This window comes from Streptomyces sp. NPDC101165 (genome assembly GCF_044768135.1).
Classification (GTDB): Bacteria; Actinomycetota; Actinomycetes; order Streptomycetales; family Streptomycetaceae; genus Streptomyces.
This window is the reverse complement of the sequence record NZ_JBIWPG010000017.1, coordinates 56,613-170,309: the sequence shown is the minus strand read 5'-3', so window position 1 is coordinate 170,309 and position 113,697 is coordinate 56,613. Positions and strand designations below refer to the sequence as shown.

At 71.1% G+C, this 113,697-nt stretch carries 102 protein-coding genes and 1 riboswitch (1 of these 103 cut by a window edge); of the genes, 69 read left to right on the top strand and 33 right to left on the bottom strand.

Going from position 1 to position 113,697, the window contains the following annotated elements; genetic code table 11:
- Positions 1-77: 77 nt before the first annotated feature.
- From glyA to gcvT, 3 genes are all read right to left on the bottom strand, one after another.
- Positions 78-1,358: a serine hydroxymethyltransferase gene (gene glyA / locus ACIRVH_RS32505; protein ID WP_403960624.1), complete on the bottom strand. Its 1,281-nt coding sequence runs from the start codon at positions 1,356-1,358 to the stop codon at positions 78-80.
- A gap of 13 nt (positions 1,359-1,371) precedes the next feature.
- Positions 1,372-1,752 carry a glycine cleavage system protein GcvH gene (gene gcvH, locus ACIRVH_RS32500; RefSeq protein ID WP_403960621.1) on the bottom strand — a complete coding sequence of 127 codons (381 nt, stop codon included), beginning with the start codon at positions 1,750-1,752 and terminating at the stop codon, positions 1,372-1,374.
- Positions 1,753-1,867: 115 nt separating this feature from the next.
- Positions 1,868-2,986, bottom strand: coding sequence for a glycine cleavage system aminomethyltransferase GcvT (gene gcvT, locus ACIRVH_RS32495; RefSeq protein ID WP_403960618.1), 1,119 nt, complete (start codon positions 2,984-2,986; stop codon positions 1,868-1,870).
- Positions 2,987-3,137: 151 nt separating this feature from the next.
- Positions 3,138-3,235: riboswitch (glycine riboswitch) on the bottom strand.
- Positions 3,236-3,413: 178 nt separating this feature from the next.
- Here gcvT and ACIRVH_RS32490 point away from each other — a divergent pair.
- The 10 genes from ACIRVH_RS32490 to ACIRVH_RS32445 all read left to right on the top strand — a co-directional run bounded on the left by ACIRVH_RS32490 (position 3,414) and on the right by ACIRVH_RS32445 (position 14,787).
- Complete coding sequence (locus ACIRVH_RS32490) at positions 3,414-4,082, top strand: AAA family ATPase (protein ID WP_403960616.1); 669 nt, start codon at positions 3,414-3,416, stop codon at positions 4,080-4,082.
- 73 nt (positions 4,083-4,155) lie between these two features.
- On the top strand, positions 4,156-4,947 hold the full coding sequence (locus tag ACIRVH_RS32485) for an enhanced serine sensitivity protein SseB (RefSeq protein WP_403960614.1): 792 nt from the start codon (positions 4,156-4,158) through the stop codon (positions 4,945-4,947).
- A gap of 208 nt (positions 4,948-5,155) precedes the next feature.
- Positions 5,156-5,923 carry an enhanced serine sensitivity protein SseB C-terminal domain-containing protein gene (locus tag ACIRVH_RS32480; protein WP_403960725.1) on the top strand — a complete coding sequence of 256 codons (768 nt, stop codon included), beginning with the start codon at positions 5,156-5,158 and terminating at the stop codon, positions 5,921-5,923.
- 359 nt (positions 5,924-6,282) lie between these two features.
- On the top strand, positions 6,283-7,281 hold the full coding sequence (locus tag ACIRVH_RS32475) for an ABC transporter permease (protein ID WP_403960611.1): 999 nt from the start codon (positions 6,283-6,285) through the stop codon (positions 7,279-7,281).
- 27 nt (positions 7,282-7,308) lie between these two features.
- Positions 7,309-9,057, top strand: a complete 1,749-nt coding sequence (locus ACIRVH_RS32470; RefSeq protein ID WP_403960609.1) for an ABC transporter substrate-binding protein — start codon at positions 7,309-7,311, stop codon at positions 9,055-9,057.
- A gap of 90 nt (positions 9,058-9,147) precedes the next feature.
- Positions 9,148-10,158, top strand: a complete 1,011-nt coding sequence (locus ACIRVH_RS32465; protein WP_403960607.1) for an ABC transporter permease — start codon at positions 9,148-9,150, stop codon at positions 10,156-10,158.
- Positions 10,155-11,243: an ABC transporter ATP-binding protein gene (locus ACIRVH_RS32460; protein ID WP_403960605.1), complete on the top strand. Its 1,089-nt coding sequence runs from the start codon at positions 10,155-10,157 to the stop codon at positions 11,241-11,243. Before ACIRVH_RS32465 ends, ACIRVH_RS32460 begins: the two co-directional genes overlap by 4 nt.
- Positions 11,240-12,589, top strand: a complete 1,350-nt coding sequence (locus ACIRVH_RS32455) for an ABC transporter ATP-binding protein (protein WP_403960603.1) — start codon at positions 11,240-11,242, stop codon at positions 12,587-12,589. The genes ACIRVH_RS32460 and ACIRVH_RS32455 overlap by 4 nt, the downstream gene beginning before the upstream one ends.
- Positions 12,590-12,688: 99 nt before the next feature.
- Positions 12,689-14,080, top strand: a complete 1,392-nt coding sequence (locus ACIRVH_RS32450) for a M1 family metallopeptidase (RefSeq protein ID WP_403960600.1) — start codon at positions 12,689-12,691, stop codon at positions 14,078-14,080.
- Between the two features lie 47 nt (positions 14,081-14,127).
- Positions 14,128-14,787 carry a trimeric intracellular cation channel family protein gene (locus ACIRVH_RS32445; protein WP_403960597.1) on the top strand — a complete coding sequence of 220 codons (660 nt, stop codon included), beginning with the start codon at positions 14,128-14,130 and terminating at the stop codon, positions 14,785-14,787.
- Here ACIRVH_RS32445 and ACIRVH_RS32440 read toward each other — a convergent pair.
- Positions 14,696-15,961, bottom strand: a complete 1,266-nt coding sequence (locus tag ACIRVH_RS32440) for an alpha/beta hydrolase (RefSeq protein ID WP_403960594.1) — start codon at positions 15,959-15,961, stop codon at positions 14,696-14,698. The two genes, ACIRVH_RS32445 and ACIRVH_RS32440, sit on opposite strands and share 92 nt — an antisense overlap.
- Positions 15,962-16,146: 185 nt before the next feature.
- On the opposite strand from ACIRVH_RS32440, the gene ACIRVH_RS32435 reads away from it, so the two are divergent.
- The gene (locus ACIRVH_RS32435; protein ID WP_403960592.1) at positions 16,147-17,046 is read left to right on the top strand and encodes a thioesterase family protein; all 900 of its coding nucleotides are present in this window, start codon (positions 16,147-16,149) and stop codon (positions 17,044-17,046) included.
- Between the two features lie 14 nt (positions 17,047-17,060).
- Here ACIRVH_RS32435 and ACIRVH_RS32430 read toward each other — a convergent pair whose 3' ends face one another.
- Positions 17,061-17,651 (bottom strand): TIGR03086 family metal-binding protein, encoded by a 591-nt coding sequence (locus ACIRVH_RS32430; protein ID WP_403960589.1) that lies wholly within the window; start codon positions 17,649-17,651, stop codon positions 17,061-17,063.
- A 162-nt stretch (positions 17,652-17,813) separates the two neighbouring features.
- Here ACIRVH_RS32430 and ACIRVH_RS32425 point away from each other — a divergent pair, with 162 nt between their 5' ends.
- Both ACIRVH_RS32425 and ACIRVH_RS32420 read left to right on the top strand, forming a co-directional pair.
- Complete coding sequence (locus ACIRVH_RS32425) at positions 17,814-18,794, top strand: helix-turn-helix transcriptional regulator (protein ID WP_403960587.1); 981 nt, start codon at positions 17,814-17,816, stop codon at positions 18,792-18,794.
- Between the two features lie 140 nt (positions 18,795-18,934).
- Positions 18,935-19,327 carry a hypothetical protein gene (locus ACIRVH_RS32420; RefSeq protein WP_403960583.1) on the top strand — a complete coding sequence of 131 codons (393 nt, stop codon included), beginning with the start codon at positions 18,935-18,937 and terminating at the stop codon, positions 19,325-19,327.
- A 103-nt stretch (positions 19,328-19,430) separates the two neighbouring features.
- On the opposite strand, the gene ACIRVH_RS32415 is transcribed toward ACIRVH_RS32420, so the two are convergent.
- Entirely contained in the window at positions 19,431-20,057 is a 627-nt protein-coding gene (locus ACIRVH_RS32415; protein ID WP_403960580.1) for a TetR family transcriptional regulator, read from the bottom strand.
- A gap of 145 nt (positions 20,058-20,202) precedes the next feature.
- Here ACIRVH_RS32415 and ACIRVH_RS32410 point away from each other — a divergent pair, with 145 nt between their 5' ends.
- From ACIRVH_RS32410 to ACIRVH_RS32395, 4 genes are all read left to right on the top strand, one after another.
- Positions 20,203-20,370: a hypothetical protein gene (locus tag ACIRVH_RS32410; protein ID WP_386576612.1), complete on the top strand. Its 168-nt coding sequence runs from the start codon at positions 20,203-20,205 to the stop codon at positions 20,368-20,370.
- 32 nt (positions 20,371-20,402) lie between these two features.
- Positions 20,403-20,681, top strand: a complete 279-nt coding sequence (locus ACIRVH_RS32405) for a DUF4190 domain-containing protein (RefSeq protein WP_403960577.1) — start codon at positions 20,403-20,405, stop codon at positions 20,679-20,681.
- 410 nt (positions 20,682-21,091) lie between these two features.
- The gene (locus ACIRVH_RS32400) at positions 21,092-21,316 is read left to right on the top strand and encodes a hypothetical protein (RefSeq protein WP_403960574.1); all 225 of its coding nucleotides are present in this window, start codon (positions 21,092-21,094) and stop codon (positions 21,314-21,316) included.
- A gap of 147 nt (positions 21,317-21,463) precedes the next feature.
- Positions 21,464-22,633, top strand: a complete 1,170-nt coding sequence (locus ACIRVH_RS32395; RefSeq protein WP_403960571.1) for a cysteine desulfurase family protein — start codon at positions 21,464-21,466, stop codon at positions 22,631-22,633.
- 36 nt (positions 22,634-22,669) lie between these two features.
- Here the strand turns inward: ACIRVH_RS32395 and ACIRVH_RS32390 are convergent, their stop codons facing one another.
- Positions 22,670-23,344 carry an N-acetylmuramoyl-L-alanine amidase gene (locus tag ACIRVH_RS32390; protein WP_403960569.1) on the bottom strand — a complete coding sequence of 225 codons (675 nt, stop codon included), beginning with the start codon at positions 23,342-23,344 and terminating at the stop codon, positions 22,670-22,672.
- Positions 23,345-23,404: 60 nt separating this feature from the next.
- Here ACIRVH_RS32390 and mnmA point away from each other — a divergent pair, with 60 nt between their 5' ends.
- A complete protein-coding gene (gene mnmA, locus ACIRVH_RS32385) occupies positions 23,405-24,535 on the top strand; it encodes a tRNA 2-thiouridine(34) synthase MnmA (RefSeq protein ID WP_403960566.1) in 1,131 nt (376 codons plus the stop codon).
- A gap of 10 nt (positions 24,536-24,545) precedes the next feature.
- Here mnmA and ACIRVH_RS32380 read toward each other — a convergent pair whose 3' ends face one another.
- Positions 24,546-25,328 (bottom strand): alpha/beta fold hydrolase, encoded by a 783-nt coding sequence (locus tag ACIRVH_RS32380; protein WP_403960563.1) that lies wholly within the window; start codon positions 25,326-25,328, stop codon positions 24,546-24,548.
- A gap of 37 nt (positions 25,329-25,365) precedes the next feature.
- Positions 25,366-25,689, bottom strand: a complete 324-nt coding sequence (locus ACIRVH_RS32375) for a DUF427 domain-containing protein (RefSeq protein ID WP_403960560.1) — start codon at positions 25,687-25,689, stop codon at positions 25,366-25,368.
- 51 nt (positions 25,690-25,740) lie between these two features.
- On the opposite strand from ACIRVH_RS32375, the gene ACIRVH_RS32370 reads away from it, so the two are divergent.
- The 5 genes from ACIRVH_RS32370 (at position 25,741) to ACIRVH_RS32350 (ending at position 32,882) form a co-directional block, all read left to right on the top strand.
- Positions 25,741-26,280, top strand: coding sequence for a TIGR00730 family Rossman fold protein (locus ACIRVH_RS32370; RefSeq protein WP_403960557.1), 540 nt, complete (start codon positions 25,741-25,743; stop codon positions 26,278-26,280).
- Positions 26,281-26,296: 16 nt separating this feature from the next.
- A complete protein-coding gene (locus ACIRVH_RS32365) occupies positions 26,297-26,986 on the top strand; it encodes an SDR family oxidoreductase (protein ID WP_403960555.1) in 690 nt (229 codons plus the stop codon).
- A gap of 174 nt (positions 26,987-27,160) precedes the next feature.
- Complete coding sequence (locus ACIRVH_RS32360; RefSeq protein ID WP_403960552.1) at positions 27,161-28,168, top strand: methionine synthase; 1,008 nt, start codon at positions 27,161-27,163, stop codon at positions 28,166-28,168.
- 15 nt (positions 28,169-28,183) lie between these two features.
- Positions 28,184-30,382, top strand: a complete 2,199-nt coding sequence (ligA, locus tag ACIRVH_RS32355; protein ID WP_403960549.1) for an NAD-dependent DNA ligase LigA — start codon at positions 28,184-28,186, stop codon at positions 30,380-30,382.
- A 259-nt stretch (positions 30,383-30,641) separates the two neighbouring features.
- Entirely contained in the window at positions 30,642-32,882 is a 2,241-nt protein-coding gene (locus ACIRVH_RS32350; protein ID WP_403960547.1) for a putative bifunctional diguanylate cyclase/phosphodiesterase, read from the top strand.
- Between the two features lie 84 nt (positions 32,883-32,966).
- Here the strand turns inward: ACIRVH_RS32350 and ACIRVH_RS32345 are convergent, their stop codons facing one another.
- Positions 32,967-33,545, bottom strand: a complete 579-nt coding sequence (locus tag ACIRVH_RS32345) for a TetR/AcrR family transcriptional regulator (protein ID WP_403960544.1) — start codon at positions 33,543-33,545, stop codon at positions 32,967-32,969.
- A gap of 87 nt (positions 33,546-33,632) precedes the next feature.
- Between ACIRVH_RS32345 and ACIRVH_RS32340 the strand changes: the two genes are divergently transcribed.
- The 6 genes from ACIRVH_RS32340 to gatB all read left to right on the top strand — a co-directional run bounded on the left by ACIRVH_RS32340 (position 33,633) and on the right by gatB (position 38,206).
- Entirely contained in the window at positions 33,633-34,004 is a 372-nt protein-coding gene (locus ACIRVH_RS32340; RefSeq protein WP_403960541.1) for a DUF4267 domain-containing protein, read from the top strand.
- Between the two features lie 32 nt (positions 34,005-34,036).
- Positions 34,037-34,531, top strand: coding sequence for a cupin domain-containing protein (locus tag ACIRVH_RS32335; protein WP_403960538.1), 495 nt, complete (start codon positions 34,037-34,039; stop codon positions 34,529-34,531).
- A 115-nt stretch (positions 34,532-34,646) separates the two neighbouring features.
- A complete protein-coding gene (gene gatC / locus ACIRVH_RS32330; RefSeq protein ID WP_189305928.1) occupies positions 34,647-34,943 on the top strand; it encodes an Asp-tRNA(Asn)/Glu-tRNA(Gln) amidotransferase subunit GatC in 297 nt (98 codons plus the stop codon).
- Between the two features lie 2 nt (positions 34,944-34,945).
- Entirely contained in the window at positions 34,946-36,439 is a 1,494-nt protein-coding gene (gatA, locus tag ACIRVH_RS32325; protein WP_403960535.1) for an Asp-tRNA(Asn)/Glu-tRNA(Gln) amidotransferase subunit GatA, read from the top strand.
- Positions 36,436-36,675: a hypothetical protein gene (locus ACIRVH_RS32320; RefSeq protein ID WP_020942391.1), complete on the top strand. Its 240-nt coding sequence runs from the start codon at positions 36,436-36,438 to the stop codon at positions 36,673-36,675. Before gatA ends, ACIRVH_RS32320 begins: the two co-directional genes overlap by 4 nt.
- 16 nt (positions 36,676-36,691) lie before the next feature.
- Positions 36,692-38,206 carry an Asp-tRNA(Asn)/Glu-tRNA(Gln) amidotransferase subunit GatB gene (gene gatB / locus ACIRVH_RS32315; protein ID WP_403960532.1) on the top strand — a complete coding sequence of 505 codons (1,515 nt, stop codon included), beginning with the start codon at positions 36,692-36,694 and terminating at the stop codon, positions 38,204-38,206.
- A 58-nt stretch (positions 38,207-38,264) separates the two neighbouring features.
- Here the strand turns inward: gatB and ACIRVH_RS32310 are convergent, their stop codons facing one another.
- On the bottom strand, positions 38,265-39,062 hold the full coding sequence (locus ACIRVH_RS32310) for an SAM-dependent methyltransferase (RefSeq protein WP_403960529.1): 798 nt from the start codon (positions 39,060-39,062) through the stop codon (positions 38,265-38,267).
- Positions 39,063-39,137: 75 nt separating this feature from the next.
- Here ACIRVH_RS32310 and ACIRVH_RS32305 point away from each other — a divergent pair, with 75 nt between their 5' ends.
- The 7 genes from ACIRVH_RS32305 to ACIRVH_RS32275 all read left to right on the top strand — a co-directional run bounded on the left by ACIRVH_RS32305 (position 39,138) and on the right by ACIRVH_RS32275 (position 46,885).
- Positions 39,138-39,464, top strand: coding sequence for a hypothetical protein (locus ACIRVH_RS32305; RefSeq protein WP_403960526.1), 327 nt, complete (start codon positions 39,138-39,140; stop codon positions 39,462-39,464).
- A gap of 241 nt (positions 39,465-39,705) precedes the next feature.
- Complete coding sequence (locus ACIRVH_RS32300) at positions 39,706-41,937, top strand: MMPL family transporter (protein WP_403960524.1); 2,232 nt, start codon at positions 39,706-39,708, stop codon at positions 41,935-41,937.
- Complete coding sequence (locus ACIRVH_RS32295) at positions 41,915-42,490, top strand: GNAT family N-acetyltransferase (RefSeq protein WP_403960521.1); 576 nt, start codon at positions 41,915-41,917, stop codon at positions 42,488-42,490. The genes ACIRVH_RS32300 and ACIRVH_RS32295 overlap by 23 nt, the downstream gene beginning before the upstream one ends.
- Positions 42,491-42,525: 35 nt before the next feature.
- Positions 42,526-43,107 carry a hypothetical protein gene (locus tag ACIRVH_RS32290; RefSeq protein WP_403960518.1) on the top strand — a complete coding sequence of 194 codons (582 nt, stop codon included), beginning with the start codon at positions 42,526-42,528 and terminating at the stop codon, positions 43,105-43,107.
- Between the two features lie 196 nt (positions 43,108-43,303).
- Positions 43,304-43,495, top strand: coding sequence for a hypothetical protein (locus ACIRVH_RS32285; protein ID WP_403960516.1), 192 nt, complete (start codon positions 43,304-43,306; stop codon positions 43,493-43,495).
- 116 nt (positions 43,496-43,611) lie between these two features.
- Entirely contained in the window at positions 43,612-46,650 is a 3,039-nt protein-coding gene (locus ACIRVH_RS32280; RefSeq protein WP_403960514.1) for an AAA family ATPase, read from the top strand.
- 37 nt (positions 46,651-46,687) lie between these two features.
- Positions 46,688-46,885, top strand: coding sequence for a DUF6191 domain-containing protein (locus tag ACIRVH_RS32275; protein WP_403960511.1), 198 nt, complete (start codon positions 46,688-46,690; stop codon positions 46,883-46,885).
- Between the two features lie 20 nt (positions 46,886-46,905).
- Here the strand turns inward: ACIRVH_RS32275 and ACIRVH_RS32270 are convergent, their stop codons facing one another.
- Both ACIRVH_RS32270 and ACIRVH_RS32265 read right to left on the bottom strand, forming a co-directional pair.
- A complete protein-coding gene (locus tag ACIRVH_RS32270; RefSeq protein WP_403960509.1) occupies positions 46,906-48,066 on the bottom strand; it encodes a PQQ-dependent sugar dehydrogenase in 1,161 nt (386 codons plus the stop codon).
- 68 nt (positions 48,067-48,134) lie between these two features.
- Positions 48,135-49,133 carry an aldo/keto reductase gene (locus tag ACIRVH_RS32265; protein ID WP_403960506.1) on the bottom strand — a complete coding sequence of 333 codons (999 nt, stop codon included), beginning with the start codon at positions 49,131-49,133 and terminating at the stop codon, positions 48,135-48,137.
- 74 nt (positions 49,134-49,207) lie between these two features.
- On the opposite strand from ACIRVH_RS32265, the gene ACIRVH_RS32260 reads away from it, so the two are divergent.
- The 6 genes from ACIRVH_RS32260 (at position 49,208) to serA (ending at position 59,126) form a co-directional block, all read left to right on the top strand.
- A complete protein-coding gene (locus ACIRVH_RS32260) occupies positions 49,208-50,161 on the top strand; it encodes a 2-hydroxyacid dehydrogenase (RefSeq protein WP_403960504.1) in 954 nt (317 codons plus the stop codon).
- A gap of 372 nt (positions 50,162-50,533) precedes the next feature.
- Complete coding sequence (locus ACIRVH_RS32255; RefSeq protein ID WP_403960501.1) at positions 50,534-53,548, top strand: putative bifunctional diguanylate cyclase/phosphodiesterase; 3,015 nt, start codon at positions 50,534-50,536, stop codon at positions 53,546-53,548.
- A gap of 243 nt (positions 53,549-53,791) precedes the next feature.
- Positions 53,792-55,642 carry an acetolactate synthase large subunit gene (locus ACIRVH_RS32250; protein WP_403960498.1) on the top strand — a complete coding sequence of 617 codons (1,851 nt, stop codon included), beginning with the start codon at positions 53,792-53,794 and terminating at the stop codon, positions 55,640-55,642.
- A gap of 21 nt (positions 55,643-55,663) precedes the next feature.
- Positions 55,664-56,188 carry an acetolactate synthase small subunit gene (gene ilvN, locus ACIRVH_RS32245; RefSeq protein WP_145883520.1) on the top strand — a complete coding sequence of 175 codons (525 nt, stop codon included), beginning with the start codon at positions 55,664-55,666 and terminating at the stop codon, positions 56,186-56,188.
- Positions 56,189-56,308: 120 nt separating this feature from the next.
- On the top strand, positions 56,309-57,307 hold the full coding sequence (gene ilvC, locus ACIRVH_RS32240; RefSeq protein ID WP_403960496.1) for a ketol-acid reductoisomerase: 999 nt from the start codon (positions 56,309-56,311) through the stop codon (positions 57,305-57,307).
- Positions 57,308-57,536: 229 nt separating this feature from the next.
- Positions 57,537-59,126 (top strand): phosphoglycerate dehydrogenase, encoded by a 1,590-nt coding sequence (serA, locus tag ACIRVH_RS32235; protein WP_403960493.1) that lies wholly within the window; start codon positions 57,537-57,539, stop codon positions 59,124-59,126.
- 77 nt (positions 59,127-59,203) lie between these two features.
- On the opposite strand, the gene ACIRVH_RS32230 is transcribed toward serA, so the two are convergent.
- Complete coding sequence (locus tag ACIRVH_RS32230; RefSeq protein WP_403960491.1) at positions 59,204-60,760, bottom strand: MFS transporter; 1,557 nt, start codon at positions 60,758-60,760, stop codon at positions 59,204-59,206.
- A gap of 97 nt (positions 60,761-60,857) precedes the next feature.
- Between ACIRVH_RS32230 and ACIRVH_RS32225 the strand changes: the two genes are divergently transcribed.
- The 4 genes from ACIRVH_RS32225 to ACIRVH_RS32210 all read left to right on the top strand — a co-directional run bounded on the left by ACIRVH_RS32225 (position 60,858) and on the right by ACIRVH_RS32210 (position 64,835).
- Positions 60,858-61,442: a TetR/AcrR family transcriptional regulator gene (locus ACIRVH_RS32225; RefSeq protein WP_403960489.1), complete on the top strand. Its 585-nt coding sequence runs from the start codon at positions 60,858-60,860 to the stop codon at positions 61,440-61,442.
- Between the two features lie 435 nt (positions 61,443-61,877).
- On the top strand, positions 61,878-62,957 hold the full coding sequence (locus ACIRVH_RS32220) for a hypothetical protein (protein ID WP_403960487.1): 1,080 nt from the start codon (positions 61,878-61,880) through the stop codon (positions 62,955-62,957).
- Between the two features lie 76 nt (positions 62,958-63,033).
- On the top strand, positions 63,034-64,614 hold the full coding sequence (locus ACIRVH_RS32215; protein WP_403960484.1) for an Ig-like domain-containing protein: 1,581 nt from the start codon (positions 63,034-63,036) through the stop codon (positions 64,612-64,614).
- Between the two features lie 56 nt (positions 64,615-64,670).
- On the top strand, positions 64,671-64,835 hold the full coding sequence (locus ACIRVH_RS32210; protein ID WP_403960482.1) for a hypothetical protein: 165 nt from the start codon (positions 64,671-64,673) through the stop codon (positions 64,833-64,835).
- A gap of 39 nt (positions 64,836-64,874) precedes the next feature.
- Here ACIRVH_RS32210 and ACIRVH_RS32205 read toward each other — a convergent pair whose 3' ends face one another.
- Positions 64,875-66,116 (bottom strand): PucR family transcriptional regulator, encoded by a 1,242-nt coding sequence (locus ACIRVH_RS32205; RefSeq protein WP_403960480.1) that lies wholly within the window; start codon positions 66,114-66,116, stop codon positions 64,875-64,877.
- 143 nt (positions 66,117-66,259) lie between these two features.
- On the opposite strand from ACIRVH_RS32205, the gene ACIRVH_RS32200 reads away from it, so the two are divergent.
- The 3 genes from ACIRVH_RS32200 (at position 66,260) to ACIRVH_RS32190 (ending at position 69,931) form a co-directional block, all read left to right on the top strand.
- Positions 66,260-67,186 carry a proline dehydrogenase family protein gene (locus ACIRVH_RS32200; protein WP_403960477.1) on the top strand — a complete coding sequence of 309 codons (927 nt, stop codon included), beginning with the start codon at positions 66,260-66,262 and terminating at the stop codon, positions 67,184-67,186.
- 129 nt (positions 67,187-67,315) lie between these two features.
- Entirely contained in the window at positions 67,316-68,947 is a 1,632-nt protein-coding gene (pruA, locus tag ACIRVH_RS32195) for an L-glutamate gamma-semialdehyde dehydrogenase (RefSeq protein WP_403960475.1), read from the top strand.
- Positions 68,948-69,052: 105 nt separating this feature from the next.
- A complete protein-coding gene (locus ACIRVH_RS32190; RefSeq protein ID WP_403960472.1) occupies positions 69,053-69,931 on the top strand; it encodes an alpha/beta fold hydrolase in 879 nt (292 codons plus the stop codon).
- Here ACIRVH_RS32190 and ACIRVH_RS32185 read toward each other — a convergent pair.
- On the bottom strand, positions 69,882-70,769 hold the full coding sequence (locus tag ACIRVH_RS32185; RefSeq protein WP_403960469.1) for an alpha/beta fold hydrolase: 888 nt from the start codon (positions 70,767-70,769) through the stop codon (positions 69,882-69,884). The two genes, ACIRVH_RS32190 and ACIRVH_RS32185, sit on opposite strands and share 50 nt — an antisense overlap.
- Before the next feature lie 70 nt (positions 70,770-70,839).
- Between ACIRVH_RS32185 and ACIRVH_RS32180 the strand changes: the two genes are divergently transcribed.
- Positions 70,840-71,379: a GNAT family N-acetyltransferase gene (locus ACIRVH_RS32180; protein ID WP_403960466.1), complete on the top strand. Its 540-nt coding sequence runs from the start codon at positions 70,840-70,842 to the stop codon at positions 71,377-71,379.
- A 7-nt stretch (positions 71,380-71,386) separates the two neighbouring features.
- Here ACIRVH_RS32180 and ACIRVH_RS32175 read toward each other — a convergent pair whose 3' ends face one another.
- The gene (locus ACIRVH_RS32175; RefSeq protein WP_403960463.1) at positions 71,387-72,379 is read right to left on the bottom strand and encodes an NADP-dependent oxidoreductase; all 993 of its coding nucleotides are present in this window, start codon (positions 72,377-72,379) and stop codon (positions 71,387-71,389) included.
- A 102-nt stretch (positions 72,380-72,481) separates the two neighbouring features.
- Here ACIRVH_RS32175 and ACIRVH_RS32170 point away from each other — a divergent pair, with 102 nt between their 5' ends.
- Positions 72,482-73,387: a LysR family transcriptional regulator gene (locus ACIRVH_RS32170; protein WP_403960460.1), complete on the top strand. Its 906-nt coding sequence runs from the start codon at positions 72,482-72,484 to the stop codon at positions 73,385-73,387.
- A 220-nt stretch (positions 73,388-73,607) separates the two neighbouring features.
- Positions 73,608-73,739, top strand: coding sequence for a hypothetical protein (locus ACIRVH_RS32165; RefSeq protein ID WP_145883508.1), 132 nt, complete (start codon positions 73,608-73,610; stop codon positions 73,737-73,739).
- A gap of 82 nt (positions 73,740-73,821) precedes the next feature.
- Here the strand turns inward: ACIRVH_RS32165 and ACIRVH_RS32160 are convergent, their stop codons facing one another.
- The gene (locus tag ACIRVH_RS32160) at positions 73,822-75,375 is read right to left on the bottom strand and encodes a purple acid phosphatase family protein (RefSeq protein WP_403960458.1); all 1,554 of its coding nucleotides are present in this window, start codon (positions 75,373-75,375) and stop codon (positions 73,822-73,824) included.
- A 143-nt stretch (positions 75,376-75,518) separates the two neighbouring features.
- Here ACIRVH_RS32160 and ACIRVH_RS32155 point away from each other — a divergent pair, with 143 nt between their 5' ends.
- Positions 75,519-76,562 carry a 3-isopropylmalate dehydrogenase gene (locus ACIRVH_RS32155; protein ID WP_403960455.1) on the top strand — a complete coding sequence of 348 codons (1,044 nt, stop codon included), beginning with the start codon at positions 75,519-75,521 and terminating at the stop codon, positions 76,560-76,562.
- 246 nt (positions 76,563-76,808) lie between these two features.
- Positions 76,809-77,897 (top strand): branched-chain amino acid aminotransferase, encoded by a 1,089-nt coding sequence (locus ACIRVH_RS32150; protein ID WP_403960452.1) that lies wholly within the window; start codon positions 76,809-76,811, stop codon positions 77,895-77,897.
- 96 nt (positions 77,898-77,993) lie between these two features.
- Here ACIRVH_RS32150 and ACIRVH_RS32145 read toward each other — a convergent pair whose 3' ends face one another.
- A complete protein-coding gene (locus tag ACIRVH_RS32145; protein ID WP_403960449.1) occupies positions 77,994-79,439 on the bottom strand; it encodes a cytosine permease in 1,446 nt (481 codons plus the stop codon).
- 147 nt (positions 79,440-79,586) lie between these two features.
- Between ACIRVH_RS32145 and ureA the strand changes: the two genes are divergently transcribed.
- From ureA to cimA, 5 genes are all read left to right on the top strand, one after another.
- Positions 79,587-80,282, top strand: coding sequence for an urease subunit gamma (gene ureA, locus ACIRVH_RS32140; protein ID WP_403960446.1), 696 nt, complete (start codon positions 79,587-79,589; stop codon positions 80,280-80,282).
- On the top strand, positions 80,279-82,003 hold the full coding sequence (locus tag ACIRVH_RS32135; protein ID WP_403960443.1) for an urease subunit alpha: 1,725 nt from the start codon (positions 80,279-80,281) through the stop codon (positions 82,001-82,003). The genes ureA and ACIRVH_RS32135 overlap by 4 nt, the downstream gene beginning before the upstream one ends.
- A gap of 11 nt (positions 82,004-82,014) precedes the next feature.
- Entirely contained in the window at positions 82,015-83,094 is a 1,080-nt protein-coding gene (locus tag ACIRVH_RS32130; RefSeq protein WP_403960439.1) for an agmatine/peptidylarginine deiminase, read from the top strand.
- A gap of 19 nt (positions 83,095-83,113) precedes the next feature.
- The gene (locus ACIRVH_RS32125; RefSeq protein WP_403960436.1) at positions 83,114-83,725 is read left to right on the top strand and encodes a TetR/AcrR family transcriptional regulator; all 612 of its coding nucleotides are present in this window, start codon (positions 83,114-83,116) and stop codon (positions 83,723-83,725) included.
- A gap of 300 nt (positions 83,726-84,025) precedes the next feature.
- On the top strand, positions 84,026-85,636 hold the full coding sequence (cimA, locus tag ACIRVH_RS32120; RefSeq protein ID WP_403960434.1) for a citramalate synthase: 1,611 nt from the start codon (positions 84,026-84,028) through the stop codon (positions 85,634-85,636).
- A 6-nt stretch (positions 85,637-85,642) separates the two neighbouring features.
- Here the strand turns inward: cimA and ACIRVH_RS32115 are convergent, their stop codons facing one another.
- From ACIRVH_RS32115 to ACIRVH_RS32105, 3 genes are all read right to left on the bottom strand, one after another.
- On the bottom strand, positions 85,643-86,266 hold the full coding sequence (locus ACIRVH_RS32115; protein WP_403960431.1) for a GPP34 family phosphoprotein: 624 nt from the start codon (positions 86,264-86,266) through the stop codon (positions 85,643-85,645).
- A 99-nt stretch (positions 86,267-86,365) separates the two neighbouring features.
- The gene (locus ACIRVH_RS32110; protein WP_403960428.1) at positions 86,366-86,875 is read right to left on the bottom strand and encodes a hypothetical protein; all 510 of its coding nucleotides are present in this window, start codon (positions 86,873-86,875) and stop codon (positions 86,366-86,368) included.
- A gap of 36 nt (positions 86,876-86,911) precedes the next feature.
- Entirely contained in the window at positions 86,912-88,774 is a 1,863-nt protein-coding gene (locus tag ACIRVH_RS32105) for a ricin-type beta-trefoil lectin domain protein (RefSeq protein ID WP_403960426.1), read from the bottom strand.
- Between the two features lie 114 nt (positions 88,775-88,888).
- Here ACIRVH_RS32105 and ACIRVH_RS32100 point away from each other — a divergent pair, with 114 nt between their 5' ends.
- Together ACIRVH_RS32100 and ACIRVH_RS32095 are read left to right on the top strand one after the other, a co-directional pair.
- Positions 88,889-91,900: a glycoside hydrolase family 3 protein gene (locus ACIRVH_RS32100; protein WP_403960423.1), complete on the top strand. Its 3,012-nt coding sequence runs from the start codon at positions 88,889-88,891 to the stop codon at positions 91,898-91,900.
- 60 nt (positions 91,901-91,960) lie between these two features.
- Complete coding sequence (locus ACIRVH_RS32095) at positions 91,961-93,331, top strand: hypothetical protein (RefSeq protein WP_403960421.1); 1,371 nt, start codon at positions 91,961-91,963, stop codon at positions 93,329-93,331.
- 5 nt (positions 93,332-93,336) lie between these two features.
- Here the strand turns inward: ACIRVH_RS32095 and ACIRVH_RS32090 are convergent, their stop codons facing one another.
- Positions 93,337-93,777: a MarR family winged helix-turn-helix transcriptional regulator gene (locus tag ACIRVH_RS32090; protein WP_403960418.1), complete on the bottom strand. Its 441-nt coding sequence runs from the start codon at positions 93,775-93,777 to the stop codon at positions 93,337-93,339.
- Between the two features lie 107 nt (positions 93,778-93,884).
- On the opposite strand from ACIRVH_RS32090, the gene ACIRVH_RS32085 reads away from it, so the two are divergent.
- Entirely contained in the window at positions 93,885-94,883 is a 999-nt protein-coding gene (locus ACIRVH_RS32085; RefSeq protein ID WP_403960722.1) for an FUSC family protein, read from the top strand.
- Here the strand turns inward: ACIRVH_RS32085 and ACIRVH_RS32080 are convergent.
- Together ACIRVH_RS32080 and ACIRVH_RS32075 are read right to left on the bottom strand one after the other, a co-directional pair.
- A complete protein-coding gene (locus ACIRVH_RS32080) occupies positions 94,850-95,086 on the bottom strand; it encodes a hypothetical protein (RefSeq protein ID WP_403960415.1) in 237 nt (78 codons plus the stop codon). The genes ACIRVH_RS32085 and ACIRVH_RS32080 overlap by 34 nt on opposite strands.
- Before the next feature lie 237 nt (positions 95,087-95,323).
- On the bottom strand, positions 95,324-95,932 hold the full coding sequence (locus ACIRVH_RS32075; protein ID WP_403960412.1) for a YceI family protein: 609 nt from the start codon (positions 95,930-95,932) through the stop codon (positions 95,324-95,326).
- Positions 95,933-96,207: 275 nt separating this feature from the next.
- Here ACIRVH_RS32075 and ACIRVH_RS32070 point away from each other — a divergent pair, with 275 nt between their 5' ends.
- The 4 genes from ACIRVH_RS32070 to ACIRVH_RS32055 all read left to right on the top strand — a co-directional run bounded on the left by ACIRVH_RS32070 (position 96,208) and on the right by ACIRVH_RS32055 (position 101,068).
- Positions 96,208-96,705 (top strand): hypothetical protein, encoded by a 498-nt coding sequence (locus tag ACIRVH_RS32070; protein WP_403960719.1) that lies wholly within the window; start codon positions 96,208-96,210, stop codon positions 96,703-96,705.
- Between the two features lie 21 nt (positions 96,706-96,726).
- Positions 96,727-99,066: a polysaccharide lyase 8 family protein gene (locus tag ACIRVH_RS32065; protein ID WP_403960410.1), complete on the top strand. Its 2,340-nt coding sequence runs from the start codon at positions 96,727-96,729 to the stop codon at positions 99,064-99,066.
- Positions 99,067-99,220: 154 nt separating this feature from the next.
- On the top strand, positions 99,221-100,816 hold the full coding sequence (locus tag ACIRVH_RS32060) for an acyl-CoA carboxylase subunit beta (RefSeq protein ID WP_403960408.1): 1,596 nt from the start codon (positions 99,221-99,223) through the stop codon (positions 100,814-100,816).
- 57 nt (positions 100,817-100,873) lie between these two features.
- Complete coding sequence (locus tag ACIRVH_RS32055; protein WP_403960405.1) at positions 100,874-101,068, top strand: acyl-CoA carboxylase subunit epsilon; 195 nt, start codon at positions 100,874-100,876, stop codon at positions 101,066-101,068.
- 164 nt (positions 101,069-101,232) lie between these two features.
- Here the strand turns inward: ACIRVH_RS32055 and ACIRVH_RS32050 are convergent, their stop codons facing one another.
- The 8 genes from ACIRVH_RS32050 to ACIRVH_RS32015 form a co-directional block, all read right to left on the bottom strand.
- A complete protein-coding gene (locus tag ACIRVH_RS32050) occupies positions 101,233-101,814 on the bottom strand; it encodes an ATP/GTP-binding protein (RefSeq protein WP_054239772.1) in 582 nt (193 codons plus the stop codon).
- A complete protein-coding gene (locus ACIRVH_RS32045) occupies positions 101,795-102,364 on the bottom strand; it encodes a DUF742 domain-containing protein (RefSeq protein WP_403960402.1) in 570 nt (189 codons plus the stop codon). Before ACIRVH_RS32045 ends, ACIRVH_RS32050 begins: the two co-directional genes overlap by 20 nt.
- 96 nt (positions 102,365-102,460) lie before the next feature.
- Positions 102,461-102,874, bottom strand: coding sequence for a roadblock/LC7 domain-containing protein (locus ACIRVH_RS32040; protein ID WP_003993185.1), 414 nt, complete (start codon positions 102,872-102,874; stop codon positions 102,461-102,463).
- Between the two features lie 10 nt (positions 102,875-102,884).
- A complete protein-coding gene (locus tag ACIRVH_RS32035; RefSeq protein ID WP_403960399.1) occupies positions 102,885-106,139 on the bottom strand; it encodes a nitrate- and nitrite sensing domain-containing protein in 3,255 nt (1,084 codons plus the stop codon).
- Between the two features lie 377 nt (positions 106,140-106,516).
- Positions 106,517-107,092 (bottom strand): ATP/GTP-binding protein, encoded by a 576-nt coding sequence (locus tag ACIRVH_RS32030; protein WP_067301226.1) that lies wholly within the window; start codon positions 107,090-107,092, stop codon positions 106,517-106,519.
- The gene (locus ACIRVH_RS32025; RefSeq protein WP_019058642.1) at positions 107,073-107,471 is read right to left on the bottom strand and encodes a DUF742 domain-containing protein; all 399 of its coding nucleotides are present in this window, start codon (positions 107,469-107,471) and stop codon (positions 107,073-107,075) included. Before ACIRVH_RS32025 ends, ACIRVH_RS32030 begins: the two co-directional genes overlap by 20 nt.
- 111 nt (positions 107,472-107,582) lie before the next feature.
- Positions 107,583-107,996 carry a roadblock/LC7 domain-containing protein gene (locus tag ACIRVH_RS32020; protein ID WP_003973453.1) on the bottom strand — a complete coding sequence of 138 codons (414 nt, stop codon included), beginning with the start codon at positions 107,994-107,996 and terminating at the stop codon, positions 107,583-107,585.
- Between the two features lie 9 nt (positions 107,997-108,005).
- Positions 108,006-111,689: a nitrate- and nitrite sensing domain-containing protein gene (locus tag ACIRVH_RS32015; RefSeq protein WP_403960396.1), complete on the bottom strand. Its 3,684-nt coding sequence runs from the start codon at positions 111,687-111,689 to the stop codon at positions 108,006-108,008.
- A 569-nt stretch (positions 111,690-112,258) separates the two neighbouring features.
- On the opposite strand from ACIRVH_RS32015, the gene ACIRVH_RS32010 reads away from it, so the two are divergent.
- The 3 genes from ACIRVH_RS32010 to gltX form a co-directional block, all read left to right on the top strand.
- Positions 112,259-112,453, top strand: a complete 195-nt coding sequence (locus tag ACIRVH_RS32010; protein WP_386576537.1) for a hypothetical protein — start codon at positions 112,259-112,261, stop codon at positions 112,451-112,453.
- 173 nt (positions 112,454-112,626) lie between these two features.
- The gene (locus tag ACIRVH_RS32005; protein WP_403960393.1) at positions 112,627-113,412 is read left to right on the top strand and encodes a fumarylacetoacetate hydrolase family protein; all 786 of its coding nucleotides are present in this window, start codon (positions 112,627-112,629) and stop codon (positions 113,410-113,412) included.
- Positions 113,405-113,697 carry the start of a glutamate--tRNA ligase gene (gene gltX, locus ACIRVH_RS32000; RefSeq protein WP_403960390.1) on the top strand. 1,201 nt of this gene lie beyond the right edge of the window, so only the first 293 of its 1,494 coding nucleotides appear in the window; its start codon is at positions 113,405-113,407; the stop codon falls past the right edge of the window. Before ACIRVH_RS32005 ends, gltX begins: the two co-directional genes overlap by 8 nt.

Here is a 113,697-nt window from a genome sequence, read left to right as displayed (position 1 = left end):
TGGTGCGGGGTGGGCACCGCCCGGCACCGCACGCACCTTCTGGTGTCCAGTGTGCGCGGTGCCGGGGTACTTCGGACTTACTTGTTCAGACCGGGGTACAGCGGGTGCTTGTCGGCCAGGGCCTTCACCCGGGCCTTCAGTGCCTCCGCGTCGGCCTCCCCGAAGGGAGAAGGCGCCTTCAGCGCCTCGGCGATCACGTCCGCGACCTCGGCGAAGTCCTCGGCCGTGAAGCCGCGGGTCGCCAGGGCGGGCGTGCCGATCCGCAGACCCGACGTGACCATCGGGGGACGCGGGTCGTTCGGGACGGCGTTGCGGTTGACCGTGATGCCGACCTCGTGGAGGCGGTCCTCGGCCTGCTGGCCGTCCAGCTCGGACTCGCGCAGGTCCACCAGGATCAGGTGCACGTCCGTGCCGCCGGAGAGCACGTTCACGCCGGCCTCACGGGCGTCGGCGGCGGTCAGCCGCTCGGCGAGGATCCGCGCGCCCTCCACCGTACGGCGCTGGCGCTCCTTGAAGTCCTCCGAGGCGGCGACCTTGAAGGAGACCGCCTTGGCCGCGATCACGTGCTCCAGGGGGCCGCCCTGGAAGCCCGGGAAGACGGACGAGTTCAGCTTCTTCGCGAAAGCCTGCTTCGCGAGGATGATGCCGCCGCGCGGGCCGCCGAGCGTCTTGTGGGTCGTGGAGGTGACCACGTCCGCGTGCTCGACCGGGTTCGGGTGGAGACCGGCGGCGACCAGGCCCGCGAAGTGCGCCATGTCGACCCACAGGTAGGCCTCGACCTCGTCGGCGATCCGGCGGAACTCGGCGAAGTCCAGCTGGCGCGGGTACGCCGACCAGCCCGCGATGATCACCTTCGGACGGTGCTCCTTGGCCAGGCGCTCGACCTCGGCCATGTCGACCAGACCGGTCTCGACGTCCACGTGGTAGGCGACCACGTTGAACTGCTTGCCGGAGAAGTTCAGCCGCATCCCGTGGGTCAGGTGGCCGCCGTGCGCCAGGTCCAGGCCGAGGATGGTGTCCCCGGGCTGGGCCAGCGCGAACAGGGCCGCCTGGTTCGCGGAGGCGCCGGAGTGGGGCTGCACGTTGGCGTACTCGGCGCCGAACAGCTCCTTGATCCGGTCGATGGCGATCTGCTCGGCGACGTCGACGTGCTCGCAGCCGCCGTAGTAGCGGCGGCCCGGGTAGCCCTCGGCGTACTTGTTGGTGAGGACCGAGCCCTGGGCCTCCATCACCGCGAGCGGTGCGAAGTTCTCGGAGGCGATCATCTCCAGGGTCGACTGCTGGCGGTTCAGCTCGGCGTCGACCGCGGCGGCGATCTCCGGGTCCAGTTCGTGCAGGGGCGTGTTCAGGACAGTCATCGGCTACGACTCCTCAGCCGGCGTTCTGGGCGGTGTACTCGTCGGCGGAGAGCAGGTCGGCCGGCTCCTCCGCGATGCGCACCTTGAACAGCCAGCCGCCCTCGAAGGGGGCGGAGTTCACCAGCGACGGGTCGTCGACGACGTCCTGGTTGGCCGCGACGATCTCACCGGTGACCGGGGAGTACAGGTCGGAGACCGACTTGGTCGACTCCAGCTCGCCGCAGGTCTCGCCCGCGGTCACCGTGTCGCCGACCTCGGGGAGCTGGGCGTAGACGACATCACCGAGCGCGTTGGCCGCGAACTCCGTGATGCCGACCGTCGCGACGCCGTTCTCGTCGGCGGCCGACAGCCACTCGTGCTCCTTGCTGTAGCGCAGCTGCTGGGGGTTGCTCATGGCCTGAATTCTCCTGTACGCGCGGGAGTGCTGATGAATGGGGGACTGCTGGGACTGCTGAAGAGCAGGTGAATGTGCGCAGCGTCACGTCGTGGCGACGGACCGCGCCCAGTGTCTACTTCTGGCGCTTGTAGAACGGCAGTGCCACGACCTCGTACGGCTCGTGGCTCCCGCGGATGTCCACACCGACGCCCTCGGCGCCCGGCGCCGCGTGCGCCGCGTCGACGTACGCGATGGCGATCGGCTTGCCCAGGGTGGGGGAGGGGGCGCCGGAGGTGATTTCGCCGATGACCTCGCCGCCCGCGACGACGGCGTACCCGGCGCGCGGCACCCGGCGGCCCTCGGCGATCAGACCGACGAGCACCCGCGGCGGGTTCTGCTCGGCCTTGGCGGCGGCCTCGGTGAGCGCCTCGCGGCCCACGAAGTCGCCCTCCTTCTCGAACTTCACCACGCGGCCGAGCCCGGCGTCGAAGGGCGTCAGGGACGTGGTCAGCTCGTGCCCGTACAGCGGCATGCCCGCCTCCAGGCGCAGGGTGTCCCGGCAGGACAGGCCGCAGGGCACCAGGCCGACGCCCTCGCCGGCCTTGGTCAGCGCCTGCCACAGCTCCACGGCGTGCTCAGGCTTCACGAACAGCTCGAAGCCGTCCTCGCCGGTGTAGCCGGTGCGGGCGATCAGGGCGGGGACGCCGGCCACCGTGCCGGGCAGGCCCGCGTAGTACTTCAGGCCGTCCAGGTCGGCGTCCGTGAGGGACTTCAGGATGCCGGGGGACTCGGGGCCCTGGACCGCGATCAGCGCGTACGCGTCACGGTCGTCGCGCACCTCGGCGTCGAAGCCCTCGGCGCGCTCGGCCAGCGCGTCCAGCACCACCTGGGCGTTGGAGGCGTTGGCGACGACCATGTACTCGGTCTCGGCGAGGCGGTAGACGATCAGGTCGTCCAGGATGCCGCCGTCGGCCTGGCAGATCATGGTGTAGCGGGCGCGGCCGACGCCGACGGAGGCGATGTTGCCGACCAGGGCGAAGTTCAGCAGGGCCGCCGCCTCGGCGCCGGTCACGGTGATCTCGCCCATGTGGGACAGGTCGAAGAGGCCGGCCTTGGTGCGCACGGCCAGGTGCTCGTCGCGCTCCGAGCCGTAGCGCAGGGGCATGTCCCAGCCCGCGAAGTCGGTCATCGTCGCACCGAGCGAGCGGTGGAGGGCATCCAACGCGGTGTGACGGAGTTCGGTACTGCTCATCGGTCGGTCGTCTCCCAAGGCATGACGGGCGAGGTCGTTCCTCCCCATCTGTCATCGGAACCTGAGAGGTTCGCCGAGACCGCCACAGGGACGACCACGGCTTGCACCTTGGGTGGAGCCACTGACACAGCGGCCCGCTTTTCAGATGTGCCTCGCCCGCGCGGTAACGGGGCCTGAGAGATTCAAGGGAGGGACTTGCTCCTTCGGCGTCCCAGCGAAGGCTGCTGGGAACTCTCCCGCGCGGATTCAAGCGGCCGGTATGCAGTTGGCGGGCACATCATTGCACGCCTTGCCCCCACCCGTCAGGGCCCGCATCTGTAACCGACCTGTGGCAGTACGCGCACCCAACCACTGGACGCGACGCATTACCTTCTCTTTACATGTGAGGGGCAGGGGACGACCAAGCCCACAGGGGAGGACGATCACCGTGAACAGGACCACGGCCTACGCCACCACCACCGGCATCGCGGTGCCCAAGCAGCCCTCCGCCCCCGCCCGCGAGCGCTGTGCCGACCGCCCGGCCCCGGTCGTCCGCGACCTGCGCGACCGCGGGGGCCGCAGCCCGCACGCCCTGCTCTTCGGGCCCGCCGACCTGGTGGTGATCACCGGCCTGCCCGGCAGCGGCAAGTCCACGCTGATGCACCGTGCGGTCCCCGGCCACCGCATCGACTCCCAGGCCACCCGCGACCGCTGGGACGCCCGCATGCCCCGCCTCCTCCCCTATGCGCTCTACCGACCCCTGGTCCGCCTCGCCCACTACGCCGGACTGCGCCGCGCCCTGCGCACCGGCGAGGGAGTCGTCGTGCACGACTGCGGCACCCAGTCCTGGGTGCGCTCCTGGCTGGCCCGCGAGGCCCGCCGCCGCGGCGGCACCCTGCACCTGCTCCTTCTCGACGTCACCCCCGGCACGGCCCGCGACGGCCAGCGCGAGCGCGGCCGCGGCGTGTCCCGGTACGCCTTCAGCCGCCATCGCCGTACGACGGCCCGGCTGCTGCGCGCGGTGGAGCGCGGTGAGCTGCCCGCCGGCTGCGGCTCGGCGGTGCTGCTGGACCGGGACGCGGCGGACGTCCTGGGCCGCATAGCGTTCACCGACTGATCGGTCCGGTCACTGTCACAGGCACCCGCTAGCCTTCTGATTCACAGCATGGTTCCCAGCAGGCGGTAGGCAGATGGACTTCCCGGCGGACACTCCCGCGGACTTCCCGGCACAGACGCACCCCCACCCGCACGGCGGTTGGCCCGGCAACGAGCTGGAGGAGGTGCTCTCGGCCGCCCTCGGCATACCCTCCGCGGGCGGCCGGATCATCGAGGTGCTGGGCCGGAGCTTCCTCTGGATCCCCCTGCCGAGCGGCGGCGGCCCGCAGAGCGGCCCCCTGGACCTGCCCACGATGGAGATCGAGGGCCAGGTGTACGTCCCGGTCTTCAGCTCCGAGGAGCAGCTCCGCCAGGCGACCGGCCCCCACATGTCGTACACCATCGCGCCGACGGTGGAGTTCGCCCGCGGCCTGCCTCCGCAGGTCGGCATCGTCGTCAACCCCGACGGCGTGGTCGGGCTCCCGCTGCCCCCCGAGGCGGTGGCCGAGCTGTGCCGCGTGGGCCGCACCCCGCTGGACGGCCCCGGCTCCGGCGGCCGGGTCCGCCTCTTCGAGCCCGACTGGCAGGACGACCCGGTCGACTTCCTGGCCGCCGCCTCCGCCGAGTTCGCCGCGACCGGCGTGGTCGTCACCGCCCGCCGCTGCCTCGCCGCCGTCGAGACGGCCGACCCCGCCCTGTTCGTGGGCGTGGAACTCTCCCAGTGGGAAGGCGATCTGCGCGCCCTCCCCCTGGACGCCCTCGGCAAGGCCCTCGGCAAAGTCCCGGTCAAGTGGCCCGTCAACCTGGTCCTCCTCGACGTGGCCCAGGACCCGGTGGCCGACTGGCTCAGGACGAACGTGCGCCCGTTCTACCAGTCCGGCCACTAGAAGCCGACGTAGGGGCAGCCGCCCCAGGGGCGCGGGGCCGTGTCCGATTTGCGGCTCCGCCGCGGGGTGCGAGAACCCACCACGCACCCGCACCCGCAGCCGAACACGAGGCCCCGAGCTACCGGGCGCTTAAGCTGTCTCCGAACGCAGGGCACTTCATAGAAGGGCAAGACAGGTGAGCGCGAGCCCAAGCGGCAGCGTCGAGCACATGCTGCGCCAGGTCACCCCCGGGCGCTACGACGCCTACGAGGCACTGCTGCGCGCCCTCGCCACCCCCTCCTCCGGCCAGATCTGGATGCTCCTGTGGCACGGCCAGGCCGGCTCGCCCGACGCCCAGTACGGAAACATGGAGGTCGACGGCTTCAGCTACGCCCCCTGTGTGACCTCCGCCCAGGAACTCTCGGCGAGCGGCTGGAACCGCTCCTACGAGGTGGTCGACGGACTGGACGTGGCCCGCACCCTCTATCCCGACCACTTCGGCCTCTGGCTCAACCCGCACGCCCGGGGCGGCGGCGTCGGCATCCCCTGGCTGGACCTGCGCCGCATCGCCACCGGCCTGGACCGTCAGCCGGCCGGCCCCCTGCGGCTGTCCGAACCCGGCATCGAGATCCCCCAGTTCTACGCCCTGCTCGCGCAGAACGCCCACCGCACCGCGGCCCTGCGCTCCCTGCGCCGGGCCTGGGTGCAGCCCGCGCTCGGGGCGCCGTACCTCGTCATCGGTCTCGACGTGTACGACACCTCGCCGGCCGCGGTGGACTCGGTGCGCGCGATGATGCAGCAGTCGGTCGGCGCGGTCCCGGACGGGCTGCCGGTGTCCACGGTCGCGATGACCGACGACTACGACCCGGTCGTGATGTGGATGCGGGCCAACGCCCGCCCGTTCTACGACCGCGAGGCCCACGCGGCCGCCCCGCAGCCCCAGTCGCAGGCCCCGGCTGCCGGCTACGGATATCCGCCCGTGCACGGCGCCTACTGAGCGGCGTCACCGCGCCCCACCAGCGCGTTCTCCGTCCGTCGGGACGCCCGTCGCGTGCGACGGACGTCCCGGCCTGTGCGTGCGCGCGACGGGTCGAGGGCGACGAGTGACGGGTCACCAGGTGCGGTGAGCGCGTTCGCGGGTCGGTTCCGTAGGTTCGGATAACGGAACCCCCATGGCCGTATCACGGTTATGCATACTTTCGCCTTGGACTCTGGCGGGTGATCGCAGCCACGCTGAAGACTCCCCACTCAAGACACGAGGTGCTCACCTCGTGGTCGAGGGCAAGTCGATAAAGCCGCAAACCTTCGCGGCAGACGCGGGCCGGGCAACAACCGGCTAGAGGGGTCGGGTTCACAGTGACCGCACCGATCGAGACCACCGGAGCCGAGGCCGAGACCCCGCCCGAGGCTGTGCTCGCCGGGGTCAAGAAGGCCCAGATCGAAGGGCGTTCACTCTCACAGATCGCCTGGACCCGTTTCAAACGGGACAAACTGGCCGTTGCGGGCGGCGTCATCGTCATCCTGCTCGTGCTGATGGCGGTGCTCGCGAAGCCGATCGAGTGGGCTTTCGGTCTGGACCCCAACCAGTTCCACCAGGACCTCATCGACCCGGCCCTGCTGGCCCCCAAGGGCAGCTGGGGCGGTATGAGCTGGGCCCACCCGCTGGGCGTGGAGCCGCAGTACGGCCGTGACATGCTCGCCCGCATCATCGAGGGCTCCTGGGTCTCGCTGCTGGTCGCCGGTGGAGCCACCGTGCTGTCGGTGCTCATCGGTACCGTGCTCGGCGTCGTCGCCGGCTACTACGGTGGCTGGGTCGACAGCGTCATCAGCCGGCTGATGGACACCTTCCTGGCGTTCCCGCTGCTGCTGTTCGCCATCGCCATCTCGGCCTCTGTGCAGGACGGTTTCTTCGGGTTCAACGGTCTGTCGCTGCGTATCGGCGTACTGATCTTCGTGATCGGCTTCTTCAGCTGGCCGTACATCGGCCGTATCGTGCGCGCCCAGACGATGAGCCTCGCGCGGCGCGAGTTCGTGGAGGCCGCCACCAGCCTGGGCGCCCGCGGCCCGTACATCCTGTTCCGCGAGCTGCTCCCCAACCTCGTCGCGCCGATCCTCGTCTACTCGACGCTGATCATCCCGACGAACATCCTCTTCGAGGCCGCGCTGAGCTTCCTCGGAGTCGGTATCGCACCGCCGCAGGCTTCTTGGGGCGGAATGCTCAGCAATGCCGTGGATCTCTACACAGCAGATCCGCAGTTCATGTTCGTGCCCGGACTGGCGATCTTCATCACCGTCCTGGCATTCAACCTGCTGGGTGACGGGCTGCGTGACGCGCTCGACCCTCGCAGCAAGTGATCCAACGATCGAGGGGGCATTCCTCACGTGAAGACGAGAAGGGTTACCGCCGCCGTGGCGACGGTCCTGGCGGTCTCGCTCGGCGCTGCCGCGTGCGGCGGCGGTAAAGACAGCAACGACAACAGCGGTGGTGGCAGCGGCGCGAAGGACTCGGCGCTGAACTCCATCGTCAACGCGTCGAGCAAGAAGGGGGGGACGGTCAACCTTGAGGACTCCGACGTTCCGGACTCCCTGGACCCGGGCAACACGTACTACGGCTTCGTGCAGAACTTCTCGCGTCTGTACGCCCGTACGCTCGTCACGTTCAAGCCGGCTGCCGGCAAGGACGGCCTGACCGTCGTCCCCGACCTCGCCGACTCCCTCGGCAAGGCCAGCGCCGACGCCAAGACCTGGACGTACCACCTGCGTTCGGGCCTGAAGTTCGACGACGGCACGCCGATCACGTCCAAGGACGTCAAGTACGCGGTCGAGCGCTCCAACTTCGCGCCCGAGGCCCTGTCCAACGGTCCCACGTACTTCAAGGCGTACCTGAAGGGCGGCGACAAGTACAAGGGCCCCTACAAGGACAAGAAGGGTCTCGACTCGATCGAGACTCCGGACGACCAGACGATCGTCTTCCACCTGGCGAAGCCGTTCGCCGACTTCGACTACCTGGCGACCTTCTCCCAGACGGCCCCCGTGCCGCAGGCGAAGGACGACGGCGCGAAGTACGTCCAGCACATCGTGTCCTCCGGCCCCTACAAGTTCGCCTCGTACGAGGAGGGCGCCAGCGCCTCCCTCGTCCGCAACCCGAACTGGGACCCGAAGTCGGACCCGATCCGCAAGGCGCTGCCGGACAAGATCAACGTCAAGTTCAAGGTCAACCCGGTCACGGTCGACAACGACCTGCTCGCCGACAAGATCACGGCCGACATCACCGGCGCCGGTGTGCAGCCGCAGACCCAGCCGAAGATCCTGAGCGGCAAGTACGCCAAGCAGACGGACAACTCGTACGCGGGCGCCACGGGCTACATGGCCCTGAACCTGCACGTCGCTCCGTTCGACAACGTCCACTGCCGCAAGGCCGTCCAGTGGGCCCTCGACAAGCAGTCGGTCATCGACGCCATGGGTGGATCGCCCAAGGGTGACGTGGCCACCACGCTGCTGCCGCCGTCGGTCAACGGCTACACCAAGTTCGACACCTACGCCACGGCGGGTCACAAGGGTGACGTGGCCAAGGCCAAGGACGAGCTGAAGCAGTGCGGCAAGCCGAGCGGCTTCTCCACCACGCTGACGGCCCGCGCCGACCGCCCCGCCGAGGTCGCGGCCGCCACGGCCATCCAGAACTCGCTCAAGGGTGCCGGCATCAAGGTCGACATCAAGCAGTTCCCCTCCGGCAAGTACTTCTCCAACTTCGCCGGTGTCCCGAGCTACGTCCACCAGCACAAGCTCGGCATGATGATGATGGCGTGGGGTGCCGACTGGCCGACCGGCTACGGCTTCCTGGACCAGATCATCGACGGTTCGGCCATCAAGCCCTCGGGCGGCAACAACCTGATGGAGCTGAACGACCCGAAGATCAACAAGGCTCTGTCCGACGCCATCTCCAACACCGACTCCGCGGCCCGCACCAAGGCCTGGGGCGACATCGACAAGATGGTCCTGGACAACGCCTCGGTCGTCCCGCTCATCTACCGCAAGAACCTGCTGATCAGGCCTACGTCCGCGACCAACGTCACGGTCACGCAGGCGTACCTCGGCATGTACGACTACACGCTGCTGGGCTCCTCCAAGTAACAGCAGGCCGGATACCCCTGAAAGGCAGGTGAAGGCTCCGGGCGGCCGGGACGGACACACTCCGTCCCGGCCCCCCGGAGCCGGACAGCTGTGGCTGCGTACATCATCCGACGCGTCTTCGGCGCTTTGGTGCTGCTGCTGGTGGTCAGCGCAGTCACCTTCGCAATCTTCTTCCTGGTCCCCCGCCTGGGCGGCCAGACGGCCACCCAGCTGGCCACCCAGTACGTCGGCAAGGACGCCAACCCCGAGTCCATCGCCGCGATCAAGAAGAACCTGGGCTTCGACCAGCCCATCTACATGCAGTACTGGGACTACATCAAGGGCCTGTTCGTGGGCGCGGACTACAAGTTCGGTCCCGACGCCACGCACTGCAGCGCCCCCTGCTTCGGGTACTCCTTCAAGAGTCACGTCGAGGTGTGGCCCCAGCTCACGCAGCGCATCCCGGTCTCGTTCTCGCTGGCCGTCGGCGCGGCCGTGATCTGGCTGATCTTCGGTGTGACCACCGGTGTCATCTCCGCACTGCGCAAGGGCAAGCCCGTCGACCGCATCTCGATGTTCATCGCGCTCGCCGGCGTCTCGCTCCCGATCTTCTTCACCGGTCAGGTCATCAACGTCCTGTTCATCTACCAGTGGCCCATCTGGGACAGCACCGACTACGTGCCCTTCACCCAGAACCCGGGTGAGTGGGCCTGGCACCTGTTCCTGCCCTGGGTCAGCCTCGCGTTCCTCTTCTCCGCCACCTACGCCCGGCTCACCCGGGCGGGCATGCTGGAGACGATGAGCGAGGACTACATCCGGACGGCCCGGGCCAAGGGTCTGCGGGAGAGCACGGTCGTCACCAAGCACGGCCTGCGCGCGAGCCTCACCCCGATCGTCACCATCTTCGGCATCGACTTCGGCACCCTCATCGGTACCGCGGTGCTCACCGAGACGGTCTTCTCCCTGCAGGGCATCGGCGCGTACTCGATCCAGGCCATCAAGGACAACGACCTGCCCATCGTGATGGCCGTGACCCTGGTCGCCGCCTTCTTCATCGTCTTCTCCAATCTGGTCGTCGACCTGGTGTACGCAGCCATCGACCCCCGCGTGAGGTACTCGTGAGCAAGCTCGAAAAGGCGGCACTGGGCGAACCGGCCACGGACGTCGCCGCCCCTTCCGATGCCCAAGACGCGTTCCTCTCCGTTCGCGACCTGCGCATCCACTTCAACACCGACGACGGTCTGGTCAAGTCGGTGGACGGCGTCAGCTTCGACGTGCGGCGCGGCCAGACCCTGGGCATCGTGGGCGAGTCGGGCTCCGGCAAGTCCGTGACGTCCCTCGGCCTCATGGGTCTGCACCGCGCCGCGAACGCCACGGTCTCCGGCGAGGTGTGGCTGGACGGCCAGGAGCTGATCGGCGCCGACCCGGACGAGGTGCGCCGGCTGCGTGGCCGCAAGATGGCGATGATCTTCCAGGACCCGCTGTCCGCGATGCACCCGTACTACAAGGTCGGCACCCAGATCGTCGAGGCCTACCGGGTCCACAACAAGGTCAGCAAGAAGGTGGCCCGCACGCGCGCCATCGAGATGCTCGACCGGGTCGGCATCCCCGAGCCCGCCAAGCGCATCGACGGCTACCCGCACGAGTTCTCCGGCGGTATGCGCCAGCGCGCCATGATCGCGATGGCGCTGGTCAACAACCCCGAACTGCTCATCGCGGACGAGCCGACCACCGCCCTCGACGTGACCGTCCAGGCGCAGATCCTCGACCTGATCCGGGATCTGCAGAAGGAGTTCGGCTCCGCGGTCATCATGATCACGCACGATCTCGGCGTGGTCGCCGAGATCGCCGACGACGTCCTGGTGATGTACGGCGGCCGGTGCGTGGAGCGCGGACCGGTCGGGGAGATCTTCGACCAGCCGCAGCATCCGTACACCTGGGGCCTGCTCGGCTCGATGCCGCGCATCGACCGCGAGACCGCCGAACGGCTCACCCCGGTCAAGGGCCAGCCGCCGAGCCTCATCAACGTCCCCTCGGGCTGTGCCTTCCACCCGCGCTGCCCGTACGCGGACCTTCCCAAGGGGAACGTCACCCGCACGGTGCGTCCCGAGCTGCAGCAGGTGGAGGGCGGCCACTGGTCCGCCTGCCACCTCTCGGCGGAGGACCGTACGCGGATCTGGACCGAAGAGATTGCGCCGAAGCTGTGAGTGAGACGAACAAGAAAGACACCGCCGGGACGGCCGCGGTCCCCCATCAGGCGTCGGCCCCCGAGGGTGGCTCCGCCGAGCGTGAGGTGCTGCTCAGGGTCAAGGGCCTGACGAAGCACTTCCCGATCAAGAAGGGCCTCCTGCAGCGCCAGGTCGGCGCCGTGAAGGCGGTCGACGGCATCGACTTCGAGGTACGCAAGGGCGAAACCCTGGGCGTCGTCGGCGAGTCGGGCTGCGGCAAGTCGACCATGGGCCGGGTCATCACCCGCCTCCAGGACCCGACCAGCGGCACGATCGAGTTCGAGGGCCGGGACATCACGCGGCTGAGCACCGGGAAGATGCGCCCGATGCGCCGCGACGTCCAGATGATCTTCCAGGACCCGTACGGCTCCCTGAACCCCCGGCACACCATCGGCTCGATCGTCTCGGCGCCCTTCCGGCTCCAGGGCGTCCAGCCCGAGGGCGGGGTGAAGAAGGAGGTCCAGCGGCTCCTGGAGCTGGTCGGCCTCAACCCCGAGCACTACAACCGCTATCCGCACGAGTTCTCCGGCGGTCAGCGCCAGCGCATCGGCATCGCCCGCGCGCTCGCCCTGAAGCCGAAGCTCGTCGTCGCGGACGAGCCGGTGTCCGCGCTGGACGTGTCGATCCAGGCCCAGGTCGTCAACCTCATGGACGACCTCCAGGAGGAGCTGGGCCTGACGTACGTGATCATCGCGCACGACCTCTCCGTCGTCCGGCACGTCTCGGACCGGATCGCGGTGATGTACCTCGGCAAGATCGTCGAGCTGGCGGACCGCGCCTCGCTGTACGAGGCGCCGATGCACCCGTACACCAAGGCGCTGATGTCGGCCGTGCCGATTCCCGACCCGAAGCGGCGGGGCACCAAGAACGAGCGCATCCTGCTGCGCGGTGACGTCCCGTCGCCGATCGCGCCGCCCTCCGGCTGCCGTTTCCACACCCGGTGCTGGAAGGCGACGCAGATCTGCAAGACGACCGAGCCGCAGCTGCTGGAGCTGAAGCCCGGTCAGCGGGTCGCCTGCCACCACCCGGAGAACTTCGCCGACCAGGCCCCGCAGGACACCGTCCTGCTCACGGCGGCGAAGGAGGCTTCCGAGCTGGTCGGTGACGCGGTCCTGGAGGAGTCGGCGGAGACGTCGGCGGCGGTTGCCGCCGAGGTCGCGGCGGCCGAGGAGGCCGAGGTGGCTGCGGCCGAGGAGGCGTCGGCCGAGGCCGAGGAATCCGAGACCGAGCCCGAGGCCGCCGGGGAATCCGACTCGGAGGAGTCGGAGTCCGCCGACGAGTCCGAGGCTCCGGCCCCCAAGTCCCAGGAGTCAACCGACAAGTAGCACATGACAACTGGGCAAAGTCATGTACATGCCTGAACGGGAGAGTGCAGAGTCGTCCGTGTCCGTCCATCGACAGGCACACGCTCGAAAGGGACGACCATGGCACTCTCCCGTTCGGCACGCTTAGGGGCCCTCGCCACCGCGGCGGCCTCCTTCCTGGTCATCGCCGCCTCTCCCGCCCCCACCGCGGGCGCACCCGGCATCGGTGACCCCTACTTCCCACAGCTCGGCAACGGCGGCTTCGACGCCCGCCACTACGACCTGGACATCGCCTACGACCCGGGCACCGGCCGCTTGGACGGCCGTACGACCCTCACCGCGCGCGCCACCCAGAACCTCTCCTCCTTCGACCTCGACCTGCAGCAGCTGGAGATCACCAAGGTCGAGGTCGACGGCAGACGCGCACAGTTCACGCGCGACGGCGACGAGGTCACCGTCACCCCGCGCGGCACCCTGGCCAAGGGCCGCGAGTTCACCGTGTCCGTCACCTACGGCGGCATACCCGAGCCGCTCGGCGGCCCCATCGTCTTCGGCTCGAAGTACGGCTGGATGAAGACCGCCGACGGCGTCTTCGTCGCCTGTGAGCCCAACGCCGCCTCCACCTGGTTCCCGTCCAGCGACCACCCCGCCGACAAGGCCACCTACGACATCCGGATCAAGGCACCCAAGGGCCTGACCGGCGTCTCCAACGGCCGGCTCGTGTCGACGTACGACTGGGGCGACTCGACGTACACGCACTGGCGCGAGAGCCGGCCCATGGCCACCTACCTCGCCACCGCCACCATCGGGAAGTTCGACGTGCAGACCGGCCGCACCCCGGGCGGCACCCCGATCTACGTCGCCATCGACCCCGTCCTGAAGAACAGCAACAACGTCGACGTGTACGCCGTCACGGCCGCCGCCACCGACTACTGGTCGCAGGTCTTCGGGCCGTACCCCTTCGAGGAGACCGGCGCGATCGTCGACGACATGCCCGAGGCCGGGTTCTCGCTGGAGGTGCAGAGCAAGCCCGCCTACTCGGCCGTGCGCAACGAGACGACCATCGTGCACGAGCTGGCCCACCAGTGGTTCGGCGACTCGGTGAGCGTGGACCGGTGGAAGGACATCTGGCTCAACGAGGGCTTCGCCACCTACGCCCAGTGGCTGTGGGCGGAGCACCAGGGCACCCGCTCGGCCCACGACTCCTTCCTCGCCGCGTACAACGCGCGCCCGGCCGACGCGGCCTTCTGGCAGATCAAGGTGGCCGACCCGCAGCGCGACACGATGTTCGCCTCCGCCGTCTACCAGCGCGGCGCGATGACCCTGCAGGCGCTGCGGGAGCGGATCGGCGACGAGGCGTTCTTCCGGCTGCTGCCCGCCTGGACCCGGCTCCACCAGTACGGCAACGCGGACACGGCCGACTTCGTCCGCCTCGCCGAGCGGATCAGCGGGCAGAAGCTGGACGATCTCTTCGGTACCTGGCTGTTCACGACAGGCAAGCCGACCCTCTAGGCCTGGCTTTGTAAGGTTCACAGCCTCTGACAGGTAAGAATGTCAGGGTGCAGCTCCAGCAACTCTTCAGTCCCTCCGTCCAGCACACGATCGATGTCATCGGCATCTTCGTGTTCGCGATCTCCGGCGCGCTGCTGGCCGTCCGGAAGAACTTCGACGTGTTCGGCATCGCCGTGATGGCCGAGGTCACCGCGCTGGGCGGAGGGCTGTTCCGTGACGTGATCATCGGGGCCGTGCCCCCGGCCGCCTTCACGGACCTCGGGTACTTCTTCACCCCGCTGTTCGCCGCGCTCGTGGTCTTCTTCCTGCATCCGCACGTGGAGCGCATCCAGTCGGCGGTGCTCGTCTTCGACGCGGCCGGCCTCGGCCTGTTCTCGGTCGCCGGTACGACGAAGGCGTACTCCTACGGCCTCAACCTGACCGCGTCCGCGACCCTGGGCCTCGCCACCGCGGTCGGCGGCGGCGTGCTCAGGGACGTGCTCGCCAACGAGGTTCCCTCGCTGCTGCGCTGGGACCGCGACCTGTATGCGGTCCCGGCGATCGTCGGCGCCACCATGGTGGTGCTGTGCATCCACTACGACGTCCTGACCTCGTTCACCAGCGGGCTCGCGGTGGTCACCGCTTTCGTCCTGCGCCTGCTGGCGATGAGGTACCACTGGCGAGCGCCGCGCGCGTGGAACCGTCGCTCGACGGTGTCGGAGGAGTAGACCCGGCGGACCGGCCGGTCCCGGTGAGGGAACGGTCCGCGCCCCTGGCACGGTTCTGGCCCATCTCCAGGGTCAGCCAGCGGAACACCGTGGTGACCTGCGGCCGCCACAGCGCCATGGTGTGCCCGCCCGCGCTGCGCGGCAGGAACACCACGTGCACGGTCGTCGGTGCCTTGGCGACGGACTCCAGCGCCACGCCCGCCTGGTAACCGTCGCCGGACTCGCCGGAGAAGTACAGCGCGATCCGGGGCGGTGCGGCCGCCTTCTTGAGAAGCAGGTAAGGATTGTTCTCGGCGCGCAGCGTGGGGTTCTGGGCGGCGAGGGAGTTGCGCTCGCCTATCGGGTCGTTGTAGCCCGACATGCTCACCGCGGCCCGGTACCGGTCCGGGTGCGCCACGGCCAGCTTGACCGCGCAGTGCGCGCCCGCCGAGTACCCGGCCACCGCCCAGCCCTGCGGGGCCGGCTGGGCCCGGAAGTTGTCCGTGACCATCTTCGGCACGTCGATGCTGAGCCAGCTGTCGGCGTTGACCTGGCCGGGGATGTTGGCGCAGCCGGTGTCCACGCCGGCCAGCAGGTTGGTGCGCGGGGCGACCAGGATGAAGGGCGCCACCTGGCCGCTCCTCATCAGCGGCAGCAGCTGCTCGTGCGCCTTCAGTGACCCGAACCAGGCCTTCGCCGAGCCGGGGTAGCCGGGCAGCAGTTCCATGACCGGGAACTTCTTGTTGCGGTAGGCCGGCTCGTTGTACTGGGGCGGCAGCCAGACGTAGACCTCGGCGTTCACGCCGGAGACCCGCCCCTTGAGCTGGGTGACGCGCACCCCGCCGGCCGCGCGCATGCCGGGACCGTCGGCCTGCGTGAAGTTCTGCCTGACCTTGGGCAACCGTTTCAGCGCTATGCCGCCGGTACCGTCCCGGCCGAGGTCGGCGGCCTGCTGGACGTGGTTGCCGGTGCCGAACAGGTCGGCCCAGTTGTCGTACAGGTTGTTCTGATTGTTGACCAACACGAACACCAGCGTGACGGCCGTACCCTGGGCGAACAGCAGCATCAGCACCCGGGCCGCGGCGCGCAGGGGCCTGGGCCCCCGCATCCTCGACCACAGGACGAGCGGCAATATGACGGCGACCACGGAAAGCACGATGGTCGTGTAGAGGAACGGAGTCCCGGTGAGGCTCATGCCCCCATAGAGGGGAAACGAGGGCCCGGGGTTGTGGACGTGTCGGGACACTTACCTAGAAATTGCCGGAACCTCACCCGGCAGGAGGGCCTCGCCCCATCCTGCCATCCGCCCGGTGGGATCTTGTCATCCGCCCGCAACACAAAAAGCTACCGCTTAGTAATTTCCTGTTGTACCGTTCAGGCATGCCAGAAGCAGCTTCCGCACCCTCCCTCACTCTCGGCTTCGCTCGAGCGGGGGGACCCGCATCGTCGCGGGCCGTGATCGGCGACAGCGAGTTCGACCGCGACACCGCGGTCACCCGGCGCGAGCCCGGGGTCTACGACATCGACCTCTCCGCCGGCTGGACCATCATCAACGCCGTCAACGGCGGCTATCTGCTGGCCGTGCTCGGCCGGGCCCTCGCGGACGCCCTCCCGCACCCGGACCCCTTCACCATCTCGGCGCACTATCTGACCGCGTCCCAGCCGGGCCCGGCGGTCATCCGCACCGAGCAGGTCCGCACCGGCCGCACCCTCTCCACCGGCCAGGCCTCGCTCTTCCAGTACGACGACCAGGGAAACGAGGTCGAGCGCATCCGCGTCCTCGCCTCCTACGGCGACCTCGCCGCCCTCCCCGACGACGTCCGTACGACGGCGACCCCGCCCGCGATACCGCCCCTGGAGCAGTGCTTCGGCCCCGACGACTCCCCGGCCCCGATCCCGGGCAGCTCGGCCATCACCGACCGGCTGATGCTCAAGCTGGACCCCGCCACCCTCGGCTGGGCGCTGGGCGCGCCCTCCGGCAAGGGTGAGATGCGGGCCTGGTTCGGCCTCGCCGACGGCCGCGACGCCGACCCGCTCTCCCTGCTGCTCGCGGTGGACGCCCTCCCGCCCACCGCCTTCGAGATCGGCATCAAGGGCTGGGTGCCCACGGTCGAACTCACCGTCCACGTCCGCCACCGCCCGGCCCCCGGCCCGCTGCGTGTGTCGATCACCACACGCAACCTGGCCGGCGGCTTCCTGGAGGAGGACGCGGAGGTCTGGGACAGCGAGGACCGCCTGGTCGCCCAGTCCCGCCAGCTCGCCCGAGCACGCCTCGCCTGACCGGAGCGGGCCGGTCAGGCCCGGTCCAGGGGCCGGCGGCCCATCCAGGCCGCCAGCTGCGCGTAGACGTCCGCTCCCTCGGGTGCCTGGTGGCGGGCGTCGAAGGGGGTGTTCTCGTCGCGGGGACGGGCGTCGGGCAACACCTGGCGGGCGGTGGCCAGCGCGAACTCGGCCAGCTCCGGGTCGAGTTCCCCGGGGTGGCCGAGGGCCTCGGAGAGGTCCCAGGTGTGCGTCACGATCTCCATGACGTAGCCGGAGAGCGCCGCGTGGCCGGGGACCTCGCCCCAGGGCACGCGCACCGGGCTCGTCATCCGCTCGTCGGCCTCCCAGGCCTTCACGACACGGACGCGCACCTCGTCGTAGGCGGCCGCCCAGCCGTCGTCCGCGACGCCCTCGGTGAACGGGTGGACCGCGAGCCCGTCGCCGCCCTCGCCGACCACGGCGATCCGCCGGGTGCCGCCGACGATGTGGCTCAGCAGGGCCCGTACGTCGAACTCGGTACAGGGTGTCGGGCCGTCGAGCTGTTCGGGACGCACCGTCCTGATGAGCGCGGCCGCCTGCTCGGTGGCGCGGGTGTAGACGGGGCGCGGGTCGATGGTGTTCATGGGATGCCTCTCCGTAGGTCGGTGCAGTGAGGTTCTCTCGATAACCTGACAGTTCCCGTCAGGTTTTTTCGGTCAGGGTTTTTCGCGTCGGAACTCTCCCGGACGACCCGGCACCGCCGCCGTGGATTGCTCCGGCCACCCACGTGGCGGGATCCTGTCGGCGTGAAGTCCGACCGGCTGCTGTCGATCCTGCTGCTCCTGCAGACCCGGGGCCGCGTCCCCGCGCCCGAACTCGCCGACCGGCTGGAGGTGTCGGTCCGCACCATCTACCGGGACATCGAGGCCCTGTCGGCCTCCGGCGTCCCCGTGTACGCCGAGCGCGGCCGGCACGGCGGCATCGAACTCCTCGCCGGTTTCCGCACGGACGTCACCGGCCTCACCGCGGACGAGTCCCGCGCCCTGTTCATCCTCGCCGCCCAGGGCGCCCACGCCGCACTCGGCCTCGACGCGGCGCTCGGCTCGGCCCTGCGCAAGGTGATGGCGGCCCTGCCGGCCCCGCACCGGCCTGCCGCAGAGGTCACCAGCCGCCGCATCCTGGTCGACGCCACCCGCTGGCGGAGCGGCCCGCAACAGGCCGTCGACCTGGAGGTGCTCCAGGACGCGGTGTTCTCCGACCGGCGGCTCAAGCTGCGCTACCGGCACAGCGGGGAGCGGGAGCCGCGTACGTACACCGTGGACCCGTACGGCCTGGTCGCCAAGGCCGGGGTCTGGTACCTGGTCGCCGACCGGCGCGGCGCGCCCCGGCTGTTCCGCGCCGACCGGGTGCGCTCGGCACGCCTGCTGGACGACCCGGTGCGGCGCCGGTCCGGTGTCGAACTCGCCGACGTCTGGGAGGTGCTGCGCCGCCACGTGGAGGAGCGCCCGGAGCACGGGATCGACGTCACGGTACGGATCCGGCGCGAGCGTCTCGACATGTTCCAGCGCATGGCCGCCTCGCAGCTGACCGAACTCCCCGACGACGACGGCGAGAGCGACTGGGTCACCGCCCGGCTGACGTACCCGGTGCTGCGCGCCGTGCGGCAACTGCTCGCCTTCTCCGACCAGGTGGAGATACTCGGCCCGCCCGAGGCGCGCGCGGAGCTGCTGCGGGCGGTCCGTTCTGTCACGGCCCTGTACCAGGGGGCGGGCTGGGGCGAGGGATGAAATCCCAGGTGGGTGGCGGTACTTGAGGTGCGCTTTACCCGATTGACAGGCGACGGACAGGGCGGTCCCAAGAACGCCCTAACCGCCGTTGGTTGAGTGCCCGCCTCAGGATTCCCTCATCTTCCGCGGAGCTGACTCTCATGAAGCGTGCACGCCTCGTCCCCGCCGTAGCCCTGCTTGCGCTGTCCCCGTTGCTGCTCACCGCCTGCGGCTCGGGCGACTCCTCCTCCTCGACCAGCGGCACCTCCGGCGGCCAGGCCTGCCAGGCGCCGTCCGGCATGCCGACCGGCGGCACGGGCCGCCGGCCGAGCGGGGCACCGTCCGGTGCGCCTTCGGGTGCCTCCACGGTCAAGCCGAGCGGGGCGCCGTCGGCCCGGCCGAGCGGTGCACCCTCGGGCCTGCCGAGCGGCGCGCCCGGCGGCGGCCAGGGCGGTCCCGGGGGCGGCCAGGGCGGCGGCTGCGGCGGTCCGGGCGGGGGCCAGGCCGCAGGACAGGGCGGGGCGCAGACCGGGGGACAGGCTCAGCAGGGCTGATCGACGGGGTCGTGCGGCAGTACGGCCGACCGACGGCAGGGGGCGGTGCGCTCGGCGGGACGGGCGCGCCGCCCCCTGCGCGTGTGCCGCGGCCGGTGGCCGGTCAGTCCAGCCAGTGCCGGCGGCCGATGCTGATGAGCCGCATCTGCCGGGTGGCGAGCTGGGCGACGCGCTCACGCTCGTCCGTGGATCCCTCCAGGGTCTCGAGGAAGAGCGATGCGGTGATGAGCATCTGGTCGACGTAGAGATGCGCGAGCATCAGCACGTCGTCGTCGCTCCAGCCTTCGGCCTGCGGGTCCTTGGCCAGCTCGGCCTTCACCTCCTCCGCGAACCGTGCCAGTTGGGACTGGATGGCCTCGCGCACGGGCTGGACCCCGCCGTGCCGCTCGCGGGCGATGAAACGGACGTGGGCGGGATGGGCGTCCACGTGGTGCGCGATCAACTCGATCGCGCGCGTGATGCGCTCCTCGCTGTCGCCCGCCGTGGACACCGTCGTCCGCACCATCGGGTGAAGGCTGCCGAGAGCCTCGTCGACCAGGGCGACGCCGAGGTCGGCGGTGGAGCGGAAGTGCCGGTAGAAGGCGGTCGGGGCGACACCGACGGCGCGGGTGACCTCGCGCAGACCGAGGCTGCTCAGGCTCTGTTCCTCCAGCAGCGCGAGCGCCGCGTCCAGGAACGCCTGCCGGGTCTTCTGCTTCTGGGCCTGCCGGATGCCGAGGGTGTGACTCATGTCATCCAGTTAACAACTGTTCTCTGGAATTTTAAAGCCGCGGAAGGCGCTAGACTCGAAGTCAGTGAACAACTGTTACTACAACTGTTCACCGAAACTTCACAGAGGCCAGACCCAAGGCATCCCGGAGGGGGGATCTGATCCCATGTTGTTCCTCGTCGTCGCACTCATGCTGCTCGGCGTCGTACTGGGCACCGTCGCTCACGTACCGCTGACCGTCACCGTCACCGCGGCCGCTTTCATCGCCGCCTGGCTCGCCGTCTTCGCGATCCGCGAGCGCCACAGCCGCCGCCGCGGCACCTCGGTCAACTGACCTTCCGGAACGACTTCCAGGAGCTGAGCACCATGCAACTCACCGCACCCGCCACCGGCCGCACCGACACCCGCCCGCAGGCGCGGGACGCCGACGGAATGGCCGTTGCGTCCTTCATCCTCGGCCTTCTCGGCCTGCTCGTCCTCAACCTCTTTCTCGGCCCGATCGCCATCACCCTGGCCGCCGTCGCCCTCTGGCGCGGCACGACCCGACGCGGCCGCGCCTACCTGGGCCTGACCCTGGGCATCGCGGACCTGGCCGTCCTGGCGATCGCCATGGAGATGTCCCACACGGTGTCCTGGAGCCTCTGAGCCCAGGGGACATCGCCCGAAGGTGCCGGGGCCCCGAGGACGACGGGGCCGAGCCGTCAGCCGTCAGCCGTCAGCTGCACTGCCGTCAGCCGTGTCGTCGCCGTCGTGGCGACGGACCGTCGACCATCGTGTCGCCGAGCGCCGAGCGCCGAGCGCCGAGCGCCGAGCGCCGAGCGCCGAGCGCCGAGCGCCGTGGCGAAGCGCCGTCGACCGCAGACCGCCGCACTGCTGGCGTCGTGTCGCCGGCCGCGGTGGCGACGCACCGCCGACCGCCGACCGCCGTGGCGAAGCACCGTCGACCGCCGAGCGCCGTGGCGAAGCACCGTCGACCGCCGTGGCGTCGACCGCAGACCGCCGCACTGCTGGTGCCGTGTCGCCGGCCGCGGTGGCGACGCACCGTCGACCATTGTGTGGCCGACCGCCGACCGCCGACCGCCGACCGCCGACCGCCGACCGCCGTGGCGCCGCGCAGCCCACCGCCGTGGCGACGCGCCGTCGACCGCCGCACCCCCGGCCGCCGTATCGCCGACCGCCGTGGGCAGACGTTCCGCAGGGCGGAACGGGTGGGCACGGCCGACAGCGCCGGGCGCGCCGCCACCGACGCCAGGTGCAGCCCACACAAGGCGCACCCGTAGCCGACGCAAGCCGCGTCAGCAGTCGACGTAGGCCGCATCCACAGCCGAAGGCAAGCCGCACTCGCACCCCCCAAAAGGCGCCGCACGGCAAGTGGACCCACTCCGAGGCCAAGCCCAACTGCAAGGGCTCGTAGAATCGGGCTCACCATGGCTTACCTCGACCACGCCGCCACGACCCCGATGCTCCCGGAGGCGGCAGAGGCCCTGACCGCCCAGCTGAGCATCACCGGCAACGCGTCCTCCCTGCACGCCTCCGGCCGCCGGGCCCGCCGCACGGTCGAGGAGTCCCGCGAGACCCTTGCCGAAGCACTGGGCGCCCGTCCCAGCGAGGTCGTCCTCACCTCGGGCGGCACCGAGGCCGACAACCTCGCGGTGAAGGGCCTTTACTGGTCCCGCCGCGACGCCGACCCGGCCCGCACCCGCGTCCTGGCCAGCCCCGTCGAGCACCACGCCGTACTCGACGCCGTGCACTGGCTCGGCGAACACGAGGGCGCCACCGTCGAGTACCTCCCCGTCGACTCCTACGGCCGCGTCCACCCCGAGGCCCTGCGCGAAGCCATCGCCCGCAACCCCGAGGACGTCGCCCTGGCGACCGTGATGTGGGCCAACAACGAGATCGGCACCATCATGCCGGTCCGTGAACTCGCCGACGTCGCAGGTGAGTTCGGCATCCCCCTGCACGCCGACGCGGTCCAGGCCTGCGGGCAGCTCCCGGTCGACTTCGGCGCCTCCGGCCTCGCCGCGATGACCGTGTCGGCCCACAAGATCGGCGGCCCGTACGGCATCGGGGCGCTGCTCCTCGGCCGTGAGTACACCCCCGTACCCGTCCTGCACGGCGGCGGCCAGGAACGCCACGTCCGCTCCGGCACCCTCGACGTCCCCGCCGTCGCCTCCTTCGCGGTGGCCGCCCGCGTCGCCGCCGAGCAACAGGAGTGGTTCGCCCGCGAGATCGGCGCCCTGCGGGACCGGCTGACCGACGCCGTCCGTGCGGCGGTGCCGGACGCCGTCCTCGGCGGGGACCCGGCGCCCGCGGGCCGCCTCCCGGCCAACGCCCACTTCACCTTCCCGGGCTGCGAGGGCGACTCCCTGCTGCTCCTGCTGGACGCCCAGGGCATCGAGTGCTCCACCGGCTCCGCCTGCACCGCGGGCGTCGCCCAGCCCAGCCACGTCCTGCTGGCCACCGGCACCGACCCGGACCTGGCCCGCGGCACCCTGCGCTTCTCCCTCGGCCACACCTCCACGGACGCCGACGTCGAGGCCGTCGCCAAGGCGATCGGGCCGGCCGTGGAGCGGGCCCGGGCGGCGGGGCTGACGTAGCGGCGACGGAGCGGGCGTAAGGACCGGCGTGACGCCTCAGGCCCGCGCCCGCCGCACCAACCCCAGGTAGCGGTCCCAGTCCCAGTGGCGCCCGGGGTCCGTGTGGTCCGTCCCCGGCACCTCCACGTGCCCGATGACGTGCTCCCGGTCGACGGGTATGCCGTAGCGCCCGCATATCGCCGCCGTCAGCCGCGCCGAGGCCGCGTACATCGCGTCCGTGAAGGAGGAGGGGTCCTCCACGAAGCCCTCGTGCTCGATGCCGACGCTGCGCTCGTTGTACTCCCGGTTGCCCGCGTGGAAGGCCACGTCCAGCTCGCGGATCAGCTGGGTGATCCGGCCGTCCTTGCGCACGATGTAGTGCGCCGCCGCGCCGTGCGCGGGGTCCTGGAAGACCTTCACCGCCGACGCGTACCCGCCCTGTGTGACATGGATGACCACCCGGTCGATGCGGTAGTCGTCCGGCCGGTCCGCCCGCCGGTAGTTCCCCGCCGAGGCCGGTACCCAGCGCGCGCCCCGGAAGTCGACGGCCCCGGCCACTCGCCGCTTCTCCACCCCGGGCAGCCGCCACCACAGCCGGGACAGCTCGTCCCGGGCCAGCACGGCCGTGCCCAGGGCGGCCGCGGCCCCGCCGATGAGCAGGGCACGCCGCCCCAGCCGCCGGTCCCCGTCCTTCGCCGGCACCCCGGTCGTCCCCTCGGTCGTCGCCCCCATGTGATCGTCAACGGATATCCGGCGGCCCCGGTTCCCGCGCCCCCGTACTCTGGAAGGGCTATGACTGACACCCCGCAGCGCCCCCGCCCCCTCCGCGTCCTCGCCGCCATGTCCGGCGGGGTCGACTCCGCCGTCGCCGCCGCGCGGGCCGCGGAAGTCGGCCACGACGTCACCGGCGTCCATCTCGCGCTCTCCGCGAACCCCCAGTCCTTCCGCACCGGCGCGCGGGGCTGCTGCACCATCGAGGACTCGCGCGACGCCCGCCGCGCCGCCGACGTCATCGGCATCCCGTTCTACGTGTGGGACCTCGCCGACCGCTTCCGCGAGGACGTCGTCGAGGACTTCATCGCCGAGTACGAGGCCGGCCGCACCCCCAACCCCTGCCTGCGCTGCAACGAGAAGATCAAGTTCGCCGCGCTGCTGGACAAGGCGCTCGCCCTCGGCTTCGACGCCGTCTGCACCGGTCACTACGCCAAGGTGATCGTCGAGGAGGACGGCTCCCGCGAGCTGCACCGCGCCTCCGACATGGCCAAGGACCAGTCGTACGTCCTCGGCGTCCTGGACGAGAAGCAGCTCGCCCACGCGCTGTTCCCGCTCGGCGACACGGTCACCACCAAGGAGGAGATCCGCGCGGAGGCCGAGCGCCGGGGCCTGGCGGTCGCCAAGAAGCCCGACTCGCACGACATCTGCTTCATCGCCGACGGCGACACCCAGGGCTTTCTGGCCACGCGGCTCGGCAAGGCCGAGGGCGACATCGTCGACGAGTCCGGCGCCAAGGTGGGCACGCACGAGGGCGCGTACGGCTTCACGATCGGCCAGCGCAAGGGGCTGCGCATCGGCACCCCGGCCGCCGACGGCAAGCCGCGCTACGTCCTCGACATCTCCCCGGTGAACAACACGGTGACCGTGGGCCCGGCCGCCGCCCTTGACGTCATCGCGCTGACGGCGATCAAGCCGCGCTGGTGCGGCAGCGCCCCGTCCGGTCCCGGCACCTACACCGCCCAGCTCCGTGCCCACGGCGGCGAGACCGAGGTCACCGCGGAACCGGTCGACGGCGAACTGCGGGTCAGCTTCACCGAGCCGGTCCGGGGTGTCGCCCCCGGCCAGGCGATCGTCCTGTACGACGGCACGCGCGTCGTCGGCTCGGCGACGATCGCGTCGACCACACGGACCGCGGCAGCGGCGGTCTGACCCGGGCCGCTCACCGGGTGAGGAAGTCGGCCAGCACCGGGCCGAGGACACCCGGTTCCACCATGTGCGTCTGGCCCTCCAGCACCTGGTACGAGCCCTGGGGCACCGCCTCCGCGAGCGCGCGGTTCGCGTCGCGCATCCACGCGGGGCTCGCCCCGCCCGCGGCCACGAGGACGGGCACGGAGATCCCGGCCAGCCGCTCGCGCGGCAGCAGGCCGTCGCCCATGACCGCGTCGTCGTACGCCAGGCTCGGTGCGACGGCCTCCATGCCGGCCCACATGGGCGACTGCCGCGCGCCCCGGATCATCTCCTCGCCCAGGCCCGTCAGCCGCAGGAACAGCTCCACCGCGTCCCCGCGCCGGCCCTCGGCGAGCGCCTCGTTCAGGTTCTCCTTGTACGCGGCCTCCCGCTCGGCGCCGCCGTCCAGGAAGTCGGCGAACGGCACCTCGTACACGGCCGCCTGACGCACCGGCAGGCCGCTCGCCGCCGCCTCCAGCACCAGCGCACCGCCCGAGGAGACCCCGAACAGCGCCTGCGCACCTCCCACCGCCTCGATCAGCGCGGCCAGGTCCTCGACCTCGCGCTGCACCTCGTACGGCGTCGTGTCACCGCTCTCGCCGCGGCCCCTGCGGTCGTAGACGACGGCCGTGCAGCGGTCCGCGATCCGGTGCGCCAGGGGCGTCACGGTGCCGCCGGTGGACATCGCGCCGCTCACCAGGATCACCGTCGGTCCCTGGCCGATCACTCCGTACGCGAGGGAGGTGCCGTCGCGGGAAGTCGTCATCTTGTCCATGCCGGTGCAGACTGCCGTACGGCACGGAATTCAGCGGTCACGACACGTCGACCTCGTAGAAGCAGTAGTGGTCCCTGATCTCCGCCACGCCCGGCTTCGGGTCCGGGTACGCCCACACCAGGTCGGGCGCGTCCGGCAGCGACCAGTAGGACGCGGTGCCCTTGAAGGGGCAGACGGTGTGGGTGTCGGAGGGCGTGAGCAGGTCCAGGTGGACGTCCTCGGCGGGTATGTAGTACCGCACCGGCGAGCCGGTCTCGCGCAGTACGAGGGGACGGCCGGTCTCCGCGAGCACCTGGTCGCCGTGCACCACGCGCACGTGCTGCTCGCCCCGTTCGATGGTGATCGTGTGTCCTGTGGTCATGTACGAACAGCGCGCGCGGGACCGTACTTCTTCCCACGTACGGTGGGGGACATGAACATCTGCGTCTTCCTCTCCGCCGCCGACCTCGACGAGCGCTACACGCGCCCCGCGCGCGACTTCGCGGAACTGCTCGGCAAGGGCGGGCACACCCTGGTCTGGGGCGGCTCCAACGTCGGTCTGATGAAGGTGGTCGCCGACGGGGTGCACGAGGCGGGCGGCAGGCTGCTGGGCGTCTCCGTGGAGTTCCTCGCGGCGAAGGTGCGGCCGGGCGCGGACGAGATGGTCATCGCCGCCGACCTCGCCGAACGCAAGAAGCTGCTCCTGGACAAGGCCGACGCCGTGGCGATCATGGTGGGCGGCACCGGAACGCTCGACGAGGCCACCGAGATCCTGGAGCTGAAGAAGCACGGCCGCACGCAGAAGCCGGTGGTGCTGCTGAACACCGCCGGCTTCTACGACGGCCTCCAGGAGCAGTTCCGCCGCATGGAGGACGAGGGTTTCCTGCCCCGCCCGCTGTCCGAGCTGGTCTTCTTCGCCGAGGAGCCGGCCGCCGCACTGGCCTACCTGGAAGAGTCTTTGCGCTCCCGATGATGCGAGCATGGCGGGCATGGCTACACATGTGATCACCGGGGCCGGTTCCGGCATCGGCGCGGCCGTCGCCCGCCGTCTGCACGCGCGCGGGGACGAAATCGTCCTGCACGCGCGCGACGCGGGCCGCGCGAAGGAGCTGGCCGCCGAGTACCCCGGGGCGCGCACCCTGGTGGGCGACCTGGCCGACCCGGACAAGCTCTCCTGGGCGTTCTCCCACCAGACGCTCCCGGACCGGGTCGACTCGCTGCTGCACATCGCCGGAGTCGTGGACCTCGGCGAGGTCGGTGAGCTGACCCCCAAGACCTGGCGCCACCAGCTCAACGTCAACCTGGTCGCCCCGGCCGAGCTGACCCGGCACTTCCTGCCTCAGCTCCGCGCCGCCCGCGGCCATGTGATCTTCGTCAACTCCGGTGCCGGCCTCAACGCCCACGCCGGCTGGTCCGCGTACGCCGCCTCCAAGCACGGTCTGAAGGCCCTGGCCGACTCCCTGCGCCACGAGGAGCACGGCAACGGCGTCCGCGTCACCTCCGTCTACCCCGGCCGCACGGCCAGCCCCATGCAGGCCAAGGTCCACCAGCAGGAGGGCAAGGACTACGACCCCGCCCGGTGGATCGACCCCGAGTCGGTCGCGACGACGATCCTGATGGCCCTGGACCTCCCGAGGGACGCGGAGGTCAACGACCTGACGGTGCGCCCGGGGCGGTGAAAGCGGGGTGACGGCGGGAGGACCTCGCCCCACCGCCCCTGCGCTCACTTCCCGGCCGACCGAGCCGAATGCTGCGGCCACTTCTCGGCCCACCGGGTCGGGTGGTGGCTGGGCACAGGCCGGGGGGCCAGGGGGCGGAGCCCCGTGGTGCGTCGTACGGCATACGCTTCCGGGGTGAGCGAGACCAGCCATTTCACCTTCAGTTCCGCCACCGGTGTCGGGTCCATGCCCGGCGGGGACGCCCGGGAGGCCGCCAAGACCGTCACCGGCAGCTTCGAGGACTTTCCGTATCTGCCCGAGCTGCCCGCACGCGGCCCCGGCGCCGACATGATCGGGCGGACCGCGGGCATGCTCGTCGAGCTGTACGCGCGCGTGGAGCCCAGCGGTTGGCGGATCGGCGACCGGCCGGGCCGCGACACCAAGCGGGCCCGGTCCTGGCTGGGCGAGGACCTCGACGCCCTGGAGGAGTTCACCCAAGGCTACGAGGGCGACCTCAAGGTGCAGGCGGTCGGACCGTGGACGCTGGCCGCCGCCCTGGAGCTGAGGAACGGCGAGTCCGCCCTGTCCGACCCCGGCGCCTGCCGCGACCTCGCCGGCTCACTGGCGGAGGGCCTGCGGCTGCACCTCGCCGAGATGCACCGCCGTGTTCCGGGTGCCCGGCTCGTCCTCCAGCTCGACGAGCCCTCCCTCACCGCCGTACTGCGCGGACAGGTCCGCACCGCCAGCGGCTACCGCACGCACCGGGCCGTGGACCGGCAGGTCGTGGAGGCCACCCTGCGGGACGTGATCGGGGTGCACGACGGCGGACCCGTCGTGATCCACTCCTGCGCGCCCGACGTCCCGTTCGCCCTGCTGCGCCGGGCCGGAGCCGCCGCGCTCTCCTTCGACTTCTCGCTCCTCACCGAACGTGACGACGACGCCATCGGCGAGGCCGTGGAAGGCGGCACGCGGCTGTTCGCCGGTGTCGCCCCGGGCACGGACGGCCCATTGTCAGACCCTGCCGGTAGCGTCAGGGGTGTCAGGTCGTTGTGGCGCAGGCTGGGGCTGCATCCGGGGTTGCTCGCGGAGGCGGTCACGGTCACCCCGGCGTGCGGTCTTGCGGGCGCTTCCCCCGCCTACGCGCGCCAGGTGCTCGCCCACTGCGTCCGGGCGGCGAGATCACTCGCGGACAACCCAGAGTAACGGGAGGACCACACGGTGGCCGGCGACAAGCAAGCGGAGACGACGGCGGTGCCCGCCGAGGCCCGCGAGAAGCACGCCCTGCTCGCGGAGCAGGTCGAGGAGCACCGCTTCCGGTACTACGTGAAGGACGCTCCCGTCATCAGCGACGCGGAGTTCGACCAGCTCCTCAAGACGCTCGAGGCGCTGGAGGAGCAGTACCCGGAGCTGCGCACGCCGGACTCGCCGACCCAGAAGGTCGCGGGGTCGTACGAGACGGAGTTCACGGCGGTCGAGCACCGCCAGCGGATGCTCTCCCTGGACAACACCTTCAACGACGAGGAGCTGGCCGCCTGGGCCGACCGCATCGCCAGGGAGCTGGGCGACCAGGAGTACCACTTCCTGTGCGAGCTGAAGGTGGACGGCCTCGCCGTCAACCTCACCTACGAGCACGGCCGTCTCACGCGCGCCGCCACCCGCGGCGACGGCCGCACCGGCGAGGACATCACCCCGAACGTCCGCACGATCGCGGAGATCCCGGACCGCCTCCAGGGCGACGACGTCCCCGATCTCGTGGAGATCCGCGGCGAGGTCTACTTCCCGATGGAGAAGTTCGAGGAGCTGAACGCCCGGCTGGTCGCGGCCGGCGACAAGCCCTTCGCCAACCCCCGCAACGCCGCCGCCGGTTCGCTGCGCCAGAAGGACCCGCGGGTCACCGCCACCCGCCCGCTGCACATGGTCGTCCACGGCATCGGCGCCCTGGAGGGCTTCACGGGCATGACCCGTCTCTCCCAGGCCTACGACCTGCTGAAGACCTGGGGCCTGCCCACCTCCACGCACAACCGGGTGGTCGACGACCTCGACGGCGTACGGGAGTTCATCGCCCACTACGACGGCGAGAACCGCCACTCCGTGGAGCACGAGATCGACGGCGCCGTCGTCAAGCTGGACGAGATCCGGCTCCAGGGCCGACTCGGCTCCACCGCCCGGGCCCCGCGCTGGGCGATCGCCTACAAGTACGCGCCGGAAGAGGTCAACACCAAGCTCATCGACATCAAGGTGGGCGTCGGCCGCACCGGCCGCGTCACGCCGTACGCCCAGGTCGAGCCGGTCACGGTCGCGGGCAGCGAGGTCGAGTTCGCCACCCTGCACAACCAGGAGGTCGTCAAGGCCAAGGGCGTGCTCATCGGCGACACCGTGGTGATCCGCAAGGCCGGTGACGTCATCCCGGAGATCCTCGGCCCGGTGGTCGACCTGCGGGACGGCGCCGAGCGGGAGTTCGTGATGCCGAGCGAGTGCCCCGAGTGCGGGACGCCGCTGCGGCCCATGAAGGAGGGCGACATCGACCTCCGCTGCCCCAACGCACGTACCTGCCCGGCCCAGTTGCGCGAGCGCGTCTCCTACCTCGCGGGCCGTGAGTGCCTGGACATCGAGAACTTCGGCGCGGTGGCCGCCGCCGCGCTGACCCGCCCGCTGGAGCCGGCCGACCCGCCACTGGTGGACGAGGGCGACCTGTTCGACCTGACGGTGGAGAAGCTGCTGCCCATCAAGGCCTACGTCCTCGACCCGGACAGCGGCCTGCCCAAGCGGGATCCCAAGACGGGCGAGGAGAAGGTCGTCACGGTCTTCGCCAACCAGAAGGGCGAGCCGAAGAAGAACACCCTCGCGCTGCTGGAGAACATCGAGGCGGCCAAGGCCCGCCCGCTCGCCCGCTTCCTGAACGGCCTGTCGATCCGGCACGTCGGCCCGGTGGCGGCGCAGGCCCTCGCGCGAGAGTTCCGCTCCGTCGACCGCATCGAGCAGGCCACCGAGGAGGAGCTGGCCACCACCGACGGCGTCGGTCCCATCATCGCCGCCGCCCTCAAGGAGTGGTTCGCCGAGGACTGGCACCGCGAGATCGTCCGCAAGTGGAAGGCGGCCGGAGTCCCGCTGGAGGAGGAGTCGTCCGGCGAGGACGAGGGGCCGCGCCCGCTGGAGGGTCTCACCGTCGTCGTGACCGGCACGCTGGAGAACTTCACCCGGGACGGCGCCAAGGAGGCGCTGCAGAGCCGCGGTGCGAAGGTGACCGGTTCGGTTTCGAAGAAGACCTCGTTCGTCGTGGTGGGCGACAACCCGGGATCGAAGTACGACAAGGCCATGCAGCTCAAGGTTCCGGTTCTGAACGAGGACGGTTTCGGCGTCCTGTTGGAGCAGGGCCCCGAGGCAGCGACGGAAGTCGCACTTCCGACCGAGGAGTAGCGGTTGAAGGCCACCCGTTCGGCGCATATCAGTTGCATACGGGTGGCCCGGGCGCATTCGGGCAACCGTCGACGACCGCTGCCCGAGGAAGCCTTCCGCGGCCTACTGTTGAGGTGTGCGCCTGCCGTGCCCAGCTGCGGCTGGGGCATCCCCCTGCCCGCGAAGGGCACGGGGAAGGTTTCTTCGACGCGGAGCCGCTGATGGTTGTCGGGCATCGGGCCGCGTGGCGTGGGCACCGCCGGCTGTGAGAGGGACGGGAATGGAACCGACCGAGAGCGCCGCCCCGGACTCATGGCTGCGTCTGCGCCGCCGTGCGGTCGCATGGCGGGGGATCCGGTGGACCGGGTGGGGCGCCGAGCGCACGGGCACGCGGCCGCGCCCGGCCGGACCGGGCACCGCGTCCGAGGCACACACACCGATCCCGCTGGCCATCGAGGCCGCCCCCGTGCTGCCCGGCACCGACCCCGAACGGCATCTGTCCTGGCCCGCGTTGCCCGCGGGCCTCGTGGCGGCCGCCGGATTCGCCCTGGGCGCGGGCTTCTACCGCGCCTTCAGCGGCAACCACGCCCTCTTCCCGGGCGGCACGCTCGGCTGGTCGCTGGCCGTGCTCACCGGCACCATCGTCGGCCACCTCGTCATGCTCGGCCGCGCCCGCTGGTGGGGCGGCACGGGCTCCGGCGCGGCCCTCACCCTGGCCGTCCTGCTGCTGTACGGCTGGGTGCCCGCCGGGATGGTCAGCCTCACCGTCGTGGTCCTGGTCGGCATAGCCAGGCGGAACCGCTGGCGGCAGGGTGTGCTGCACGGCGCGGTGGACATCCTCGGGATCAGCGCCGGCGCCCTGGTGCTCGGCTCCTTCGGGCGCGTACCGACGGTCGAGGATCCCTGGAGCCCCGACAACTGGAGCATCACCACCGTGCCCGAGGTGGTGCTCGCCGCCGCCGCCTATCTCCTCGTCAGCCGCGGCCTGCTGTGGTACCTGCACGCACCGCGCGGCGGCGGACTGCCCACCGTCGCCCGTACCGCCCTGGTCAGGCAGGGTCTGGTCGCCGTCGCGCTGCTCGGCATCGCCCCGCTGGTGTGCGTGGTCGCCGACGCCCAGCCGATCCTGCTCCCACTGTTCGCCATCCCGCTGATAGCCCTCGACTCGACGCTGTGGATGGCCCGGGCCCGCGCCGAGGAGCAACTCCGCGACCCGCTGACCGGGCTGCCCAACCGGCAGTGGCTGCTGGAGCGGATCTGGACCGCCCTCGACGACGCCGAGCGCATCGGCGCCCGCACCGCCCTCATGCTGATCGACCTCGATCGTTTCCGGTCGGTGAACGACACCCTCGGTCATCTCGCCGGTGACCGGCTGCTGCTGCAGATAGCCGACCGGCTGCGGATCGCCCTTCCGCGCGGCGCGGAGGCGGCCCGGCTCGGCGGTGACGAGTTCGCCGTCTTACTGCCGGTCGCCGACTCCACCACGTCCGCCACGCGGGTCGCCCGCGGCCTCGTCGCCGCCCTCAGCTCCCCGCTCGACCTCGACGGGCTCACCCTCGTCCTGGAGGCCAGCGCCGGCGTCGCCGTCTTCCCGGACCACGCGCTGGACGCCGAGGGGCTGCTGCGGCGGGCGGACGTGGCGATGTACCAGGCGAAGCGGGACCGTACGGGCGTCGAGGTCTACGAGTCCAAGCGGGACTCCAACACCCCGGACCGGCTGGGCCTGCTGGGCGATCTGCGCCGGGCGCTCGACGCGCACGAGGTGCAGTTGCACTACCAGCCGAAGGTCCGCTTCGACGGACAGGTCGCCGGCCTGGAGGCGCTGGTGCGGTGGGTGCATCCCGAGCGCGGGAAGGTTCCGCCGGACGAGTTCATAGCGATAGCCGAGTCCTCGGGGCTGATGCCCCATCTGACGGAGTACGTGCTGGAGACCGCGCTCGCGCAGGTCGCCCGGTGGCGGGCCCAGGGGCTGCGGGTGCCGGTGGCCGTGAACGTCTCGCCGCGCGACGTCCACACGCCAGGCTTCGCGGGCTCCGTCGCCGCCCGGCTGGCCCGGCACGGAGTCCCCGCGGGAGCGCTCCAGCTGGAGATAACCGAGCACGTGCTGCTGGAGGACCCGCAGCGGGCCGCCGACACCCTCGCCGGGCTCACCGGGCACGGCGTGAAGATGTCCCTGGACGACTTCGGCACCGGGTACTCCTCGCTGGTGCACCTGCGGCGGCTGCCGGTGAGCGAGCTGAAGATCGACCGGTCCTTCGTGGCCCGGCTGGCCGTGGACACCGAGGACGCGGAGATCGTGCGCTGCACGGTCGACCTGGCGCACTCGCTGGGGCTGCTGGTCGTCGCCGAGGGCGTGGAGGACGACGAGACCTGGGAGCGGCTGCGGGATCTCGGGTGTGACGCGGTGCAGGGATGGCTGGTCGCCGCGGCGATGCCTCCGGACGAGACGACGGCCTGGCTGCGGGCGCGTGGGTCTCGCGGGTGGCAGCGGCCGCGCGCCGCGCTTCCGGCCGCCGAATAACTACTTCTCCCACCCGCCCGTTTCAGCTCGGTCGTACGGGTGCCGTCTCCCGTGGGGCCGATCGCCGTCGGCGGCTGAAGGTCCTCAGTCGCCCGCGAAGTGGCCGATCAGCAAGGCCAACCGCCTTTCGTGCGCCTCCTCCGGCAGCCGACCACTGCGCATCAGCGTCACCAGCCCGTGCAGCCCCGCCCAGAACGTCTCCGTCAGCAGGCCGGGGTCGTCGCCCTCGACCGCGATCGGCTGCACGACGGAGAACAGCTCGCCGAACGCCGCCCGCAGCGGCTCCGGTGCCTCCTCGGTGGCGAACGGCAGGTCCACGAGGTGGGTGAACATGGCGTCGTAGAGGGCTGGCCGGCGCCGCGCGAAGGACGTGTACGTCTCCGCCACCGCCGCCAGTGACTCCCGCGCGCCCTGCACCTCGGCGCGCGCCGAGGCCAGCTCGGCCGCCAGTTCCGCGCAGCCCTGCACCACGACCGCCGCCATGATCGCGCTCTTGCCCTTGAAGTGGCTGTAGAGGACCGGCTGGCTGTACTCGATCTCGGCGGCCAGTCGACGCGTGGTCACCGCGTCCCAGCCCTCCGCCTCCGCCAGCTCCCGTGCGGCCGTCACGATCAGCCGCTCACGTTCCGCTCGTTCGCGCTCCCGGCGCGTCTGGATCGTCATGGCCGCAATTCTAGCACCGCTAGCGTTTCTGTCGACGCTCTGCTAGCTTCGCTCTTGTCCCTAGCGTTGCTAGCGAGGAGAAGAGACGTGACCGTCACCGCGTACACCCTGGCCGTCGTGCTCGACCTGTTCTGCGTGTTCCTCGGATACCGCTTCCTGTTCCAGCCCGCCTCCGCCGCGACCGGCTACGGCGTGCCCGCCCGGCCGGAAGGCGACGCCGGCGCCTACCTCACGGTCAAGGGTCTGAAGGACGGCACCTTCGGCCTGCTGGGCCTGGCGCTGCTGGCCTTCGTCGGCGCGCAGGCCGAGGCCTGGTTCATGGTCTGCGTGGCCCTTGTCCCGCTCGGCGACACGCTGATAGTCCTGCGCAACGGCGGCACGAAGGCCGTCGCCTTCGGGATCCACTTCGCCACCGCGGTCGTTGTACTGATCAGCGCCGCGCTGCTCTTCCTCGTCTGACCACGGCACCACCGTCACCAGGGGGTTTCGAGATGTCGCTGTTCGTTCCGAAGTTCGACGAGTCCGTGATCGTCCGAGAGGCCGAGGCCGAGGTCGTCGGCCGCGCGCCCACCACCGTGCGCCTGCTGGCCGACAGCAGCCGGACCGGCGGCGCGCTGTCCACCCAGCGCGTCACCCTCACGGCGGGCGCCGACGGCGCCAAGCCGCACTGGCACGACAACTCCGCCGAGATGTTCTTCCTGCTGGACGGCGCCGCCGACATCCTCTCCGGCGAGGACGTCGTCACCGCCGGCCCGGGCGACCTCGTCGTCGTCCCGCCCGGCAAGCCGCACGCCTTCGCCGCCGTGCCCGGCGCCGACGCCGACCTGCTCATCGTCCTCACCCCGGGCGTCGAGCGCTTCGAGTACTTCCGCCACCTGCAGCGCATCGGCCTCGGCGAGGTCCCCCCGGAGAGCCTCCTGGACGTGCAGGAGCTGTACGACAACCACTTCTTGAGGAGTGAGATCTGGGACACGAGGCGGCGCTGACGGAGCGCTGACGGAGTGCTGACGGAGGGGCCCCGGCAAACCGTTTCACGGGCACCGGGGCCCGCCCCATAGGATTGGGCCCTAACCACACACACTCACCCCAGAGGATCGCTGCATGCCTGGCATCACGCGCGAGGAGGTCGCCCACCTCGCCCGGCTGGCGCGTCTGGAGCTGAAGCCCGAAGAACTCGACCACTTCGCAGGCCAGCTCGACGACATCATCGGCGCGGTCGCCCGCGTCAGCGAGGTCGCCGACCAAGACGTACCGCCGACCTCGCACCCGCTCCCGCTGACGAACGTCATGCGGTCGGACGAGGTCCGTCCCTCGCTCACCCCCGAGCAGGCGCTCTCCGGCGCCCCGGCCCAGGAGCAGCAGCGTTTCAAGGTGCCGCAGATCCTGGGGGAGGACTGACCATGACGGACATCATCAAGCTCACGGCCGCCGAGACCGCCGAGAAGATCGCCTCGGGCGAGCTGACGGCCGTCGAGGTCGCCGAGGCCCACCTGGCCCGCATCGAGGCCGTGGACGAGAAGGTCCACGCCTTCCTGCACGTCGACCGTGAGGGCGCGCTCGCGCAGGCCCGCGCCGTCGACGGGAAGCGGGCCCGCGGCGAGAAGCTCGGCCCGCTGGCCGGCGTCCCGCTCGCGCTCAAGGACATCTTCACCACCGAGGGCGTGCCGACGACCGTCGGCTCGAAGATCCTCGAGGGCTGGATCCCGCCGTACGACGCGACGCTGACCAAGCGGCTGAAGGCCGCCGACGTCGTCATCCTCGGCAAGACCAACATGGACGAGTTCGCCATGGGGTCCTCCACCGAGAACAGCGCCTACGGCCCGACCGGCAACCCCTGGGACCTCACCAAGATCCCCGGCGGCTCCGGTGGCGGTTCCTCCGCCGCACTCGCCTCCTTCCAGGCGCCCCTCGCCATCGGCACCGACACCGGCGGCTCCATCCGCCAGCCGGCCGCCGTCACCGGCACGGTCGGCGTGAAGCCGACGTACGGCGCGGTCTCCCGCTTCGGCATGGTGGCCTTCTCGTCCTCCCTCGACCAGGGCGGTCCCTGCGCTCGTACGGTCCTGGACGCGGCCCTCCTGCACGAGGTCATCGCCGGGCACGACCCGCTCGACTCCACCTCCATCGACGCCCCCGTCCCGCCGGTGGTCGAGGCCGCCCGCAACGGCAGCGTCGAGGGCATGCGGGTCGGCGTGGTCAAGCAGTTCCGCGGCGAGGGCTACCAGGCCGGCGTCATCCAGCGCTTCGACGAGTCGGTCGCGCTGCTCAAGGAGCTGGGCGCCGAGATCGTCGAGCTGGACTGCCCGTCCTTCGACCTCGCGCTGTCGGCGTACTACCTCATCGCCCCGTCCGAGTGCTCCTCCAACCTCGCCCGCTTCGACGGCCTGCGCTACGGCCTGCGGACCGGCGACGACGGCGGCCACTCGGCCGAGGAGGTCACCTCCCTCACCCGTGAGGCGGGCTTCGGCCCCGAGGTCAAGCGCCGCATCATGCTCGGCACCTACGCGCTGTCGAGCGGTTACTACGACGCCTACTACGGCTCCGCGCAGAAGGTCCGCACGCTCATCACGCGGGACTTCGAGAAGGCCTTCGAGCAGGTCGACGTGATCGTCTCCCCGACGACGCCGACCACCGCCTTCGCGATCGGCGAGCGCGCCGACGACCCGATGGCGATGTACCTGGCCGACCTGTGCACCATCCCGACCAACCTGGCGGGCAACGCGGCCATGTCGCTGCCCTGCGGCCTCGCCCCGGAGGACAACCTCCCGGTGGGCCTGCAGATCATCGCCCCGGCGCTGAAGGACGACCGCCTTTACAAGGTCGGCGCCGCCGTAGAGGCCGCCTTCGTGGAAAAGTGGGGGCATCCGCTGCTCGAGGAGGCTCCGTCGCTGTGAGTGCACTGAACAAGGCCAAGGGCTTCAAGAAGTCGAAGTCCGGCACGTACCTGTCGATGGCCGGGACCGCGTTCGGCGCGTTCGGTGTGGCCAAGCAGATCAAGAAGGCGCGCGCCGAGCACGACACGCTGCGGCTGATCGACGCCACCGTGTCCGCCGTCGCGATCGTCACCGGCCTCGCCATCCTCTACCGCGAGCTGAAGCGGCTGGGCGACGACGACGTCCTGCTGGGCTGAGAGGGAAGTTTTCACCGTGACCACCACGACCGACCTGGTGTCGTACGAGGACGCGCTGGCGTCGTACGACCCCGTCATGGGCCTTGAGGTCCATGTCGAACTCGGCACCAAGACCAAGATGTTCTGCGGGTGTTCGACCGAGCTGGGCGCCGAGCCCAACTCGCAGACCTGCCCGACCTGCCTCGGCCTGCCCGGCGCGCTCCCGGTCGTCAACGCGACCGGCGTCGAGTCCGCGATCAAGATCGGTCTCGCGCTCCACTGCGAGATCGCCGAGTGGTGCCGCTTCGCCCGGAAGAACTACTTCTATCCGGACATGCCGAAGAACTTCCAGACCTCCCAGTACGACGAGCCCATCGCCTTCAACGGCTACCTCGACGTGCAGCTGGAGGACGGCGAGACCTTCCGCGTGGAGATCGAGCGCGCCCACATGGAGGAGGACACCGGCAAGTCGACGCACGTCGGTGGTGCCACGGGCCGTATCCACGGCGCGCAGCACTCCCTCCTCGACTACAACCGCGCGGGCATCCCGCTCATCGAGATCGTCACCAAGCCGATCGTCGGCGCCGGCGACCGTGCCCCCGAGGTGGCGAAGGCGTACGTCCGTGAGCTGCGCGAGGTCATCCGTGCCCTCGGCGTCTCCGAGGCCCGCATGGAGATGGGCCAGATGCGCTGCGACGTCAACCTCTCGCTGATGCCCAAGGGCAACGAGAAGTTCGGCACGCGCTCCGAGACGAAGAACGTCAACTCGCTGCGCTCCGTGGAGCGTGCGGCCCGGTTCGAGATCATGCGCCACGCGGCCGTGCTCTCCTCCGGCGGCACGATCATCCAGGAGACCCGCCACTTCCACGAGGACACCGGGTCGACGACCTCGGGCCGCGTGAAGGAGGAGGCCGAGGACTACCGGTACTTCCCGGAGCCCGACCTCGTCCCGGTGGCGCCCTCCCGCGAGTGGGTCGAGGAGATCCGCACCGCACTGCCGGAGATGCCGCTGGCCCGCCGCACCCGCCTGCTCGCGGAGTGGGGCATCTCGGCCACCGACATGCAGGCGATCCTGAACGCCGGCGCGCTGGACCCGATCGTCGCCACGATCGACGCCGGTGCCGACGCGGCCTCCGCCCGCAAGTGGTGGATGGGCGAACTGGCGCGCAGCGCCAACGAGTCGGGCACGTCGCTGGACGAGCTGGCCATCACGCCGGCGCAGGTCGCCCGGGTCACCGAGCTGGTCAGCTCCGGCGACCTGAACGACAAGCTGGCCCGCCAGGTCATCGAGGGCGTCCTCGCGGGCGAGGGCACCCCGGACGAGGTCGTCGACAAGCGCGGCCTCAAGGTGGTTTCCGACGACTCGGCCCTGGGCACGGCCGTCGACGAGGCCATCGCCGGCAACCCGGGCATCGCGGACAAGATCCGCGGTGGCAAGGTGGCCGCGGCCGGTGCCCTGGTCGGCGCGGTCATGAAGGCGACCCGGGGGCAGGCCGACGCGGCCCGCGTCAAGGAACTGATCCTGGAGAAGCTGGGCGTCAGCGAGGGCTGACGTTCGTCTGCTCCCTGGGGGGACACACCGGTTCCGGTGTGTCCCCCCAGGCATGTGCCTAGCGGCGGCGCCCGACGACCCGTACGAATCCGAGGCTGCGCCCCTGGTCTGCGCGGAGCATCTCCGCGCAGCGGCCGGCCATCCGGACGTGGAAGTCGTCCGTGCTCTCCTCGGCGACCACCTCGCACCACAGCAGCCAGTCCCGCCAGCCGTGCGGCTGCCAGTCGGCCGCCTCGACCTCGACGGCCCCGCTGCGGGTCCAGTGGCGCCGCCACCAGTCGGGGGAGTGGAAGCACCAGAAGTCGGGCTCCCACCAGGGCTTCAGGTGCTCCGGCGGCTCGGTGCCGGTCGGCTCCACCCGAAGCGCCGGCACGACGACCCCGATCCGCCCGCCCGGCTTCAGCAGCCGGGCCGCCGTGGGCAGGTAGAGGTCGTCGGTGCCGAAGTACTGGTAGGCATCGATGGACACGATCGCGTCGAAGCCGCCCTCCCCGAACGGCAGGGCGTGTGCCTCGGCGTGCACGGGCAGCACTTGGCCGGCCACGCCCGCCTCGGCGATGCGTACGGCGTTCTCGTCGGGCTTCACCCACAGGTCGGCGGCGGTGACCTGGACGCCGTACTCCCTGGCCAGGAAGACGGAGGTCATCGCGCGGCCGCAGCCGAGGTCGAGCACCCGGGCGCCGGGCTGCAGTTGGTCCAGTCCGAGCGCGGGAGCCAGCCACTCCAGCAGCCACAGCGCGTGCGGACCCATCTGGTTCTCGATGGCCCAGCGGGCGTCGTAGCGGCTGCTGCGGGGATAGCGGGGATGGGTGAGGCGACTGGTGAGTTCGTCCGGTGTCTTCGCTGTCTCGGTCACAAGCGACCATGGGTAGCAGCCGAGGGCATCGCCCCGCATCAGGTTTCCCGGCCGGACGCGCTACGCTCGCCCGCCATGAGTGGACGCACCGATTCCGACACCGCTACCGACACCGAACCCGTCATATCCGACGTGGAGGAGCCGGCGGACGACGTCTCGGACGCTCGCCGGGCCCGCTGGATCGCCTCCGGCACCGGGGTGTTGCTGTGTCTGGCCGGGCTCGCCGCCGCGCTGCTGCGGCTCACCGGCTCCGCCCCCGCCCTCGTACCCGCCGCGTACGCCCTCGGCGCCGCCGTCTGTGCCCTCGCCGCGGTCCTCGGCTCCCGGGGCCGTACCCGCCGCGCGCTGTGGCTGCTGATCCTGGGGACGATGGTCATGGCGCTCGGCGACCAGTTCGACTGAGGTGCCGCGAAGCGCACCGGCGCCGCGAAAGCGCACCAAATTACCCGCAGGGACGACAGAGTTCACCTGGTTGTCCTGTGACGTCGCTCCCACTCCTGTGAATAAGCCCACGAACGCGGCAAACGATCACTTTCGCCTGCAAGAGTGTCTCGCGTTGCTCATTCGTTCTTTGCGGGCTGTTCAGTTTATGGACGATGGTTCCCGGCCAAAGATCCACAAATCGTCTCCCGGGAGCACGTCCGTGGCAGCCCTCGCACGTTGGTGTGTCCGCCACCGCCTGATCACCGTCCTGCTGTGGCTGCTCACCTTCGGCGGGGTCAGTGCGGCCGCCGCCGCGGCCGGTTCGGCGTACTCGAACGACTACGAGGCCCCCGGCACCGAGTCGGGACGCGCGACGCAGCTGCTGGAAGACGGCTTCCCGGGCCTGGGTGGCGACAGCGACACCGTCGTCTGGCACACCACCGACGGCACCGTCCGCGCGCACGGCGTGCGGCGGACCATGACCCGCACCCTGGACCGGATCGCCGACCTGCCGGGAGTGGCCTCCGTGTCCGGCCCGTACGGCCGTCACGGCGCCCACCGGATCAGCGCCGACGGGCATACGGCCTACGCCACCGTCACCTTCGCCCAGCAGGCCGAGCACATCGGCAGGTCCGAGGCCGAGGCGGTCGTGCGCACCGCCAGGGCCGCCGAACGGGACGGGCTGCGGGTCGAGCTGGGCGGCAGCGCCATCGGGCTCACCGAGTCCGCGCGCGGGCACACGGCCGAGGTGGTCGGCGTGGCGGTCGCGGCCGTGGTGCTGTTCCTCGCCTTCGGTTCGCTCGCCGCCTCACTGCTGCCGATCGCCACCGCGCTGATCGGCGTCGGCACGGCGTACGCCGGCATCGGGCTGCTCGGGCACGCCATGACCGTCGCCGACTTCGCGCCCATGCTCGGCCTGCTGATCGGGCTCGGCGTCGGCATCGACTACGCGCTCTTCATAGTGACCCGGCACCGGCGCGGTCTGAAACGCGGCCTGAGCGTCACCGAGGCCGCCACGAACGCCGTGGCCACCACCGGACGCGCGGTCGTGTTCGCGGGTGCGACCGTGTGCATCGCCCTGCTGGGCATGCTGATACTCCGCCTGGGCTTCCTCAACGGGGTGGCCGTCGCCGCGTCGTTGACGGTCGTCCTCACCGTCGCGGCCTCCGTCACCCTGCTGCCCGCCCTGCTGGCCTGCATCGGCCCGCGCGCGCTCAGCCGCCGCGAGCGCCGCCGGCTCGCCGAGCACGGGCCGCAGCCCGAGCTGCCCACCGGTCTCGCCGCCCGCTGGTCCGCGTTCGTGGAGCGTCGGCCCAAGCTGCTCGGCTCCCTCGCCGTCGCCGTCATCGCCCTGCTCGCGCTGCCCACGCTCTCCCTCCACCTCGGCACCTCCGACCAGGGCAACGACCCCCGCTCGTCCACCACACGGCAGGCCTACGACCTGCTCGCGCAGGGCTTCGGTCCCGGCGTGAACGGTCCGTTGACCCTGGTGACCCGCGTGGACGGCGGCGACGACAAGCTCGTCCTGGACGGCCTCGACACGACCCTGCGCTCCACCCGGGGCGTCGCCTCGGTCACCCCGGTGACCTACGACTCCGGCGGCGACACCGCCTACCTCACCGTCGTCCCCGACTCCGCGCCCCAGTCGCAGCGCACCAGCGACCTCGTCGACCGGCTGCGCACCGAGGTGCTCCCGCGCGCGGAGACGGGCACCTCCCTCGACGTGCACGTCGGCGGAGTGACCGCGAGCTACGACGACTTCGCGGATGTGATCGTAGGCAAACTGCCTCTGTTCATCGGCGTGGTGATCGGGCTCGGCTGTCTGCTGCTGCTGATCGCCTTCCGCTCGCTCGGCATCCCGCTGAAGGCCGCCGCGATGAACATCGCCGCCGTGGCCGCCGCCTTCGGCATCGTCGTCGCCGTCTTCCAGTGGGGCTGGGGCAGCGAACTGCTCGGCCTCGGCCGGGAGGGCCCCATCGAGCCGTTCCTGCCCGTGATCATGGTCTCGGTGCTGTTCGGGCTCTCCATGGACTACCAGGTCTTCCTGGTCAGCCGGATGTACGAGGAGTGGCTGGAGACCGGCGACAACCGGCGGGCCGTGCGCGTCGGACTCGCCGAGACCAGCCGGGTGATCAACTCGGCCGCGGTGATCATGATCTCGGTGTTCCTCGCCTTCGTGCTCAGCGGGGACCGCGTGATCGCCATGTTCGGCATCGCGCTCGCCTCCGCCGTGGCCCTCGACGCCTTCGTCCTGCGCACCCTGCTCGTGCCCGCCCTGATGCACCTGCTCGGCGCCGCCAACTGGTGGCTGCCCGCCTGGCTGGAGCGCAGGCTGCCGCGCATCAGCATCGAGCCGCCCGAGTGCCGCGCCGCGCATGAGAGGCTCAGCCGGGTGTCCATGGAGGAACTGCGGGAGGAGCAGCAGCGCGATGTACGCGATATCCCTGGGTGAGGACGGCGCCGAACTGCGCCCCCTGGAGGTCTGGCACGCCGAGGAGGTCCTCGCCAACATCGACCGGGGGCGGGAGTACATCGGCCGGCACATCGGTCTGGCGGACGCGGTGTCCGACCTGGCGGGTGCCAGGTCCTGGGTGAAGTCGTACGCCGACAAGCGCGCCGCCGACGCCGGCAGCCTGCACGGGATCTGGCTGGACGGAAAGCTCGTCGGCGGCCTGCTGTTCCGCGTCTGGGACACCCCGAGCGGGGTCTGCGAGGCCGGCTGCTGGCTGGAACCGGCGGCGGCCGGGCGCGGCCTCGTCACGCGCGGCATGCGGGTGCTGCTGGACTGGGCGTTCGACGAGCGCGGCATGCACCGCGTGGAGTGGTACGCCTCCGCCGCCAACGAGGGCAGCCTCAACGTGGCCAGGCGCCTCGGCATGAGCCGCGAGGGCGTCCTGCGGGAGAACTACCCGCACCGGGGCGTGCGCGCGGACACCGAGATCTGGGCGGTGCTCGCCTCGGAGTGGCGTGCCGCACGCGCGCGTGGCGCGCACAACGATCATTAAGAGACCTCTCAGACTCCGTCCGTACGGTGCCGGGCATGGCAACGAAGACTGAGGACCTGACCAAGACCGACGACGAGCAGGCACCGGAGGAGGCGGCCGCGGCTGCCGGGGCGGAGGCCGGGACGGACGCTGCGGAACCGGACGAGCAGCTGACCGACGAGAGCACCGAGGACGGCACCGGGGAGAGCGAGGAGCCCGAGGAGGCGCCTCAGGAGAAGGCTTCCTCCGGGGTCGGCCTGGGTGCCGGTGCCGTCGTCTCCGCGGCGCTGGGCCTGGTCTCGCTCAGCGGCGGCTGGATCGGCACGGTCGCGGCCGCCCGCGAGACCCTCGTCGGCCAGCTCCGGACCTCGTCCGCGGCGAGTGTCGCCACGCAGGTCAAGGAGGTCTACGGCGACGCCTGGCACACCACCGCCCTGTGGGCCGGCCTGTTCGCGCTGGCCGCGCTGATCACCGGCGTGGTCGTGCTCGCCCGGCCCGCGTTCGGCGTCCCCGGCCGCCCGCAGGCCGCCTGGATCAAGTCGGTCGCCTGGGCGGGCGTCTCGCTCGGTGTGATCGGCCTGCTCCTGGCCGTTCTGAAGTACTCCGACGCGCTGCTCGCCCTGCCCTCGACGGGCTGAGAAACCGCAGGTCCCAAGGGGCCTTAGGGAATCCGTAGGTACCTTACGGAGCCTCTGAGGCCCCTTACGCGCGTCAACGGCCGCCCACGCGCGCGAAGATGCGGAACTCTCCCGATGTGGCGCACCCCCCTGGGAGACGAAGGTGGAGACATCGCAGAAAGCGAAGCAGGAAACCACCTCTCCCGAAGGACAGGCCATGTACGAGTACGAACTCCACCGGGTGCGTTCCGCCGAGCTGCTCCGGGCGGCCGCACAGGAGCGCCTCGCCCGCGAGGTCCGGCGCTCCCGTCGCACCGCCCGCCGCCAGGAGGCGGCACTGAACAGCACCGCGGATGCCGAGACCCATACCGACCGCCCCCGCAGGCACCGGCTCCCGCGCACCGCGTGAGCGCGGGCAGGGCGGAGGGCGGCCGCACGGGGGTCGGCCGTCCTCTGCCCCAGATTCATACGACCATCGCACCGGAGCTGTGGAAAACGGGTGCACCGCCGTCCGGACCTCGTGCGATGCTCGGGCCCGTGGAGACCAGGTCCGTGAGTCCCGTGTTCGTCGGCCGCACCGACGAGTTGGACACCTTGAACGATGCGCTCGCCCGTGCCGCCGCGGGCGAGCCGCAGGCGCTGCTGCTCGGCGGAGAGGCGGGGGTCGGCAAGACCCGCCTCGTCGAGGAGTTCGCCGCGGCCGCCTGCCGCCGTTCCGCCGTCGTCGCCGTGGGCGGCTGTGTGGAGATCGGCGCCGACGGGCTGCCCTTCGCCCCCTTCTCCACCGCGCTGCGCGCCCTGCGCGACGCCCTGCCCGAGGAGTTCGCCACCGCCGGCGCCGGACAGGAGGAGGAGCTGGCCCGGCTGCTGCCCGAGCTGGGGGAGGCCACCTCCAGCCGCCACGACGAGCAGGGCATGGCCCGCCTGTTCGAACTCACCGCCCGGCTGCTGGAGCGGGTCGCCGCCGCGCACACCGTCGTGCTCGTCCTGGAGGACCTGCACTGGGCCGACGCCTCCACCCGCCACCTCCTCGCCTATCTCTTCCGCACCCTGCGCACCGGCCGCCTCCTCGTCCTCGCCACCTACCGCGCCGACGACATCCACCGCCGCCACCCGATGCGCCCCCTGCTCGCCGAACTCGACCGGCTGCGCACCGTCCGCCGCCTGGAACTCGCCCGTTTCACCCGCGAGGAGGTCGGCCGCCAGATCGCCGGCATCCGCGCCGCCGAACCCGATCCCGCTCAGGTCGACGAGATCTTCGAGCGGTCCGACGGCAACGCCTTCTTCGTCGAGGAACTCGCCGTCGCCGCCACCGAGGGCTGCTGCACCGGACTCTCGGACTCCCTGCGCGACCTGCTCCTGGTCCGGGTCGAGGCGCTGCCCGAGAGCGCCCAGGGGGTCGCCCGGATCGTCGCCGAGGGCGGCTCCACCGTGGAGTACCGGCTGCTCGCCGCCGTGGCCCGGCTCGTCGAGGACGACCTCATCGAGGCGCTGCGGGCCGCCGTCGGCGCCAACATCCTCACCGCCACGGCCGGCGGCGACGGCTACCGCTTCCGGCACTCCCTGGTCCGCGAGGCCGTCGCCGACGATCTGCTCCCCGGCGAACGCTTCCGGCTCAACCGGCGCTACGCCGAGGCCGTCGAGACCGACCCCACGCTCGTCCCCGCCGACGCCCGCGTGATGCGCCTGGCCAGCTACTGGTACCACGCACACGACGCCGCCCGGGCCCTGCCCGCCGTCCTGGACGCCTCCGTCGTGGCCCGCCGCCGGCACGCCTACACCGAGCAACTGCGGCTCCTGGAGCGGGCGATGGAGCTGTGGGACGCCGCCCCCGAAGAGGTCCGTGCCGCGCTGCGCCCGGTCGACTACACCGACGTCTACCCGCCGTGCGGCTGTGATCCGGCCACCACGCCGCTGCGCTACCTCGACCTGATGGCGGAGGCGGCGGTCGCGGGCCGTTTCTGCGGGGAGCGCGAACGCGCACTGAAGATCGCCAAGAAGGCGCTGCGGCTTCTCCAGGACGAGCACGACCCGCTGCGCGCCGCCTGGTTCTGGGTGCAGCGCTCCCGGCTGGTCCAGGCCCTGGCCCGGGGCGACGGCTGGCAGGAACTCGCCAACGCCCAGGAGCTGGTGCGCGGTCTGCCGCCCTCGGAGGTGCACGCCGACGTGCTGGCCAACGTGGCCAGCTGGTCCATGCTCCACCAGCCCGGCTCCGAGGCCTTCGCCGCCGCCGAGCGGGCCGTGGAGTACGCGCGGATGGTGGACGCCCGTGAGATCGAGCTCAACGCGCAGCTGACCCTCGGCGCCCTCATGGTCGACTCGGGTGACGTCGAGACCGGGCTGGCGGAGATGGCCCGGGTCAAGCAGGCGGCGCTCCAGGAGGGCGTGGCTCATGTCGTGGGCCGGGCGTATGTGAACCTGCCTTCCGAGCTGGATTCGGTCGGCCGCTCCCGGGAAGCCGTGCCGATCCTGCGCGAGGGTCTCGTCTTCGCCCGCAGGTTCGGCCTGCTGGACTCCGAGGCGTGGATCTGGGGCAACCTTTCCGACTCGCTGTACGCGCTGGGCAAGTGGGACGAGGCCGCCGAAGCCGCCGCGGGCGCCCTCGGTTCCGCAGCCAGCGCCAAACCTCGGGGCGCCGGCGCCCTGCGCCTCGCCCACATCGCCCTCGCCCGGGGCGACGCCGCCGAGGCCGCCCGCCAACTGTCCATCGCGCTCACCCACTACGGTTCCCACGATCCGATGCCCCAGGTGCTGCTGCCCGTGGGCCGCATCACCATCGGCGTCGCCGCCGAGGAGGGCCGACTCCTCGACGCCCGCGTAGCGCTGGACCGCGCCCTGGCGGCGGGCTTCCCGCCCGGCACCCAGCGCTACGGCTGGCCCCTGCTGCTGGCCGCCGCCACCACCGAGGCCGACGCCCGCGCCCTGCCCGCGGCGGCCGACGGCCGCACCGAGGTCCTCGACAAGCTCGCCGAAGCCGCACGGAAGCTCGCCACCGGAGCACCCGTCTGGGACGCCTACGAGCGCTGGACCCGCGCCGAACTGCACCGCGCCCGTGGCACCGACACCGCTGCGGTCTGGTCGGACGTGGTCACCGACTTCGAGTGCCTGGACCGCCCCTACGACCTGGCCCGCGTCCGCCGCCGACTCGCCCGGGCCCTGCTCGAAGAGGCCGCCGGGGACGACGAGCGCCACCGCGCCACGGAACTGCTCCGGCTGGCCGGGGCCGTGGCCGACCACCTCGGCGCCCGCCCGCTCGCCGACGCCGTCGGCCGCCTCGCCCAGCGCGCCCGCCTCACCCTCACCCGCGCGCCCCGCCGGGCCCTCGACCCCGCCGAGAGCCTCGGCCTCACCAGCCGCGAGCGGGACGTCCTCCGCCTGGTCTCGGCCGGCCGCACCAACCGCCAGATAGCCGAGGAACTCTTCATCTCCCCGAAGACGGCGAGTGTCCACGTCTCGAACATCCTGTCCAAGCTCGGCGTCGCGGGCCGGGGCGAGGCGGCGGCCGTGGCGCACCGGCTGGGGCTGTTCCCGGCCGAACCGCTCCCGGCCGAAGCGCAGGGCTGACCCGTACGCTGGAGGAAACCGGCAAGGGGGAGAAGCCGTGTTCAACGCCTTCGAGGAACTGTTCGCACCCGGTCGCAAGCACACCCATGACGAAGAGAAGCGCCTGGAGCTGACCCGGGAGGACGTCGGGGACAACGACCCGAGCCGGGGACCCATAGACCTCGCCTCGGGAAAGGTCGTCGTCCGCCGGCCCGAGCCGCCCGCCACGGAAGCGGAGTCGGAGGACGACGAGTGAGCCACGGATGAGCCGGGTGGCTACTTCACCTCCACCTCCAGCACCCGGTCGTCACCCTTCTTCGGCGTCCCCCGGCCGTCCGTGTTGCTCGTGACCAGCCACACCCTGTCGCCGCCCGCCGCGACCACCGTGCGCAGACGGCCGTACTCGCCGGTGAGGAAGGCCTGGGGGGCCGCCGCGGCCTCGGTGCCCCGCAGGGGGATGCGCCACAGGCGCCGGCCCTTGAGGCCGGCCATCCAGATGACGCCGTCGACGTAGGCGATCCCGCTGGGGGAGGCGTCGTCGGTGTGCCACTGGGCGATCGGGTTGTGGAATCCGGCCCGCGAGGACCTGCCCTCCGCCTCCGGCCAGCCGTAGTTGTCGCCCGGCTTGATCGCGTTCAGCTCGTCCCAGGTGTCCTGGCCGAACTCCGAGGCGAACAGGCGCTGCCTGGAGTCCCAGGCCAGGCCCTGGACGTTCCGGTGGCCGTACGAGTACACGGGGGAGCCGGGGAACGGGTTGCCCGGGGCCGGCTCGCCCTCGGGGGTCAGCCGCAGGATCTTGCCGCCCAGGGACTTCTTGTCCTGGGCCAGACCGCGGTTGCCGCTCTCGCCGGTGCCCGCGTAGAGCATCCCGTCGGGGCCGAAGGCGATCCTGCCGCCGTTGTGGATGATTCCCTTGGGGATGCCCTTGAAGACCGTGTCGGGGGCGCCCAGTTGCTCGCCGGCCGGCTTCTGCTCGTCGTACAGCATCCGGACGATGCGGTTGTCCGAGGCCGAGGTGAAGTAGGCGTAGATCATGTGGTCCGAGGCGTAGTCGGGCGACAGGGCGATGCCCAGCAGGCCGCCCTCGCCGGCCGGGGAGACCCCGGAGACCTTGCCCAGCTCGGTCTTCCGGCCCGTCTTCTCGTCGATCCGGGTGATCGTGCCCTCGTCACGGGAGGAGACCAGCAGCCCGCCGCCGGGCAGCGGGGCCAGGCCCCACGGCGTCTTCAGGCCCTCGGCCACCGTGAGCAGCACCTTCACCGACCCCTCGGCCGGAGCGGCCGACTCCGTGGCCCGGGCGGAGGAAGCGGCGGCGCCCGGTGACGTCGCACTCCCGCTGCCGTTCGGCGAGCCACCGCCGTCGGAGGAGCAGCCCGCCGTGAGCAGGAGCGCGGTCGCGGCCAACACGGCCGTCACAACTCGACGTTGCACGATCATGGTCCCTTCGGGGCGGTGATCCAGCGGCAGCTCCTCCCATCTCACCACTGCTCGCCCCGCCGGGGCTCTCAGTCCCAGGATCCTCGCGCGGCCGGCAGCCGGGACACCTCCGCCAGGTCCTCCGCGGTCAGCCGCAGCGCGGCCGCCGCCGCGTTCTCCGCGGCCCAGCGCTCCTGCTTGGTGCCCGGCAGCGCGATCACCTGGCGCCCCTGGGCGAGCACCCAGGCCAACGCCACCTGGGCCGCGGTGACGTCCTCGCCGTGCCGGCGGGCGACACGGCGCAGTCCAGCGACGATCGGCTGGTTGGCCGCCATCATCTCCGCCGTGAAACGGGGGTGGCGGGCACGCAGGTCGTCCGGCTCGAAGCCCTCGCCCGGGGTGAGCGTGCCGGTCAGGAAGCCGTTGCCCAGGGGCATCGCCGCCAGGAAGCCCACGCCCCGCGCAGCGCACCACGGCAGCAGCCCGTCCAGCGCCTCCGGCGACCACACCGACAGCTCCGCCTGCACCGCGCTCACCGGGAAGACCTGCTGCATCCGCTGGAGCTGGCGCAGGGTCGCGTCGTGCAGCCGGGACCCGGAACGGCGTCCGCCGCGCGCACCCACCGCGCACACCCCCAGCGCTCGTACCTTCCCCGCCTGCACCAGCTCGGCCATCGCGCCCCACGTCTCCTCGACCGGGACCTCGGGATCCGCGCGGTGCAGCTGGTAGAGGTCGATCACGTCCGACTGCAGGCGCCGCAGCGAGGCGTCGCAGGCCCGCCGCACGTACCCCGGGCGGCCGTTGGCCACGATGTGCTGCTCGCCCACGAGCAGCCCCACCTTCGTCGACACGAAGGCGTCCTGACGCCGCTCCTTCAGCACCCGCCCCAGCAGCAGCTCATTGGTGAACGGGCCGTACATGTCCGCCGTGTCCAGCAGGGTCGAGCCCAGATCCAGAGCTCGATGCACGGTTCTGAGCGAGGCGTCGCCCCGCTGCCGGGATCCGTTGTACGCCCAGCTCATCGGCATGCACCCGAGTCCGACGGCCCCCACCGCGAGCGCCCCCGCGCCGATCGTCCTGCGCTCCACCTGCTCGTGAACCTCCCTCTGCCGGACCCCAACCTAACCTCTGCACACCTGTACGACTGACATAGCCTCCTGGCATGAGCGCAGACGTGTGGCTTCCCATCCCGCCGGACGAGATCGAGGGGCTTCCCGAGGGACTCCGGTACCTGTTCTGGGACGGGGGCGAGAGCGGCGACCAGGAGTTTCCGGGCGACCCCGCGGACTGCGTCGTGTACGTGGTGCCGTACATGAAGCGGTGGCCGGTCAAGGTGCGCCCCCTGGAGCATCTGACCAACGTCCAGGTCATCCAGACGCTCACCGCGGGCGTGGACGACGTCACCGCCCGGCTGTCGGCGATCGTGCCCGGGGTGCAGCTGTGCAACGCGCGCGGTGTGCACGAGGCGAGCACGGCCGAACTCGCGCTGACCCTGACCCTGGCCTCCCTGCGCGGCATCCCCCAGTTCGTCCGGGCACAGCAGGCGGAGCGCTGGCAGGGCGCGTTCCACCCCGCCCTCGCCGACAAGAGCGTCCTCATCGTCGGCTACGGCGCCATCGGCTCGGCCGTCGAGGACCGGCTCGCGCCCTTTGAAGTAGCGCGGGTGGCGCGCGTCGCGCGCTCCAGGCGCACCACGGCGCGCGGTCTGGTGCACCCGCTCACCGAATTGCCCTCACTGCTTCCGGAAGCCGATGTCGTGATCCTCTGCACGCCCTTGACGGAGGAAACCCAGGGTCTGGTGGACGCGGAGTTCCTGGCCCGGATGAAGGACGGGGCGCTGCTCGTCAACGTCGCCCGGGGAGCCGTCGTCGACACCAAAGCGCTGCTCGCGGAGCTGGAGAACGGGCGCATCACGGCGGCCCTCGACGTGACCGACCCGGAGCCGCTGCCGCCCGGACACCCCTTGTGGCAGGCGCCCGGCGTGCTCATCAGCCCGCACGTGGGCGGGCCCACGTCGGCGTTCCTGCCGCGCGCCAAGCGGCTGCTCGTGGACCAGTTGAACCGGTACGTGAACCAGGAGCCCCTGCGGAACGTGATCCTCACAACAAGGGCGTAATCCGCTTCCGGTACCCTCCGCAGTCTTCCGAACGCGGGCGGTACCCGTGCGTCCGCTGATCGTCACGGAGCGTAGAGAAGCTATGTCCCTGAGTGACGATACTGGTGTATCGTCCCGACAGGGGCTGCGCCGGTGACGTTCGGCGCCGGGGATGGACATTTCAGATTTGTGAGGGGGGCGACGGGCGATGCACGGCCTATGGACGAGCGATCCGACGCGGCGGAGCCGCCGACGGCGACCCTGGCGCACGGCGGCGCGCAGACGCGGCCACCACACGAGCCATCTCAGCCACCACCGCAGGCCGGGCGGCCGCAGGAGGAATGCGCACCGGGACCCACGGGACCCGGGAGCGGCGCGGACCGGGAGGCCCCGGTGAACGCGCCGCCTTCCGTGACGACCGCCCTCGACGGCGCGCTGCGCACACCGCACCCGCCGGGGGCCTCGCTGCCGCCCCGTCCGCCGGCCGTCGGCGACGGAAGGCGGCTGGTTCATCAGCTCGTCCTCGCCCTGGTCTGCGGCGCCTACGTCATCGGCTCCATGTTCGACTGGGGTTCGGGCAAGCTCGCGCTGATCATGGGCGACTTCGGGCTGACCGCCGCGGCGGGCACCGCCGCAGTTTCCTGTTTCTTCTACGCACGTAGCCCGCGGGTCCGCTTCCGCCCCGCCTGGCTGCTGTTCGCGCTCTCCTCGGCGATGGCGGCCCTGGGCAACGCGGTCTGGGGGTGGTACGAGGTGGTCCTCGGACGACCCGTGCCCAGCCCCAGCTACGCCGACCTGTTCTTCCTGTGCTTCGCGCCGCCCGCCATCGTGGGCCTGCTGGTCCTCGCCAAACGGCCGGTGACACGGGCGGGCTGGATCTGCCTGGCGCTGGACGCCTGGCTGATCGGCGGCTCCCTGCTCACCCTGTCGTGGAGCCTCGCGCTCGCCCAGGCGGCCCGGTTCGACGGGCCGAGTGTCGCGCACACCGCGCTGTCCCTGGCGTACCCGCTGCTCGACATCGCGCTCGTCAGCATGGTGCTCGCACTGCACTTCCGCCGCACCCCCGGCAACCGCACGGCGGTGAACACCGCGATCGGCGCGCTCGCCCTGACCGTGATGTGCGACGCGCTGTTCACCTCGCCGCTGCTGCACAGCAGCTACCACTCCGGACAGCTGCTGGACGCGGGCTGGTTCGCCGGTTCCCTGCTGCTCGCCTACGCCCCCTGGGCCGCCCCCCGGCGCCCCGGAGCGCAGGACGGCGAACGGCACGTGCCGGACGGGCACACGCGCGTCGTCCACGAGCACGTGCCCGGCCAGCGCAGCACCGGCCACCCCCACCTGCCCGCGCCGGGCGGCGACCACGCCCGGTACCCGGCCGGCCGGCCGCTCACCGGCTCCCTCGCCGCGCTCACGCCGTACCTCGCCGCCGCGGTGTGCACCCTGGGCATCCTCTACAACGTCCTCAACGGCCGCCGCCCCGACCACGTCGTGCTGATCACCGCGGGTGGCGTCGTGCTGGCGCTCGTCATGCGCCAGGGCATCATGCTGCTGGACAACATCACCCTCACCCAGGAACTGGCGCAGAAGGAGAACCACTTCCGCTCCCTGGTGCAGGGCTCCAGCGACGTCATCATGATCGCCGCGCCCAACGGCATCCTCCGGTACGTCTCCCCGGCCGCCGCCGGGGTCTACGGACGGTCCGCCGAGGATCTGGTGGGCACCGAACTTGCGGCCCTGATCCACCCGGAGGACCTGGGCTGCGTGGTGCACGAGGTGCGCCGCTTCCTCGCCGCCAGCCCGCCGGAGGAACCCACCACACGCATCGAGTGCCGCTTCCGCTCGGGCGAGGGCGGCTGGCTCAACGTGGAGTCGACCGTCAACCGGCATCACGGCGGCCTGATCTTCAACAGCCGGGACGTGACCGAACGCGTACGGCTGCAGGCCCAGTTGCAGCACAACGCCGAGCACGACCCGCTCACCGACCTGCCCAACCGCGCGCTGTTCACCAAGCGTGTCCAGCAGGCCCTGTCCGGCCGCCGGGCCACCGACCGGGGTGCCGCCCTGCGCGGCACGGCCGTGCTCTTCATCGACCTGGACGGCTTCAAGGCCGTCAACGACACGATCGGGCACCAGGCGGGGGACGAGCTGCTCGTCCAGGCCGCCCGCAGACTCCAGGACGCGGTCCGGCACGGGGACACCGCGTCCCGGCTGGGCGGCGACGAGTTCGCGGCCCTGATCGTCGGGGACGGCACCCGTGACCGTGCCGCCCGGGAGCGGAACATCCTGGAGCTCGCCGACCGCCTCAGGGTGACCCTCTCCCAGCCGTACGCGATCGACGGCAACGATGTCCGTGTCAACGCCTCCATCGGGGTCGCCTTCGCCGAACCCGGCCTCGGCGCGGGCGAGCTGCTGCGCAACGCCGACCTCGCGATGTACCGCGCGAAGTCGGCCGGAAAGGGCCGCGTCGAGCTGTACAAACCGCAGATGCAGCAGGACGTCGTACGCAAGGCCGAGCTGGCCACCCGGCTGCGCGCCGCGCTGCACGACGGCGAGTTCGCCCTGCTGCACCAGCCGGTGGTCTGCCTGGAGAACGGCCGGATCACATCGGTCTCCGCGCAGGCGCGCTGGCGCTCCTCCCAGGGGGTGCTGTTCACCCCGGCCGAGTTCCTGCGGGTGGCCGAGGACGGCGACAAGACCGCCGAGCTGGACCGCTGGATCCTGGAGGAGGCCGTGGAGCAGGCGGCCGAGCGGGCCGCCACCGGGAACGTGGTGCCGGTGGCCGTCCGGACGGGCGCCCGGCGGCTGCTGGACCGCTCGACGCCGCTCGGCTCCCTGGAGGCGCTGCTGACCCGGCACGGGCTGCCGCCCGGCGCGCTGGTCATCGAGCTGTCCGACACCGACCCCAGGACCTCGCTGGACGAGCTGGAGCGGCGCCTGGCCGCGCTCAGCCGGCTCGGGGTGCGGATCGCGCTCGACGGCTTCGGCAGCGGCTACGCGGCGATCACAGCCCTCAGAAGGCTCCCCGTCGACATCCTCAAGCTCGACCGCAGCCTGGTCGACGGTGTCGTGGAGTCCGCGCGGCTGCACAAGATCACCAGCGGGCTGCTGCGCATCGCCGGCGATCTCGGGGTGCAGTCCGTCGCCGAAGGCGTCGACCTGCCGGAACAGGTGGTCGCGCTGCGCGCGATGGGCTGCACCCACGGGCAGGGCATGGCCTTCGCGGGACCACTGGACGAGTACCGGCTGCGCCGGGCGCTCGGATCAGGCCATTATCCGGTGCCGCACGCCCCGGCCGAGCCGGCGTTCGCGGGCGGGGGAGCGGGGGTGTACACCGGAGGTGTATCCGCCGTCTTCGGAGGTGGCAGTGCCCTTCGCTCACATAATGAGACTCCCGTCCCACCTACTTGACACGTGGTGCGCGTCAGGGGGAGGGTCAGTGCCATGCGCACCCGAATTCTCGTACTTGGACAGCGCGTCGGCTGAGCTGGGAACGACCGGAGGACGATCCGGAATCCCCAGCGACCACACCGGCGCGCTCCCCTCGCTTGCCCTACGGCACGAGGGGTTTTTTGTTGCACAGGCACCTGTCGTACCGCAGTCGTACACCGCACAAACCTCGCAAAAACCCTCAGCATCGAGAAGAGAATGCCGATGACCGAGCAGGCCACCGGGGCCCATCCGCAGCCGCGGCCCCGATCCGGAGGACAGCACTCCGCCCCCGTCGAGCACGTGACGGGTGCGCAGTCCCTCATCCGCTCCCTCGAGGAGGTCGGCGCTGAGACGGTATTCGGCATTCCCGGCGGTGCCATCCTGCCGGCGTACGACCCGCTGATGGACTCCACCCGGGTGCGCCACGTCCTGGTCCGCCACGAGCAGGGCGCCGGCCATGCGGCCACCGGCTACGCGCAGGCCACCGGCAAGGTCGGCGTCTGCATGGCGACGAGCGGCCCCGGCGCCACCAACCTGGTCACGCCGATCGCCGACGCGCACATGGACTCGGTGCCGCTGGTCGCGATCACCGGCCAGGTCGCCTCGAAGTCGATCGGCACGGACGCCTTCCAGGAGGCGGACATCGTCGGCATCACCATGCCGATCACCAAGCACAACTTCCTCGTCACCAAGGCCGAGGACATCCCGCGGGTCATCGCGCAGGCGTTCCACATCGCCTCCACCGGCCGCCCGGGCCCGGTCCTGGTCGACATCGCCAAGGACGCCCTCCAGGCGAAGACCACCTTCTCCTGGCCGCCCACCATGGACCTGCCCGGCTACCGCCCGGTGACCAAGCCGCACGCCAAGCAGATCCGCGAGGCCGCCAAGCTGATCACCTCCGCCAAGCGGCCCGTCCTCTATGTCGGCGGCGGCGTCATCAAGGCGCAGGCCACCGCCGAGCTGAAGGTCCTCGCCGAACTCACCGGAGCGCCCGTCACCACCACCCTGATGGCGCTCGGCGCATTCCCCGACAGCCACCCGCTGCACGTGGGAATGCCGGGCATGCACGGTGCGGTCACCGCCGTCACCGCGCTGCAGAAGGCCGACCTGATCGTCGCCCTCGGAGCCCGCTTCGACGACCGCGTCACCGGCAAGCTGGACAGCTTCGCCCCGTACGCCAAGATCGTCCACGCCGACATCGACCCGGCCGAGATCGGCAAGAACCGCGCCGCCGACGTGCCGATCGTCGGTGACGCCCGCGAGGTCATCGCCGACCTGGTCCAGGCCGTGCAGAAGGAGCACAGCGAGGGCCACAAGGGCGACTACACCGCCTGGTGGAGCGACCTCAACCGCTGGCGCGAGACCTACCCGCTCGGCTACGACCAGCCCGAGGACGGCTCCCTGGCCCCGCAGCAGGTCATCGAGCGCATCGGGCAGCTCGCCCCGGAGGGCACGATCTTCGCCGCGGGCGTCGGCCAGCATCAGATGTGGTCCGCGCACTTCGTCCAGTACGAGAAGCCCGCCACCTGGCTGAACTCCGGTGGCGCGGGCACGATGGGCTACGCGGTCCCGGCCGCCATGGGCGCCAAGGCCGGCCGGCCGGACCGTACGGTCTGGGCGATCGACGGCGACGGCTGCTTCCAGATGACCAATCAGGAGCTGACCACCTGCGCCCTGAACAACATCCCGATCAAGGTCGCCATCATCAACAACGGCGCCCTCGGGATGGTCCGCCAGTGGCAGACCCTCTTCTACAACCAGCGCTACTCCAACACCGTGCTGCACTCCGGCCCGGAGGCGACCGGCAAGGAGCCGAGCGCCGGCACCCGCGTCCCCGACTTCGTGAAGCTGTCGGAGGCCATGGGGTGTTACGCGATCCGCTGCGAGCGCCCCGAGGACCTGGACAAGGTCATCGAAGAGGCGAACTCCATCAACGACCGTCCGGTCGTCATCGACTTCATCGTCCACGAGGACGCGATGGTGTGGCCGATGGTCGCCGCCGGCACCTCCAACGACGAGATCCTGGCCGCCCGGGACGTCCGCCCCGACTTCGGCGACAACGAAGACGACTGAGCGAGAGAGACGCAGAAGAACATGTCCAAGCACACGCTCTCCGTCCTGGTGGAGAACAAGCCGGGCATCCTGGCCCGGATCGCCGCCCTCTTCTCCCGCCGCGGCTTCAACATCGACTCGCTCGCCGTCGGCGTCACCGAGCACGCCGACATCTCCCGCATCACGATCGTGGTCAGCGTCGAAGCGCTGCCGCTGGAGCAGGTCACCAAGCAGCTCAACAAGCTCGTCGAGGTCCTGAAGATCGTCGAACTGGAGCCGGGTTCGGCCGTTCAGCGGGAACTCGTTCTGGTGAAGGTGCGCGCCGACAACGAGACGCGCTCCCAGATCGTGGAGATCGTCCAGCTGTTCCGCGCCAAGACCGTCGACGTCTCCCCGGAGGCCGTCACCATCGAGGCCACCGGATCCAGCGACAAGCTGTCCGCCATGCTCAAGATGCTGGAGCCGTTCGGCATCAAGGAGCTGGTGCAGTCCGGCACGATCGCGATCGGCCGCGGCGCCCGCTCGATCACGGATCGCTCGCTGCGCGCCCTCGACCGATCCGCGTAAGGCTGAATACGGGCGGTCGGTGCATCGCCGGTCGCCCGTATGCCGAGACCCCGAGACTTTCCGTCCGCTCACCGGCATACGGTGGGACGCACAACCTGCACACCAAGGAGAGAACCCAAAGTGGCCGAGCTGTTCTACGACGCTGACGCCGACCTGTCCATCATCCAGGGCCGCAAGGTCGCGGTCATCGGCTACGGCAGCCAGGGCCACGCGCACGCCCTGTCGCTGCGCGACTCCGGTGTCGACGTCCGTGTCGGTCTGCACGAGGGCTCCAAGTCCAAGGCCAAGGCCGAGGAGCAGGGCCTGCGCGTGGTGAGCCCGGCCGAGGCCGCCGCCGAGGCCGACGTCATCATGATCCTCATCCCGGACCCGATCCAGGCCCAGGTCTACGAGGAGTCCATCGCCCCGAACCTGAAGGACGGCGACGCGCTGTTCTTCGCCCACGGCTTCAACATCCGCTTCGGCTTCATCAAGCCCCCGGCCGGCGTCGACGTCGCCCTGGTCGCCCCGAAGGGCCCGGGCCACCTGGTCCGCCGCCAGTACGAGGAGGGCCGCGGCGTTCCGGCGATCGCCGCCGTCGAGCAGGACGCCACGGGCAACGCCTTCCCGCTGGCTCTGTCGTACGCCAAGGCCATCGGCGGCACCCGTGCCGGTGTCATCAAGACGACCTTCACCGAGGAGACCGAGACCGACCTGTTCGGCGAGCAGGCCGTGCTGTGCGGCGGCACCTCCGCCCTGGTCAAGGCCGGCTTCGAGACCCTGGTCGAGGCGGGCTACCAGCCGGAGATCGCCTACTTCGAGTGCCTCCACGAGCTGAAGCTGATCGTCGACCTCATGTACGAGGGCGGCCTGGAGAAGATGCGCTGGTCCGTCTCCGAGACGGCCGAGTGGGGCGACTACGTCACCGGCCCGCGCATCATCACCGCCGCCACCAAGGCCGAGATGAAGCAGGTCCTCACCGAGATCCAGGACGGCACCTTCGCCCAGACCTGGATGGACGAGTACCACGGCGGTCTGAAGAAGTACAACGAGTACAAGCAGCAGGACTCCGAGCACCTGCTGGAGACCACCGGCAAGCAGCTGCGCAAGCTGATGAGCTGGGTGAACGAGGAGGCGTAAGCCCCACGTCAGGGGGTCGGGGCAGACTGCTCCGGCCCCCTTTGTCCATCCCGTCCAGCCACGGACGGGTGATCCTTCCGCAGAGGCGCAAGACGCCCTCCGGCACGCCACTACACTGCTGCACAACATACGCGTCAGGCCCACAGCGTCGTGCGTCTTCCGCGGCTAGCCCCCTCCACCGCCAGCGGCCGTCGGGACGGCCGTCCGCATTGGACTTGTGAGGACTCACGTGAGCTCGAAACCCGTCGTACTCATCGCTGAAGAGCTGTCGCCCGCGACCGTCGACGCGCTCGGCCCCGACTTCGAGATCCGGCACTGCAACGGCGCCGACCGAGCCGAGCTGCTCCCGGCCATCGCCGACGTCGACGCGATCCTGATCCGTTCCGCCACCAAGGTCGACGCCGAGGCCATCGCCGCCGCGAAGAAGCTCAAGGTCGTCGCGCGAGCCGGCGTCGGCCTGGACAACGTCGACGTCTCCGCCTCCACCAAGGCCGGCGTGATGGTCGTCAACGCCCCGACGTCCAACATCGTCACGGCCGCCGAGCTGGCCTGCGGTCTGCTCCTCGCCACCGCGCGCAACATCCCGCAGGCGAACGCCGCGCTGAAGAACGGCGAGTGGAAGCGCAGCAAGTACACGGGTGTCGAGCTGGCCGAGAAGACGCTGGGCGTCGTGGGCCTGGGCCGCATCGGTGCCCTCGTCGCGCAGCGCATGTCCGCCTTCGGCATGAAGGTCGTCGCCTACGACCCCTACGTGCAGCCCGCGCGGGCCGCTCAGATGGGCGTCAAGGTGCTGTCCTTGGACGAACTGCTCGAGGTCTCCGACTTCATCACCGTCCACCTGCCCAAGACCCCCGAGACCCTCGGCCTGATCGGCGACGAGGCGCTGCGCAAGGTCAAGCCGAGCGTGCGCATCGTCAACGCGGCCCGCGGCGGCATCGTCGACGAGGAGGCGCTGTACTCGGCGCTCAAGGAGGGCCGCGTCGCGGGCGCGGGTCTGGACGTGTACACCAAGGAGCCGTGCACGGACTCCCCGCTGTTCGAGTTCGACCAGGTCGTGGCCACCCCGCACCTCGGCGCCTCGACCGACGAGGCCCAGGAGAAGGCCGGTATCGCCGTCGCCAAGTCGGTGCGCCTCGCGCTCGCCGGTGAGCTGGTGCCGGACGCGGTGAACGTCCAGGGCGGTGTCATCGCCGAGGACGTCAAGCCGGGTCTGCCGCTCGCCGAGCGCCTCGGCCGCATCTTCACCGCGCTCGCGGGCGAGGTCGCGGTCCGTCTCGACGTCGAGGTCTACGGCGAGATCACCCAGCACGACGTGAAGGTGCTGGAGCTGTCCGCGCTCAAGGGTGTCTTCGAGGACGTCGTCGACGAGACGGTGTCGTACGTCAACGCGCCGCTGTTCGCGCAGGAGCGTGGCGTCGAGGTGCGGCTGACCACCAGCTCCGAGTCCGCCGACCACCGCAACGTGGTGACCGTGCGCGGCACGCTCGGCAGCGGCGAGGAGGTGTCGGTCTCCGGCACGCTGGCCGGCCCGAAGCACGTGCAGAAGATCGTCGCGGTCGGCGACTTCGACGTCGACCTCGCCCTCGCCGACCACATGGTCGTCCTGCGCTACGAGGACCGCCCGGGTGTCGTCGGCACCGTCGGCCGCATCCTCGGCGAGGCGGGCATCAACATCGCCGGCATGCAGGTCGCCCGCGCGACGGTCGGCGGAGAGGCGCTGGCCGTGCTGACCGTGGACGACACGGTGGGCTCCGCGGTTCTGGCCGAGGTCGCGTCCGAGATCGGTGCGACGTCGGCCCGCTCGGTGAACCTCGTCTGAGTCGCCGTCGGGCAAAGCGCCGGGCGGGCTGAGGAGTTCTCAGCCCGCCCGGCGCTTTTGTGCCGGAGGTGTGCGGTTCAGGCCGCGGCCTCCTCGGACGCTGCGACGCCCTCCGGTGCCGGAGTCTCCCGGACGTGGATCCGGCGCAGGGTGGCCCCCGCCCCGACGGCCGCGAGAGCCAGCAGCACCGCCCCCGCGATCGCCGCGCCGTGCATGCCGGTGGTGAACGCCTCCCGGGCCGCCGTCGCCAGAGCGTCACCCGTGCGCCCCGGCAGCCGGCCGGCGACCGCGAGCGCGCCGCCCAGGGTCTCGTGGGCCTCGGCCGGGGCCGAGGACGGCATCTCGTGGCGGTAGACCGCCGTACCGATGGAGCCGAGGACCGCCATGCCCAGCGCGCCGCCGAACTCCTGGCCGGTCTCCAGCAGGGAGGAGGCGGCGCCCGCCTTCTCCACCGGGGCCGCGCCCATGGCCAGGTCGGTCATCTGCGACATCACCATGACGATGCCGGAGGCCAGGACGCCGCAGGCGGTGAGGACGAGCCAGAGGGAGTCCGTGCCGGCCAGGGCCAGCAGGCCGTATCCCGTAGCGGCGATCGCGAAGCCCGCCGTGACCACGTAGGCGCGGTTGACGCCCCTCTGGACCAGGGCGGTCGCGGCCGGGGCCGCCATGCCGATCGGCACCGAGGGCAGCAGCGCCCACAGGGCCGCCTCCATCGCGCTCTTGTCGAGCACCGACTGCAGATACTGCGTGGTGAAGAACGCCGAACCCATCATCGCGAACGCGGAGACGAGGTTCAGGACCACCGCGGGGGCGAAGCCCCGGCCGCGGAACAGGGCCGGCGAGATCATCGGCGAGGCGGCCGTGCGCTGGCGGTGGACGAAGAGGGCCGCGAAGACCAGGCCGACGGTGACCGAGACGACGTACTGCGGGTGCCAGCCCTCGGACGGGATCTCCTTGAGGCCGTAGATCACGGGAAGGACCGCCGCCATCGACAGCGGCACGCTCACGAGGTCGAAACGGCCGGGCTCCGGGTTCCTCGACTCCGGGAGCAGGACCGGGCCGAGGACCAGCAGCAGGGCCATCGCGGGCAGGTTGACCAGGAAGACCGAGCCCCACCAGAAGTACTGGACCAGCACACCGCTCAGCACGGAGCCGAGTGCGATGCCGCCGGTCATCACGCCGGACCAGATGCCGATCGCCTTCGCCCGCTGCCCGGGGTCGGTGAACATCGTGCGGATCAGCGCCATCGTCGACGGCATCAGGGTCGCCCCGCCGATACCGAGGACCGCGCGGGCGGCGATCAGGGTCTCGGCGCTGTTCGCGTAGGCCGCCACCAGGGATGCGGCCCCGAAGGCGGCGGCGCCGATCAGGAGGAGCTTGCGGCGCCCTGTGCGGTCGCCCAGCGAGCCCATCGTCATCAGCAGGCCGGCCAGGACGAAGGCGTAGATGTCGAAGATCCACAGCTGCTGGGTGCCGCTCGGCTCCAGGTCCGCGCTGATCGCCGGGATGGCGAAGTAGAGGACCGAGACGTCCATGGAGACCAGCAGCAGCGGAAGCATCAGCACGCAGAGCGCGGTCCATTCGCGCCGACCGGCGCGTCCGGCGGGCGAGTTGGTGCTCGTCGAGTTCGTCATGCCGATGACTGTACAAGCGTCTTAAACGTTTGTCTAGAACGCTTGTGTAATTCACGCGTCTAGGACGGTTGTATGAATCGGCGGTAGGGTGGTCCGCATGGGACATCGTGAGGATCTGCTGGAAGGCGCCAAGCGCTGCCTGCTGGAGAAGGGCTTCCTGCGCACGACCGCGCGGGACATCGTCAAGGAGTCGGGCACCAACCTGGCGTCGATCGGCTACCACTACGGGTCGAAGGACGCGCTGCTGGTGCAGGCGTACGTCTCGCTGATCGAGGGCGTGGGGGAGAGCTTCGACCCGGGCCTGGGCGGGGAGGTGACGCAGCCCCGGGGATCGCTGGAGCGGTTCCATGAGATGTGGGCGAACATCATCCGGGCCGTCCCCGAGTCGCGGGCGATCTGGCTGCTGAGCTTCGAGCTCGTCCTCCAGGGCGACCGGATCCCGGAGGTGCGCAAGCTGCTGGCCGAGGCGCAGGAGGAGGGCCGCTCGGGCCTCGTCTCCATGTTCAGTGGCGTTCCGGAGTCCGACCTCGACAAGGAGACCGTCGACACCGAGGGCCGGTTCTACCAGACCCTCCTCAACGGCCTCATGGTCCAGTGGCTCTTCGACCCGGACTCGGCGACCACCGCGGAGCAGCTCACCGAGGGGTTGCGGCGGACCATCGGGGGAGCCGTGAAGAGCTGACCCTGCCGTCCCGGAGGGCGGGGCCTGCGGAGCCCTCCGGGTAAAGGGGCGGCCAAGGACGGGTGTGCCCGTTCGTTGCTCGATGACGCCGATTGTCGACAACTCGACCGCCCGCTGGAGCATCGTACGAGCGGGTCCGGTGCGTCCGGCCGCCATGTGTGTGGTTCGTCCGAGGCGCGGGGCGGCCGGAATGTGCAGGTCGCATCTGCCAGGGATTTCCGCGAATTTGCACTGTAGATGCGGGCCTTGATGGCTGATATGGTCCGCATGCTCCAGCGGCCGGAGGGTGCCCCAGGACACCTGGGAGGCGCCGTCGCCGCGGCATGGGAGCCAACTCCCCACAGGGAGTGAGTCGGCCCACGCGACGGCCGCACGGCCCGTCGCCCCTCCGCGCGGGACCGCTTCCCGCGGCGGCACTCACAAAGGCAGGACTCGATGAGGACAAGACGTCTTCGGCAGCTCGTCATAGGAAAGACCCTGGTCGTCGGCGCCGCGCTCGCCCTCGCGGTGCCGGGCGTCGCGTACGCCAACACCGCGGGGGTCACGGTGAAGACCCCCGGCGCGACGGCCGGACCCGCCTCCACCTTCTCCGAGATCACCACCGGCGCGGCCTGCGCGAGCGGCCTGATCTCCGGCGGCGGTGTCAACCAGGCCATCGGCACGGGCACTTCGTCGAACGGCAACAAGATCAACGGCACTTCGCCCAGCCCGGACGGCACCACCGAGTACACCGGCTCCACCGGCGTGGTCGGCACCGACGTCACCCACTGGCTCGGCATCGGCGGCAGCGGGGGAGCGGTCAACGCCGACTTCTCCAGCACCCCGTACGCCCTGTGCCTCACCAGCAACCTCGTCAACCACACCCAGGTGGTGATGAACAAGCTCGCCGGCCCGACCACCAGCGGCACGGTCGGCCTGGTCACCGCCACCTGCCCCGCGAACACCCGGCTGCTCGGCGGCGGCGCCCGCATCACGCCCGCGAGCGTCGGCAGTCTCAAGCCGATCGCGAGCTTCCCCACCTTCAACAACTCCGCGCACGACTACGGGCAGAAGGCCGCCGCCGACGGCGAGACCAACCCCGACTCCTGGACCGCGGTCGGCTGGAACGGCGGAGGCGGCAACAGCAGCAACACCACCTACGCCTACGCCATCTGCAGCGGCGACAACATCGACATCAGCGGTACGACCGTCAAGGTGCGCTTCAGCGAGGCCAGTGGACCCACTGCCGCGACCAGCGGTCGGACGACGACCGTCGGCTGCGGCGGGAACGACGGCAAGCTCGTCAGCGGCGGCGCCGCGATCAGCGGAGGCAGCGTCACCACGACCGACTTCACCGCCCCCGGTTCCGTCGGCGACCACCTCAACGGCAGCTACCCCAGTGACTCCGGGGGCACCCCGGTCGCGGACGGCACCACCACGGCCGCGTACTGGACCGCCGTCACCCACACCGGCGGCGGCAGCTCGCCGAGCACCTCCTCCGACGTCTGGGCCCTGTGCGCCGACGACGGCGTCTGAGCCGCTGCGCGAGCCGGCGCCGGCAAGGCGCCGGCTCTGCTTCCCGATGATCCGACTCCTGCCTCAGGGAACCCCGTTGAGCCTCCTCAGAACCACCCTCCTGCCCGCGGTCGGCGCGGCCGGCCTGGTCGCGGCGGTCCTCGCACCGCTGCCCGCCGGGGCCGCCGTGCCGGCCGATCCCGCCACCGCCGCTCCCGCGTCGCCCTGCGGCGCCGGCGGCCTGTTCACCACCACCCCGCCCACCTGCATGTACAGCACCGCCGGGACGGACACCTTCACCGTGCCGGACGGGGTGGACGCCATCAGCGTCGACCTGTACGGCGCCGAGGGCGGCAGCGCGGCCGGATTCGTCGCCCCCAACCCGCCGAACACCGGAGCGCCGGGCGGACTCGGTGGTGAGACCCGGGCCCTGCTGGCCGTCACCGCGGGCCAGAAGCTCCAGCTCACCGTGGGGGCCGCGGGCATCCCGGGCACCTCGCGGCACGGCGAGTTCGCCCGGCCCGGCGGCTTCGGTCACGGCTCCGGTGGCGGTGGCGCCCATGGCGGCGGCGGTTCCGGCGGCGGCGCCTCCGACGTCCGGGCGGGTGACTTCGGTGCCGCCGACCGGGTCCTGGTGGCAGGCGGCGGCGGAGGCGCGGGCAACGGCGGGCCGCTGCTGCACGGAGGCGACGGCGGTGGCCCGGTCGGCCAGGACGGCGGTCAGGGCGGCGGACCCGACGGCTCCGGAGTCGCCGGCGGCGGGGGAAGCCGGACCACGCCCGGCACCGGCAGTCCCAACTCCGCCCTCGGCGGCCCCGGAGGCGCCGCGAGCGACACCGACCCCAACACGGGTCTACCCAACCCCGGAAGCGGCGGCCCCGGCGGCAACGGTGCCCGGGGCGGCAACGGCGGCGGTGGTGGCGGCGGCGGCTGGTTCGGCGGCGGAGGCGGCTCCGGCGGCGGCAACCCGGGCAACCTCTACGGGGCCGGTGGCGGCGGCGGAAGCAGCTACGCGGCACCGGCAGCGTCCGAGGTCTCGCTGCTCCAGGGGGTCAACCACGGCACCGGCAGGGCGATCGTCTCGTTCCGCTACCGGACCGCCGTCTCGCTCACCCCGGACACCTCCACCCCGCTGTTCGGACACGCCGTCGCCCTCACCGCCACCGTCGACCCGGCGAACCCCGCCGCGGGCACCCCGAGCGGCACGGTGACGTTCTCGGACGGCACGACCGCGCTGGCGACCGTGCCGCTCGACGGCGGCCGGGCCCGCCTCACCACCGGCGGGCTCCGCCCCGGCTCCCACGCGATCACCGCCACCTACAGCGGCGACCCCGGCTTCACCCCGGGCGCGACCGACGGGCCGACCGACCTCACGGTCGGCTTCAGCCGGCCCTGCCTCACCACGGCCCACCACGGTGTCCTGACCGTCCCCGCCGACCAGGCGATCTGCATCGCTCCGGCGGCAGCCAGGACGGCAAGGTCACGGTGCAGCCCGGCGGATCGTTCGCCGTCTCGGACGCCCGGATCACCGGAGCCGTCACCGCCGACGGGGCCCTCGCCCTCGCCGTCTGCCGGTCGACGCTCACCGGGCCCCTCACCGTCGGACACAGCACCGGCTACGTACGGATCGGCGGCGACACGACGGCCTGCGCGGGCAACGTCGTCCGGGGTCCGCTGACCCTGGACGCCAACACCGGCGGCATCGGAGCCGTCGGCAACTCGGTGACCGGCGCGGTGAGCATCACCGGCAACAGCGGCAGCGGCCTGCTGCCCGAGGAGGCCACACCCGCCTTCGAGGGCAACGGGGTCGACGGCCCGCTCTCCTGCGACGGCAACGAACCCGTCCTGAACCAGAGCGACAACACGGTCAGCGGTCCGCGGTCCGGACAGTGTCGCTGACCCGGGCAGCCGCCTGATGACGAGGCCCGGCACCGGCGGCTACAGCCGGGCCCCCTTCAGCGCCATGTGCAGCAGCAGCCGGTCCTCGCCGTCGTCCAGGTCCAGGCCCGTCAGCTGTTCCACGCGGGAGAGGCGGTAGTAGAGAGTCTGGCGGTGGATGCCCAGCTCCGCCGCGGCGCGGCCGGCCTGGCCCGCGCGGTCCAGGTAGACCTCGGCCGTACGGGCCAGTTCCTGGTGGGCGGGGGAGAGGAGGGGCGCGACGGCCGGGTCGTGGGGGGCCTCCGTGGGCAGCGCGGTCAGCAGGCGGTACGGGCCGATGCCCCGCCACTCGGCCACCGGCCCGAACCTCGGCTCGGCCAGGGCGGCGCGCGCCGCGGCGGAGGCCTCCTGCCAGACCGTGCCCAGTTCGGAGAGCCCGCTGCGGGGCTCGCCGACACCGGCGGCGGCCCTGGCCGCACCCGGTCGCGTCCCCTCCGCCTCCTTCAGCAGCCGGGAGGCCGCCGTCAGCGCCGGTACCGCGACATCCGTCGAGCGCAGCCGCACCAGGATCGCGAGGCTCTGACCGGCCGTCCCCCACGGCACCGTACAGAGGGCCGCGGCGTGCGGAACCGTACGCGGCGACGGGGCCTGCTCCGGGTCGGCCGAGGGCCACGGGGCGATGCAGACCACCGTGTGGGGGGCGTCCGCGCGGGTCCCGAGGGCGGTGCGGAGTTCCATCACCGCCGAGTCCCGCTGCCACCCGCTCTCCGCGGTCAGCACGGCCCGCAGCTCCCGGCTCAGACCGGCCCCCGCCTGCGCCTCGTCGGCGAGCAGCGCGCCGATCCGGCCCGTCACCTGCATGGCGGCCGCCAGCTGCGCGTCCGTCGGACCCGGGTCGTAGTCCAGCAGCCAGACGTAGCCGAGGACGACACCCCGATGGCGTACCGGCAGGCAGATGCGGCCGCGGTAGACACCGGCCTCCGGGGTCGGCGGGATCCGTACCGGTCCCGTCGCGCGCGTGATGCCGAAGCCCTCGAACCATGCCCGCACCGTCGCCGTGGAGCGCCGGGTGAGGATCGAGCGGGTGCGCACCGGGTCCAGCGCCGAGGGATCCAGGTCGCCCTCGCTGTCGTACGCACCGAAGGCGATCAGCTCGAAGTCCCGGTTCTCCAGGGTCGCGGGCGCCCCCAGCAGCTCCGAGATCTCGTCCACCAGCTCCTGATAATCGCCCACGCTTCTAAAGGATGCTGCATCCGCCGCCACTCGGGCATTCTCGCGCACTTCCGCGCCGCCTTCATACATCTGTCTGAGATCCAGTGCACGGATGCGTGACAGCTGTCGATGGCCGACGATCGGAGAGATCCTTAGGTTTCACGGTGGTTCTCCGTGCCGTACCCGAATCGTCGGGTGGCGGCCGTTTTGGTGCTTGTCTGTGGAGGTGCCCCGTGCTGGGTCCCGTGATTCTCGCCGCGTCGCGCAGCGACCGGATGCGACGCCTGATCTCGGCGGCCCCGGTGACCAAGCAGGTCGTCGACCGCTTCATCCCGGGGGAGACCGTCGACGACATCGTCCCGATCATCAGGGACCTGACGGCCAAGGGCCTGGAGCTGACGATGGACGTCGTCGGCGAGGACATCACCACTCCCGAGCAGGCCGCCGCCGCCCGGGACGCCTACCTGCTGCTGATCGACCGGCTGCGCGAGCTGGAGCTCGGCGAGCAGGTCGAGATGTCCGTCAAGCTGTCGATGTTCGGCCAGGCCCTGGAGGGCGGCCACGAGCTGGCGCTCGCCAACGTCCGCCCCGTCGTCGTGGCCGCCGCCGCCATCGGTACGACCGTCACGCTGGACGCCGAGGACCACACCACCCTGGACTCGATGTTCGCCATCCACGAGGAGCTGCGGAAGGACTTCCCGCAGACCGGCTGCGTCATCCAGGCCTACCTCTTCCGCACCGAGGCCGACGCCCGCCGCCTCGCCGAGGCCGGCAGCCGCGTCCGCCTCGTGAAGGGCGCCTACAAGGAGCCCGCCGAGGTCGCGTACCAGCAGAAGCACGAGATCGACAAGGCCTACGTGCGCATCCTGAAGACGCTGATGGAGGGCGAGGGCTACCCGATGATCGGGTCCCACGACCCGCGCCTCATCGCCATCGCCCAGGAGCTGGCGCACCAGGCCGGGCGCAAACTGGACGAGTACGAGTTCCAGATGCTCTACGGCATCCGCGGCGACGAGCACCTGCGCCTGGCCGCCGAGGGCCACCGCATGCGCGTCTACACCGCCTACGGCACCGACTGGTACGGCTACTTCATGCGCCGTCTCGCGGAGAAGCCGGCCAACCTGCGCTTCTTCCTGAGGAGCATGATCAGCCGTGGCTGATGCAACTTGGTTGTGCCGCAGCCTCGGCCGGGGGTCCGGGGGTTGTCCCCCGGATAAGCACAGCCTCCGGTCGATGGTCAGCAAGGGCTAGCCCGAACACCCGCTCACGTACAAGGAGTTACGGATCTCATGGACGCTGTGACCCAGGTCCCCACCCCCGTCAACGAGCCGGTGCACGGCTACGCCCCCGGCTCGCCCGAGCGCGCCCGGCTGGAGGCCAGGCTCAAGGAGCTGGCCGAGAACCCGATCGACCTGCCGATGACCATCGGCGGCGAGCGGCGCATGGGCGGCGGCGAGACCATCCAGGTGGTCCAGCCGCACAACCACAAGGCCGTCATCGGCACCCTGCGCAACGCCACCCAGCAGGACGCGCAGGACGCCGTCGACGCGGCCCTGGCCGCCGCGCCGGCCTGGCGTGCGATGTCCTTCGACGACCGCGCGGCGATCATCCTGCGCGCCGCCGAGCTGCTGTCCGGCCCCTGGCGCGAGACCATCGCCGCCTCCACCATGCTCGGTCAGTCCAAGACCGCCCAGCAGGCCGAGATCGACACCCCGTGCGAGCTGGTCGACTTCTGGCGCTTCAACGTCCACTACGCCCGCCAGATCCTCGCCGAGCAGCCCCCGGCGAACTCCCCGGGCGTGTGGAACCGCATGGACCACCGCCCGCTGGAGGGCTTCGTCTACGCGATCACGCCGTTCAACTTCAGCGCCATCGCGGGCAACCTGCCCACCGCGCCCGCGCTGATGGGCAACGTGGTCGTGTGGAAGCCGTCCCCCACGCAGACCCACGCCGCCGTTCTCCTCATGCAGCTGCTGGAGGAGGCCGGTCTGCCCAAGGGCGTCATCAACCTCGTCACCGGTGACGGCATCGAGGTCTCCAAGGCCGCCCTGGTCCACCGCGACCTCGCCGGCATCCACTTCACCGGCTCGACCAAGACCTTCCAGTACCTGTGGAAGACGGTCGGCAACAACATCGAGAAGTACCGCTCCTACCCGCGTCTGGTCGGCGAGACCGGCGGCAAGGACTTCCTCGTCGCCCACCCGAGCGCCGACCGCGCCGTCCTGAAGACCGCCCTCACCCGCGGTGCCTTCGAGTACCAGGGCCAGAAGTGCAGCGCGACCTCCCGCGCCTACATCCCAGCCTCCATCTGGAACTCGGGCTTCAAGGAGGAGTTCGCGGCCGAGGTCGACTACCTGACCATGGGTGACGTCACCGATCTGTCGAACTTCATCGGCGCCGTGATCGACGACCGTGCCTTCGCCAAGAACAAGGCCGCGATCGACCGCGCCAAGGAGGACCCGACCTGCACGATCGTCGCGGGCGGCACCTACGACGACTCGGTCGGCTACTTCGTCCGCCCGACCGTCATCGAGTCCTCCGACCCGGAGAACGAGATCTTCCGCACCGAGTACTTCGGTCCGGTCCTCGGCATCCACGTCTACGAGGACGACAAGTACGACGAGATGCTGGAGCAGATGGAGTCGGTCTCCGACTACGCCCTGACCGGCGCGGTCATCTCCAACGACCGTGCGGCCGCCGCGTACACGATGGAGAAGCTGCGCTACGCGGCCGGCAACTTCTACATCAACGACAAGTCGACCGGCGCCGTCGTCGGCCAGCAGCCCTTCGGCGGCGGCCGCGCCTCCGGCACCAACGACAAGGCCGGTGCCCCGCAGAACCTGATGCGCTGGACCCTGACCCGCGCCATCAAGGAGACGCTGGTCGCGCCGACCGACTACACGTACCCGCACATGGGCTGATCCTCAGCCCCCCGAACGACGGGCCGGGAAGTCTGACATCCGAGCAGGCTTCCCGGCCCGTCTCCAATTTTCCGCCCCCTCTTCCCGCCCCGTCACACTGGACCCATGACGGTCATGACGGACGACGGAGTACGGCTGTGGGCCCAGCGGTCGGGCGGTGCGGGTGATCCGCTGGTGCTGTGCCACGGCGGGCCCGGCCTGTGGGACATGTTCGGTGACGTGGCCGGGCTGCTCGCGGACGTGACCCCGGTGATCCGCTGGGACCAGCGGGGCTGCGGGCGGTCGGAGCGCTGCGACGGGCCGTGGACGAGCGAGCGGTTCGTCGCGGACCTGGACGCCGTACGACGGCACTTCGGGCTGGAGCGGATGGCGCTGCTCGGCCACTCCTGGGGTGCGCAGCTGGCGCTGAGCTACGCCCTGGCGCATCCGGACCGGGTCGGCTCGCTGGTGTACGTCGCGGGCACGGGCATCGGCCCGGACTCCGACTGGTACGACGCCTATCACCACACCTTCCTCACCCGCCTCGCCGACCACCCCGAACGCCTGTCCCGCTGGCGGGAGTTGACGGCCCGCGCGGAGCGCACGCAGGAGGAGGAGCGGGAGCGTGCGGTTCTGCAGTGGACCGTGGAGTTCGAGGACCGGGACGGGGCCCTGGAGCCGGCCGGGCGCATGGCCGACCCGTGGTTCGGGATCAACTCCGAGTGCAGCACGGTGCTCAACGAGGAGCGCAAGCGCGTCTGGGGCACCCCGGAGCTGTACACCGCCTGCCAGAAGCTCGACGTGCCGGTGCTGATCATCGACGGCGACCGGGACATCCGGCCGCGCACGGCCGTCGACTCCCTCGCCGAGGCCCTGCCCCACGCCCGCCGCCTGATCCTCCCGGACGCCGGGCACCTGCCGTGGGAGGAGGACCCGAAGGGCTTCCGGGAGGCGCTCAGGCAGTGGTGGCAGTGGGCAGATGCCGGTCGAGAAAGTCCCGCATGAGCGCGCCGATCTGATCCGCGTGCGTCTCCAGGGCGAAGTGCCCGGCGGGGAGGAGGTGCACCTCGGCCCTCGGCAGGTCCCGCTGGAAGGCGAGCGCGCCGGAGGGCACGAAGATCGCGTCGTGCGCGCCCCAGACCGCGAGCAGCGGCACCTGGCTGGTGCGGAAGTACTCGTGGAAGGCCGGGTACAGGGTGATGTTGGAGCCGTAGTCGGAGATCAGGTCGAGCTGGATCTCCGGCTGGCCGGGCCGGGCCATCCGCGCGATGTCGTGCTCGTACGCGTCCGGGCTGACCAGTGACGGGTCCGGCACCCCGTGCACGTACTGCCACTTGATCCCGTCCGGGCTGATCAGCTCGCGGACCGGCTCCTCGGTCTGCGGCGTCCGCTCCGCGATCAGCGCGAGCACCGGCGCCCAGGCCTGCTCGCCCAGCCCCTCCTCGTACGCGTTGCCGTTCTGGGTGACGATCGCCGTCACCCGGTCGGGGTGGGCGAGGGCCAGGCGCAGGCCGATCGGGGCGCCGTAGTCCTGGACGTACAGGGCGAACTCCTTCAGCCCCAGCTGCTCGGTGAACTCCCCGGTGATCGCGGCCAGCTCGTCGAAGCGGTACCTGAATTCCGAGGCCGCCGGTGTGGCCGACCGGCCGAAGCCGATGTGGTCGGGGGCGATCACCCGGTAGCGGTCGGCGAGCAGCGGGATCAGCTCGCGGAACATGTGCGAGCTGCTCGGGAAGCCGTGCAGGAGCAGCAGGACCGGGGCGTCTTCCGGGCCCGCCTCGCGGTAGTACACGTCGAGGCCGCGGACGGTGACGGTGCGGTGGTGAACCTGGTGAATCGACATGACAGCAGTGCATCACGCCCACCTCTAACCAGTCAAGAGACTTTTAGAGGTTAGATGCGATCCTTGCTTCATGACCTTTCGCCTGCGCACCGCCCACACGGCCGACCTCGACCCCGCCGACCTGCGCGCCGCCCGCGCCCTCCTGGACGATGCCTTCGACGGGGACTTCGCCGACCAGGACTGGGACCACGGCCTCGGCGGCATGCACGCCCTGGTCCACGACGGCGCCGGTCTCGCCGCGCACGGCTCGGTCGTGATGCGGCGGATACGGCACCAGGGGCGCTGGCTGCGCACCGGGTACGTGGAAGCCGTCGCCGTACGGGCCGACGTGCGCCGCGCCGGGCTCGGGGGGCGGGTGATGGCCGAGCTGGAGCGGATCGTCGACCGGGCCTACGACCTCGGCGCGCTCTCCGCGAGCGAGGACGGCGCCCCGCTGTACGCGGCCCGCGGCTGGCAGCAGTGGAGCGGACACGTGTGCGCCCTCTCGCCGGACGGAATCGTCCGTCTGCCGGAGGAGGAAGGGGGCGTCCACGTCAGGCCCGCGCTCGCCGGACCCCTGGACCCGGCCCACGCGCTCGTCCTCGACTGGCGTGACGGGGACGTCGCCTGACGGTACGTCACACCTTGCGGACCAGGATCTTCCCCGTGTTGCCGCCCCGCAGCATCAGCAGGAACGCCTCCACGATCAGCTCGAACCCGTCCACCACCGTCTCGTCCGGTGCGAGCGCCCCGCTGCGCAGGTGCGGTACGGCGAAGTCGTACAGCTCGTCCTGCACGTCCCGGTAGCCGCTCACCAGGAAGCCCTCGATGCGCAGGCTCTTCTCCACGACGTCCGAGTGGTTGAAGACGACCGGTGGCGCGTCCGGGGTGTTGTACCTGCTGATCGTGCCGATCCGGACCACCCGGCCCCGCTCCCGCAGGGCGCCGATCGCCGCGCCGAGGTGGTCGCCGCCGACGTTGTCGACGAACAGGTCGATGCCGTCCGGGGCGGCCGTGGTGAGGAGTTCGGCGACCGGGGCGGAGTGGTAGTCGAAGGCGGCGTCGTAACCGACCTCCTCCGTCAGGTACTTGACCTTCTCCGTCGATCCCGCGCTGCCGATCAGCCGGCCCGCGCCCAGCAGCCGGGCGAAGCGGCCGGTGGCCGTGCCCACCCCGCCCGCCGCGCCGGAGACGAACACGTCGGCGCCCTCGCGCAGTTGTGCGATCCGGGTGAGGCCGACATAGGCGGTCAGGCCCGTGCCGCCCAGCACGCTCAGGTACGCCGACAGCGGCACGCCCGCGTGGTGGGGGAGTCGCCTGACCTCCTCGGGTCGGACCACGGAGTGCGTGCGCCAGCCCTGCCGGTGGAAGACGATCTCGCCCTCGGGGAGCGCCGGGGTGCGGGAGGCGACGACCCGGCCGAGGGTGCGGCCCTCCAGCGGGGCGTTCAACTCGAAGTCGCCGTCCATCATTTCGCGGTGGTAGGGGTCCACGGACCAGTAGAGGTTCTCCAACAGGGCCGTGCCCGGGGCCGGTTCGGGGACGGGGGACTCGGCGAAGCGGAAGTGGCCTGCGGTCGGAAAGCCGGTCGGACGGGCGGTCTGCTGCACGGTGAGCGCGATCTCGGTCATGGCAGGGACCGTAGGAAGGAATGCCGGGGCCGGGCAGAGGGTTGCGCTCATGGAACGCGGTGATCCATGAACCGCCCTCATAGACGCAGGTGGGAGCCCCGAGTGACAGCAGTCGACCTTACCCCGCAGGAGCTGCGGATCCTCGTCGCCGTGGCCGACGAGGGCGGCTTCTCGGCCGCGGCCGCCCGGCTCGGGGCCACCCAGTCCGCCGTCTCCCACGCCGTGCGCGGCATCGAGCGCAAGCTGGGCGTCGTCCTCTTCGAGCGCGGCCGGTTCGGCGCCCGGCCGACGCCCGGCGGGGAGCGGGCGGCGGCCCATGCCCGGCGCGTGCTGCGGATGCTCCGGGCGCTGGCCGCCGACGCCCGGGGCGCGGGCACCGGCGAGGCCACCGGCGCACTGCGTGTCGCCGCGTTCCGCAGCGCCGCCCTGCATCTGCTGCCGCCCGCCCTGGAACGGCTCGCCGAACGGCACCCGGGCATCGAGGTGACCGTCACCGTCATACGGGAACTGGGCCCCGGCACCGCGGGCGAGGTCGCCGAAGGGCGGGCCGACCTCGGGATCGCCACCCTCGGCGGCGGCTCGCCCCTGCCCGCCGGGCTGGTCGGCGACGTACTGCTGGAGGAGCCGTACTCCCTGGTCCACCCCGCAGGACACCCGGCCCCGCGCACCCTCCCGCTGGTCGACTGGATGGAGAACTGCGGCTCCTACACCCGCGACTGGTGGGCCGCCCAGGACTGGATCCCGCCCGCGACCGTGCGCGCCGAGGACGACGGGGCGGTGCTGTCCATGGTGGGCAGCGGTCTCGGCATGGCCATCATGCCCGCGCTCTCCCTCACCGGTGCCCCGCCCTCGGTGGCCGTCACCCACCTGGGACCCGAGCGGCCGTCCCGTTCCGTCGGCTACGTCACCACCCCGGAACTGGCCGCGACCTCCGCCGTTCGGGCGCTCGTCCGGGAGCTGCGCTCACTCCACCCGCGTTCGGGAAAAGCGCAGGTCGCGGCCGTGTGACCCAGTCCACCGTCTCAGATAGTAGGAAGTCCGAGTAATTGTGCAGACAGGCTCGGCCGGCTCCCTTACTTTTGTAGGAGCCGAACGTCTCGCTCGATCCAGCGAATGGCGGTCGTGAGCCGGGCCCCGTGCAGGTAACCCCTGCGGCACCGCTCCCCGCCCCTCCGGCGTCTCGCAACCCCCCTTGCCGCACTCCGGTTTGCCGAAGGAGTCGATTTCCATGGCCGAGACGACCGTCCGCCGCCGAGTCCGCCACGTGTCCCGCACGAGCGAGTCCGAGCGCCAGAACGCCGCCGCCGCCCTCCAGCGCGCCCTCGACCGCCGCGACAACGGCGGCGAGACCGGCCACTGAGCGGCCGTAGCCGCCACCGATCCGGGAGCCGCACCCCGTATAGAGGTGCGGCGCGGCTCACCGCCGCGCCGCACCTCGGATCTCATCCACCGCGCCGCACCTCGAAGTGGTCGATCCGCCGTCCGTCCTCGGCCAGCGCCGACACCGTGAGCCGCGGTGACGGGCCCGGCCGCGCCTCCACCGCGAGCAGCGAGAAGCCGGTGTAGCGCACCCGTGACCACGGGGCCGACTCCTTGGCGTGCTCCTTGTCCGTGGTCCAGTGGAAGGTCTCCACGGCGTCGTGCCGGGTGACATGACCCTCGTAGCTGTCCTTGACGCCCGAGGGGAAGGAGTACAGGTCCCGGCCGCCGCCGCCCGCGGTGACGTACACGATCCCGTCCCGCGTCGGATCGGTCGACGCGCCGATCGGGACGGACCTGCCGACCTCGCCGCCCTTGATCGCGTCCGTCCGCTCGTACACATGGTTGTGCCCGTTGATCACCAGGTCCACCTGGTGCTTCGCGAACAGCGGCAGCCACTCCTCGCGGACACCGCCGTCGGAGGCGTGCTGGGAGGTCGAGTACGCGCAGTGGTGGAAGAAGACGACCAGGAAGTCCACGCCCTTCGCCGCGCGCAGCTCGCCCAGCGTCGCGTCCAGCCACTTGGTCTGCCGGCCGCCGCTGTGCCCGAAGTTGGCCGGGATCTCGTACGACACGTCGTTGGCGTCCAGCGCGACGAAGCCGGCGTTGCCGTAGGTGAACGCGTAGGCGCCCGGTGTCCCGTGCGGGTCGAAGCCGCTGTCCGGCAGGGAGAACCGGGCCAGCTGTCCGCCGTAGCCGTCGGGTGAGTACCAGGCCTCCATGTCGTGGTTGCCGGTGGTCACCATCCACGGCACCGACTTGGCGACCGGGTCGTTCTGCTTCAGGAACTGGTCCCAGAACGTGGGGTCGTAGCCGTCCGAGGTCTGACCGGCGCCGTTGACGTCCGCGTAGCAGATGTCGCCCGCGTGCAGGTGGAAGGCGGGGTTCTGGCGTTGCACGAGGTGGTCGTTGGCGTTCGCGGCCTGCCCCACGCCCTGGTCGCCGAAGGCCGTGAAGACGAAGCGTTCCGGGGTCGCGGGTGCCGTGCGGAAGGAGGCGAGGCCGGTGCGGTGGGCGGGAGCGGCCGGGTCCCAGCCGTCGTGGCCGACGCCGTAGTAGTACGTCGTGCCGGGCTTCAGGCCGTCCAGGGTCGCGTGCAGGTAGTACTGCTCGACCGCGGGCCGCACCCCCTGCACCCCGGGCGTGTGCAGGTTGCGCACCTCGGCCTCGATCCGGCGGCCGAGGTCGTCGGGGCGCAGCCCGACGCGCACGTACGGCCGCTGCACCGCGAGGGGTACCTGCCAGGAGACCCGCATCCGTGTCTTCGGATCGGCGCCGAAGGCGAGATGGCGGCCGAAGGGGCCGACCACCGAGCCGGACACCCGCGAGGCGGCCGGGGCCGGGTGCGCAGCCGTACCGGAGCCGGAGGAGCAGCCGGTCAGCAGGCCGCCCGCGACCGCGCCCGCCGTCACCAGGGTGCGGCGGCGGACCATCCGGGTGCGCAGGTACTCGTACTGTTCGGCCATGCTCATCCGCTCCGCGAGCGGGCGCGGGATGCCGACGTCGGGGGTCTCCATGTGGGGGAAGATGCCACCGGGGTCCAACACCCGTGCCACATACGGGTGAACGACAGCCGACGGGAGGACACCTGCAACCCGTACGGGTGTCCGTATGACGGACGGGGCATGTCATCACCTGGGACGAGGAGTAGGGTGCCGGCATGTCTCGCAGCATCAATCTCGCAGTGATCCCCGGTGACGGCATCGGCCAGGAGGTCGTGGCCGAGGGTCTCAAGGTCCTCTCCGCCGTCCTGCCGCAGGATGTGAAGCTGGAGACCAAGGAGTACGACTTCGGCGCCCAGCGCTACCACGCCACCGGTGAGACCCTCACCGACGCCGACCTCGCCGCCCTCAAGCAGCACGACGCCATCCTGCTCGGCGCGATCGGCGACCCGAGCGTCCCGTCCGGCGTCCTGGAGCGCGGCTTCCTGCTCAAGCTCCGCTTCGCCTTCGACCACCACGTCAACCTGCGCCCGTCGAAGCTGCTCCCCGGTGTCGCGACCCCGCTGGCCGGCCAGCCGGAGATCGACTTCGTCGTCGTCCGCGAGGGCACCGAGGGCCCGTACACGGGCAACGGCGGCACCATCCGCAAGGGCACCGAGCACGAGGTGGCCACCGAGGTCTCCGTCAACACGGCCTTCGGTGTCGAGCGTGTGGTCCGCGACGCCTTCGCCCGCGCCCAGGCCCGCCCGCGCAAGAAGCTGACGCTGGTCCACAAGAACAACGTGTTGACCTTCGCCGGGCACCTGTGGACGAACATCTTCAACAAGGTCGCCGCGGAGTTCCCCGAGGTCGAGACCGACTACATCCACGTCGACGCGGCGACCATCTACCTGGTCACCCAGCCCGAGCGGTTCGACGTGATCGTCACCGACAACCTGTTCGGCGACATCATCACCGACCTGGCCGCGGCCGTCTCCGGCGGCATCGGCGTGGCCGCCTCCGGCAACATCAACCCGAGCCGCGAGTTCCCGTCCATGTTCGAGCCGGTCCACGGCTCGGCCCCGGACATCGCCGGCCAGGGCAAGGCCGACCCCTCCGCCACGGTCCTGTCCGTCGCCCTGCTGCTGCGCCACCTCGGCTACGACGCCGAGGCCGACCGCATCGACGCCGCGGTCGCCGCCGACCTCACCGAACGTGTCGGCAAGCCCGCCCGCAGTACGTCGGAGATCGGCGACGCGCTCGCCGTACGAGTAGCCGGCTGACGCCCAGCGCTACCTAACGAGCCGCCGGGTCGCATCAGCACCCGGCGGCTTTTCCTATGCGGTCGCCGGGTGCCACCATCAACCCCTGGGCCGCATTCACCCCGATTCCTTCCGACCACGGCCCCGCGCGATAATCGAACGCGGAGCCGCGGTATGAGGGAAAGCTCGGACGTCCTAACACCGGCGCAAGCCGGTGACGGGAGTGAGCGCGGCCCGTTCACTACAACCGGTGAAGGACACCCACTCATGACGACGCCCACGATCGAGCTCAAGCCCTCCGCCCATCCGCTCGCCACCGCGGAGCGCGAGGCGATCCTGGCCAGCCCCGGATTCGGCCGCCACTTCACCGACCACATGGTGACGATCAAGTGGACCGAGGGCCGCGGCTGGCACGACGGCCAGCTCGTTCCGTACGCGCCGATCCCCCTCGACCCGGCCACCAACGTCCTGCACTACGCCCAGGAGATCTTCGAGGGCCTGAAGGCCTACCGTCAGCCCGACGGCTCGGTCGCCACCTTCCGCCCCGACCAGAACGCCAAGCGCTTCCAGCGCTCCGCCAAGCGCCTCGCCATGCCCGAGCTGCCGGTCGAGACGTTCGTCGAGGCCTGTGACGCCCTGGTCCAGCAGGACAAGGACTGGGTGCCCGCACATGGCGGCGAGGAGTCCCTCTACCTGCGCCCGTTCATGATCGCCACCGAGGTCGGTCTCGGCGTCAAGCCCGCCAACGAGTACCTGTTCATCGTCATCGCCTCCCCGGCCGGCGCGTACTTCCCGGGCGGCGTGAAGCCGGTCTCCATCTGGGCCTCCGAGGACCGCGTCCGCGCCGTCCCCGGCGGCATGGGCGACGCGAAGACCGGCGGCAACTACGCGGCCTCCCTGCTCGCCCAGGCCGAGGCCGCCGCCCAGGGCTGCGACCAGGTCTGCTACCTCGACGCGGTCGAGCACAAGTGGGTCGAGGAACTCGGCGGCATGAACCTGTACTTCGTCTACGGCGACAAGATCATCACGCCCACCCTGACCGGCTCCATCCTGGAGGGCGTCACCCGTGACTCCCTGCTGGCCGTCGCCCGCGACCTCGGCTACGCGTCCGAGGAAGGCCGCGTCTCCATCGAGCAGTGGCAGGCCGACGCCGAGAACGGCACCCTCACCGAGGTCTTCGCCTGCGGTACCGCGGCCGTCATCACCCCGGTCGGCACGGTGAAGCGTGCCTCTGCCGAGTGGAAGCAGAGTGGCGGAGAGCCGGGCGAGGTGACTCTCCGCCTGCGCCAGGCCCTCCTCGACATCCAGCGCGGCAAGTCCGAGGACAAGCACGGCTGGATGCACCGCATCGGCTGATGGCTCGGCGGGAACCGACGCGATCGGCCGTCGTTCGTCCGCTGCGCCGTTGTGGCTGGTCGCGCAGTTCCCCGCGCCCCTTTGGGGCGCTACCGCTCAGCTCTTTCCGGACGTGCTCAGGGCTGCCGTGGACTCCACGATGTCCGCGGCGGCCCCCTTCGGTTCCGGGCGGGACGTCAGCAGCAGGTACACCAGTCCGCCGACCGCGCCCGACAGCAGGAAACTGCAGTCCACCCCGCCGGTGAGGCGCAGCAGCGGGCCCTCGTACGACGGCAGGGACACCGCCAGCAGGCCGATCGCCGCGCCGGCCGCCCAGGACACGGTGGCCCGGATGTTCCAGCCGGCCCGGTACCAGTAGATCCCGCCCCGCGAGCGGCGGTTGAAGACCTGCAGGGCGTCGGCGTCGTACACGCCGCGGCAGCGGACGAAGCCGATCAGGGTGATGACCGCCCACGGCGTGCCGATGGCGGTGAGCAGCAGGACGAAGGACGTCATCGCCGACTGCGCGTTCCAGGCGTAGTGGCCGACGAAGACGCAGGCCGTGGCCACGACGGCGACCGTGTAGGTGGCGCGGGCGCGGGAGGCGCGGGGCAGGATCGCGTCCAGGTCGAGGCCCATCGAGTACAGCATCAGGCCCGCGTTGCCGACCGAGCCCGCGGAGGCGGACAGCAGCAGCGGGACCAGGTACCAGGTGGGGGAGGCGGACACCAGGGGCCCGGCGTAGGCGGTGGCCGCGCGGGCCGCGTACGCCGTGAAGGTGCCGAACAGCTGGGGCACCAGCAGACCCAGGATCAGGCCGAGCCAGGTGGCGTGCAGGACGCGGCGGCCGGAGTGGCGGGTGGGGGAGATGTAGCGGGTGTAGTCGCCGAGCAGGGTGATGAAGGCGATCGGTCCGGACAGGCCCGCCGCCACGGCCGCCAGGAGCCAGGTCGGCCAGAAGGAGCCCAGCAGATAGCCGCCCGCCCCGGGCAGGGCCGAGGTCGTGAAGTGCGGGGCGTAGGCGAAGATCCCGAGGGCCAGCAGGGCGGTCATGCCGACGGCCAGCACCCGGGACATGGCGAGCAGCACCCGGTAGCCGTAGACCGCGCCCGCGACCGTGGCCGCGGCGAGCACCGTGTAGACGACGGCGTACGACACCCCGTCCGCGGGCAGCCCGAACAGCCGGCCGAGCACGCTCAGCATCACGTCGCCGCCGATCCACACGGTCAGGGCGGTGTAGCCGAGGGCCAGCAGCAGACCGACGACCGAGCCGACCAGCCGGCCCCGCACGCCGAACTGGGCGCCGGAGGAGGTGGAGAGGTTGGTCGCGGTGCGCAGGGAGACCAGCGCCAGCGGGGCCGTGAACAGCGTGCCGATCACCGTGCCCACCACGACCGAGCTCACCGACGCCCACCAGCCGAGCCCGAAGGACGGCGGCAGCCAGCCGAAGATGATCACGCCGAGGCAGAGGTTGGACCCGAGCAGGATCGAGACCAGGTCCCGTGGACCGCTGGTCCGTTCCTCGTCCGGGATGGTGTCGACACCGCGCTGTTCGATCGGCATGGCTGGGTCTCCTTCGACGGCCGCCTCTGTGAGTTTGAGCGACGTTCAATGTGACGTGAACTGGGGCCGTCGGTCAATGCTTCCGTTTCCTGAAGAGTGTGTTTAGAGTGATGCTCAAACATGCGGATGGCAAGGAGGTGCCGCGTCGTGAGACTGACCCCCACGGAACGTGACCGGCTGCTGCTCTTCGGAGCCGCGGAGCTGGCCCGGGCCCGCCGGGCACGCGGTCTCAGGCTCAACGTGCCGGAGGCCACCGCGCTGATCGCGGACACCGTCTGCGAGGCCGCGCGGGACGGCAGGCGGCTCGCGGAGGCCATCGAGGCCGCCCGGTCGGTCCTCGGCCCCGAGGACGTGCTGCCGGGCGTCGCCGACGTCGTCACCGAGGTGATGGTCGAGGCCGTCTTCGACGACGGCTCCCGGCTCGCCGTGGTCTCCGACCCGATCGGCAACGGCACCGGCGCCGAGGGTCCGGGCGCGCTGCTGCCGGGCCCCCTGCACGCGGAGCCCGAGCCCGCCGTCCGGCTCACGGTCACCAACACCGCGACCGTGCCGGTCTCCGTCACCTCCCACTTCCACTTCTTCGAGGCCAACCCGCGGCTGGACTTCGTACGCGAGCGGGCCTACGGCATGCGGCTCGCCGTACCCGCCGGGTCCTCCGTGCGGTTCGGGCCGGGGGAGAGCGCCGAGGTCGGACTGGTCCCGATCGGCGGCGGGCGGATCGCGATCGGCTTCGCCGGTCTGGTCGACGGGGCGCTGGACGCGCCCGGAGCCAGGGAAGAAGCTCTGCGCAGGGCCGCTGCCTGCGGTTATCTGGGAGTCACGCCGGAAGGAGGCGAGCGATGAGCCGCTCGAAGGGACGCGAGATCGACGAGTCGATCCACATCGACCCGCACGCCTACGCGGCCACCCACGGCCCCCGCGCCGGTGACCGTGTCCGGCTCGGCGACTCGGGCCTGGTGATCCGGGTCGAGTCCGACTCGCAGAGGTACGGCGACGAGTTCCTCGCCGGTTTCGGCAAGACCGCCCGCGACGGGCTGCACCTGAAGGCCGCCGCCGTCCGCGAGACCTGCGACGTCGTGATCAGCAACGTCGTCGTGATCGACGCGGCGCAGGGCATCCGCAAGGTGTCCATCGGCATCCGTGAGGGGCGCATCTGCGCGATCGGGCGGGCCGGCAACCCGGACACCCTCGACGGGGTCGACGTCGTTGTCGGCACGGGTACGTCCATCGTGTCCGGCGAGGGGCTCATCGCCACCGCCGGTGCCGTCGACACCCATGTCCACCTGCTGTCGCCGCGGATCATGGAGGCCTCCCTCGCCTCCGGAGTGACCACGATCATCGGCCAGGAGTTCGGCCCGGTGTGGGGCGTCGGCGTCAACTCGCCCTGGGCGCTCAAGCACGCCTTCAACGCCTTCGACGCCTGGCCGGTCAACATCGGCTTCCTGGGCCGGGGTTCGTCCTCGCACGGCGCTCCGCTGGTCGAGGCCCTCGCCGAGGGCGGCGCCTCCGGTTTCAAGGTCCACGAGGACATGGGCGCCCACACCCGCGCGCTCGACACGGCCCTGCGGGTGGCCGAGGAGCACGACGTCCAGGTCGCCCTGCACAGTGACGGGCTGAACGAGTGCCTGTCGGTGGAGGACACCCTGAAGGTGCTGGAGGGCCGGACCATCCACGCCTTCCACATCGAGGGCTGCGGCGGCGGACACGTGCCCAACGTGCTCAAGATGGCCGGTGTCCCGAACGTCATCGGCTCCTCCACCAACCCCACCCTGCCCTTCGGCCGGGACGCGGTCGCCGAGCACTACGGCATGATCGTCTCCGTCCACGACCTGAAGACCGACCTGCCCGGCGACGCCGCCATGGCCCGCGACCGGATCAGGGCCGGCACGATGGGCGCCGAGGACGTGCTGCACGACCTGGGCGCGATCGGCATCACCTCGTCCGACGCGCAGGGCATGGGCCGCGCGGGCGAGACGGTCCGGCGCACCTTCGCCATGGCCGGGAAGATGAAGGCCGAGCTGGGCCCGCTGGCGGGCGACGGCGAGGGCGACGACAACGCCCGCGTCCTGCGCTACATGGCCAAGCTGACCATCAACCCCGCCATCGCGCACGGTCTCTCGCACGAGGTCGGCTCGATCGAGGTCGGCAAGCTCGCCGACATCGTGCTGTGGCGCCCGGAGTACTTCGGCGCCAAGCCGCAGCTGGTCCTCAAGTCCGGCTTCCCGGCGTACGGCGTGGTCGGCGACCCGGGCGCGGCCACCGACACCTGCGAACCCCTCGTCCTGGGCCCGCAGTTCGGTGCGCACGGCGCCACACCCGCGGAGATCTCGGTCGCGTTCGTCGCACAGGCCGCCCTCGACCAGGGCAACGACCGGATGCCCACCCGGCGCCGCCGGGTCGCCGTGCGGGGCACCCGGGGCATCGGCCCCGCCGACCTACGGCGGAACGCCCGCATCGGAGCGGTCGACGTCGACCGGCGCACCGGCCTGGTCACCCTCGACGGCGACCCGCTGCGCTCCGAGCCCGCCGACTCCGTCTCCCTCAACCGCCTCTACTTCCTGTAAGGACCCGCGACATGACCACCCCCGCAGCCGACGGCTTCCGCATGCCCGCCGAGTGGACCCCGCACGAGCGCACCTGGATGGCGTGGCCGGGCCCCAACCCCACCTTCGACGACCCGGACGACCTCCGTCTCTCCCGCATGGCCTGGGCCTCGGTGGCCCGCGCCGTCCTCCGCTTCGAGCCGGTGACGGTCGTGTGCGGCCCCGGCGAGTCGGCGGACGCGCAGGTGCTGCTCGGCCCCGGCGTCGACACGGTCGAGCGCGATCTGGACGACGCCTGGATGCGCGACATCGGCCCCACCTTCCTCATCGACGGCCGGGGCGGACTGGCCGCCGTGGACTGGACGTTCAACGGCTGGGGTGCCCAGGACTGGGCCCGCTGGGAGCACGACTCGAAGATCGCCGCGTACGTCTCGGACCTCGCGGGCGCGAAGACGTACGCCTCGAAGCTGGTCAACGAGGGCGGCGCGATCCACGTCGACGGCGAGGGCACCGTGCTGCTCACCGAGACCGTGCAGCTCGGCCCCGAGCGCAACCCGGGCTGGACGAAGGAGCAGGTCGAGGCGGAGATCCACGCCCACCTCGGCACCAGCAGGGCGATCTGGCTGCCCCGCGGCCTGACCGGCGACTACCCGCCCCCAAGCTCTCGACTTCGCTCGACCGGGGGGTACCCCCATCCCGTCTTCGGCACCCTGGGCCACGTCGACATCGTCGCGGCCTTCGCCCGTCCCGGTGTGGTCGTCGCCCACCACCAGCCGGACCCGGCCCACCCCGACCACGAGGTCACCAAGGAGGTCATCGGCATCCTGAAGTCGGCGACCGACGCGCGCGGCCGCAGGCTGGAGGTGGTCGAGGTGCCCGCCCCGACCGTCCTGGAGGCCGACGGCCACTGGGCCGACTACTCCTACATCAACCACTACCTCTGCAACGGCGGGGTCGTGCTGTGCGGCTTCGACGACCCGCGCGACGAGATCGCCGCCGGGATCTTCCGCCGTCTCTTCCCCGAGCGGACGGTCACCCTGGTGGACGCCCGTACGATCTTCTCCGGTGGTGGTGGCATCCACTGCATCACCCAGCAGCAGCCGAAGGTCTGACACACACCAGGAGCAGCAGATGGCCGGTGCGGCCCGTGCGCGCAGGAACGCGCCGCCGCGCGAGGAGGTTCTCGTCGCCGCCATGGACATGATCGCCGAGCGCGGTCTGGAGAAGCTCACCATGGCGGGGCTCGGCCGTGAGGTCGGGATGAGCAGCGGCCATCTGCTGTACTACTTCCGCTCCAAGGACGAGCTGCTGCTGCAGACCCTGGAGTGGAGCGAGGGCAGGCTCGGCGCCGAGCGCAGCCGTCTGCTCACCCGCCCCGGCACCGCCCGGGAGCGGCTGGAGGCGTACGTCGAGCTGTACGTCCCCGACGGCCACCGCGACCCGCACTGGACGCTCTGGCTGGAGGTCTGGAACCGCTCGCAGAACGCCGACGCCGACGCCCGCGAGCGGCAGGCCGCCATCGAGGGCGCCTGGCACCGCGACCTGGTCGCGCTGCTCGCCGAGGGCGTCTCGCGCGGCGAGTTCCGCCCGGTCGACGCCGACCGCTTCGCAGCCCGGCTGCGCGCCCTGCTGGACGGCTTCTCCATCCATGTCGCCATCGGTCTGCGCGGTACCGGCCGGGAGCAAGTGATCGCCCACGTGCGGGAGTTCCTCGCGGAGACACTCCTCACGCCGGACGCGTGACGACCGCATCCTGAGACGGTCGGTGAGCCGGGGGCGGGGCTGTGCCAGACTGCTTCCGTGCTCTCGTTCGCCATGATTATTGGCAGCAGGCGCGCCGGTCCGCTGTGACCACCACGTACGACCAGGTACGGGTGGCCACCGTCGTCCTCGACCCGCGCGCAGACCTCTCGCACCCGCGAGGGGTTTTTTGGTTTTCCGGCCCACCTTCAGCCGGGAGCGGAGCGCGAGGGACCATTGGGGGGACGGTGGAGCCGGTCATTCCGGTAAGACCGAAGATCCACAATCAGGAGCCTTGAGACCATGACCGAGACGGCAACCAGCGAGCTCGACGACTCGTTCCACGTCTTCGACACCACGCTGCGCGACGGCGCGCAGCGCGAGGGCATCAACCTCACCGTCGCGGACAAGCTCGCCATCGCACGGCACCTGGACGACTTCGGCGTGGGCTTCATCGAGGGCGGCTGGCCCGGCGCGAACCCGCGGGACACCGAGTTCTTCGCCCGCGCCCAGCAGGAGATCGACTTCAAGCACGCCCAGCTGGTCGCCTTCGGCGCCACCCGCCGCGCCGGTGCCAAGGCCGCCGACGACCCGCAGGTCAACGCCCTCCTCGACTCGGGTGCCCCGGTGATCACGCTGGTCGCCAAGTCGCACGACCGGCACGTGGAGCTGGCGCTGCGCACCACGCTGGACGAGAACCTGGAGATGGTCCGGGACACCGTGTCCTACCTGCGCGATCAGGGCCGCCGGGTGTTCGTCGACTGCGAGCACTTCTTCGACGGCTACCGCGCGAACCCGGAGTACGCCAAGGCGGTCGTACGCACCGCCTCGGAGGCCGGCGCCGACGTCGTCATCCTCTGCGACACCAACGGCGGCATGCTCCCCGCCCAGGTCCAGGCGGTCGTCTCCACGGTCCTCGTCGACACCGGCGCCCGGCTCGGCATCCACGCCCAGGACGACACCGGCTGCGCCGTCGCCAACACCCTGGCCGCGGTGGACGCCGGCGCGACCCACGTCCAGTGCACGGCCAACGGCTACGGCGAGCGCGTCGGCAACGCCAACCTCTTCCCGGTGGTCGCGGCCCTGGAGCTGAAGTACGGCAAGAAGGTGCTGCCCGACGGCCACCTGCGCGAGACGACCCGGATCTCGCACGCCATCGCCGAGGTCGTGAACCTCACCCCGTCGACCCACCAGCCCTACGTCGGCGTCTCCGCCTTCGCGCACAAGGCGGGCCTGCACGCCTCCGCGATCAAGGTCGACCCGGACCTGTACCAGCACATCGACCCCGAACAGGTCGGCAACACGATGCGCATGCTGGTCTCCGACATGGCGGGCCGCGCCTCGATCGAGCTGAAGGGCAAGGAGCTCGGCATCGACCTGGGCGGCGACCGCGAACTGGTCGGCCGGGTGGTCGATCGGGTGAAGGAGCGCGAGCTCAAGGGCTACACGTACGAGGCCGCGGACGCCTCCTTCGAGCTGCTGCTGCGCGCCGAGGTCGAGGGCAGGCCCCTGAAGTACTTCGACGTCGAGTCCTGGCGGGCCATCGTCGAGGACCGCCCCGACGGCACCCACGCCAACGAGGCCACGGTGAAGCTGTGGGCCAAGAGCGAGCGGATCGTCGCCACCGCGGAGGGCAACGGCCCGGTCAACGCCCTGGACCGGGCGCTGCGCGTCGCCCTGGAGAAGATCTACCCGCAGCTCGCCAAGCTGGAGCTGGTGGACTACAAGGTCCGCATCCTGGAGGGCAAGCACGGCACGTCCTCCACCACCCGCGTCCTGATCTCCACCTCCGACGGCACGGGCGAGTGGTCCACGGTCGGCGTGGCGGACAACGTCATCGCCGCCTCCTGGCAGGCACTGGAGGACGCGTGCACCTACGGTCTGCTCCGCGCCGGGGTCCAGCCGGCGGAGTGACCCGGGTCAGGGGGCACGCCACACATTGTCGAAGGCGTCCTCCTCGATGCGCCGCCGCTGCCGCACGGCCTCCAGCTCCGTCAGCGCGTCGTTGACGGCCGCCAGGACGGTCACCACCGCGTCGCCGGGCAGGTCCTCCGGAGCCTGTTCCGGCGCGCCCTCGGGGATCCCCAGGGCGGCCGCGAGACCGACGAGGACCGGCTCGCGGGAGGTCCAGCGGTCGCTGGCGTGCCGTCGCTCCGGCGAGTCGGCCGGGGCGCCGGCCGGTGTGTCGTCCCCGCTCCGCCAGGGCAGCCAGTGGTGCCGGGCTCCGGTGGCCGGCCGGCCCCGCTCCTGCAGGTCGTCGGCGTAGGCGGCGGCCAGACCGCGCCCGCGGCGCCACAGCCAGTCCTCGACGGACTCGTACGGCGTCTGCCGGGTGAGCGCCGCCTCCGCCGCGTCCAGCAGCCGGTCACCCGTGGCCGGCTGCAGGCCGGGCACGATGTGCACGTCGTCCAGGGTGACCGCCTCGGCGTCGAGCAGATCGACCAGCTCGGCTCCCGCCAGGGCGAGCGAGAGGTCCCCCTGTTCGACGGGCCGGCCGGACGGGACGCCCAGAGCGACGATCAACAGGTCCCGCGCTGTGCTCATGCCGTCCTCCAGGTCGGAAACGTCGGGCGTGGCCCCGGGGCGATCGGGTCCGGCTCCTCGGGCACCTTCATCGTCCCCCACCCGCTGAGCGCCCGCTCCTCAGCATGCGTCCCGGGCGAGCTTCTCGAACGCCCCGAGGTTCATCGCCCGGCCGTCGGCCCAGACCCGCCCCGGCCCGAGCCGCTCGATACGCTCACCGGTGAAGGCCACGATCGCGTTGTACGAGTCGCCGGTCACGTAGTGCCCGAAGCCCAGCACGTACCGGTGGCCGGGCAGGAGCCGCTGCGCTCCGCGGTGCCGGGCCTTCCAGCGCTCGGGCGGTGCGAACAGGGGGAACTCGGCATTCCCGTGCAGCCCCTCCTTCCGCACGTCCCACCCGGTGGTGACGGGCCCCTCACCGCCACCCCGTGCCCGCCCGTCGAGGTGCGGCCGCTGATAGCCGTCGTCACCACACGGCCGGAACAGCGCGTACGCCACCCCGTCCGCCCCGACCCGCACCCCGGCGAGCGGCAGATCGACCGCCGCGCAGCCGCTGAGCAGAAGCATCCCGCCCACGACCCCGAACGCGCCGGCCGCCCGTCGCCCCGGCACGGTTCCCCTGCGTTTCACGTCCCGCCCCCCTCCGAGGGCGGGACGCGACCCGCCCTACTGCACGTGCCACTTCTGGTTGGCGGCCCCGGTGCACGACCAGATCTGTGCCCTCGCCCCGTTCGCCGACGAATTGTCCGTCACGTCCAGGCACCTGTTCGCCGCCGTGTTCACCACATCACCGGTGGAGGCGTTGTACGACCACTGCTGGGCACCGGTTCCGTTGCAGTCGTACAACTGCACCTTGGCCCCGTCCGCCGTCGAACCCGAGGTCACGTCCAGGCACTTGCCGAGCGCCCGGACGGAACCGTCGGTCTGCACGGTCCACTGCTGGGCGCCGCTGCCGTTGCAGTCGTAGAGCTGGACGGCCGAACCGTTGGCGCTCGAACCGCCCGCCACGTCCAGGCACTTGCCGGCCAACCCCACGAAGGCCCCCGACCGGCCGCCGCCCGACTGGGTGCCGGACCAGGTGAAGGTCGCCGAGGTCTTGCCGGGGAGCGAGTAAGTGGCGTGCTGGGAGCCCCAGTCGATCGTCACGGTCCGGGCGGAGGAGGAGTCGTTGTACGCGATCAGCGCCTTGCTGCCGTCCGGGTTGCGCCACGCCACGTTCGGCACCGCGGTCGACGCCGTGGACGCGATCCGCTGGGCGCCCGGGCGGACGAACTTCGTCAGGTGACCCATGTCGTAGTACTCGACCGTGTAGTCGACCGTCCCGCTCGCCCCGTCCCCGTTGTGCACGGTGACCAGACCTGTGCAGGTGCCACAACCCCCGTTGTGCGGACCCATGTTCTGGTCCACCGCCAGCGACCACTTGGTCACCGACTTCGCCCAGTTGCGCGTGTAGTCGATGATGTTGGACATGTCCTCGCGCTGCTGGTCGGCGATCCAGGTGCCACCGGAGTGCTCGGTGCCGAAGGCGTCCAGCGTCGGGTACTGGTTGTGCACGGAAGTCTGCTCGGCGATGTCACCGCCGTAGCCGTGCCAGGCGATCCCGCCGAAGTTGGGGTGGTTGCGGACCGCCGCGTCGTCCACGGTCCGGGCCGCGTAGGAGTCGTAGACGTCCCAGTTCCAGTCGTGCGCCAGCACCTTCGTCGACAGGCCCGCCGCCTGCAGCTTCGGCAGCAGCTCGCTCTTGGTGAAGTAGGCGAGACCGCTCGCGTTCCAGCTCATCGACGGGTAGCCGGAACAGCACGTCGGCTCGTTCTGCGCGGTGACGTACGAGACGTCGACCCCCTGGTCCTTGTACGCCTGGAGGTACTTCACGAAGTAGGAGGCGTAGGCCCCGTAGTCCTCCGCCTTCAGCCAGCCCCCGTTGAGCGAGCCGCTGTCCTTCATCCAGGCCGGCGCGGTCCACGGCGAGGCCATCACGGTCAGCGAGGGGTTGAGCTGCAGCGCCTGCTTCGTCAGCGGGACGACGTCCGCGAGGTCGTGCGCGATCGAGAACTTCGACAGGGACGGGTCCGTCTGGCCGGCCGGTACGTCGTCGTACGTGTAGCCGTACCGCGCCAGGTCCGAGGCGCCCATCGGATTGCGCAGGAACGACAGTCCGATCCCGTCCGTCGGTGAGAACAGCTTGCGCATGGTCGCGTCCCGCGTGCTCTGCGACAGCGCCCCGCTGCTGTTCATCAGCCAGGCCGCGGTGTCCGTGAAGGACGCACCGCCGCCGGTGAAGGTCTGGTAGCGGGTGTTCTCGTCCACGGTGATGTTCTCGCCGCTGCCGCCCGTCCCGGACTGGAAGGCGAACGGCGTCTGCGCCTGGAGCCCGCGCACGACGTGCCGTCCGGCGGAGTCGTCGGTCGTCGTGAGCCAGGCCGTGACCTGCTCGCCGGACGCGTGCGCGGAGGTGGTGGCCGCGGTGAGGCCGGCCGTGGAGAGCAGTCCGGCCAGCAGCAGCCGGACCGCGCGGGGGGATCTCCTCATGGGGCGTCGCCCTTCCCGAATGTCTGACGTGACGTCTTGACGGGTCTGTGGGCCGTTAGTTAACTCACGACGTGATCTAAGTCCTGAGTGAACCACGAGAGTCGAGGATGGTCTATGCCAAGAACCGCCCTGCTCGTGTCCGCCGCGTTGCTCGCAGCTCTGCTCTCGCCGACCGCGTCCCACGCGGCCGCCGACCCCGCCCCCGTCCCCGTCGACCGCTTCGAGGGCGAGGTCCCCTTCGCCTCCCAGCCCGCCGAGGGCATCTTCACCTGGGGGAGTGACACCGACGATCCGCCGGCCCTGCAACTGACCGCCCGCTCCGACGCCCCCGAAGGTGCCGAGGTCCTCACCGGCAGCTACGACATCAGCGGATACGGCGGCTTCACCCACGATTTCGCCGCGACCGAACCCGCCCACGACTGGTCCGCCCACAAGGGCATCCGCTTCTGGTGGGACGGCCAGGACAACGGGAAGAAGATCGCCTTCGAGATCAAGGACGGCGGCGCGAACGGCGAGGCCTCCGAGCTGTGGACGACCTCCTTCACCGACGACTGGACCGGCTGGAGACAGGTCGAGATCCCGTTCACCGACTTCGTCTACCGCACGGACTACCAGCCCGTCGGCGGCATCGACCACGTCCTCGGGCTGACCGGGATGTGGGGCTACGCCGTCACGCTCCCGGTCGGCGTCAAGGGCCGGTTCGCCATGGACGACGTCGAGTTGTACGGCAGGGCCGACCAGTCCCTGCGGGCGAACGTCACCACGGACTCCGCCGTGTACCCCGTCGAGGAGGGCGGTACCGCCGCCGTCAAGGTCACCGTCGCCACCACCGGCTCGGCCCCGATCGACGACCCGGTGACCGTCTCCTACGAGACCGCCGGCGGCACCGCCGACCCCGGCAAGGACTACACCCCGGTCTCCGGCACCCTCACCTTCCCGGCCGGCACCGCCTCCGGCACCTCGAGGACCATCGAGGTGCCCACCCTCCGGGACAAGACCGCCGAGTCCGCCGAGACCGTCCCGCTCGCACTCACGGTGACCGGCGCCAAGGCACCCGCCGAGACCCCGCAGGTCGTCGTCGACGCCCACGGACTGCCGTACCTGGACGCGAAGTTGCCGGTCCGGAAGCGCGTCGCCGACCTCGTGTCCCGCATGTCCCTGGCGGAGAAGGCCGGCCAGATGACCCAGGCCGAGCGCGGGGCCGTCGGGGGCGGCGGCGACATCGCGACGTACGCCCTCGGGTCGCTCCTCTCCGGCGGCGGCTCGACGCCCACACCCAACACCCCCGAGGCGTGGGCGAAGATGATCGACGCCTTCCAGCTGCGCGCCCGGGCGACCCGCTTCCAGATCCCGCTGATCTATGGCGTCGACGCGGTCCACGGTCACAACAACCTGTCCGGCGCCACGGTGATGCCGCACAACATAGGCATCGGCGCCACCCGCGATCCCCGGCTCGCCGAGCGGGCGGGTGCGGTGACCGCCGCCGAGGTGCGGGCCACCGGCATCCCCTGGGACTTCGCACCCTGCCTGTGTGTGAGCCGCGACGAACGCTGGGGCCGCTCCTACGAGTCCTTCGGCGAGGACCCGGCGCTGGTCCGGTCCATGGAGACCGTCATCCAGGGCCTCCAGGGCCGCGCGAACGGCAGGGACCTGAGCCGGAACGACAAGGTCCTCGCCACCGCCAAGCACTTCGTCGGTGACGGCGGCACCGAGTACGGCTCCTCCACCACCGGGACGTACAAGATCGACCAGGGCGTCACCAAGGTCACCCGGCAGCAGTTGGAGGCCGTCCATCTGGCGCCGTTCGAGACCGCCGTCGACCGGGGCGTCGGCACGGTCATGCCGTCGTACTCCTCCCTGGACGTGCTCGGCGACGGACAGGGCCCGGTGAAGATGCACGCCCGGGCCGACATGATCAACGGCGTCCTCAAGGGCCGCATGGGCTTCGACGGCTTCGTCATCAGCGACTGGAACGCCATCGATCAGCTCCCCGGCGACTACGCGTCCCACGTCCGCACCTCGGTCGACGCGGGCCTGGACATGATGATGGTGCCGTACACCTACAAGGACTTCACCGGCACGCTCGTCGACGAGGTGAAGGCCGGCCGGATCAGCGAGCGGCGGATCGACGACGCCGTCTCCCGCATCCTGACCCAGAAGTTCAGGCTGGGGCTGTTCGAGCACCCCTACGCCGACACCGGCGGCGCCGCCGCGATCGGCTCCCCGGAACACCGGGCCGTGGCCCGCCGGGCCGCCGCCGAGTCCCAGGTGCTGCTGAAGAACACCGGCGGGCTGCTGCCCCTGAAGAAGAGCGAGAAGGTGTACGTCGCCGGGTCCGACGCCGACGACATCGGCAACCAGTCCGGCGGCTGGACCCTCACCTGGCAGGGCTCCTCCGGGAACATCACCCCGGGCACGACCATCCTCCAGGGCATGCGCGAGGCGGGCGGGGACGTCACCTACTCCAAGGACGCCTCCGCACCGACCGACGGCTACGGCGTCGGCGTGGTCGTCGTCGGCGAGACCCCGTACGCCGAGGGCGTCGGCGACGTCGGCAACGGCCACTCCCTGCAGCTGTCCGCCGCCGACCGGGCCGCCGTGGACAGGGTGTGCGCGGCCATGAGGTGCGCGGTGCTGATCGTCTCCGGGCGCCCGCAGCTGATCGGCGACCGGCTCGACGGGATCGACGCGCTCGTCGCCTCCTGGCTGCCCGGCACCGAGGGCGAGGGCGTCGCCGACGTCCTCTACGGCAAGCGCCCCTTCACCGGACAGCTCCCGGTCACCTGGCCCAGGTCCGAGGCCCAGCTGCCGATCAACGTCGGTGACGCGTCGTACGACCCGCAGTTCCCCTACGGCTGGGGCCTGACCACGCTCACCCGGGTACCGCAGGGCGGCGCCAGTACCCTGCGCGCGCTCGCCCTCGCGGCGACGGCGGCCGAGCGGGCGGGCGCCGACCGGACCGGACGCGAGCTGGTCGCCGAGGCGCGGCTGCTCGTCCAGCAGAAGGTGGGGCAGGGGATCAGGGAGGCCGTGGCGAAGCCCTTCGCCGACGCGGACCATCTGCTGCTGACCGGCAGATACGGACAGGCGGTGCAGAAGCTGACGGAGGCGTACCGGGCCGCGTGAGCCTCTCTGGCTGATCTGGAAGGATGCCCAATTTTGGGAGGCTTCGGGTAGCTTCGAAGGATGAAGGCCGTCCTGCGGACCCGAAGCCTCCCAGCGCTGCTGCTGGCCATCCTCACCCTGGTGATCGTGACCGCGCCGGCCCCTGGCGCGATGGCGGCCACCAGCATCTCCACCATCGCCGAGGCCCTCCGCAAGAGCCCGGTCTACGTCGACCCGGCGGCCTCCGCCCAGCTGTCCGCCACCGACGCCGACACGCTCGCCAGACAGATCAAGGGCGCGAACAAACCCCTGTTCATCGCGGTCCTGCCCGCCGACTACCCCACTCGGAACCTCTTCTCCGAGCTGCGCACCGCCACCGGCGTCACCGGCCTGTACGCCGTCCGCCTCGGCGACCGCTTCGACGCCCGCGCCGACTCCTCGGTGCTCCCGCGCAGCGCCGTGCAGAACCTCGTCAGCAGCGTCCAGGGCGAGGACGCCAGGACCCAGCTCACCGACTTCACCGACCGCGCCCTGGCCAACATGGGCGGCCACGCCCCCGCGTCCTGGGGCTCCTCCGGCAAGGGCGGCGGACTGTCCACCACGGCGCTGGTCACCACGGCCGCGGTCCTCGTGGCCGGCGGCGCGGGCGCCTACGCCCTGGTCCGCCGCAACCGCCGCCGCCACGCCGAGGACCAGCGGGCCGCCCTCGACCGGCTGCGGGTCGTCGTCGACGAGGACATCACCGCCTTCGGCGAGGAACTCGACCGGCTGGACTTCCACCCGGCCGAGGCGGGTGCCGACGACGCCATGCGCGGGGACTACGAACGGGCCCTGGACGCCTACGACAAGGCCAAGCAGTACATGGCCGACGCCCGGAAACCCGAGGACGTCCGCGCGGTCACCGAGGCGCTGGAGGACGGCCGCTTCTCCTTGGCCCAACTGGCCGCCCGCCGCGAGGGACTCCCTCTTCCGGAGCGCCGCCCGCCCTGCTTCTTCGACCCCCGTCACGGCCCCTCGGCCACCGACGCCGCCTGGACCCCGCCCGGCGGTGCGCCCCGCGAGGTCCCGGTCTGCGCGGCCGACGCCACCCGTCTGGCCGACGGCCGCGACCCCGTGATCCGCGAGGTCGACACCGACTACGGCCGCCGCCCCTACTGGGATGCGGGCCCGGCCTACGGCCCCTGGGCGGGCGGCTACTTCGGCGGCGGTATCCTCCCCGGCCTGCTCGTCGGCACCCTGCTCGGCAGCGTGATGGCCACACCGTCGTACGCGGCCGACTACGGCACCGGCTACGGCGACTTCGGCGGGGCGGACTTCGGCAGCGGCGGCTACGAGGGCGGCGACGTGTCCGGCGCGGACTTCGACCCCGGCGACTTCGGCGGCGGCTTCGGTGACGGAGGGGGCTTCGACGGCGGCGGGGGCGGGGGAGGGGACTTCGGCGGGGGCTTCTGAGCGCGTCAGTCGTGCCGCGCGGGCACGTCCACCGTGCCCAGCCGCTCCAGCACCGCCGCGGCCAGCACCAGCACCCCGCGCTCCGTATCGCCCAGCGCGCCGAGCGCCTCGGCCAGCCAGGCGTCCCGCTCGGCCATGTCCCGCTCCAACGCCCGCCGTCCGGGCTCGGTGAGCGTGAGCACGGCCTGACGCCGGTCCGTCGTGCCCGCTTCCCGCGCGATCAGCCCATCGGTCTCCAGCTCGGCGAAGACCCGGGTGAGCGACTGCGGCCGCTGCCGTTCCGCCGCCGCGATCTCGCCGGGCGTGGCCGATCCGCGCCGGTACAGATACCCGAGCACCACGAGCTGGTTGGGGCTGAGACTCCCGTCCCCGCGCTCCTGCCTGAGCCGTCGGTTGAGCCGGACGATGGCACTTCGGAGGAGGGCGGCCTCGGAAAGGTGATCCATGGCGAAGAATGATACGCGAATGCGTACTGTCTTCACCTGTACTACCCCAATACTCTGGGCTGGTGGCTGACAAACTAATACGCAACGCTTACGAAGCAGCCGTGACGATGACGGCCGTCCTGCTCTCCTGGTCGATCGCTCTGTGGCTGGAGGGCGCGGCCGGACTGCACACCGACTCGGTCGTCCTCGCGGTGGTCCTGACCGTCATGCTCGCCCGGACCCAGCGGACGGCGGACACCCGGGGCCGCCTCAGGGCGCTGGCCCTGCTGCCGGCGGTGTCGGCTGTCTGCGCCCTGGTCGGCCGCCTGATCGCCGCCCACTACTGGCTGGGCGCGGCCGTCTTCACCGCGGGCATCTCCCTGGCGATCTGGATCCGCCGCTACGGCCCGGCCGCCACCAGGGCGGGCACCCTGATCACCCTCCCGCTGGTGGCGCTCCTGGTGGTCCCCGGCCCGACCCTCCCACCCGAGGCGCAGGGGGAGCTGGTGAGTTGGGCGGGGTCGGCGCTCATCGGCGTACTGGCGTGGGCGAGCGTGTGGCTGGTGCAGACGGCGGCCGACCGGTACGGCCCCTGGCCGGCCGAAGCCGACCCGGGCACCCCGCGCCGGCCCTCCCGGCTGCGCCCCCGCCCCAGCACACGGATGGCCGTACAGATGGCGGCGGGGGTGGCCGCGTCCTTCGCGCTCGGCCGACTGCTCTACGACGACCACTGGCCGTGGCTGGTCCTGACGGCGTACGTCGTGGCAAGCGGCAACCGGGGCCGAACCGACGTACTGCGCAAGGGAGTCGAGCGATTTCTGGGCGCCTGCGCCGGCACCCTGCTCGCCACGGGCGTGGCGGCGGCCGGCATCACGGGGCACTTGGCGATCGTGGTGCTGTTCGCCGTGCTGGCCGTGGCCCTGTGGCTGCGCCCGCTCACCTACGCCTGCTGGGCGGCCGGCATGACCGCGGCCCTGTCCCTGTTCCTCGGCTACTTCGGCCAGGACGCGCAGAGCCTGCTGCCCACGCGCCTGGCCGCGATCGCCGTCGGCGCGGTGCTGTCCGTCGGGGCGTCCTGGTTCCTGCTGCCGGTTCAGCGGAAGTCGTGGCGTCGGCGTACGGCGTGACGGCCGGCGTAACGCTCACCGGCGGCGTGCCACCAGGCGGGCGGGGAGGGCCCGTCGACGACGGAGGTCGGCTGATCCGGATGCAGTCCGAGCCGCCACAGCGCCCGGGCGTCGACGTTCACGCCGAAAGTCCCGTGCCAGTGCCCGTCGTCACCGATGCCGCACATCAGGTCGATCCGCAGCTCTTCCCCTTCGAACGGCATCCAGTCGATGCCGCGTTCCCGCAGTCAACCCAGCAGGAAACGACCGGGGTTGGGATGCCCCGGCAGGTTCGGGAACGAGGCGAGATGGACCCAGTCGGTCTCTTCGTGTTCGGGTAGTGCTGCCATCGGGCCACTCTGACACGAACAGGCGAACGCCCGCCCTCTCTTTTCGGGGGAGTGGAGGGCGGGCGTGCTCGGGGTGCGGAGGCCTCGGGGGCGGGTGGAACCGCCGTAGGGTCACGCGTTCTTGATCGCCGAGATGTCGAAGTTCAGCTTGATCTTGTCGGAGACCAGGAAGCCGCCGGTCTCCAGCGCCGCGTTCCAGGTCAGGCCCCACTCGGAGCGCAGGATCTCGGTCTTGCCCTCGAAGCCGACGCGCTCGTTGCCGAACGGGTCCTTCGCGGCGCCGTTGAACTCCAGGTCGATGGTGATCGGCTTGGTCACGCCGAGGATGGAGAGGTCGCCGGTGATGCGGTAGTCGTCGCCGCCCAGGGCCTCGGCCTTGGCGGAGCGGAAGGTCATCGTCGGGAACTCGTCGGTCTTGAAGAAGTCCGAGGACTTCAGGTGGCCGTCACGGTCGGCGTTGCCGGTCTCGACGCTCTCCATCCGGACGTCGATCGTGGCGGTGGACCTGGTGGGGTCGGCGCCGTCCAGGTGCAGGGTGCCCGTGAAGTCCAGGAAGCTGCCCTTGACGTTGGTGACCATCGCGTGGCGCGCCACGAAGCCGATCGTCGTGTGCGCGGGGTCGAGCGAGTAGTCACCGGTCAGCGCGGCCAGGTCGGGGCTGACGGTGGCGGGCGCCGAGGCGGGGGCGGGGGTGCTTTCCTTGCGGCCGAAGAGGCCCATGACGTGCTCCTTGGGGACGGGCGCGGTCGGCGAGGCCGAAGCCGCGGGGTTTCTGTTTAACGTTCAACGAAGCTAACGACACCGACCGTAGACCTATTCCGTTCAGTTTTCAACATCATCCGTACCGTGTCTTCATGACGACGAAGAGTCACCATGTGTGCCCTCTGGTGGACCCACGCGGTGCTCGGGCACCATCGGCGTGCACCACCTGCACAGCCGCCCCACAGGAAGCACGGCCATCCGCAGGAAGGGTCCCCATGAAGGCCACGAAGGTCATGAAGGTCCGCTCCGTCCTGACCGCGCTCGCCCTCGTCGTCGCCCCCGGCGTCGCCGTCGTCGGCACCGCCACCGACGCCTTCGCCGTCACCAGGATCAGCCACGCGACGGCCACCCAGATGTTCCGCGACGTCGGCATCACCTGGTCCTCCTCGGGCAACTGCTCCGACCGCAACAACCCCACCTGTACGTCCTTCGAGCAGCTCAACCTCGCCACCGCACAGGGCGCCCAGACCCTCAAGCGGGCCGCCGGCTGCGCCCTCGACATCACCGGCGGCACCGAGACCGGCCACGCCTCCGGCACCTACTCCCACTGGAACGGCTACAAGCTCGACTACGGCAAGAACACCTGCGTCACGTCGTACATCAAGGGCAAGTTCACCTACATCGGTCTGCGCGGGGACGGCGCCCCGCAGTACCGGTCCGGCTCCGGCAACATCTACGCCGACGAGGGCAACCACTGGGACGTCCTCTACTACAACTGCGGCGGCTGCTGAGCGGGGGCGGTGACCACCGGCATGGGTACGACCGGACCGACGCGGCGCGCCCTGCTGCTGGCCGCCGCCCTCACCGCCACCCTGGCGCCCCGGGCCCGCGCGGCATCCGCCGCCGACCCCTACGACACCCTCCGCCGCCGCTGGCTCGACATCGCCCTCGGTACCGGATACGACCCGGCCGCAGAGCCGTACGCCTCCCGACTCGCCCAGCTCGGGGCACTGGCCAGGGAATTGCGGGGCACCATGGTTCCCGCCCCGGCTTCTCTCTGGCCCGGCCACCCCTTCGACCCGCCCGCCGGCATCACCTTCAGCTACGGCCGCCTGTGGACCATGGCCCAGGCCTACGTCCAGCCCGGCACCGGCTCCACCGGCGACGACACCCTCCTCGCCGACGTGCTGCGCGGACTCGACCACCTCTCCGCCACCGTCTACAACCCGGCCACCACCCGCTACGGCAACTGGTGGGAGTGGCAGATCGGCAGCCCCAGACTCCTCATGGATCTCACGGCCGCCCTGTACGACCACCTCGGCGGGAGCCGGGTCGCGGGCGCCTGTGCCGCCGTCGACCACTTCATCCCGGACTCGATGCTCACCGACTACTCCGGCACCTCCACCGGCGCCAACCGCGTCGACCTGTGCCGCTCCGTAGCCGTGCGCGGCATCCTCGGCCGGTCCGGCGACCGGATCGGGCTCGCCCGGGACGCCCTCTCGCCGGTCTTCCCGTACGTCACCCGGGGTGACGGCCTCTATGCCGACGGCTCCTTCGTCCAGCACGCCTGGGTCGCCTACTCCGGGACGTACGGGCAGGTGCTGCTCGACGGCCTGGGTCGGCTGTTCGCCCTGCTCGCCGGGTCGCCGTGGGAGGTGACCGACCCGGCCCGGCAGAACGTCCTGGACAGCGTCGAGCACGCCTACGCGCCGCTGATCCACGAGGGGTTGGTGATGGACTGCGTCAACGGCCGGGCGATCAGCCGGGGTTATCTGCTCAGCGACGACCTGCACGTCATGCGCAGCGACCATTTCCACGGCCAGGCCCTGATCGCGGCCGTCACCCTGCTCGCGGGCGGCGCGAGCGAGGCGGAGCGGAAGCGGTGGCACGGGCGGATCAAGGGCTGGATCCAACGGGACACCGTGACACCGATCCTGACGGCAGCTCAGTTCGAGGTCGCCGACCTCGCCCGGCTGCACGCCGTCGCCGACGCGGCCGTCCCCGCGAGCCCGGAACCCGTCGGGCACCGCCTCTTTCCGGCCATGGACCGGGCCGTCCACCGCCGCCCCCGCTTCACCGCCGCGCTCTCCATGGCCTCCGACCGCATCGCGCACTACGAGTGCGGTAACGGTGAGAACCCGCGCGGCTGGCACACCGGCGCCGGGATGCTCTCCTGGTGGCCGGCCGGCGGCCGGTCCGATCGGTCCGATCGGACCGATCAGTACACAGACTGGTTCTGGCCGACCGTGGACTGGTACCGCCTCCCCGGTACGACCGTGTCGACCAGGCGCCTGGCCGACCGGGCCGGCGGCGAGTGGGGTGCCCCCAAGCCGGACGTCCGCTGGGTCGGCGGAGTGACCGACGGCGAGCACGCGGCCGTCGGCCAGCACCTCAAGGGGCTCGGGTCGACGCTGGAGGCCCGCAAGTCCTGGTTCTTCCTCGACGACTCCGTCGTCTGCCTGGGCGCCGGGATCACCTGCGCCGACGGCGTCCCCGTCGAGACGGTCGTGGACAACCGCAACCTCGGCGAGAGGGGCACCCAGACCCTGGTGCGCGGCCCCGGCTGGGCCCATCTGGAGGGCCACGGCGGCTGGATCCTGCCCTGCGGCGGCGAGCTGCGCACCTTGCGCGAGGACCGCACCGGCGCCTGGTCCGACATCAACACCACCAGTACGGCCGAGCGCCGCACCCGCCGCTGGCAGACCCTCTGGCTCGACCACGGCACCGACCCGGCCGACGCCGCGTACGCCTATGCCCTGCTGCCGGGTGCCTCCCGAGGCGAGGTCGCCGCCCGGGCCGCCGACCGTCACTGGCTGTGCGTCCTCGCCAACGACGCCCGCCGCCAGGCCGTCGCCGTGCCGTCGCTCGGCCTGACCGCGGCGAACCTGTGGGAAGCCGGTACGGTGGGTGGCCTGACCGCCTCCGCGGGCGCGAGCGTGCTCGTCCGGTGCCGGGGCAGGACCGCTACCCTCTGTGTCAGCGAGCCGCCCCGCACGGGCACCGCCCTGGAGATCGTCTGGGACCATCCCGTGCGCTCGGTCGTCCGGGCCCCCGACACCGTGGAAGTTCTCTCGACGGGGCACCGTCTGAGGCTCCGTGTCACTCCAGGGATGGCATGCTCCACACACGAATGTGAGCTGGCTCTCAGGTGACTCCTTTGTCGCTTCCCTACAACGCCGACGCCCCCTGAGCAGTCGGAACGGCTGCATGCCGATCGGGTTCTGTTCGGTGGCACCAGGAAAACGGGCTGGAGACTGTACGGAGTCGACGGCTCGCTTTCCTTGGTGTCCTTCGTAAGGTCGCTACATGACCGTTTTGGAAGAGACGACGGGTGAGCCGACCGGCGAGCCGACGGACGCGCGCGGACGGGTCGCCGAGCTGCACGAGATCCGTGCGCAGGCCGTGGCAGGCCCCAGCGAGAAGGCGACCGAGGCGCAGCACGCCAAGGGCAAGCTGACGGCGCGGGAGCGCATCGAGCTGCTCCTGGACCCGGGGTCCTTCCAGGAGGTCGAGCAGCTGCGCCGGCACCGGGCGACCGGATTCGGCCTGGAGGCCAAGAAGCCGTACACCGACGGTGTCATCACCGGCTGGGGCACGGTCGAGGGTCGCACGGTCTTCGTGTACGCCCATGACTTCCGGATCTTCGGCGGCGCGCTGGGCGAGGCCCACGCCACCAAGATCCACAAGATCATGGACATGGCCATCGCGGCCGGTGCGCCGCTGGTCTCCCTGAACGACGGCGCGGGCGCCCGTATCCAGGAGGGCGTCTCGGCCCTCGCCGGCTACGGCGGCATCTTCCAGCGCAACACGAAGGCCTCGGGTGTCATCCCGCAGATCTCCGTGATGCTGGGCCCCTGCGCGGGCGGCGCGGCCTACTCCCCGGCGCTGACGGACTTCGTGTTCATGGTCCGCGAGACCTCCCAGATGTTCATCACCGGCCCGGACGTGGTCAAGGCGGTGACGGGCGAGGAGATCACCCAGAACGGCCTGGGCGGCGCGGACGTGCACGCCGAGACGAGCGGTGTCTGCCACTTCGCGTACGACGACGAGGAGACCTGCATCGCCGAGGTGCGCTACCTCCTCTCGCTGCTCCCGCAGAACAACCGCGAGAACCCGCCCCGGGCGGAGTCCGGCGACCCGGTGGAACGCCGCAGCGACGTCCTGCTCGACCTGGTCCCGGCGGACGGCAACCGCCCGTACGACATGGCCAAGGTCATCGAGGAGATCGTCGACGACGGCGAGTACCTGGAGGTCCACGAGCGCTGGGCGCGGAACATCATCTGCGCGCTGGCCCGCCTGGACGGCCAGGTGGTCGGCATCGTCGCCAACCAGCCCCAGGTCCTGGCCGGCGTCCTGGACATCGAGGCCAGCGAAAAAGCTGCGCGCTTTGTCCAGATGTGTGACGCTTTCAATGTCCCGATCGTGACCTTCCTGGACGTACCGGGGTTCCTCCCCGGTGTCGACCAGGAGCACGGCGGAATCATCCGCCACGGCGCGAAGCTGCTGTACGCCTACTGCAACGCGACCGTGCCGAGGATTTCGCTCATCCTGCGCAAGGCGTACGGAGGTGCCTACATCGTCATGGACTCCCAGTCGATCGGCGCCGACCTCACCTACGCCTGGCCCACCAACGAGATCGCGGTGATGGGCGCGGAGGGCGCGGCCAACGTCATCTTCCGCCGTCAGATCGCCGACGCCGAGGACCCCGAGGCCATGCGGCAGAAGATGGTCAAGGAGTACAAGGCCGAGCTGATGCACCCGTACTACGCGGCCGAGCGCGGCCTGGTGGACGACGTCATCGACCCCGCAGAGACCCGCGAGGTCCTGGTCAAGTCCCTGGCGATGCTGCAGTCGAAGCACGCCGACCTGCCCTCCCGCAAGCACGGCAACCCCCCGCAGTAACCGAGCGGACCCGTCGCGGCAACCCCGCGGACCTCTCTCTCACGGAGACTGACATCCATGAACACGCCTGACATCCGCGTCGAGAAGGGCCACGCCGAGCCCGAGGAAGTCGCCGCCATCACGGCCGTCCTCCTGGCCCGTGCGGCCGCCCAGCCGGCGGCTTCGGCCCAGACCCACCGAGGCCGTGCCAAGGCCGGCTGGCGCCGCCTCGAGCGCGAGCCCGGCTTCCGGGCGCCGCACAGCTGGCACTGAGTTTCTGCGCGTGGCCTGGGCCCCGCCTCTCCTCCGGGAGGGCGGGGCCCAGCTGTGTTCCGAGCGCACGGGTGCGCCCGCACAGGGAGGTGCGCCCACGACAAAGGCCCCTGTCCCTCGCGAGGAGGGACAGGGGCCGAAGTCTGTTGTGCCGGGCGGCAGTCCTAGCGCAGGCGCGCCATCAGAGCGTGCTCCACCAGGGTGATCAGCGCCGACTTGGCGTCCGCGCGGTGGCGGGCGTCCGTCGTGATGATCGGGGTGTCGGGGCCGATCTGCAGGGCCTCGCGGACCTCGTCCGGCTGGTACGGCTGGCTGCCGTCGAAACCGTTGAGGGCGACGACGAAGGGCAGGCCCGAGTTCTCGAAGTAGTCGACCGCGGGGAAGCAGTCGGCGAGACGCCGGGTGTCCACGAGCACGATCGCGCCGATCGCGCCGCGCACCAGGTCGTCCCACATGAACCAGAACCGGTCCTGACCGGGCGTACCGAAGAGGTACAGGATCAGGTCCTGGTCCAGGGTGATACGGCCGAAGTCCATGGCGACCGTGGTGGTCGTCTTGTCCCCGGTGTGGGTGAGGTCGTCGATACCGGCCGACGCGGACGTCATGACGGCCTCTGTGCGCAGCGGGTTGATCTCCGAGACGGCGCCGACGAACGTGGTCTTGCCCACGCCGAAGCCGCCCGCCACCACGATCTTCGCGGAGGTGGTGGAGCGGGAAGGACCGCCGCTAGAGCTTGCGAAGTCCACTGAGCACCCTTTCGAGCAGTGTCACGTCTGGCTGGCCACCGGCGTTCTCGTCGCCGCCGGGCTGATGGATGGCGACCAGGCCCGCTTCCGCCAAGTCGGCGACGAGGATCCTGGCCACGCCGAGGGGAATCGACAGCAGGGCCGAGACCTCGGCCACCGACTTGATCTCCCGGCACAGGTTGCAGATCCGCTGATGCTCGGGCAGCTGGCCCTGCATCTGGTGCGGCTGCGCGGTGGTGTGCACCAGTGCCTCGATGGCGAGCTGGTAGCGCGGGCGGGTCCGGCCGCCGGTCATGGCGTACGGACGCACCAGGGGGTTGTTGGAAGCCGTGGCCGGCGCCGGCTCGGGGCGGCGCTGGGGCTGTACCGGCTGGATACGCGGGGCCGGCGGCTGGTCGTACGGCGACGGACCGGGGCCCTGCGGCGCGTACGGCTGCCGGTGGCTCGGGGCGGAGGGGAAGTTGTACCGGTTCGCGGAACCGTCGCCCTGGCCCTGGGCAGGGCCGTACGACCAGTTGCCGTTATTCGAACCGCCTGGGGGTGTTGCCACTTTCTCTCCTCCTCCGACCGTGCCGGGCACCCATCCCTGTGGAGCCGCGTCCCGAAACCTTACGGCCCCGAGACGCGTATACGCACCGTTCGTCTGTTAGTTGAGAAGGCTTCCCTGGAGTTCTGCACGAAGATCCGGGGTCAGGACCGTGCCCGCGCGGTCCACCAGAAGGGCCATCTCGTACCCGATGAGGCCGATGTCCGCCTCCGGGTGGGCCAGAACGGCGAGTGACGAACCGTCGGATACGGACATGATGAACAGGAATCCCCGCTCCATCTCCACAACCGTCTGGTTCACTGCGCCCCCTTCGAAGATCCGGGAGGCGCCTGCCGTCAGGGACGTCAGACCGGAGGCGACGGCCGCGAGCTGGTCGGCGCGGTCGCGGGGGAAGCCTTCGGACATCGCCAGAAGGAGTCCGTCGGCGGAGACCACCACCGTGTGGGACACCCCCGGGGTGTTGTCCACGAAGTTGGTGATCAACCAGTTCAGGTTCTGTGCCGCCTGGCTCATCGGGCTCACACTAACGCTCCTGGTTGTAGGTGCTGTCAGGACCGAAGCCCTGGCCGTTCGTTTCACTGCCTGCGCTGCGTCCGCGCTGGACGCCCCGACGCAGGTTGCTCAGCCTGCCCCGGACATCCTCCGGGGCGCGGGAGACCTGTGGGCCTCCCTGCGGGGTGCTCTCGGCGGTGCCCTCGACCAGGTTGGCCTTGGGTACCCGCCGCGGCAGACCGGAGGAGGTGACCCCGCCCGCCTTGGGCTTCCGGAGCTGTGAGGCCTGCTGCCAGCGCGCGTCGTTCGCCGAACGCCAGCCGCTGTCGCCGTTCTGCCCCGGGGAGTTGCCCGGTGCGGGAGCCGGCGCTTCCTGCTGCACGCGTGCGGTGCCGTTGGTGGCGCTCGAACCGTTGGAGCCGCTCGGGACGGATCCGCGGCGGGGCAGCCCGGCGTCGGTCAGCGTGTGGGTGGCGGGAGTGGCCGGTCCCGGACGGTCGAAGCCTACGCGGTTCCGCTCATCTGCGTCACCGGCCTGCGGGGATTCCGTTTCCGGAGCGTACTGGCCCTGATAGCCGTTGCGGTAACCGTCCTGCTGCGGCCAGTCGTCCTGGTAGGACGGGCTTTCGTAGGAGCCGAACCCGTCGGGAGCGGAGGCGTGCGCGGGCGCGTGCTCGTCCTGAGCGGGCTCCGAATACCCGGTCTCGGGGTAGCCCCCGCCGTTCTGGGCGAAGCCGTCGCGCTGCGGCAGACCGCCGTTCGGCGCGTAGTACTGCTCGTCGTACGAGGTGTGCTGCTGCTCCTCGTACGTCTGCTCCTGGTACGCCTGCTGCGGCTGCTCCTGGTACGCCGGCTGCTCGGTGTAGCCCGTGCTGCTGCCGTCGTAGCCCTGCTGCGCGTCGAACTCGTCCTGGTACGCGGGCTGCTCGGCGGCCTCCTGCGGGTGGCCGTGGTTCGCCTCCAGGGCCGCCCGGCGGCCCTCACGCATCAGCGAGCGGCCGACGGGGTCGAGCCCGCGGATGTCGTCGGGGACATCGGTGTAGCGGCTGTCGTCGAAGCCCAGCTCGGCGGCGGTGCGCATGGGCGCCATCTGGCCGAAGCTCTCACCCTGGAAGTGCTGCTCCGGGATGATCTGGGAGACCGTGAACTCCTCGCGGTCCAGCGGCGTCTCGCCGCCACCACCGTGGGTGATCGCGTCCGGCAGCATGACCAGGGACGTGGTACCGGCCTGCTCGCCGGAGGGGCGCAGCTGGACGCGGATGCCGTGCCGGTCGGACAGCCGGCCGACCACGAAGAGGCCCATGCGCTGCGAGATCGCGGCGTCCACGGTCGGCGGGTTGGCCAGCTTGTGGTTGATGTCCGCGAAGTCCTCGGCGGTGAGGCCGATGCCCTTGTCGTGGATCTCGATCATCACGCGGCCGTCGGGGAGACGGGTCGCGGTGACGCGGACCTTGGTCTGCGGGGAGGAGAACGTCGTGGCGTTCTCCAGCAGCTCGGCGAGCAGGTGCACGAGGTCGGTCACGGCACGGCCGTGGATCTCGGCCTCCGGGACACCGGACAGCTCGATGCGCTCGTACTGCTCCACCTCGGAGGAGGCGGCGCGCAGGACGTCGACCAGCGGAACCGGCTGGTCCCAGCGGCGGCCGGGCTCCTCGCCGGCGAGGACCAGGAGGTTCTCGCCGTTGCGGCGCATACGGGTCGCGAGGTGGTCCAGGCGGAAGAGGTTCTCCAGCTGGTCCGGGTCGGCCTCGTTGTTCTCCAGGTCGGTGATCAGGGTCAGCTGGCCCTCGATCAGCGACTGATTGCGGCGCGACAGGTTGGTGAAGATCGCGTTGATGTTGCCCCGCAGCAGGGCCTGCTCGGCGGCGAGCCGGACGGCCTCGCGGTGGACCTGGTCGAAGGCGCGGGCGACCTCGCCGATCTCGTCCGTGGAGTTGATCGGGATCGGTGCGACGCGGGTGTCGACGCGGCCGGGGTCGGTGCGCGAGAGCTGGTCGACCAGCATCGGCAGGCGCTGCTCGGCGATGCCGAAGGCGGCGTTGCGCAGCTGGCGCATCGAGCGGCTCATCTGGCGGGCGACGGTACCGGCCAGGATGAACGCGAGGAGCAGGGCGACGACGACCACGGCGCCGGTGATGATCGCGGAGGTCTTGGCGTCGTCGGCGATGCTCGACGCCTCGTTCACGGCCTTGTCGGCGAGATCCGACTCGATCTGGCGGTAGGCCTTGTACTTGAGCGTGTTGACCGCCCACCAGTTGTCGGCGGTGATGCCCTTGGTGGCGAGCGCCTCACGCGTGAGCGGATCGGTGTCCTTCAGCGTGACCAGGAGCGAGACCATCGTCTCCGGCTTGGCCGGCGGGGGGATGTACTTCGGGTTCTGCTGCTTGGCGGCCGCGGCCATGGCGGCGCCGTCCGTCTTCATCTTCGCCTGCGCGTCGGTCAGCTTCTGCGCGTCGGCGTCGGTGCCACCGCCGATGTACTCCTCCAGGGCGATGCGCTCCAGGTAGGCGTACGAGGACAGGGACACACGCTGGGTCGCCAGGTTCGGGGCGTCCGGGCCGGGCTTGACCAGCAGGTGCGTGCCGATCGACCGCTCCAGCGACAGCGCCGCCTTGGTCAGCGAGATGGCGTAGACGGTACGGCCGTAGGAGGTGATGTTGCCGGTACCCAGACCGAGCTCGTTGGCGAACTCCATCAGGGGGTGGCTGACCCCGATGTAGCCCTCTTCGGTCTGCACGCCGATGGTCTTGCTGGTGTACGCGACCTGGCGCAGCGTCGACAGCTTGGTCTCGGCCTTGCGGAACTGCTGAAGACGGCGCTGCAGACCGGACTTGTCCGGCATGCTCTGCGCGGCCTGGTCGAAGGCGCTGGCGGCCTGGTCGGTGGCCTTGCGGGCCCCGTCGACGATGCCCTTGCTGGTGGCGTCCTTCTTGTTCAGCAGCAGCGGGGCCGCCGTGACGTCACGCTCGTTCTCGAGGGCGTCGGCGTAGGCGAGGGCGGCGCGCACCAGGCGGGCGGTGTTCTCCGCGTCCTGGGCCTGCTGCCAGGTGTCGATCGAGCTCTTCACCTGGAAGCCGCCCATGACGAGACCCACCGCCACGGGTATGAGCAGAATCGCGTTCAGCCTGGTCGGCACGCGCCAGTTGCGCGGGGAGAAACGGCCGCCGCTCTTCGCGGGAGTGGCCACCGGCTCCGAACCGGGCACAGGGGTGGGCGCCGCAGCGCGCGGCGGCGGGGTGAAGTTGCCCCGCGCCGACGGCTCGGGACCGTTCTTGCTTCGCCTCACTCGACCAACAACCTCTCGGCGGTCGGCACCTTCGTCGTGCCGCAGTCTCTCAGAGCCCCGTTCGTCATCGACCACTAGGTACGTCTTTGACTATTGGGCAGTTCAGGCATTCCAGCACGTGGACCAGCGCACTTCCAAACAGTGGAAACCCCCGGACGGTGCGCCTGTACGCCCTAGATAAAACGGTCATAAAGAGCGAGCCCCGCCAAAAGGCGGGGCGATTGTGAGCACAGCGGTACCGCTCGACCGCGTCGCGTGGTGATGCCGGGTGATTCCTCTGCCGAACTGTTATGAACAGCGGAGCCGACCGTGTCAAAGGCCACAGCCGGCTCCGATGGCTTTACGACAACTGCCGTACGGCAGGTTGCACTTGGTTGCTACCGCAGGCGGGCCATCAGGGCGTGCTCCACGAGCGTGATCAGCGCACTCTTGGCGTCCGCGCGGTGGCGGGCGTCGGTCGTGATGATCGGTGCGTCCGGCCCGATCTGCAGGGCTTCCCGCACCTCGTCGGGGGTGTACGGCTGCTGGCCGTCGAAGCCGTTGAGGGCTATGACGAACGGCAGACCGCTGTTCTCGAAGTAGTCCACAGCCGGGAAGCAGTCCGCGAGGCGCCGGGTGTCCACGAGCACCACCGCGCCGATCGCGCCGCGCACCAGGTCGTCCCACATGAACCAGAACCGGTCCTGACCGGGCGTACCGAAGAGGTACAGGATCAGGTCCTGGTCCAGGGTGATACGGCCGAAGTCCATGGCCACCGTGGTGGTGGTCTTGTCCCCGGTGTGGGTCAGGTCGTCGATGCCCGCCGAAGCGGACGTCATGACGGCCTCTGTGCGCAGCGGGTTGATCTCCGAGACGGCGCCGACGAACGTGGTCTTGCCCACGCCGAAGCCGCCCGCCACCACGATCTTCGCCGAGGTGGTGGCCCGGCCCGCGTCAGAGCTTGCGAAGTCCACTGAGCACCCTTTCGAGCAGCGTCACGTCCGGAGCGCCGCCGTTGTTCTCGTCGCCACCCGGCTGGTGAATGGCGACCAGGCCGGCCTCGGCGAGGTCGGCCACCAGGATCCGGGCCACGCCGAGCGGCATGGCCAGCAGCGCCGACACCTCCGCGACCGACTTGACCTCCCGGCACAGGTGGCAGATGCGCTGGTGCTCCGGGAGCAGTCCCATGAGCGCTGCCGGGTCGGCCGTGGTGCTGATCAGTGCCTCGATGGCGAGCTGGTAGCGCGGCCGGGTCCGGCCACCGGTCATCGCGTACGGACGTACCAGCGGCTGGTCGCCCTCATCCCCGTACGGCTCCGCGTACGGATCATGAGAGGCGGTGGGCGGGGTCATGAATCCTCCGGGCGGGACAGCAAGTCGGTCAGTCAAGCCGTCTGATGGGGCCGGTGGGGGGATTGTGGCGGCCGGACGGTGTTTTTGTGAGGTGGGTGGTGCCGGGGCGGGTCAGTGGAGCAGACTGCCCTGAAGTTCGGCGCGCAGGTCCGGGGTGAGTACCGCACCCGCGCGGTCGACGAGCAGTGCCATCTCGTAGCCGACAAGGCCGATGTCGCACTCCGGGTGGGCCAGGACCGCGAGGGACGACCCGTCCGAGACGGACATCAGGAAGAGGAAACCGCGCTCCATCTCGACGACCGTCTGTGCCACGTTGCCGCCCTCGAAGATCCGGGACGCCCCGGCCGTGAGGGAGGTCAACCCGGAGGCGACGGCGGCGAGCTGGTCGGCGCGGTCCCGCGGGAAACCTTCGGACATCGCCAGCAGAAGGCCGTCGGCGGAGACCACCACCGTGTGCGACACCCCGGGGGTGTTGTCCACGAAGTTGGTGATCAACCAGTTCAGGTTCTGTGCCGCCTGGCTCATCGGACTCAACTAACGCTCCTGCTGGTGAGTGGGGTTCGGGTAGCTGCCGGTCTGGCCGTTGCCGACCTGACGACCCTGTGCGATACCCCGACGGAGATTGGTCAGCCGGCCGCGTACGTCGTCAGGCGCACGCGAGACCTGCGGACCGGCTTGGTGCTGTTGCTGCTGAGCCGTGCCCGGGACGAGGTTCGCCCGGGGCACCCGGCGCGGCAGGCCGGAGGTGGTGATGCCACCCGCCGCGGGCTGCCGGACGCGCTCCGCCTGCCGAACGAGTTCGTCGTTGGGCGAGGTGCGCCAGGAGCCGGTGGCGGGAGAGCGCTGCGGAGCAGGCGCGGGCGCCTGCTGCTGCGGTGCCGAGGACGGAGCCGGGGGGTTGTCCGGCTGCCGCTCCGGCTGGGTGCCGTGGAACCAGTTGGTTTCCAGCGTGTCGTACAGCGGGGTACGACCGTCGACCGGACCGGTGGCCGGCGGCAGTGCCTCCGGCTCCCGGCGGGCCGGACGCTGCTGCGGGGCCGGCGGGCGCGAGGCGCCGAAGTCGCCGCGGTTGCCCTGCTGGGGCCGCTCGTACTGACCGGTGCTCGCCGGGCTCTGGCCCGGGCTGCCGGGCAGCGCGTGCTGGCCGGTGGAGCTGCCGTCGAAACCGGCGTCGTAGGCCTGCGGGGCCGCGAACTGGCCGGTGCTCTGCGGGGCCTGCTGCCCGGGCGCCGAGGTGCCGTACACGTCGGGGCGGACGAACCCGTTGTTGTCCTGCTGGCCGTACTGGCCGTTGCCCTGCTGGGTGCCGGGACGCTGGAACTGACCCGTGGAGCTGCCGGCGCCGAAGTCCGGGCGGGGGAACTCGCCCGTGGCGGCCGGGCCCTGCGCGTCGATGCGAGGTATCTCGGCGGTCGCCCCCGGGCCCTGCCGGTCGTCGACGTGCGGCATGCGCGAGGTCTGTGCCGGGTCCTGCTCGTCATGGCCGCGCGGGGTGTCCAGCGAGGCGCGTGACAGCGGGGCCTGGGCGTTGTCGCTCCAGTCCTGGGTGCGCGGGGGCGGGTTGCTGCCGGGCAGTTCGGCCCGTGCACCGCCGCGCGGCGAAAGCTGCGGCTGACGGCCCTGGTCGGCAGCGCCCGCGCCACCGCGCGGCTGCGCCGGACCACGGCCACCGAAGCTGTCCTGCTGCGATCCGCCGAGGCCCCCGGACTGCAGGCCCTGGGTGGCACTCGCACCGCCGAAGCCGCCCGTACCCGCACCGGTCGGTGTCTGCCGGCCCTGCTGCGAGGCACCCGGACCCTGCGGACCACGCGCGCCACCCGGCGCACCGGGACGGCCGCCCTGGCCGGCGCCGGGCAGCGCGGCCCGGGGGCCCTGGGCGGAGCCGACCTGGCCACGCGGGGGCGAACCGGCGCCGAGGAGGCCGCCGGACGGGGCACCGCCGAGGGCACCGCCCGAGCCGTTGCCGCCGCGGCGGGCGGCGGCAGCACCGGCCGCGGCCTGCGCGGCGGCCGGACCACCGGTCGTCGCGGGGGCGCCGGGCTTGCCCGCGGGCTTCTTGCCGCCCTGGGCGACGTCGACGGGGAGCATGACCAGCGCGGTCGTGCCACCGGAGTCGGAGGGGCGCAGCTGGATGCGGATGCCGTGGCGCTGGGACAGACGACCGACCACGAACAGACCCATGCGGCGGGACACCGAGACGTCCACGGTGGGCGGCGAGGCGAGCCGCTCGTTGATCGCCGCGAGGTCCTCGGGGGAGAGGCCGATACCGGTGTCGTGGATCTCGATCAGCACCCGGCCGTCGGGCAGCGCGTGACCGGTGACCTTGACCTTGGTCTGCGGCGAGGAGAACGAGGTCGCGTTCTCGAGCAGCTCGGCGAGGAGGTGCACGAGGTCGTTGACCACGCGGCCGGCCACTTCGGTGGTCGGCACGGCGGCCAGCTCGATGCGCTCGTACTGCTCCACCTCGGACGCGGCGGCGCGGAGCACGTCGACCAGCGGGACCGGGCGGGTCCAGCGACGGCCGGGCTCTTCACCGGCGAGAACGAGGAGGTTTTCACCGTTACGGCGCATACGCGTCGCGAGGTGGTCGAGCTTGAAGAGGGAGGACAGCTGGTCCGGGTCGGCCTCGCGGGACTCCAGTTCGGAGATGAGCGAGAGCTGACGCTGGATGAGGCCCTGGGAGCGGCGCGAGAGGTTGGTGAACATCGCGTTGACGTTGCCCCGCAGAAGGGCCTGCTCGGCGGCGAGGCGGACCGCCTCGCGGTGCACGTCGTCGAAGGCCGCGGCCACCTGGCCGATCTCGTCCCGGGAGTGCACACCGACCGACTCCACGGACGTGTCGACGTCCTGCGGGTCGGACTCGGACAGCTGCTTGACCAGCTCGGGCAGGCGGTCCTGGGCGACCTTGGTGGCGGTCTCCTGCAGACGGCGCAGCGAGCGGATCATGGAGCGGGCCACGACGAACGCGCCGACGAGCGAGATGCCGAGGACGATCAGGATCAGCGCACCGGAGATGATCGCGTCGCGCTCGGAGGCGCTGCGCAGCTCGCGGGCTTTCTGCTCCATGTCCTCGAGCAGCGTGTGCTCGATCTTCTTCATCTGGTCGATCTTGGTGGTGCTGTCGTCCACCCAGTCGCGGTACGAGCGGGGCGGCAGACCGTCCAGGCCGGTGGGGGACTCGAAGGTCCGCTTGGCGTAGAGGTCGGCACCCTGGATCGTCGGGTTGTTCTCCTCGATCGGCTTCAGCAGCTCGTCCGGGTTCTGGCTGCTGTAGATCTTCCGGAAGATCGCGATCTCGGAGTTCTCGCTCTCGTACGCCGACTGGCCGTAGAGGCGGTCGTTCGAGGAGAGCGTGCCCTTGGTGTTGCCGCTGGTGGTCAGCGCCGCGGCGATGACGGCACGCTGCACGGAGGCGTACTCCTTGGCGCTGGAGAAGGCCGCCAGGGCGCGGGTGCGCGTGATCATCTCGGGGTTGCTGGACGCCTCGGCCATGGCCTGGGAGAGGTCGACCAGCTGGGTGATCAGCCGGTGGTACGACTCGACGGTCTGCGTCGAGTTGCCCTTCGCCTGGTAGGCGGACCGGCGGATCTTGGCCAGGTCGTCCAGCTGGTTGGCGAGGCTCACCAGGGTGTCGCGGACGCCCTGGAGGTTGCCGTTCTTGCTCGCCTCGTCGATCTCCTCGGAGGAGTTGAGGAAGTTCTCGCGGGCCCGGTCGGTCTTGTCCTGGAAGCCCTTGATCTGGTAGTCGGTCGACTTCAGGCCGTGGGACAGGGGACCGGCCGACTGGTCGCGCTCGTCCTGGAGCGCCTGGGCCAGCTCGGTGGCCTGCTTGGTCATCTCCGTCAGCAGCTTCATGTTGTCGAGCTGCTGGATGTCGGTGATGTTCTGGTCGATGCGCAGCGCGCCCAGCGAGGTGGCCGCCACCACGGGGAGCGCGAGCAGCGAGACCAGACGCGTGGAGATGCGCCAGTTGCGCAGGGCCACGCGCGAACCGGGGCCGGTCGGGCCCTGGGAGGGCTTCGCGGTCGGGGTGGGGTTCCCGGTCTTCTTGGGGCCCGCCGAGGAGGACGTGCCGGGGCGCCCGGGGCGCTCACCGCTGTCTCCGGACGGGGCCGGGCCCGGGATCTGGGCGTGCTGGGGCGTGGAGCCGCGGTCGGTCCTGCCGTGCGCCTCCGGCTCCGCCGAAGCGCTGCCATCCCTCTTGAAACGTCCCTGCACTAGCGTCGCAACCTCTGGACCAGGCACCCCTCCGGTTGAACGGAGGGACACGGTGTCGGCGTATTGGAGAACGCCCTGAATGCGCTCTCCGAGTGGTCTGGAGTGACCGGCGCAGGTTCCCCCTTATCTCGCCGCCACTCGGCGCTGCGTTGCGCCCCTGCGCGCCGGCTCGATCCCGCGGCGGTCCGTGGAATTCCAGCACAGTGCCGGATCTCCAACAAGAGCCGTGTCCCGAGCTGTGACCTATGTGACGGACTGTGGGGTAAGAATTACCGACTGTGGACCGCGATCCAGGGCAAAGTCGACAGATCCCTGCGAATCACCCCCTGGTGTCACGTGTCCCAGTCGCCATGATCAGGAGCGGAATGACTGCTTCAGGGGGTCAATGTCCGTTTCGGCGGGGAGAGTTGTCGGCCGGAATTGACCGGTTTGCCCGTGGATTCGTGAGCAAACTCACATGCAGATCATGGGCAGTTCATGTCTGAGGCGGGGAATCGCATGTTTAGCCTGGCGCTTTACAAGATGGGCGACTCTGCCAACTCCGACACGAGGCCACAGGACATACAACGGTGAAGACGACGATGATGTTCCGCAACATAGCCAACCCGCGGCGTACGACTCTGGCGCACCTCGAGGACGCCGACGAACTGCAGACGCCCGAGCTGCCGGAGCACTCCGTCGACCTTCCCGCCCAGACGGCGAACCCGAGGCGCACGGTTCTCATGGAGATCCCGGTGGCCGCGGCGGTCGCGGCCGGCGAGTAGCCGAGGGGGCACCGCACCCGCACGTCGAGCGCGGCCCGGAAGATCGTCGCAGGTACGACGATCTTCCGGGCCGCGCTCGTCCTCGGCGTCCGCCGCCTTCCCGAACGCGGGGGACGCGACCGGTTAACCTGGGGCGTCAGTACGCCGGTACTCAGTGAGGGGCGCAGGATCCCGTGCGCATCGCCAGGTTCTCCATCGACGGGAACGTAGCCTTCGGCGCGGTCGAGGGCGAGAAGCAGGACGAACTCGTCCTCGACATCATCAAGGGCATCCCGTTCGCGGACTACGAGCTGTCCGGGACGAAGGTGCCGCTGAGCAAGGTCAGACTGCTCCCGCCGGTCCTCCCCAACAAGGTCGTGGCGTTCGGCCGCAACTACGCCGACCACGCCAAGGAGCTGGGCAACGAGGTGCCCGAGGCCCCGTTCGCCTTCTTCAAGCCGTCCACCTCGGTGATCGGCTCCGGGGACGAGATCCAGTACCCGTCCTTCTCGCAGGAGCTGCACCACGAGGCCGAGCTGGCCGTCGTCATCGGCCGCATGTGCCGCGAGGTGCCGCGCGAGCGCGTCAAGGACGTGATCTTCGGCTACACCTGCGCCAACGACGTCACCGCCCGCGACGTGCAGAAGCGCGAGAAGCAGTGGGCCCGGGCCAAGGGCTTCGACACCTCCTGCCCGCTCGGCCCCTGGGTGGAGACGGGCCTGGACCTCGACCGCGCGAACGACCTGACCATCCAGCTCACGGTCAACGGCGAACAGCGCCAGCTGGGCCGCACGAGCGAGATGATCCACTCCATCGAGGACCTGATCGTCAACATCTCCGAGGCCATGACCCTGCTGCCCGGCGACGTCGTCCTCACCGGCACCCCCGCAGGGGTCGGCCCCCTGAACGTCGGCGACGAGGTCGCCGTCACCATCGAAGGCATCGGCACTCTCACCAACAAGGTTGTCAAGCGTGGCTAGCGCATCCGGCTCTCCCGTACGCGTACGTTTCTGCCCCTCGCCCACCGGTAACCCCCACGTGGGCCTGGTCCGCACCGCCCTGTTCAACTGGGCGTTCGCCCGGCACCACCAGGGCAGCGGTGCTCAATTCGTATTCCGCATCGAGGACACCGACGCGGCCCGCGACTCGGAGGAGTCGTACAACCAGCTGCTGGACGCGATGCGCTGGCTGGGCTTCGACTGGGACGAGGGCCCCGAGGTCGGCGGCCCGCACGCGCCGTACCGCCAGTCGCAGCGCATGGACCT

Bases quoted from the DNA above. Each gene is read 5' to 3' on its own strand.
- ACIRVH_RS32115 (WP_403960431.1), bottom strand. From the start codon at position 86,266: ATGAGCACAGCGCGGGACCTGTTGATCGTCGCTCTGGGCGTCCCGTCC.
- gatA (WP_403960535.1), top strand. From the start codon at position 34,946: ATGACGGACATCATCAAGCTCACGGCCGCCGAGACCGCCGAGAAGATC.
- ACIRVH_RS32285 (WP_403960516.1), top strand. From the start codon at position 43,304: ATGTACGAGTACGAACTCCACCGGGTGCGTTCCGCCGAGCTGCTCCGG.
- ilvN (WP_145883520.1), top strand. From the start codon at position 55,664: ATGTCCAAGCACACGCTCTCCGTCCTGGTGGAGAACAAGCCGGGCATC.
- ACIRVH_RS32175 (WP_403960463.1), bottom strand. From the start codon at position 72,379: ATGACCGAGATCGCGCTCACCGTGCAGCAGACCGCCCGTCCGACCGGC.
- pruA (WP_403960475.1), top strand. From the start codon at position 67,316: ATGGACGCTGTGACCCAGGTCCCCACCCCCGTCAACGAGCCGGTGCAC.
- ACIRVH_RS32145 (WP_403960449.1), bottom strand. From the start codon at position 79,439: ATGCCGATCGAACAGCGCGGTGTCGACACCATCCCGGACGAGGAACGG.
- ACIRVH_RS32410 (WP_386576612.1), top strand. From the start codon at position 20,203: ATGTTGTTCCTCGTCGTCGCACTCATGCTGCTCGGCGTCGTACTGGGC.
- ACIRVH_RS32295 (WP_403960521.1), top strand. From the start codon at position 41,915: ATGTACGCGATATCCCTGGGTGAGGACGGCGCCGAACTGCGCCCCCTG.
- ACIRVH_RS32040 (WP_003993185.1), bottom strand. From the start codon at position 102,874: ATGAGCCAGGCGGCACAGAACCTGAACTGGTTGATCACCAACTTCGTG.
- ACIRVH_RS32365 (WP_403960555.1), top strand. From the start codon at position 26,297: ATGGCTACACATGTGATCACCGGGGCCGGTTCCGGCATCGGCGCGGCC.
- ACIRVH_RS32335 (WP_403960538.1), top strand. From the start codon at position 34,037: ATGTCGCTGTTCGTTCCGAAGTTCGACGAGTCCGTGATCGTCCGAGAG.
- ACIRVH_RS32435 (WP_403960592.1), top strand. From the start codon at position 16,147: ATGCCAGAAGCAGCTTCCGCACCCTCCCTCACTCTCGGCTTCGCTCGA.
- ACIRVH_RS32190 (WP_403960472.1), top strand. From the start codon at position 69,053: ATGACGGTCATGACGGACGACGGAGTACGGCTGTGGGCCCAGCGGTCG.
- ACIRVH_RS32345 (WP_403960544.1), bottom strand. From the start codon at position 33,545: ATGACGATCCAGACGCGCCGGGAGCGCGAACGAGCGGAACGTGAGCGG.
- ACIRVH_RS32205 (WP_403960480.1), bottom strand. From the start codon at position 66,116: ATGTATGAAGGCGGCGCGGAAGTGCGCGAGAATGCCCGAGTGGCGGCG.
- ACIRVH_RS32485 (WP_403960614.1), top strand. From the start codon at position 4,156: ATGGACTTCCCGGCGGACACTCCCGCGGACTTCCCGGCACAGACGCAC.
- ACIRVH_RS32150 (WP_403960452.1), top strand. From the start codon at position 76,809: ATGACGACGCCCACGATCGAGCTCAAGCCCTCCGCCCATCCGCTCGCC.
- ACIRVH_RS32085 (WP_403960722.1), top strand. From the start codon at position 93,885: ATGACGGCCGTCCTGCTCTCCTGGTCGATCGCTCTGTGGCTGGAGGGC.
- gatC (WP_189305928.1), top strand. From the start codon at position 34,647: ATGCCTGGCATCACGCGCGAGGAGGTCGCCCACCTCGCCCGGCTGGCG.
- ACIRVH_RS32080 (WP_403960415.1), bottom strand. From the start codon at position 95,086: ATGCCGTTCGAAGGGGAAGAGCTGCGGATCGACCTGATGTGCGGCATC.
- ACIRVH_RS32070 (WP_403960719.1), top strand. From the start codon at position 96,208: ATGAAGGTCCGCTCCGTCCTGACCGCGCTCGCCCTCGTCGTCGCCCCC.
- ACIRVH_RS32105 (WP_403960426.1), bottom strand. From the start codon at position 88,774: ATGAGGAGATCCCCCCGCGCGGTCCGGCTGCTGCTGGCCGGACTGCTC.
- ACIRVH_RS32350 (WP_403960547.1), top strand. From the start codon at position 30,642: ATGGAACCGACCGAGAGCGCCGCCCCGGACTCATGGCTGCGTCTGCGC.
- ACIRVH_RS32395 (WP_403960571.1), top strand. From the start codon at position 21,464: ATGGCTTACCTCGACCACGCCGCCACGACCCCGATGCTCCCGGAGGCG.
- ACIRVH_RS32065 (WP_403960410.1), top strand. From the start codon at position 96,727: ATGGGTACGACCGGACCGACGCGGCGCGCCCTGCTGCTGGCCGCCGCC.
- ACIRVH_RS32095 (WP_403960421.1), top strand. From the start codon at position 91,961: ATGAAGGCCGTCCTGCGGACCCGAAGCCTCCCAGCGCTGCTGCTGGCC.
- ACIRVH_RS32270 (WP_403960509.1), bottom strand. From the start codon at position 48,066: ATGATCGTGCAACGTCGAGTTGTGACGGCCGTGTTGGCCGCGACCGCG.
- ACIRVH_RS32165 (WP_145883508.1), top strand. From the start codon at position 73,608: ATGGCCGAGACGACCGTCCGCCGCCGAGTCCGCCACGTGTCCCGCACG.
- ACIRVH_RS32130 (WP_403960439.1), top strand. From the start codon at position 82,015: ATGACCACCCCCGCAGCCGACGGCTTCCGCATGCCCGCCGAGTGGACC.
- ACIRVH_RS32440 (WP_403960594.1), bottom strand. From the start codon at position 15,961: ATGAGCCTCACCGGGACTCCGTTCCTCTACACGACCATCGTGCTTTCC.
- ACIRVH_RS32155 (WP_403960455.1), top strand. From the start codon at position 75,519: ATGTCTCGCAGCATCAATCTCGCAGTGATCCCCGGTGACGGCATCGGC.
- ACIRVH_RS32225 (WP_403960489.1), top strand. From the start codon at position 60,858: ATGGGACATCGTGAGGATCTGCTGGAAGGCGCCAAGCGCTGCCTGCTG.
- ACIRVH_RS32220 (WP_403960487.1), top strand. From the start codon at position 61,878: ATGAGGACAAGACGTCTTCGGCAGCTCGTCATAGGAAAGACCCTGGTC.
- ACIRVH_RS32375 (WP_403960560.1), bottom strand. From the start codon at position 25,689: ATGACCACAGGACACACGATCACCATCGAACGGGGCGAGCAGCACGTG.
- ACIRVH_RS32125 (WP_403960436.1), top strand. From the start codon at position 83,114: ATGGCCGGTGCGGCCCGTGCGCGCAGGAACGCGCCGCCGCGCGAGGAG.
- cimA (WP_403960434.1), top strand. From the start codon at position 84,026: ATGACCGAGACGGCAACCAGCGAGCTCGACGACTCGTTCCACGTCTTC.
- ACIRVH_RS32260 (WP_403960504.1), top strand. From the start codon at position 49,208: ATGAGCGCAGACGTGTGGCTTCCCATCCCGCCGGACGAGATCGAGGGG.
- ACIRVH_RS32055 (WP_403960405.1), top strand. From the start codon at position 100,874: ATGAACACGCCTGACATCCGCGTCGAGAAGGGCCACGCCGAGCCCGAG.
- ACIRVH_RS32290 (WP_403960518.1), top strand. From the start codon at position 42,526: ATGGCAACGAAGACTGAGGACCTGACCAAGACCGACGACGAGCAGGCA.
- ACIRVH_RS32180 (WP_403960466.1), top strand. From the start codon at position 70,840: ATGACCTTTCGCCTGCGCACCGCCCACACGGCCGACCTCGACCCCGCC.
- gcvT (WP_403960618.1), bottom strand. From the start codon at position 2,986: ATGAGCAGTACCGAACTCCGTCACACCGCGTTGGATGCCCTCCACCGC.
- ACIRVH_RS32020 (WP_003973453.1), bottom strand. From the start codon at position 107,996: ATGAGCCAGGCGGCACAGAACCTGAACTGGTTGATCACCAACTTCGTG.
- ACIRVH_RS32390 (WP_403960569.1), bottom strand. From the start codon at position 23,344: ATGGGGGCGACGACCGAGGGGACGACCGGGGTGCCGGCGAAGGACGGG.
- ACIRVH_RS32250 (WP_403960498.1), top strand. From the start codon at position 53,792: ATGACCGAGCAGGCCACCGGGGCCCATCCGCAGCCGCGGCCCCGATCC.
- ACIRVH_RS32135 (WP_403960443.1), top strand. From the start codon at position 80,279: ATGAGCCGCTCGAAGGGACGCGAGATCGACGAGTCGATCCACATCGAC.
- mnmA (WP_403960566.1), top strand. From the start codon at position 23,405: ATGACTGACACCCCGCAGCGCCCCCGCCCCCTCCGCGTCCTCGCCGCC.
- ACIRVH_RS32075 (WP_403960412.1), bottom strand. From the start codon at position 95,932: ATGGGCCTCTTCGGCCGCAAGGAAAGCACCCCCGCCCCCGCCTCGGCG.
- ACIRVH_RS32450 (WP_403960600.1), top strand. From the start codon at position 12,689: ATGGCACTCTCCCGTTCGGCACGCTTAGGGGCCCTCGCCACCGCGGCG.
- gcvH (WP_403960621.1), bottom strand. From the start codon at position 1,752: ATGAGCAACCCCCAGCAGCTGCGCTACAGCAAGGAGCACGAGTGGCTG.
- ACIRVH_RS32025 (WP_019058642.1), bottom strand. From the start codon at position 107,471: ATGACCCCGCCCACCGCCTCTCATGATCCGTACGCGGAGCCGTACGGG.
- ACIRVH_RS32405 (WP_403960577.1), top strand. From the start codon at position 20,403: ATGCAACTCACCGCACCCGCCACCGGCCGCACCGACACCCGCCCGCAG.
- ACIRVH_RS32060 (WP_403960408.1), top strand. From the start codon at position 99,221: ATGACCGTTTTGGAAGAGACGACGGGTGAGCCGACCGGCGAGCCGACG.
- ACIRVH_RS32100 (WP_403960423.1), top strand. From the start codon at position 88,889: ATGCCAAGAACCGCCCTGCTCGTGTCCGCCGCGTTGCTCGCAGCTCTG.
- ACIRVH_RS32415 (WP_403960580.1), bottom strand. From the start codon at position 20,057: ATGAGTCACACCCTCGGCATCCGGCAGGCCCAGAAGCAGAAGACCCGG.
- ACIRVH_RS32305 (WP_403960526.1), top strand. From the start codon at position 39,138: ATGAGTGGACGCACCGATTCCGACACCGCTACCGACACCGAACCCGTC.
- glyA (WP_403960624.1), bottom strand. From the start codon at position 1,358: ATGACTGTCCTGAACACGCCCCTGCACGAACTGGACCCGGAGATCGCC.
- ACIRVH_RS32280 (WP_403960514.1), top strand. From the start codon at position 43,612: ATGCTCGGGCCCGTGGAGACCAGGTCCGTGAGTCCCGTGTTCGTCGGC.
- ACIRVH_RS32230 (WP_403960491.1), bottom strand. From the start codon at position 60,760: ATGACGAACTCGACGAGCACCAACTCGCCCGCCGGACGCGCCGGTCGG.
- ACIRVH_RS32430 (WP_403960589.1), bottom strand. From the start codon at position 17,651: ATGAACACCATCGACCCGCGCCCCGTCTACACCCGCGCCACCGAGCAG.
- ACIRVH_RS32160 (WP_403960458.1), bottom strand. From the start codon at position 75,375: ATGGAGACCCCCGACGTCGGCATCCCGCGCCCGCTCGCGGAGCGGATG.
- ACIRVH_RS32380 (WP_403960563.1), bottom strand. From the start codon at position 25,328: ATGGACAAGATGACGACTTCCCGCGACGGCACCTCCCTCGCGTACGGA.
- ACIRVH_RS32090 (WP_403960418.1), bottom strand. From the start codon at position 93,777: ATGGATCACCTTTCCGAGGCCGCCCTCCTCCGAAGTGCCATCGTCCGG.
- ACIRVH_RS32185 (WP_403960469.1), bottom strand. From the start codon at position 70,769: ATGTCGATTCACCAGGTTCACCACCGCACCGTCACCGTCCGCGGCCTC.
- ACIRVH_RS32480 (WP_403960725.1), top strand. From the start codon at position 5,156: ATGCTGCGCCAGGTCACCCCCGGGCGCTACGACGCCTACGAGGCACTG.
- ACIRVH_RS32420 (WP_403960583.1), top strand. From the start codon at position 18,935: ATGAAGCGTGCACGCCTCGTCCCCGCCGTAGCCCTGCTTGCGCTGTCC.
- ACIRVH_RS32370 (WP_403960557.1), top strand. From the start codon at position 25,741: ATGAACATCTGCGTCTTCCTCTCCGCCGCCGACCTCGACGAGCGCTAC.